Consider the following 111,840-nt stretch of genomic DNA (forward strand, 5'->3'; position numbering starts at 1 on the left):
CCGGCCGCTACCTTCTCAAGGGTGGCGAGACCGTCTGGGTCGACGGACCGCTGACGAAGGCAGTGCGCAACGGGGGCTTATGCTACCTGGACGAAATCGTCGAAGCCCGCAAGGACGTCGCCGTCGTCCTCCATCCCCTCACGGACGACCGCCGCATCCTGCCGCTCGAGCGAACTGGCGAGATACTCGAGGCTCAGCCTGCTTTCATGGTCGTCGTCTCGTACAATCCGGGCTACCAGAACCTGATGAAGGCATTGAAGCCGAGCACTCGCCAGCGGTTCGTCTCGATCGAGTTCGACTTCCTTCCCCGCGACAAGGAGATCGCCATCGTATCGATCGAGAGCGGACTTCCGGAAGGCAAGGTCGCGCCTCTGGTCGACCTTGCCAGGCGACTGCGCGTTTTGAAGGGACAGGATATCGAGGAAGGCGTGTCGACGCGACTTCTCATTTATTGCGCGACGCTTGTCGACGCCGGCATGCCCGTCTCGGAAGCCGTTTTGGCGGCCATCATCGAACCTCTCACGGACGAGCCGGACGTCAAGGCTGCGCTCCTCGAAGTCGCCAAGGCGACATGTGCTTAGGATCGACATCATGCTGGAATTTCTGGAACTTGAAGAGACTGTCGGACGAGCTTGGCATCGCATTATCGGCGAAACGAGTTCGTGGCCGCACCATCCGAACCAGGCTGTGCATCTGACGGAAGTCAAGCCGCAGCTTTCCGTCTGTTTTCGGGCCTTCGGCGGTGCGGCCACCTTTCAGATCCAGAAGTCCCGGCAGAAGACCTCCTCACATCGCCTGCGGCTGCGCCAGGTCGTCGGCCTGGGCGAAGAAAGAAGCGATCATCCGACCTGGGACGACGCGGCCATACATCTCCCAGGCACGATCGACGTCTTCAGCGATCAAGACCTCAACCGAGACCTCTACTTCTGGCTCGCAGGCTATGTCGCGGTGGCCGTCGCTAAGGATCCGCCTTCCGACGTCGCGCTCGCGGACATCGCCCGCGTCGAAGCCGGCCGGCGGAACTCGCGGCGTCTGGTCAAGACATTTCCAGGCATGGCCGACCGGTACGTGCGCCTCGCCCACGCGCTGACTTCCTGCCGAAAGCGCGGCAGGCTCCCGCTGATCGAGTCCCGCATCGAGGCGTTCGCGATGACCGCCCTGTCGTTCCCGCTCGAACACGAACTTCCGCCCGCCGCCCAACCCGCCATCGACGCCGCCCCCGCGGGGTATCTGCCAATGCTTTCCATCCCCCTCTGGCCAGATTTCCGTGGACGGACGGAGATCCAGTCATCCGATCGTGACGATCTTCCCTCTGACGCCGCGCAACGGGACGGTGAGGAAAGGCTCTCGCACGAGGCGAAGCGGCAGAAGGATGGCGACGACCGCAAGCGCGATCCTTTGATTTTGAACAGGTTCGAGAAGATCCTCGCGATGGCGGAGATGGTCAACGTCGACCGACCGACTGACGATCGCGACGACGACGAACCATCCGCCGCCGACGAGCTCGATGACATCACGCTGAGCGAGACGAAGGAACGGCCGAAGTCCAAGTTTCATTTCGATCTCGACCTCTCTCCCGAGGCGGTCGACGCGTCCCGCATCCAAGGCGAACTTGTCTATCCCGAATGGAATTTTCGCAAGAACGAATACCTGGAGGATCATTGCCGCGTCATAGTGGGTATTGCTCCCGACGCCAAGCACGCGACTTTGGCGACAGATCAGTCCATCGTCCGCAAGGTCAAGAAGCACTTCGAAAACCTGCGCCCGAAGCGCGAAGTTCGACACGCACAGTTGGATGGAAACGATATCGACATGGACGCCGTCGTCCGCTCGCGTATCGATCTTCTCGTCACCGGCGAGCCGAACGACCACATATTCGAGTGCGCCCGGCCGGCCGCGCACGAACTTGCGACCACGATACTCGTCGACGTTTCGCTGTCGACCGATTCCTGGGTCGACAATCGGAGGGTTCTCGACGTGGAAATGCAGGCCCTCGACGTGCTCTCCCGTGGTCTTGACGCCTGTGGAGACAGGTTCTCCGTCCAGACATTTACGTCCCGTCGCAGGGACTGGATTCGCGTCGACACCATCAAGCGGTTCGATGAGAGGTTCTCGCCGGCAGTCGCCTGCCGCATCGCCAGCCTCAAGCCTGGCTACTACACCCGTATGGGCGCCGCGATTCGGCACGTCTCGGACCAGCTTGACAAGCAGGGCTCTCGCAAGCGGCTGCTGATGATCCTGACCGACGGCAAGCCGAACGACATCGACCACTATGAAGGCCGGTTCGCTCTTGAAGACTGCAGGCGCGCCGTCATCGAAGCGAGAGGTCGAGGTCAGGCAGTCTTTGCCGTGACCGTCGATCGGAACGCGCAAGACTATCTTCCCGCCATATTCGGGCGTCAGGGCTACGCGCTTATCTCGAACATCGCGAGGCTGCCGAGCGCGCTCCCTGCGATCTATCGGAATCTGACCGCATGAAGGCGCTATCGCAACGCGGCAGGTGATCCGGATATTCGTCACTAACGGTTGAAACCGAAATTCCGGCTCACTGAAAAGAGTCATCGTCCGGGCGGTGCGGAGAACCGTTCCATGGTACTTCGGCGGTCGTGGGACGGATGCCGCTTCAGTCACGTAACGAAGGGGTCGGTCGCGTGTCAGGAAAATGTTACTGAAATGAAAGTCGTCAGGATCGTGAAACTCGCGTTTCAACCGTTGGTGACGAATACCCGGTGATCCAGATCAATGCGAGGAACTTTGGAGAACCCTAATGGTTCATTCGCCGACGGCTTCTTCCGTCTTTTTGAGATCGGTTCTCCAATGTCGACCACATGCTGCGGCCGCTTCTTCTTCAACATCCGATCTGAACAGGATCTGATCCGCGATTACAGCGGCTGCGTTCTCCCGGACATCGAGGCCGCTATTTCCGCCGCCCTGGTAGGCGGCTTGCAGATCCGTCCCGACGCGGGCTGCTTGCGACACCCGCAGCAATTCGAAATCACGTCCGAGGACGGGAAACTCGTCGCGATCGTGCCGATTGATTATTGAATATTCGTCGGACACTTCCCTAGTGCGTCGGATACGCTAATCACGCAGCTTTGCTATGCGTCCTGCCGAGCGCACCAAAGTAGGCGTCGAACGCGGCCGCTACTGCGCGAACCATGAAGCGCGAGTCCTTGGCCACCGTGACGCGACCATCGGCTATGGTCGCCACGCCGTCGCCGATAAGGTCCGCGAGGCGTTCGTTTCGCTCCAGGAGAAATCCCTCTTCGTACCCCGCCTCGTGGCTGAGGCGAGCGAGATCGACCTCGAAATCGCACATCAACCGTTCGATGGCCCTGGCGCGCAGCTTGTCCTCATTCGTCAGAAGGTATCCTTTCGCCGTCGGAAGGACGCCGGACGACACCATCTCGGCGTATCGACCGATCGCGACGTGATTCTGATAGTAGCCGGAGGCAAGGCGCCCGATCGACGACGCGCCAAGTCCGATCAGGGTCTCGCAGTCGTCCGTGGTGTAGCCCTGGAAGTTCCTGTGCAGCCTACCTCCCACGGACGCGATGGCCAGTTCGTCCTCCGGAAGCGCGAAATGGTCGAGACCGATGCGGACATATCCGGCTGCAACGAGTTCTTCAGCTATCGCCTCGGCCTGTTCGTTGCGCTCGGCCGCGCCTGCAAGTGCCGCCTCGTCGATGAGCCGCTGATGCTTCTTAAATGCGGGAACGTGAGCATAGCCGAAGACTGCGAACCTTTCCGGACGAAGTTCGATGGCCATCTGCACCGTCTCGACGCAGGAATCGACCGTCTGATAAGGAAGACCGTAGATAAGATCGAAGTTCGTGCTCTTGACGCCGTGGGCCCGCAATCCTGCGACCGCAGCCTTGGTCTCGTTCAACGTCTGTATCCGGTTGATGGCCTTTTGAACGACCGGGTCGAAGCTTTGCACGCCGAGACTTGCTCGATCCACGCCATTCTCGCCAAGCGCGGCGATCATTTCGCTGTCGAGGGTTCTGGGGTCGATCTCGACCGCCACGCTGGCGTCTTGTTCGAACGCGAACCAGGTCTTCAGCGTCTTCATCAACGCCGCGAATTCGTGCGGCTTCATGATCGTCGGTGTTCCGCCACCGAAGTGAAGGTTCTTGACGGGAATGCTATCATCGGCGGCTTTAGCGACGAGTTCGATCTCCCTGCTCATGACGTCGAGGTAGTCGAGGATCGGCGCGTCTTGCTTGGTGACCGTGGTGTGACAGCCGCAATACCAGCACATCGACCGGCAGAAGGGGACGTGCAGGTACAAGGACGCCGGCTCGCCCTTTCCAGCGCTCCGAAGAGCTAGCGCATAATCGTCGGGACCGACCGCGGCTGCGAATGCGGGGGCGGTCGGATAGCTCGTGTAACGTGGAAGGCGAGCTTCGCCGTATTTGGCCACAAGTGCGTTCGACATCTTTTCGTCTCTGGATTTGATCGTGCCCCCTTATGACCGTCGGCAGGGAGACTTTCCTTGTCATAAGTCAATGAACGCGATCGCAGATTGTCTGAAACCTTCCTGGTGTTTGCTCGCTGTCAATGTTCGCTGCGCATCTGTCGCGTATCTTCAGAACCGATCGGGGCGAGCCGCCGCTCCATCATAGACAGAAAGCGGCGATCGAAAGGAATTCGAATCACATGTCTGAGGCGCAAACTCAAACAAGCGAAGTCTCGCACATCGATGTGCGGACGCTGCATCCCGGCGAACGTCATCCGAAGATTTTCGGAACGCTTCACACGCTGACGCCGGGCGGCGTGCTGCACATCACGAGCGATCACGAGCCGCGCCCTCTCCAGTACCAGCTCGAAACCGCGCTGCCCGGCAAGTTCTCCTGGGAATATCTGGAGCAAGGGCCTGAAGTCTGGCGCGTGGAAATCACCAGGCTCGACTCGGGCTGCGACTGCTGCTGCGGAAGCCACTAGGAACGGAGAAGCACGATGATCCCTACGGGGACGAGCCTATCGCGCTGGACGATGTCCTATTTCGCAGCGTCGCTCTTCTTTCTGCTGTTTGCGGAGGTCCTGCTGGCGGCAGGAGGCTGGTCGCCGTCGCTGGACGTCGCCGATCCTCGTTCGCTCATCATCGTGCACTCGACCACCATCGGTTGGCTTGCCCTGCTGATGATAGGTGCACTCCTGCAGTTCGGCCCGGTTCTGACAGGTCTCGAACTTCCGAAAGGCAGCCTTGGGCTGGTCGTCCTCTGTGGAATGGTCGTGGGCCTGGTCCTGCTCCTGTCGGGCTTCGGACTGACGAGCGTCGGTTCGGCGCTGGTGGGTCCGGTCATGTGCGCCGCCGCCGCAACGCTGGCCGTCTCGTTCCTTACGATCGCGGCGGCTCTTTTCTCACTGTTCTGGCGGGGACGGCATGCGCACGAGGCGTCGCGATTCGTCCTTCTCGGCATCGCCAGCCTTGTCGCTACCGTCGCACTAGGGGCATTCTTCGCGGTCGTCGTCTCCGGCGTCGCCGACGCCTTTCCGCTCGTCTCGTATGTCGTCGCCGCCGCGCCGCTACACGCAGGACTCGGACTTGTCGGCTGGATGACTTTCGGCGCGATCGGCGTAAGCTACAAGCTGCTGCCCATGTTTCTGCTGTCAGACGACATGAAGCCGTCGGATACGCTCCGTCACAGTTGCCTCGCCGTCGCCGGCCTGCTCATGGCCGCTGCGGCATCTCTCGCCTTCGACGAGGCCGTCGCCGGCGCATCGGCACTGCTGGCGACGCTGGCGCTCCCGGTGGCCGCTGCCGCGTACCTTGCCGAACTGGCGAGGGCCTACCGGGGCCGCCGGCGCAGGAAGCTGGAACCGAACACATACTGGTCTCTCCCGGCCTTCGTCATGTTCGGCGTATCCGCAGCACTTCTTCCCGCCGCCGTCGCACTCCATGCCGGTCCGACAACGCTCACGGCGCTGGGCTATCTCTTCGTGTTCGGTTGGTTGACCGGTCTGGGCCTGGCGCAGCTTCTCAAGATAGTTCCCTTCCTGACCTGGATCGAAGCGTTCGGTCCGCTTCTCGGGCGCCGGCCCACCCCGAAGCTGGCGGATCTGGTGAACGGCGCCCGCTCGTCCGTCTGGTTCAGCGTCTTCTACTGCGCGGTGATCGTCGCGTCCGGCGCCATTTTCCTCGGACTTGACGACGTCTTCAGGATCGCCGCCTTCGCGCAGACCTTTTCGACGGCCGCGCTCGCGGCCGAGCTGGCCCTGTCGCGAGCCCTGGCCGGCGTCGACGCGGACGCCAAGAAATCTCCGTTCAAACACCCGGCTTTCTTCTTCGCCGGCAACCATAGAGGTGATGCCAATGGTTCAGCTTCGTGAACTAGACGTACGACAGATCCTGCGCGATGGCGGGATGCCCTTTCAACTGATCATGGACACCTTCGCCAGCCTTCAGCCGGGCGAAGGCGTGAGGCTTCATGCGATCTTCGAGCCAAAGCCGCTGATGCGGCAGCTCGCAGATCGCGGTTTCGAACATATCGCGCGACGTCTCGCCGACGACGACTGGGAAATCGATTTCGTTCCCGCTCCGACGCAGGAGAAGGCCGAACAGGAGGCTCTCTGGCCGGAGCCGGTCTGGAACCTCGACCTCACGGATCTCCCGCCGCCGGAGCCGATGGAGCGGATCCTTGCAAGGCTGGAGATGATGGAGAGCGGCGAGGTGATGTTCGCACTTCTGAACCGCGAACCAGTCTTCCTCTTCAACGAGCTGAAGGAACGCGGCCACGAATGGGTCGGCAACTTCGATGAAACCGGCAAGGTCTATCGTATCATGATCCGCGCGACACCATCGGATTCCGCCTGTGCCAGAACATGAACTCACGCCTGAGGACGTGCTTGCTGCCCTGCGGGACATCGAGGACCCGGAGGTTGGCACGAATATCGTGGATCTCGGACTGATCTACGAAGTTCTTGTTGCGACGGACGGCATGGTGAACGTCAAGATGACGACGACGACGCGCTTCTGTCCAGCGTCGGGGTTTCTTGCCGACGCGGTCAAGGTCCGCGTAGAGCATCTCGCCGGCGTGCGGCGGGCGCAGGTCGATCTGGTCTACGAGCCGGCATGGACGCCGGAGATGGCGCAGCGTTTTTCGCTCGATGATTAAAAAGGTTGAACGCGGCATGGACTGCGCAGAACAGATTGACATTGGGGAGCTGACGATCGACGCCGCTTTTCTGGCCCGCCGGTTCGCCATCTCGCCCGACGCCCTTCGACGTCACATGAAGCTGGGCCTCGTCCGCAGCTTGGTGGAGCGGGGCGAGGGTGAGGACGCTGGACGAACCCGGCTGACCGTCCGCATCGGAAACCGCACATGGATCGCGGTGATCGCTTCCGACGGCGCTGTGGTGAGCGAGCGCATGGCGCATGCACCCGCCCATCTTGCTGCAGGATCCAGGCGATCCTGACGGCTAGCGCCAACGCATTTACACGGTCGCTATTCAGGGAAGGATGGAGGTTCTGAGCGGATGTCGAAGTCGGACAACACGGGCGGCACAACAATCCGCGTTGCGGCGGCCAGTTCATTCCCGCGACCACCATTCCGGCGGCTCTCCGCTGGTCGAGGATGAAGCCGGCGTTCACCGGAGAGACGCGAACAGCCTCCTTGGCGTATACAATTCCATCGCCACCGCTTCGGATCTGGCACTAAGCACCGCTTAGGCTGCTGGCAGGCTCATTGCCAATCCACGACGTATAGGAGCAACCTTCGACTGCCTGATACTCCGCGGCAGCGGACCGGATGGTCCTGCCTTCTCGCCGCGGAACAGCTCGGAGACTGCTCCTGCCAGACTTCAGGGAAGAACTTGAAGACGCCGACTTCTCCACACGCTCATCGAAATCGTCCGCCAAGCCCAGGCGCGCCCAAAGGCGACCGCGGCTTTGCATCCACTTTTGGATCAGCGGCTGGGCCCCTGGGAAACGCTCTCTTGCATGTTTATGTGCTTCCCGAGCGACGCGCCGCAAACACCGTCGGTGCATGCCGCGCTGGAATTACTTCCCTCGGACGGTCAACGGCTTCCTGCCGGTGCACAGCATCGACGCATGCTCCACGATGAAGAGGGAAAAGGCCGCGATCCAGCCCGCCGCGGCCACGAGCAAGACCGGAGCGCTGTATTCCGGTAGAAGCTCGGCAGCAGGTCGCACGAGCGCAACGGCGCCAAGCACCACGTAGGAAATATTGGTGACAGGTGCGGACGTCAGCTTTCTGCCTGTGTGGCCGCGGCTCGCACGGGTCATAACAGCGAGCATCATCAGCGAGATAGAACCGATCGCGAAGACGTGCAGGACGGCGAGTTCCGGAAGCCCTATGGCCTGTAGCGCGATGGCCGCGAATCCAAGCGGAACGAAGGCGAAGGCTGCGTGGAGCACGAATACAATGGGCTCCGGCCACGTCGTCCATCCACGCCAGCGCACGAGCCTGATGAGGTTGAGCATGGTGGCAGCCAGCCCAAGCAGACCGCTCAGGAAGGATTCTGGCCCGATGGACCAGACACCCAGTGAGGCGGCTCCTATAGTGATGGTCGCCGCGTCGAAGCGGTTGTAGGGCACTGGGAAGTCAGTGCGACCGAACTGGTTGATCCAGTTTCGCGTGAAGCTTGGAAGGATACGACCGCCCACGATCGTCACGAGCAGTACGTAGGCGCCGAGACCAAGGCGGATCGGCAGCTCGGGGCTTTCCCCCTGCACGACCTGAAGCTGGAAGCAGGCATTGGCCACGGACAGGACAAGGAGCCCGGCAACGACCTTCAGATCCTTCCACTTTCTCCCGGCCACGACCTCCCGAGTGCAAATCACGAGCATGGCCGGCAGAAAGAGGCCGTCGACGAGCGCCGCGGCCATGACGCCAACCGAGCCGCTGACAAGCATGGCGATCCGGCCCGCGCACCACAGTGAAAACAAAGCTATGAGCCGACGTCCGGCGATCGGCAGTCTACCCGTCCAGTTTGGAATGGCCGTGAGAAGAAAGCCCGTCAGGATCGCCGGAGCGAATCCGAAGAGCATTTCATGTGCGTGCCAGTAAAGCGTCCCGTATTGGGTGGCGACCGGCAGGTCCATGGTCAGAAAGCTCGTCCATAGCAGCATGCTCAGGATCGCCCATAAGGCGGCAGCTAGGAAGAAGGGACGGAACCCGTAGGAAAAGAGGACGAGGCCGTCGCGCGACATGCCGCGAGGAGCCCGCGGTTCGGCGTCCATGGTCTTCTGCATGATCATTGTCTCCAGTTGTCACGCAGCAATGCCTGACATCGAAGAGCAGGTCGTTGAGATTACGCAAATAGAGTCTCGGTCACTTTGCGGTGCAGCAAACAGGAAGTTTGCTCCAAATCAAAGAGTCCCGTGCCGGTTCTACTACTCTCCTCCTCGAAACCGGGCGGTGTTCGTCCGCTCTTCGACTAATGGAGATTGGGGCATGACTAATACTCTGCAGATGACAAGACGCACGATGCTGACGGGCGCAGCCGTCGCAGGGGCGCTGACCCCCATTCTGGTTGCAAGCGTTCCCGCCCACGCCGACGAGCACGTAGCGCCCGGCGCCAAGAATAGCGGGAAGAAAGTCGACCTCTCGAAGCTTCCGCGCGAGAAGGTCGAACTTGTGAAGCCTCCGTTCGTCCACGCCCACGATCAGCAGGCGAAGGGCGGACCTAGGATCAAGGAATTCACCCTCACCATTAAGGAACAGAAGATGGTGTTGGACAAGGACGGCACCGAAGTCAACGCGATGACGTTCGACGGATCGGTTCCCGGCCCACTCCTGGTCGTTCACCAGGACGACTACGTCGAGCTGACCCTCGTCAATCCCGATACCAACACGATGCAGCACAACATCGACTTCCACGCCGCCACCGGTGCGTTAGGCGGAGGCGCGCTGACGATCGTCAATCCCGGCGAAAGCACGGTGCTGCGCTTCAAGGCCACGAAGGCCGGCGTCTTCGTCTACCACTGCGCACCTCCCGGCATGGTGCCGTGGCACGTCACTTCGGGCATGAACGGTGCGATCATGGTGCTTCCGCGCGAAGGCCTCACAGACGGCCACGGAAAGCCAGTAGTTTACGACAAGGTCTACTACGTCGGCGAGCAGGACTTCTACATTCCGAAGGACGAGAACGGCAAGTTCAAGAAATACGACAGCCCCGGCGAGGCCTATGAGGACACGATCGCCGTCATGAGGACCCTGACCCCGACGCACATCGTCTTCAACGGTGCCGTCGGTGCTCTGACGGGCGACAACGCTATGACCGCGAAAGTAGGCGAGACGGTGCTGATCGTCCACTCGCAGGCAAACCGCGACACGCGTCCGCACCTGATCGGCGGTCATGGCGAGTACGTATGGGCCACCGGCAAGTTCGCCAACGTGCCGGACGTCGACCAGGAGACCTGGTTCATACCTGGCGGAACCGCCGGCGCTGCCGTCTATACGTTCGTCCAGCCGGGCATCTACGCTTATGTGAACCATAACCTCATCGAAGCCTTCGAGCTGGGTGCGGCGGCACACTTCAAGGTCACCGGCGAATGGGACGACGATCTCATGACTTCGGTCAGAGCTCCGTCGGGCAGTTGACGGTCTGAAGCGAGGGGGCGCGGGGCTGAGAGGACCCGCGCTCCATCCGTTCACAAAGAGGCGCAACCAGCGATATAAGTTATGACCGGGAAAGACGAGGTTTCGGCGATATCCATAGCCATTCCCCTTGCCCTGCTTGCGGTCCTGTCCGGTGCGGTCGCGGTCGCGTCGGGGCTGGTCCCGTTCCACGATGTCGACCTCGCTCTCCCCGCTCTCCCGTCTCCCCAATCTGTCTTCATCGAGAGCCGAACGTTCGCCTATCGCGATTCGGCCGAGTACTTTCGCAACGGTCGGGCGGTCGACGCGCCCCGCAAGGACGTCGACGTCCGGAAACGTCTCCAGATTATGAAGTTTCAGACGACCCGTGGCGAGTACAGGCGATGCGTCGACGACGGCGTCTGCGTCCCCGCCGACGAACCGGAAGACGCCGTGGCGCCCGATATGCCGCTGACCGGCGTCAGCTACGAAGACGCCGTGCGATACGCGGCGTGGCTTTCGAAACGGACCGGGCAGGCGTGGACGCTGCCCACGGACTTCGAACTCGCCTACGCCGCCGCCGACCGTTTTCCCGACGACGCCCTTGGCGTCGATGAGGACGAGAAGAATCCGGCCGTGCGCTGGCTTGCCGACTACGAGCGGGAGGCGCGGAGAGCCGCGTCCGTGGACCCGCGCCCACAGCCAAAAGGCACCTTCGGCGTCAGCAGCACCGGGCTTGTCGATTTTGGCGGCAACATCTGGGAGTGGACGTCGACATGCAACAAGCGAGTTGATCTTGATCAAGGAATGGTGGACGAAAAACGGTCAGGTTCCGACTGCGGCATCTTCATCGCTTCCGGCAAGCACCGCGCCCCGATGAGCAGTTTCATTCGCAACCCAAAGGGCGGCGGATGTTCGGTGGGGGCGCCGCCGGACAATCTGGGATTTCGGCTCGTCCGCCACATGACGCTGATGGAAAGCGTCTCGGACTTCGCCCGAAGAACCGCGACCGACATTATCGCCCGGTCCACGAAGGCGTACACGGAGACGAGCAGCAATGAAGGTTGACCGCGCAGTTCTGAAGTCGCTGTCATTGTTTGAACGCATGACGGATCCGGACCTGGATTCAATGCTGGAACATGCGGCACCGCGCCGGGTCGCTCAGGGCGACGCTGTATTCGAGCAGGGTGGGCATGCGAAGTCTTTCTTCCTCCTTATTCATGGGAGGCTGAAGGTCACGCAGGTCACTCTTGACGGTCAGCAGATCATCGTCCGCATGGTGCACCCAGGCGACCTTTTCGGCTTCGCAATGGCCCTCCGTCGCACCGACTATCCCGGTACAGCGCGGGCTGCGGCTGAAAGCCTCATCATCGGGTGGCCGACCGAGATGTGGTCATGCTTCGTCGAGCAGAACCCCCGCTTGGCAATGACCGCGATGCAAACGATTGGACAGCGCCTCGAGGAGGCCCACACACGCATACGGGAGATGTCGACGGAGGAAGTCGAGAAGCGGGTCGCACATGCCGTACTTCGCCTCTCGAAACAGGCTGGACGGGCCGTCGAGGAGGGCATACGCATCGACTTCCCGATATCGCGTCAAGACATAGCCGAGATGACGGGCACCACGCTACATACGGTGTCCCGCATACTGAGCGCGTGGGAATCCAAGGGAATTGTCGAGGGCGGGCGTCAGAAACTGACGTTGACGGACCCACCTCGCCTACTGCGACTGGCCGATGGCGAGCGGCAATAGCCGCGCGTGCCTGCGCTGCTTGATCTCGCCGTAGACGACCTCACCAAGATAGCGACGGCGATCGGCATCGCGCGTCGTTCGCGCAAGATAGCGCTTCAAAGCATCTATACCAGCACAGGTTTCTCGCTCCGCGCGACGGAATTCGCGGGAGCGGGATACCTTCCATCGGTCGGCGGCGCATTGCTTCAGGAGGCAATCGACGTGGCCGTCATCTTCGGCGAGGGGGCGTCGGCGCCCAGCTTCTAGTGCAAGTTCGACCGTTCCAGCTTCCAAGCGGTGACGTCGGCGGCAGAGACGCTTAGTCGCGAATGAGGGGATTGTCCGTCGCTCAGGATTTTCGAAGTCGCTATTTCGCAGATCGCGCCGACGCTCTGCTGAAGTCGGGTCTCGTCGGCCCGAGGCGGGTTGGCCATCTCGCAGAGCGCGGCGCGATCGACTACGATCACACGATGGGCGCCTGCATGTTCCATCACTACGACGCCCGCCTCGCCGGATGATTTCAGAAACGCGGTAACGAACCTCGGCAGCATCGCACTCTCCATTTCGTGCAGTTGATGGAGAGCATATTAGATGTCCGCGCAAATCCGTCTTTGAGGGATGTCAAAGAAGGGAATGCTCTCCAAGTCTATAGTCATTGAAAGTCCTGGAGATGAAGATGCGTACGCTGATGATGATGATCGCCTGGGCCTCCGTCGCTGCTGCAATCGTCGGCATTTTCCTGCCTCTGCTTCCGACGACGCCATTTCTGCTGCTGTCAGCGGGTATATTCGCCCGCACTTCGCCAAGGTTCGAGTCCTGGCTTCTGGATCATCGATGGTTCGGCGCTTCGGTAACGGCATGGCGCGAGCGCGGGGCGATCAGATCAAGGGCGAAGGCTGTGGCGGCGCTGACCATCGCGACCAGCTTCCTGCTTCTCATTTGGTTTGATCCCGGCCCCTTGGCGCTAGCAGTCGTCGCTACGATCCTGAGCGCCTGTGTCGCATTCATCATCACCCGTCCGTCGGCGTGACTTTTCTGCAAGACCCTCAGCAAAGAACCATGACGATGCTACGGAAAGACCATTTGTCGTCGAGATTAAAAAGTCCCGGCGACGGCGGCCGCAGTGCGTCTCGACCCCTCCCGTCGTCGCCGCGCCAATTTGCAACCGCCCGCAAGAGCAGCTCTTGATCGTGGAATGGTCTTCTACAGGAACGAAGCCAGCCAGGCCGCGCAGAACAAGGCGGTCGCTATGACCGCCGGTACCGTAGCGAGGATGCGGCGGGCGATTCCTTTGCTATAGACGCCCCCAATCCTGAAAAACAGCGCCGACGACCATACGCCGCAAATAACGACTGCTGCTCCGCGGCTCGCATCGACTCCGGGAAGAACTACGCCATCCGAGCCTAGCTGGCTCGTGGTCAGCGCAAGGAGGCCGCAGAAAAGCGACGCGCTGGCGAGCGGAATGAAAGCCTGCGCCAGATGATGGACGATCCGACTCGGACGACGAAGGATCGCAGCGGCGGCGGCGAGAGGCAGCACGAACGCGACGGTGGCGGCGAGCGCACCCAGGCACGCGAGCACTAGAAACGAGACCGCGTCTACGAAGTTCATGACGTCGTTGACCGATGGGTAGTTGGTGAGAAACCACCAGGGAATTCGCAGAGAGAGCGGCCAGGACCAGCTCCTGTCGACGCAGAGTTCGACAAGCCATTGCCGGATAGACTGGAACACGCCGCTAGCCGTCCAATGAAGCGCCGTCGGCACCAGACCTAGAAGCACCGGAACGATGAGGATCGTGTCCCAACGGGTCGCCATTCGTCCCGAGCCGAAAACGATATCCGACGACGGCTTGCGCCACGCCAGCCGTATCGCCCCCCGGTGCCCACTGCAGCGGCCGCACATATGACAGGCCGAACTTCCCTGCATCGTCTTGATTGGAACGAGCGGTGCGCAATTCACACCTGAGCCGCCCACTGCGGCCGAACGTTTCCAAAACTCGGGGTACACTCGAAAATGCAGCGGCGCGATTTTCGAAACGACCCCGAAGACCCCGCTCACCGGGCACAGAAACCTGCACCATACGCGCTTCGCCTTGCCATACCGGGCTCCGACGACCATCGCCGCGAGCGTCGATCCTCCCAGCAGCAGTGCGGCGGGCTTGGGGTACTGGTAGACGCTCGTGAGCTGCCCATAGATCGTGGTCGTAACGAATGCCACGACAGGCCAGCCGGACCATTTCATCCAGCTCGGAATGGCTCGACCGGCACCTCGCTCGCTCGCGAACTCCGACAGCGCACCTTCGGGGCAAAGAAGCCCGCACCAAAATCTGCCGACTAGCGCCGTCCCCAGAATCACGAAGGGCCACCAGACCCCCCAGAACACGAACTGCACGAACCGCGACAGATTGTTCCAGATGTAGTCGCTGCTGCCCGGTAGCGGAAGCAGCAGCGGAATGACGAGGAACGACAGGTAAACCATGATCATGACCCATTGCGCCCGGCGGATAAGGGCCTGATGAGCGAGAAGGACGTCGCCCAAGCCACCGGCGAAACTGCGCGCAACTGTCCGGACTGCGTTCATGCGTGAGCCTTGTCCCCGACCGCCGGTGCGTAGGCCAGTGACGCTGTTATCCAGTAGAATCCCAGTGCGAGCAGCGGGAGTAGCTCGGGCCTCGAGCGATAGCCCGTCAGTGCTGATAAAAACGCCCCGGCCCCCGCCGATTCGTCCAGTATCCAGCCCGTATCCCAAAGCGACGACGTCAGCATCGGCACGATCCCAAGCGAGATCGCTCTGTCCACGGCAGTCATCATCAGTCCGCTTCCGAGGATCAGAAGCAGCACCTGGCTCGTGATTGATACCGCTCTTTTAGAGAATGCCGACGCGCCGGATCTAAAGCACAGGAAGGTCAGGCACGCCGCCGCGAGCCCGAGCGCGCCGGAACCCGCCACGAGCGTCGCGCTCCGGCCCGAGCCCGAGAGCATCCCGTAGAGGAAGACGACGGTCTCGGCGCCTTCTCTCGCCACGGCGACTGCAGAGAGCAGGCCCAATGCGGTCCAGCTCCGAGCTTTTCCAAGGCCGGCGGCTTGCGATCTCATTCCCTTGGACGAGCCGCGCACAGCTCGCTGCATCCAGAACACCATGCGAAGCATCAGGATGGAGGCTGTCGCGGCGAGTGCGAATTGAAGGATGTCTTCGCCGTCGCCATCAAGGAAACCGGCGGCACCGCTCATGAGGAATGCCAGTCCGACAGCGATCATGACTCCGGCCACCGCGCCACCAGCGATGGACCTGATTGCTCGCCGCCGGACGGCCACACCCTCGTTTATCGTCCACGCAAGAAGTATCCCGACGATCACCAGCGCCTCGAAGGATTCCCTCCACACGACGGAAGCGATCCTGAAGGATTGGAGGAGAACGTCCGCTGTCATCGCACAGTCAGTCTGGCTGGTGGCATGTCGAGGTGGAAGTCGTCGAAGAAGGCGTAGTCGCCCTCCCGCAAAGACCTGAAGACGAGAAAGCTTGAAGCTCCCGGAGCAAGCACTTTTTCCTTCCGGAGCGGGATGCTCTCGAACTCGATCGGCGTGGAACCGTCGTTATGAAGTTCCAGCTTGAATCGCTTGTTCGCAGGCACCTCGATGACCGCGGGCGAAATCACGCCGTTGCTGAAATGAACGTCGAAGACCGGGTCCTCGTCCCCAGCGGCCGCAGGAGGCAGCCCGACAAGAGCGGCCGCAAGCGCCAGAGTCAGGACGGTCGAAGGTCTCATCACCCTCATCAGTAGCCGCCCTTCTTTCCAACCCCCGCGAACACGAACTGGTAGTTGAGACTGAATGCCTCCGGCCACTCGGCGACGCCGGTTTCCTTGTCGACGTGCCGACCGAACGACATCATGCCATGCCCTCCCGGATGAATGGTCAGCTCGACCGCGTAGCGACCCGGACCCGAAAGTTTGACGTTGTCTCCGTAGTGCGGGCCGTCGCTGGCCACCATCGCCTCGAGAGCGCCGGCCGCTTCCCCACCGTTGTCGAGGTTCTTGACCTTATATTCGACGTGAAGATTGGGGACCCAATCGCCCTCCGCAAATCCATTCGCGTTGTCGCCCGTGGCGTGGATGTCGGCTTCCAGATGGACGTCGGACTCCGAGGCGGGCTGCATCATTCCGGGAGGATCCATCTCGATTGGCTGCAGGTACACCGCGGCCACTTCCATCCCACCGGCAACCTGAGGTGCGCCAATGGGAAATTCAGCGGCATTGAGGACGAGCGGCATCGCGGCGAGGACGATGGGAGCGAAGCAAAGGGAACGGATGCGGAGCACGATAGGAGCCTTTAAAGATGACAAATGCCATCATCTTTAGTCGGGCAGAAGGCTGCGCTCTTTGCGCTGGCGCAAAGACTGCGACGTCGGGCCTATCCAGCAATGCTCAGCCAGATCTGGCCTGTCTTCAATTGCCAATGCCGACGGTAAGAACTTAAAGCCCCCATCGGCATCTGGTTCGGATTTTGGCTTCGATTCCAACGGCCGGCCAAACATCAAATGCCGCCTAGTGGAACGCGGCGAGGTCGTGGTTGATCACGATCAAATTTAGCGGAAGTCGGATCTGCTATAGAAGTTCACAGGAGGCCGCCATGATTTCGTTCGTTGCTGCATTTGCAGTCTTCCTGCTTCTCCATTCCGTCCCCGCGATCCCAGCGGTGCGGGCTGGCGTCATTTCACAGGTAGGTAAACCAGTCTATCTGATCAGCTACTCGGTTGTATCGACAGCGGCGCTCATCTGGCTGTTTTCAGCCGCGTTAGCTCTCGACTACGTTCCGCTTTGGGATCTACAGCCTTGGCACGCGGCGGTAACCTTCGTCCTTGCACCGCTGGGAGGTTTCCTGGTGCTAGCGGGCGTGTTTAGTGAAAACCCGCTTTCGATCGCAATGAGGTCCTCGGAAAGACGCGGAGCCGTTGTGCAGGTGACGAGACACCCGGTACTCTGGGGCTTCGCCATCTGGGCGTCCGGACATATCGTCGCGAACGGGGACCTCCGGTCGCTCCTGCTGTTCGGAGGATTCGCGCTCTTCGCTCTCGCGGCCATTCCCATGGCTGAGAAACGGGCGCGCCGACGCCTCGGCGGTCGGTGGCAGGCGTTGTCGGAAGGCACCTCGATCGTTCCACTCGCGCGCCGTCCCTCGCGATGGCGCCTCACGTTGGACCTGCCCATGCTTCTCGCCGCCGCGCTTACGGCCGGAATTTCATGCTGGCTCCTGGGAGGCGGTCATGCGACGCTCTTCGGAGCCGACCCGATCGCCGTCTTCGGCTGATCGAAAGGGTACCTCTCCCGTCCACGGCCGCGACTGATGTGGGATATGCAGGCCCAAGAGGTCGATGGCACGGCAGGCCAAGTGGTCAACGGCCTCCTGGAGAGACTGAGGCAGGTGGTAGAAGGCAGGCACCGGCGGCATGACGATGGCCCCCATCTCGGTGACGGAGACCATATTGCGAAGATGCCCGAGGTGCAGCGGCGTTTCTCGGGTCATAAGCACCAGGCGGCGGCGCTCCTTGAGCTGGACGTCGGCGGCGCGCGTGAGGAGGTTCTCCGACAAGCCCGTCGCAATTCCCGCAAGCGTCTTCATGGAACAAGGCGCGACGATCATGCCGGAGACCGGAAAGGAACCGCTTGCGATCGCCGCACCGACGTCCTTGTGGTCGTAGTATCGGTACGCCTTGAGAAGCATCCTGCCGTGAGCCTCGGGGCCGAGCTCGTGCGCCAGCGTGCGCCGTCCGCCGGCTGTTACGACGAGATGCACTCTGACACCCAAGGTGGTCAGTCGTTCCAGAACGACGACGCCAAGCGCCGCACCCGACGCGCCGCTCACTCCTACCACCACGTCGTGACGATCAACGTGCGAGTCCACATCGGATCCTTTCCCAGATTTCGCCCGCGCGTTTTGTCATCTCATCCGGCATGCGAAGTTCCCGTCCCCATTCCCGCTCTGTCTCAACGCCGATCTTGTTGGTGGCATCCAGTCCCATCTTCGTGCCCAGTCCAGCCTTTGGAGACGCAAAGTCGAGGTAGTCGATTGGTGTGTTTTCAAGCACGACGAGATCGCGCGCCGCATCGAAACGCGTGGAAATCGCCCAGACCACGTCCTCCCAGCGACGCACCGACACATCGGCGTCGACGACGATGATGAGCTTCGTGTAGTTGAACTGGGGGAGCATCGACCACAGCCCCATCATTACGCGACGGGCCTGACCGGGGTATCGCTTGTCGATCGCGACGACTGCCGTGCGGTAAGAACAGGCTTCAGGAGGAAGCCAAAGGTCCCTGATTTCGGGAAAATGGCGTTTCGCCATCGGCACGAACAGCTCGGTCATCGCCTCTCCGAGGACCGAAGGCTCGTCCGGCGGCCGGCCGGTATAGGTCGTAAGGTAGACAGGCGATCGTCTGGTGGTGAGCGCGGACAAGTTCACCACGGGAAAAGATTCGACCGAGTTGTAATAGCCCGTATGGTCACCATAGGGTCCTTCCTGGGCAGTCTCGTCCTTCGATACGTAGCCCTCGAGGATGATCTCCGCGTTCGAGGGCACGAACAGGGGCACCGTCCGGCCTTTGGTCACCTGCGTCCGTGTTCCCCGAAGCAGACCCGCGAAGCTCAGTTCACTCATGCCTTCAGGGAGGGGCATCACGCTAGAGAGGATCGTCGCCGGGTCGGCGCCGATCACGACCGCCACCGGCATGTCCAAGCCCTTTCGCTGCCACTCTCTGAAGTGCTTCGCGCCACCACGATGGGCGAGCCAGCGGACGATCAGCGAGTTCCTGGCACGCACCTGCATTCGATAGATTCCGACGTTGACATCGTCTGGGTCGTCCGGACTGCATGTAATGACCAGCGGCCAGGTGACGAGCGGCGCCGGTTCGCCGGGCCAGCACCATTGTATCGGCAAGCGGCCGAGGTCGACGTCGTCACCCTCGAGCACGACTTCCTGCGACGGCGCCTTGCCGCAGTACCGGGGACGCATCGCCGCGGCGGCCTTCAACAGAGACACCTTGCTCCACGCGTCGGCCAGCGACTTCGGCGGCCGTGGGCGCTGCAACTCCGCAAGTTCCTCGGCAAGATGCGAAATTCCGCCTGGTCCAAGACCGAAGCCCAGTTCGATGCGCTCCCTCGTGCCGAATAGGTTCGCGATCACGTTGATCGGACAGGTCCGACCGTCCGCCCTCACGGCACGCGTGAAGCGGAGGGCGGGACCGCCCTCGTGCAGCACCTGTTGATGCAGGGCGGTTATCTCATGAACCAGTGATACCGGTTCGTCCACGGACACGAGCAGACTGCGCCTCTCGAGGTCGTCGAGAAAGCTCTGCAGGTCCGAATGTCTTTTGGTGATGCGATCTAGCATTGAATTGCAATCGACCAACAAACCTCTTCTGTCTTTGTCGAAGATCAAACAGGATCACCTCGGGAAAAACTAGGATGCCTCATTCATTCGAGAGGCTCCAATGCTCGTCCCACCCCGCCTGATGGCGACCGCACACATGGTGCCGTTGCCGATTGCCGCCCGCGTCGCCGACTTGCTTCTCCAGCAGGTTCTAAAAATCCACCCAAAGCTGTTCGACCGTCTGGGAGACCACGACCGCACTCGGTTCGCCTTCATCCCCTCCGACTTTTCATTCGCCTTTTCGATCCGCCCCGCCGAACGAACGCTGAGAACATTCCGAAATGGCAGCCCAATCGCTGCGGATGCCACGATAACGGGTCCTCTGGTTCTCATGCTTGCACTGGCCGAAGGGAGGGTCGACGGCGACGCCGTCTTCTTCGCGAGAAGGCTCCTGGTGTCCGGGGACATGGAGGCGGTGCTCGCCCTGCGAAATGCACTCGACGACAACGAAATCGATCTGGTGAAGACCGCTGCCCGGTTCGCTGGGCCGATGGCCCGATCGGTGACCCGCGCCTTCGAGATAATCAGAACCGAAGCACTCAAGCGACAGGGGCTGTCATGGAACTAATCTGCCCTGCCGGAACCCCGGCATCTTTTCGCGAGGCGGTCGACGCTGGCGCCGATGCCGTCTATTGCGGGTTTCGGGACGAGACGAACGCCCGCAATTTTCCAGGCCTGAACTTCGACCGGGTGGAGCTCCAAGAGGCCGTCGCCTATGCACACGCGCGGCACGTGAAGACGTTCGTCGCGCTTAACACCTTCATGACAGCAGGCAAAGAAGAGCTGTGGTATCGAAGAGCGAGGGACGCGACGGAGTCGGGCGCCGACGCGCTGATCGTCGCTGACTTCGGACTGATGGCCCACGTGGCCGAACAACATCCAACCCAGCGCCTGCACATATCGGTCCAGGCTTCGGCTTCCAATGCCGACGCCCTGTCCTATCTGGTCGATAATTTCGGAGCAGCACGCGTCGTGCTCCCGCGGACCCTGACTATCCAGGACATCGCACGGCTGGCCCGGCGCGTCGCCTGCGAACTGGAGGTCTTCGTGTTCGGCGGCCTTTGCGTAATGGCGGAAGGCCGGTGCTCGCTTTCTTCCTACGCGACAGGCAAGTCCCCGAACATGAACGGCGTATGCTCGCCGGCGAGCCACGTCCGATACCACCAGTCCGGAACGGACATGGTGTCCGATCTGGGCGGTTTCACGATCAATCGTTTTTCAGCAAACGAACCGGCGGGTTATCCAACGCTGTGCAAGGGACGCTTCGAAATCGGCGACAGCAAGGGCTACGCCTTCGAAGATCCGGTTTCGCTCGACGTCATGGATCAGCTCGACGAACTCCGCGCAGCGGGAGTGAAGGCTCTCAAGATAGAGGGCCGCCAGCGTGGCAAGGCTTACATTTCGGAAGTCGTCTCCACCCTTCGCAGAGCGCTCGATGCGGCGCCCCATGAGCGCGCGCCCCTGATGGCGCGCCTCAGGTCGCTGAGCGAAGGACAGCAGACCACGCATGGCGCATATGAAAAGCGGTGGAGATAGCGATGACGCCGCTGAAACTGACCTTGGGACCGCTCCTCTACCTGTGGCCGACCGAGCGCTGGCGAGACTTCTATTTCGAGATTGCGGACCAATCTCCCGTCGACGTCGTCGTTCTCGGCGAAACAGTCTGCTCCAAGCGGCTTCATTTCATGGAAGGCGAGTTTGCGGCGGTGGTCGAGCGGCTCGAAGCCGCGGGCAAGCAGGTGCGGCTTTCGACCCTGGCGCTAGTCACCATCGATCGAGAGGTAAAGTACCAGCGAGCCTTTGCGAACGCCGACACGCATCTTGTCGAAGCGAACGACCTCTCGGCTCTCCATTTGTTGAAGGGCCGGACGCATGCCGTAGGGCCCTTCGTGAACGTATACAATGGCGCGACGGCGAGGATTCTTGCGAGAAACGGCGCTACCAGCGTCTGCCTTCCGCCGGAGCTTCCGGCGGCGTCGATTGCCGAGATCGCGGGATCCTGCCCAGACGTCGCCTTCGAACTATTCGCTTTCGGCCGGGTGCCGCTCGCGATTTCGGCACGCTGCGCGCACGCTCGATCAAAGGGAAGGACTAAGGACAACTGTCAGTTCGTCTGCCAGGAGGATCCCGACGGCCTTCCCGTCAACACCCTCTCCGGGCAGTCCTTTCTCGCGCTGAACGGGGTGCAGACGGTCTCCCATTCCTGTCAGGCTCTGTTTGAAGAACCGGCCGAAACCCGATCTCTGGGCGTGGCATCGCTCCGACTCTCACCACAGGCATGCGACATGACCGCCGTGTCGCGGCTGTTCAGAGCTCTGGCGGACGGTGCAATTTCGTCCCTCGAAGCAAGGGCTCGATTGCTGCAAGCCTATCCAGGCGCAGCGCTTTCCAATGGCTTTCACCACGGATTGGCCGGCGCCGAATGGGTCGCTCGGCTCCGAAACTCACAGGGACCGGACCGATGACGAGACGAGACGAGATGCCTGGCGGCTCCGCAGATCGAAGAGCGCTCCTTGCTCTGCGGCAGATCAAGGCATTCGCAAAAAACCAGGATTTCGATTGTGGGTGCGCGGCTGTCGTCGGGGAAGTTCTGGTGCATCTCGTGCCCCGGCAGCGGGCAGCGGTCGCTCAAGAACTATTCATCGCCGCCATCCGTCAGCGGGGCAAGTTGGAGACGCTGCTCGAGCTCCTTAGGGAGCTGGATCAGTTCGGCCCGGCGACCGACATATCGGAGATCGGCGAAGCCGCAATGATCTTCGAAGACATCGGACAGCAAGCGCGTCTCGGATCGCAACTCCTTAGAGCGTTCGTGTTCAACCGCGAAGACGTCCGAGGTTCAGGTTGCGCGCCCGAGCCCTCGGAAACGGCGGGACCTCTGCCATGATCGATCGCAGCCTCCAGAGGCACGTGGACGTGTTGGAATTCCTAGGCACAATCGGCGCGGCCGGCGGAGAGGTGCAAGCCACTCTTGAAGCGTACCTGTACGACACAAGCCCTTTCCAGACATTCGCACATCGTGCCGGTTCAGTCGAAGACGGCGACATTATCAAGAGGATCGGCAACGACAATGGATGAGGCGCCGTGCGCAGCACAGGAAATCAACTTCGACGAAAAAAACATGAGAGGGTCATTTCTTCTTCGGGCGGACGACGTGCAGTGTTTGGTCACGGTCACGCGCCGGGGAATCCTCAATGCGGCCTCGCCCCCTCGCGCCTCCGCCGCCCATTTCGCCGAATGCCTCGAGACGTTCCGCGCCGTTGCGCTGGAGAAGCTCTCGGAGCGCGGACGCCGCGAGACCCTTGAACTGACGGCCGAAGACCTCAGGCGGTGGCGGAGACGTCACACGCCTTCGTTAGCTGGACGGTATTCCGCGAAGCCCCACCGTGCGGCGTCAGTCGTGTTCCTCGACGAATATCGCCAACAACATCGCGCGAGATCGATCTACCACCGCGATTCTTACTGATCGAACGGCAAGGCTGGTGACCCACGGGCAACGCGACGATCAACGCGGATGCTCACTTCTTGGTCGGCGCCGCGATCTTGTCGGCCCGACCTCGATAGTCGTTTCAATCGCACTTCGCGGTTCGGTCGCCGATCACACGCCGTACGCTCAGGGCCGTGGCACTTGTGAAACTGCGAAGCGAAGCAACGAACATCGCGAGAATTGCGGTCAAAACGCTGACCGGGAAACCGAACCTCTGCTTCATGCACGCTGGACAGATTACGGTTCGTCGAACATCAACGCAGTGGCGAGATAGCAGACGCCGATCGTGCTTGCGAACTGATAGATGAACATTCCCTGTGCCACATAGCTGTACGAGGGGGAGACTGGAGCGATGGACTTTATCCAAACTACGAAACCGGCAGTGGCGCCCAGCAAGAACCCGATCGCAAGACGAGTGACGATGAACGTGACTAGAGGAGGCATGGAAATCTCCCGACATCGGTGTACGAAAACGATCAGTGGGCCTCGCTTGTTCCATCTGGGAAGATCTCGATCAAAGTTTTCGGGCGGGTAATCGTGCAGGGTGCTGTCGCGAACTTGGATATGCGCACCATGAGCCAGATGACATTCATTGCCGGCGTTTTCACGCTACTGGTACTTCCCGGCCCTACCAACGCAGTCTAGCAATGGCGTCGGCGGCCCTAACGCCATTGCGCGCCCTTTTACTAGTATCGACGGTGATCTCATCCATACTTGCTATCGTGATACCGGTCGCCGTATTCGCGGGCCCCCGTTGCGGGCGCGGCGGTGCGGTACCGTCGCGCTTCTGACGTATTTATTGGATTGACGCTCAGTGCCATTTCGCAAAACTGGCGCTCTAGCAAGTTAATTGCCCACCCGACTCGACTGCGATGAGCTTCAACAAGCCGACACGGAAAGAAAGGTGAAATAGTCTAACTGGCGCTCTAACGAACACGCAGGCTCGCCCATCCTTCTCGAGCGCACCGACACACCGGGCGCGGGAGCTGGCTTGGCCGTGATGATCCAATGATAAGCAACAAGGTCCTGGCGGCCACTAGCACAGCGGTCGGTTCAAAAGTTCGGATGGAGCTGAGCCCATCCGCGACAGGGAACCCCCGGTCTTACCTTTCGGGGGACGTTGGCGGTGGAAGAGGTCGGCTGACCGGAAGCAAACGAGAGCCACGAATGCACTCCTTGGTACTCTTTATGACTAGACCGCCTTGGCACCCACCGCGTTTGCGAGCGTCTGACGCAGCGCACGCGCTGGTGACGCTGAGGGCGAGTGATGGCTGACCGCACCGGCGAGCGAAAGGGTAGGCCGCCCGTCAGCCTGCACCTTGAACCGTGAAATCAATTGCGAAAGAGAAACCACTTCTTCCGCCAGTCGGCTGGTGCTTGCGGTGGCTTCCTCGACCATGGCCGCATTCTGCTGCGTGACCTGATCCATCTGATTGATGGCTGTATTGACTTCTGAAAGACCGGTCGTTTGTTCCTTCGCCGCAGTGGCGATCGACTGGACGTGTTCGTTGATCCTGGTTACCTGACCCTGGATCAGGCTCAGTGCCTCGCCGGTGGCGGTCACAAGTCTCACGCCGCTCTGCACTTCGGTTCCGGAGCGCGTAATCAGATCCTTGATGTCCTTGGCGGCGCGAGCAGACCGCTGCGCAAGCTCGCGGACTTCTTGGGCGACGACTGCAAAACCTTTCCCCGCCTCTCCGGCGCGCGCTGCCTCGACGCCGGCGTTAAGCGCGAGCAGGTTCGTTTGAAACGCAATCTCGTCGATCACGTTGATGATCTGGCTGATCTCGCCGGAGGCCTTCTCGATACGTCCCATGGCCGCGACGGCATCGGCGACCACTGCGCTCGATTGATCTGTGCTTCTGCGCGCCTCGGTGACCATGTGACTGGCTTCAGCCGCGCGCTCCGTCGAACTCTTTACCGCCGATGTGATCTCCTCCAGACTTGCGGCGGTTTCCTCCAATGCAGCCGCCTGCTGCTCGGTACGCTTGGACAGATCGCCAGACGCGTGGCTAAGCTCGCCGGTGCCCGAATTGATCGTTTCTATCGCCGCGCGGACTTCTGCCATCACGGTTCTCAAACCGTCCATTGTCGCATTCACGTCGCGTTTGAGTTCTGCGAATGAGCCTTGAAATTCGCCCCGCATCTCGTTGGTGAGATCCCCATGCGCCAATGCCGCGATGACGCGTTGGGTCTCGCCGACGCCACGGTGCACAGAGGCTACAAGCTCATTGACGCTTGCCGCGAAACGATCGAGATCGGGATTCTCATAGGCTTTCTGAATTCGCTGGGTAAAGTCTCCAGCAACGGCCGCAGCGACGACCGCCGATATATTCGAGGACAAATCCGCGTTCTTTTCCTGCAGGGCACGCTCCTGGGCATTAAGTTGGCGGATCCGAATGCCGTTCTGCTTGAACACGTCCACAGCGCCAGCCATTTCGCCAATCTCGTCGGTTCGACTTGCGAACGGCACTGCGGTTTCGAGGTCGCCGTCGGCAAGCTGTTTCATGCTCGATGTCAACTGACCGATGGGGCGGGCGATCGCCTTCGAACCAAAGATTGCCGAGGCGACAAGCGTTGCAACCACGAGGAATCCCATCCCAAGGCTGATTTGCAACGCCAGGCTCGATGCGGACGACATCTGGACCCCGGCTTCCTCAGCTTTGCTTTTGGCCGCATTCACGCACTCATCGAGTAACGACCCGATCTGATCGGCAATGTTCAAAAGCTTGCCCTGTGCAGCTTTTTCCTCAGCAGACGCTTCCGAACCGTTGCTAGCGCTGCCTAATCTGGCGTCTATCGAGTTGGACAGACCTTCGTATTCGGTCATCCACTGGCTCGTCAGCTCGGCAACTTTAGCGATCCGATCTTTGTTAGCCTGGAGCGTGACGTGCGCGCTTGCGCTCGCCAGGTATTTGGTCGCCGATTCATGCCGTTTGCTAACATACTCGCGCGCTTTCGTTGCATCGATGGAAGTCTCCGCCAGACGTAATTCCAACATTCCCATCATCATGCCGCGCAGCGATGCTTTTGCGTCCACCAGATCCCGGGAAATGACCAGCTGCATCCGTCCGAAATCGGCGTTTCTACCGGTCGAGGCGTCGCCAACCCAGACCGCTGCCAGCAAGGCTAAAACCATGAAGATGCCGACCGCTGACATGGCGGTCAGTTTAGCACTGATGCGGGTGAAAAGTTTGGATGGCATAGTCTCACTCCTGTCGCACGGGGCCGCCGTGGCTCCGGGCCGATGCAATCGATCAACAAGCTGGACAGGCATGTTCCAGCGGCACATGCATGCGGAACTCAGACACGTCGTCCCACACTCTGCGGCGAGGTGGTTGATTAGAATTATTACAAAGTGCTTAAGTTTTCGTTGAGGCTATTTGTACACAGGTCAAGTGACGAGACGTACGCCTCCGCACGGGCGCTGAAAGCGCTTCCGCTTGCGAGGCCTGATATTGCGGTTTTGCGACAAGAAGCCCCACGGGAAAAATGACACTTGGAGAGCGCAGCCCTTACTGGCTATTTTCCAATCCGAAACCGGTCTGTTAAACTCTCTCCGCTTCTCCAGACCTTGCGAGGCAACCATGGCCGACGAGACAGTCAACGTGCGTTATATTGTCGAGAACGTCGAGGTCGCCGTCGAATGGTATGTCGCCCATCTCGGCTTTTCTCTGATCTCGAAGCATGCGCCGGCTTTCGCGGACATCAGGCGCGGTGCACTGCGTCTGCTTCTGAGCGGCCCGAGAAGTTCGGCGGGCCGGCCGATGCCTGACGGCGAACAGCCGATACCCGGCGGCTGGAATCGCATTCACCTAATCGTAAACGATCTGACCACCGAGGTGGCGCGTCTGCGGGCAAGCGGCGTCCGCTTCCGCAATGATGTGGTCACCGGGCCGGGAGGCTCGCAGATCCTGCTCATTGATCCCTCCGGCAACCTCATCGAATTGTTTCAGCCTGCGCGGCAGTAACATTGATGTGTGGCTTCACTCGAACACACTCGACGGCAAGCCGAAGTCATCCGTGTCGTCGCCCAGCGCAATGGAGTTTCATCAAGGAGGCCCCTCCTTGAGCAGCCGGTATCCTCGATGCGCTCCAAATCCGAGATCGCGCAAGCTCACGAGTCCGAACGGCGACAGGAAGGCTTTGGTCGTCACCAGCGTATAGAGCCCGCCCGGCTGCGGGCTGCGCGGATAGGAGGAAACCAAACCGAGAGAGCGGAGGTGCGCGATCACGTCGCGGCGGACCTCCGGCAATCCTTGAGTTTCCCCGCGCGTGATCGGCTGGTGATAGGCGACCATCACCATAATTTCAGGTCGGCCTTCGACAGCACCGGCTTCACAGGCCACGCGCGCATGGGTTTCGAAGGGTATGTCGACGTCGTGCGCAAGCTGACACGACGTTTCTCGCTCTTCTATGCACCTGTCTACGAAAACATGAAGGCTCACGGCGATGGCGCCCTGGCCTCCGCCGATGTGGTTCATCCGAACGATGCCGGACATCATGCGATCTTCGACGCTTTTACAAATGCGGATCGGTCATAGCGCTTCAGACTCAAGACCAGCGCTGTACTCGCCGGACAGTCCTGCCAAGGCGGCCGCTCGCCGTTTGGTGGGCCCCGCAATGCGGTCATTCTCCGGACGGCGCGCAATCCGCCAGATTGATCAGGCCTCTAAAATGCATTCCTGACCGGAAACACGTCTTCGCCGTAATGGTGAAGCCTCGTGTGGTGCCGTCAGCATAACCACCGTACCCTTAAAGGCTCTTCGTATTGATCATGACGGGCATCGACTGCTTCGACTCCGCAGACTTCACAGCTTTGCTTTTCCAGCTCGCCGGCTTTGACTGCTCGCTGCACGGCGAGGTGAGCATCATATTTGCCTGGATTGACACGACGCCAATTCGCTTGGCGGGTATCGGTTTTCAGCATCGCTGCATCCTGCCTCATGTCAGTTTGTGCTCTCGTCGGAGACGATGCCTGTATCACAACTTCGCGTGCCGAGCTTCCGGGGCGAACATCCCGACAACTGGTGCGAGATTGTCACCTGCTATCTCGCCGTCAATCAATGGCTCAACGCCGGCGCCGCCATTCACTCGGGCCGGTCCGAACGCCATCCGCTGTGCGATGTCGAATATCATCTGACCGAAGTGTATCCTTGGATGGATATTGGACTGAGTTGCGGAAGGCTTAGCCCACCGCATCAACGTGCGACCGTTAACCAATCGCCGATCGTCGTCCCAAAATGCTGCATCCAGGCCGTCGATATAGCTGACGAGCAATTCGGCGAGGCTCCCGGAGAGGGCGATGTTGTGGGCGATCTGCAGAAGGGGGCGCATCACGGGTCAGTTCTTAGGGCAGGAAGACGAGCACCGCGGCTGAATCGGTCATCCGCCCACGGTTGGGATAACCGAGAGACCTGAAAAATATCTCACCCGGGCCGGTCTCCGTGACATGGCGATTGGCCTCGGTCCAGGCCCGGCCCCTGCGAAGTACGCCGACGTTCCAGTGGTCGATTGGGCTCGACCGCAGCATGGCCTGATCGCGAATATAGCTGCATGCCTGCACGCGCTGCTGGACGATGAGGATATCGCCGAGATGCCAGCCGGTCTGTTCCGCGAGAAAACCGTCGTCCTCAGATTGTCCGTCCGGCAGATGAACATCGACAAGCGGCGCCATATGTGATCGCCAGGACTGGAATTGTTCTTTCGGCGGCAGGTCTCGCGTCGAAAATCGCAAGGGCACCAATGCAGGTGGAACGTCCACCTGATGTTCTTTCTGCGGGGACGGTTCGCGCGGCCAGCGCCGCTGCTCAAGGTGGGCCGGCCATTCCCGTCCAGCAGCGGGGTCATCTCCAGACACCGTAACCATCCAATTCCCCCAGCGCATAAGCCGATCCGGGCTGTTGAAACAGCAAAAAAATCGCTTTCGCGGCTGAAATGGCCGCGCAGCCCATCCGAACAAAACCGAATCGACTGAAGTCTTACGTGCATAAGCTACTTATCATATTCATTTACGAGCAGAAATGGACGGACCGATAATTTTCGGGATGCGGCGATAACGACAATCGCGTCCTGTTCCTGTATCCAAATGAGCACGGGTTAGTTCCTAAGGACGGTTCGGAAAGCCCAAATACTCACTTGCCAGTGCAATGCAGTTTCAAAGCACTCTCAACGTGAAAACGACAATAATCACAACAAAATATGCAAGCAGAGGAGGATAGGTCGTGAACTATCGGGGCAATATTCGTGCGCGCTTTGCGCGAGCGTCGGCTTACGACAGGAATTCGGCGGGTTTCCTCTGCTCACCTTCATGCGAGACGCGCCTGAGGCCGGACATCGGCAAATAAGGACGCGAAGGGGTTGCGCGCAGACTAGGGCCGTCTGTGTCGATGCGTATAAGGCCGAGGCTTACACGCAACCCCTACCATATCCACCCATTGGCGAATTTTGTGACGCTGCCCATTTCTAAGGAGGCTAAGATGACCACCGCATGTGATGAAAAACGTATCGAATTGAAGCCGATTTCGATCTGCAGACGAGAGGTTGAAGTCGCGATGGTGGAAATGCTCGTCAGTTTGCAGAAACGTGGATGGTCGGCTGCGGAATTGGCATTGGAGCTCGCCGATGCCTCCGAAGATCTCGTCATGCTGATCGCGACCAAAAGGCTTCGACCGCATTAAAAGAAGGTCGCGTGAAATTATGCTGTCTCTGACTGAATGGAATGGCAGCACTGTCGGGCGCGGCGCCGTGATTTCCCACGCAATCACCACTCATCACGTCAGTCGCCGCGCCGGAGATGGCTTGACCATATTCCGGGCGCAGCACCGATACGGTGCCAAGCCTCCCGTCGGCGGCGGTTCCTCCACATCCGAACTGTTCTGCCTCAGCTTTACGACCATCACTTGTCTTCTAATTTTCGATGCGCTAAATTACAAGAATTAGTTGCATCCGTTTGTGCCGGCTCGATAGGACGGATGGCTGCAGAAGTGATATCTTCGGATGCCAACATGATCTGGAACCATCGCATTACGCGCATCGTTGTTGGGTTGCTGCTGCTGACACTCGTGACTGTCGTCTCATTGCCGACGATCACCGGCTTTACGAGCCTTGATGGCACGGTCAATGCGCGGTTTGCTGTCGTTAACGCGCCAATCGACGGCACGATTGCGGAAGACCCCCCCAAGGTCGGCAGCCCGGTCAAAGCGGGACAATCGCTGGCTGAAATCAGAAATACACGCGTCAATCACGCAATCCTCGCGTCGCTTGAGGCGGATCGCAATACGGCGCTCGACCGCGTCGCGGCGCTGAAAAAAGAACGGGAGGAGCTCTCCACGCTACGCGAGGAATTGTCTGCCAGATTGGAAATCTATAGGCAGACCACCATTGCCAATCTCGAACGCGAAGTCGCAATCCTGCGGAAAAAAGTCGAAGTGTCGCAAGCGCAGGATCTGGTCGCGCAGGTCGACCTGAGCCGCCGGATGCAGCTCGAGTCAAAAGGCATTCTGACGCAGAAGCTGGTTGAGGCCGCGCGGGCTGCTGGCGCTGCGACCGGCGGCGAGGTCGAAATCAGCAACCTGACTGTCGATCAATTGCAACAAAGGCTCAATGCGGTCCGCCAGGGTATCTTTGTCTTCGGCGACGGACAGAATGACGTGCCTTATTCGCGACAGCGTGAAGACGAGGTGGTCGTTCGCATCAATGACTTGAACTCGCGCATAGCGGAAAACGAGACACGAGCGACCGAAGTTCAAAAGCAGCTGGTCAAAGAGGCAGGCCGCGTCAGCAGCCTTGAATCCGCAACTGCAACAGCGCCTTTCGACGGCGTTGTTTGGACCAGGAGTATCGTCAACGGTTCCAACGTCATGCTGAACGACGAGCTGATGCGCCTTCTCGACTGCCGAGAGTTGTTTGTGGATATTCTTGTCCCTGAGGTCAACTATGACGAGATCTATCCAGAACTCGTCGCTCAGGTGCGCCTGTTTGGCCGCAGCGATGTTTTCAATGGGACGGTCGTGTCCGTCAGAGGCAGTTCGGCTTCGGTCGAGGCCGATTCCTTTGCCGCCAGTTTGCCGCCGTCGACACAACGCAACGCCCGCATTCGGGTTCGCCTCGATCCATCCTTCATGAACGATGACTTTGCCAACTCCTGCCAGGTAGGGCGCACAGTGCAGGTGCGGTTTTCCAAACACGGCATCAACGTATCCAACTGGGTCAAAAGCCTGTGGTTCAGTATCTTGTAGCGCTGGTTCCGACCTTTGTCGTTTTGGCCTTCTTCTTCGTGGGGCCGTTCAATTGGTCGCGCCATCACACCTGGACACGGGCGGTGACCTGCGCGGTTGTCGCAGCAGTCGCATTGCGATACATGTTCTGGCGTTTGACGGAGACAGTGCTTCCCTATCCCGACGGCGGTGCGAGTTTCTACTGGGTCTGGATCCTCTTCATCGTCGAGATTTTGGCGTGCGTCGAAGTCATTCTCTTTCTGGTATTGATGAGCCGCTACGTCGACCGCAGCGCAGAAGCGGACAGGCTGGCCCGCGTTTTCTTTGCGCGAGAGCAGCGCGAGCTGCCGACTGTCGATGTTTTCATTCCCACCTATAATGAGCCCCTCGACGTGCTCGAGAGAACCATCATCGGCGCCCGCTCGCTGGATTATCCTGCCGACAAATTGAATGTCTATGTGCTTGACGATCAACGCCGAGATTGGCTGAAGGCCTATTGCGAGGAAAAAAACGTCATCCACGTCACGCGCGGCGACAACAGCCATGCCAAAGCAGGCAACATGAACAACGGGCTGAAGGTCAGCTCGGGCGAGTTTATTGCGATCTTCGACGCCGATTTTGTGCCCTATCGGCATTTCCTTCGCCGGACGCTGCCCTTCTTTTTAGATGACAGCATCGGCATCGTCCAGACACCGCAACATTTCTTCAATGTCGATCCGGTGCAATCAAACCTTGGCCTGGAGAATATCTGGCCGGACGAGCAGCGCTTGTTCTTCGACGAGATCGCGCCCAGCCGAGATGCCTGGGACGTCAGTTTCTGCTGCGGGTCATGCTCGATTGCCCGCCGCGAGGCCGTTGACGCGATAGGCGGGTTTCCAACGGAGTCGATCACGGAAGACCTGCTGACAACTCTTTCGATGCTCAACAAAGGCTACAAGACGCGCTATCTGAACGAGCGGCTATCGATGGGACTGGCCGCCGAAAACCTGACCGGGTATTTTGTGCAGCGTGAACGATGGTGTCAGGGGGGTATTCAAACCCTTTACCTCTATAACGGCCCGCTGCGCGGCCCGGGATTGACGCTCTTTCAACGGATCATGTTCCTGCCGGCATCATGGCTGGTACAGTATCTGGTCCGCTTCACGATATTGCTCGTCCCCATCGTCTATCTTTGGTTCGGCCTGCTCCCGCTCTATTTCACTGACATAGCCGATTATGTCTCTCATCAGGTGCCGTTGCTGGCGGCGTATTTTCTGCTGATGCTGTGGATCACGCCGACCCGGTACTTGCCTGTGATTTCCAGCGCCGTCGGGACCTTTTCAACATTCCGCATGTTGCCGACCGTGGTCTCCAGCCTGGTGAGGCCATTTGGTAAGCCGTTCAGGGTAACGCCAAAGGGCAGCGGCAATGAGTCGAACCAGTTCGACCGCTACAGCTTCGCCTGGATCGCAATCATGATCACGGTCACTGTCCTTGGACTTCTGGTCAACGTCGTACCGGAAACGTCGCATGTACAAGGCCAGTTTTCACCGGTCGCGGCGTGGTGGTCAGGCATCAATGTCGTCGTACTGCTCATCGCGTCGCTGATCTGCTTTGAGAAACCCCGGCGTCTGTTTCATGCGTTCAAGCTCGATGAACCCGCTGTCGTCGACGACGTCCCCGGCCAAATCGTCAGTCTGGCACTGGACAAGGCGGTCGTTGCAGTCCCCAGCATGGCCCGATTTCAATCCAAATCGGTCATGCTGAAACTCCCCGGCTTCGCCCCGTTCAAAGCGGAGCTCGGACAGGTCACTCAACGACGAAGCAGCGTAAGTCGCAGCGGCGACAAGCAAGTCTATTACCTGCATCTGTATTTCGAAGTCAGCGGCGCTGCTCGCGACAGCATGATTGTCAAACTCTACACCGGTCAATATTCGCGGGATATTCGCGACATCGACAAGGTTGCTGTTTCTCTTAACCTGTTGTTGCGGTCATTCGGGCGAACGCGCACGTTGTAGCCCAATTCAGGCGAGAGTTCGTCGCCTTGAACAGGTTCGAACTAGTGGCCCAGTGGTGGACAATAGAAGCTGTTGAAAAGCCAAGTCCGTCGGGAGCAGCACAGCCCTTTGGAAAACCTTTTAGAAACAAACTCAGTTCATTCGATTGCCGACATAAATGCGGGGATCTGTTGCTCGAAGAACTTCGAGAACGAGGCGATACGGGGCGGTAGCGCCTGATACGGGGGGTAGTACAGGGTCAACCACAAATTCGGCGGCGACCAGTCCCGCAGGACGTGGACGAGCCGTCCGGTCCGCAGATGCTCGGCCATATGGAACTTGGGCAGCATGGCGACCCCGACGCCGTCCGCCGCCATGCTCGCCAGCACTTCCCCGCTGTTGGCGCTGAATGCGCGGCCGGCAGAAATCGTGGCGCTGCCGCTGCCGTCCGACAGCGTCCAGGTCTCCCGCTTGCTGTCACCGCTATAGGCCAGGCAATCGTCGGGAACGAGTTCGTTCGGATGCTTCATGTCGGAAAACCGGCTGCCCGGCGCTGCGACGAGGATACGGCGCACGACGCTGATCTTGCGCCAGATCGTAAACTTGTCCGAGGGTGCCGCGGAAATGCGGATCGCCAGATCGTAATCGTCGTCGATGATATTCACGAGCCCATCGGCAAGCGAGATCTCGAAGCTGATCTTCGGGTAGCGTTCCCTGAATGCGGAGAGGATAGGCGGCAGGACCTGTTGGCCGAACCAGGTCGGTGCGCTTATCCGCAGGCGGCCATGATCCGCCTTATGGGTATTCATCACATCCTTGCGCGCGTTGTCGAGCGCCTGCACGGCCGGCTGGATCTGTGCGGCGAAGATTGCACCGTCGGTTGTCAGCGACACCTGGCGCGTGGTCCGCACGAAGAGTTGCACCCCGAGGTCTTCTTCCAGAGCCGCGATCGCCCGCGTGACGGCTGCCGGGGTCATATCGAGTTCGCGCGCGACCTGCGCGAAGTTCCGCTTCTCGGCGGCCAGCAGAAAGGTTCGAAGCAGCTTGTAGTCGTTCATTGATTATTTCACCTGAGGCAATTCACTGACAATTATTATTGCAATTCCGACCGATGATCAACGGGCGTAGGTTTTCAATCACACCAGACAAACCAACGCAGCCGCGGAAAGGCGAGCATTATGATCAAGGATATCAAGGGACTGCATCACATCACGTCGATGGCATCGGATGCCCGCCAGAACAACACGTTCTTCACAGACACGCTCGGCCTGCGCCGCGTCAAGAAGACGGTGAATTTCGACGACCCCAACGTCTACCACCTCTACTACGGTGATGAGGCCGGCACCCCGGGCTCCGTCATGACCTACTTCCCGTTTCCCGACGTAATGCGCGGCCGCCCAGGCGTCGGCGAAGTCAGCGAAACGCAGTTCGCGGTGCCGAAGGGCTCGCTCTCCTTCTGGCAGGATCGCCTGTCTGCAAAGGGAGCCGGCAACCTGCATACCGACACCGCCTTCGGCGCTGCCCGCCTCCTGTTCAAAGGGCCGGATGGCGAAGCGTTTGCCCTTGTCGAAACGGAAAACGACGGCCGCAAGGCCTGGAATGGCGCCGGCATCGACGAAGGCGTCGGCATCCGCGGCTTCACAGGTGCCAAGTTCCGCCTGCATGACGCTGCTGCCACGTCCGAACTGCTCGGTTTCATGGGCTACCAGCGTACTGAGACGGATGGTGACGTCACCCGCTTCATCATCCCCGGCGGCAATGGCGCGGACACGATCGACCTCGAGGTTCTTCCGAAAACGCCTTTCGCAAGGCAGGGCGCAGGTTCGGTGCATCACATCGCTTTCGCCGTCGAGAACCGCGCAAAGCAGCTCGAAGTCCGCAAGGCGCTGATGGACACAGGCTACCACGTAACACCTGTCATCGACCGTGATTACTTCTGGGCCATCTACTTCCGCACCCCCGGGGGCGTCCTGTTCGAAATCGCCACGAACGAGCCCGGTTTCGACCGCGACGAAGATACGGCACATCTCGGCGAGGTTTTGAAGCTGCCGGCTCGCTACGAGCCTTATCGTGACCAGATCGAGGCCGGGCTCACACCGCTCGCCGCCTGACGTCGCTTTCCAACAATAAGGCGGCATAACTTTCAAGACGTGCCGCTTTCCCTGCCCCATTACCTACCTTCAACCTAGTCAAAGGAAGACACGAGATGTCCAGCAAGCTTCAGGTCCTCACCCCGCAGAACAGTCAGATCATCTTCATCGACCAGCAGCCGCAGATGGCCTTCGGCGTTCAGTCGATCGACCGCCAGGTCTTGAAGAACAACGTCGTCGGTCTTGCCAAGGCGGCGAGGATCTTCAATATCCCGACCACCATCACCACCGTCGAGACCGACAGCTTCTCGGGCAACACTTTCCCGGAACTGCTCGCTGTCGTCCCGGACAATGATATCCTTGAGCGCACATCGATGAATTCCTGGGACGACCAGAACGTCCGCGACGCGCTTGCCAAGCATGCTGCCGATGGCCGCAAGAAGATTGTCGTCGCCGGCCTCTGGACGGAGGTTTGCAACACAACCTTCGCGCTCTCCTGCATCAACGATACCGACTACGAAATCTACATGGTTGCAGATGCTTCCGGCGGCACGTCCGTCGATGCGCACAAATATGCGATGGACCGCATGGTGCAGGCCGGCGTCGTTCCGGTCACCTGGCAGCAGGTCCTGCTCGAATGGCAGCGCGACTGGGCCCGCAAGGAAACCTACGAGGCGGTCACGTCGCTCGTGAAGGAGCATTCCGGCGCTTACGGCATGGGCATCGATTATGCTGTTACGCATGTCCACGGCGGTGCCGAACGCGTCAAGCACGGCAAGCGGATCGGCCCGAACCCTGCCAAGTAAACCGTAATCACTCCGGCCGGCTGTGTCCTGCCGGAGTGATTTTCTTTCACCACGCGAGGTTCCCCCATGAAACTCTATCTTCTGTCACTCGGTGCCGGCCTGCTGGTGGGCGTGATCTACAGCCTGCTCAATGTCCGCTCGCCTGCCCCGCCTGTCGTCGCGCTCATCGGGCTGCTCGGCATCCTTGTCGGCGAGCAGCTCGTGCCGCTGGCAAAGAGCATTTGGGCTCGCGAGCCTGCCGCCGTCTCCTGGCTTCATCAGGTCAAGCCGCACATGTTCGGTCACCTCCCGAAGGGCGGGAAAACCGTGGTGGCGGTGAACCCACCCCATGACGATTCAACATCGGGGAAAAGCTGATGACGACGCGCCGCACATTCCTGGGCGCAGCATCGAGCCTCGCCTTTTCAAACTTGTTTTCACCGGCCAATGCCGCCGATCCCCACAAGACCGGAGCCGCTTCCATGTACGCAGACATCGTTCTTCACAATGGATTGATCACGACGCTTGATCGCGCAAATCCGAACGCCACCGCGATCGCCGTCAAGGACGGCCTATTCATGGACGTGGGTACCGACCGCGACGTCATGGCGCTCGCCGGGTCCGATACGAAGATCGTCGATCTCAAGGGCAAGCGTGTACTGCCTGGTCTGATCGACAACCACACCCACGTCGTGCGGGGCGGTCTCAACTTCAACATGGAGCTCCGCTGGGACGGCGTGCGGTCGCTCGCCGATGCGATGGACATGCTGAAACGACAGGTGGCGATCACGCCCGCTCCGCAATGGGTGCGTGTCGTCGGCGGCTTCACCGAACACCAGTTCGCCGAGAAGCGTCTGCCGACGATCGACGAGATCAATGCGGTTGCACCCGATACGCCAGTCTTTCTGCTGCATCTCTACGATCGCGCACTTCTCAACGGTGCTGCCCTTCGCGCCGTCGGCTATACCAAGGACACGCCGAACCCTCCAGGCGGCGAGATCACCCGCGACGCCAACGGCAATCCGACGGGCCTTTTGCTCGCCAAGCCGAATGCCGGTATTCTCTATTCGACTTTGTCGAAAGGCCCCAAGCTTCCGTTCGAATATCAAGTCAATTCCACCCGCCACTTCATGAGGGAACTGAACCGGTTGGGAATCACCGGCGTCATCGATGCCGGCGGCGGATTTCAGAATTACCCGGACGACTATGCGGTGATCCAGAAGCTCTCGGACGACGACCAGCTTACGGTACGTCTGGCCTACAATCTCTTCACGCAGAAGCCAAAGGAAGAGAAGCAGGACTTCCTCAACTGGACGCAGTCGGTCAAATACAAGCAGGGAAACGATTACTTCCGACACAACGGCGCTGGCGAAATGCTCGTATTCTCGGCCGCTGACTTTGAGGATTTTCGTCAACCACGCCCGGACATGGCGCCGGAGATGGAAGGCGAGCTCGAGGACGTCGTTCGCGTCCTCGCTGAAAACCGCTGGCCCTGGCGGCTTCACGCCACCTATGACGAGACCATCTCGCGTTCCCTTGATGTCTTCGAGAAGGTCAACAAGGATATCCCGCTCGAAGGCCTGAACTGGTTCTTCGACCATGCCGAGACGATTTCCGATCGCTCTATCGACCGCATCGCAGCGCTCGGTGGCGGCATCGCCACGCAGCACCGCATGGCCTATCAGGGCGAATATTTTGTCGAGCGATACGGCCACGGCGTTGCAGAAGCGACACCGCCGATCAGGCGCATGCTCGATAAGGGCATCAACGTCTCTGCTGGCACGGATGCGACCCGCGTCGCCTCCTACAATCCATGGGTCTCGCTCTCCTGGATGGTCACGGGCAAGACCGTCGGCGGCATGCAGCTCTATCCACGTGCCAACTGCCTCGACCGCGAGACGGCACTGCGCATGTGGACTGAGAAGGTCACCTGGTTCTCTAACGAGGAAGGCAAGAAGGGCCGGATCGAGAAGGGCCAGTTCGCCGATCTCGTCGTGCCGGACAGGGACTTCTTCACCTGCGCAGAGGACGAGATCTCGTTTCTGTCCTCGCAGTTGACCATGGTCGGCGGCAAGATCGTCTTCGGTGCGGGCGACTTCAAGTCACTCGACGAGAGCGACGTGCCTCCCGCCATGCCGGACTGGTCTCCCGTGCGCACGTTCGGCGGCTATGCGGCATGGGGCGAACCGCAGGGTGCCGGCATGAACTCCTTGCGTCGCACCGCGATCTCGACCTGCGGCTGCGCCAGTTCCTGCAACGTCCATGGTCACGACCACGCCGGCGCCTGGACATCAAAGCTGCCGATTGCCGATCTCAAGGGCTTCTTCGGCGCGCTTGGTTGTGCCTGCTGGGCCGTGTGACCCCACGCGGTATCGCGCCCGCATTGAGTGGGCAGCGCTCTTCGCTGCCCACTTCGATCCATCAAATCATTTATTGCGATAATCGCAATTAAATCGAAATAATTGATGCAATTGTTGGCGGTAATCTTTCTGGCCAATATCGCTCCCATCCACGGCAAACAAAGCCGCTTGTTTCGATCGACGACACGACAGGAGCAGACATGATTGACCAATTTTCGTCCACCCACCGCAGGGGCTCGCTTCTTGCGCGGATCATCGCTGCACCGGCAACGTCGCTCATTGCCCTTCTGGCTCTCTGCGCGGCCTATATCCAGGGGCCAATTACCAAGATCTTTGATTTCAACAGCGCAGTCGCTGAAATGAACCATTTCGGCCTGCATCCGGCGGCATTCTTCGCAGTCGCCGTCATCGCCTTCGAATTGGCGGCCTCGGCCATGGTGGTGTCGGGGGTCCTTCGCTGGGCAGGTGCGCTGGCGCTCGCCGCGTTCACGCTCCTTGCCACCCTTATCGCCCTTCGTTTCTGGGAGTTGCCCGCAGGCATGGACCGCATGATGGCAACCAACGCCTTCTTCGAACATCTCGGGCTTGCTGGCGCTTTCATCATTGTCGCGGCAATTGATTTGACCAAGGGAGCAGGCAAATGAGCACTACCAAATCCTCCGGGGGCAGCTTTGCTCCCCTTGCCCAGCCAGTCTTCGCAGTTCTTTGGGCTGCAACCGTCCTCGGCAATACCGGCAGCTTTATGCGCGATGTCGCCAGTTCCTGGCTCATGACTGATCTATCGGCCTCGCCGGCCGCCGTCGCTCTGGTGCAGGCGGCCGGAACCTTGCCGATCTTCCTCCTGGCGATACCTGCAGGCGTACTCACCGACATTCTCGATCGTCGCAAGTTCCTGATCGCCGTGCAGATCTTGCTCGCGTCAGTCAGCGTAAGCCTCATGATCCTGGCAAATACCGGCATGCTTTCGGTCAGTGCACTGATCGGCCTGACCTTCCTTGGCGGCGTCGGCGCCGCGTTGATGGGGCCGACCTGGCAGGCGATCGTGCCGGAACTGGTGAAGAGAGAAGACGTCAAGAGTGCCGTCGCGCTCAACTCGCTCGGCATCAATATCGCCCGGTCGATCGGGCCGGCCGCCGGGGGGCTGCTCCTTGCTGCCTTCGGCGCGGGCGTCACCTATGGCGCGGATGTTGCGAGCTATCTCGTCGTCATCGCGGCGCTCGTCTGGTGGCCGCGGCCAAAGAACGCAAATGATGCGCTGGCTGAAGGCTTCTTCGGCGCGTTCCGTGCAGGCCTGCGTTACACCCGGGCCAGCAAGCCCTTGCATGTCGTGCTTTTGCGCGCGGCGATCTTCTTTGCCTTCGCCAGTGCCATCTGGGCACTCCTGCCGCTCGTCGCTCGAGAATTGCTCGGCGGTGACGCAGGATTCTACGGTATCCTGCTTGGCGCCGTTGGCGCCGGCGCGATCGGCGGCGCATTGCTCATGCCTAAACTGCGCGAACGCTTGAATGCCGATGGCCTGCTTCTAGGGGCCGCTGTTATCACAGCACTCGTCATGGGCGCTTTGTCGCTCGCGCCGCCAAAATGGGTTGCCATTATCGTCCTGCTCTTTCTCGGAGGCGCTTGGATCACCGCCCTGACCACGCTGAATGGCGCAGCGCAGGCCGTGCTTCCGAACTGGGTCCGCGGTCGCGGCCTGGCGGTCTATCTCACCGTCTTCAATGGTGCGATGACGGCAGGTAGCCTTGGCTGGGGTGCCGTTGGTGAAGCTGCCGGGGTGCCGGGAGCGCTGATGATCGGCGCGGTTGGACTGCTCATTGCGGGCTTCATCATGCATCGCTTAAAGCTGCCGGCCGGCGACGCGGATATGGTGCCGTCCAATCACTGGCCAGAACCATTGGTCGCCGAGCCTATCGCCCACGACCGCGGACCTGTTCTGATCCTCATCGAATACCATGTCGAAAAACATCATCGCACAGCCTTCCTGCATGCGCTGGATGAGATGTCCCACGAGCGGCGCCGGGACGGCGCCTACGGATGGGGGGTGACGGAAGACTCCGCTGATCCGCAAAAGATCGTCGAATGGTTCATGGTCGAATCCTGGGCCGAGCATCTTCGCCAGCACAAGCGAGTTTCAAATGCCGATGCTGACCTACAGGCCCAGGTCCTCGCCTATCACGCAGGAACGGTTAAGCCGGTCGTCCGGCATTTCCTCACAATCAACCGGCCGGGGGCCGCCTAGAACTTCCCCTCCATCACCCGCCGCAGCGCATTGCTTTGCGGAGCTGCCACCGCAGCCGCCATGGCACTCCCCACATCTTTCGGATTTGCTGCCAACATTTCTTCCACCCCACCTCAATCAAAGGAGACAATAGAATGGGCTACATCACCACCAAGGACGGCGTCGAAATCTTCTACAAGGATTGGGGTCCGAAGGATGCCCAGCCGATCGTCTTCCACCATGGCTGGCCGCTCTCGTCGGACGATTGGGATGCGCAGATGCTGTTCTTCCTGGCAAAAGGCTTCCGCGTCGTCGCCCATGACCGCCGTGGTCACGGCCGCTCTGCTCAAGTTTCTGACGGTCACGACATGGACCACTATGCCGCCGATGCCTTCGCCGTGGTCGAAGCGCTCGATCTGAAGAACGCCGTTCATATCGGCCATTCAACCGGCGGGGGCGAAGTTGCTCGCTACGTGGCAAAGTACGGTCAGCCTTCCGGGCGCGTCGCCAAGGCCGTTCTGGTTTCCGCCGTTCCGCCGCTGATGCTCAAGACCGAGACAAATCCGGGCGGCTTGCCGATCGAAGTCTTCGATGGCATCCGCAAGGGGGTAGCCGAGAACCGCGCGCAGCTTTTCGTCGATTTCCCCACCGGTCCATTCTACGGCTTCAACCGTCCCGACGCCAAGGTCTATCCGGGCGTTATTCAGAATTGGTGGCGGCAGGGCATGATGGGTAGCGCCAAGGCCCATTACGATGGGATCAAGGCCTTCTCCGAGACCGATCAGACGCAAGACCTGAAGGCAATCACTGTTCCGACACTCGTTATGCACGGCGACGACGATCAGGTCGTGCCGATCGACAACGCTGGCAAGCTTTCCGTCAAGCTGGTGCAGAATGGCACCCTGAAGGTCTATCGGGGTTATCCGCACGGCATGCTGACAACGCATGCTGAGGTCCTGAACGCCGACCTCTTGGTGTTCATCCAAGCTTAATTGGACCGTCCGGGTGTGGCTGTCTTCACTGCACCCGGATCCGGCCGAACAAATCCGACCAAGCTGGCTGTCAACAGGACAGTCCTGAGCGAAGTTGAGCTCAAGGGCCAGCAGTGCTGATCGATGGTTTTCTGTTAGTGTCGGTTGCTCGAGCGCCAAGCCGCAGGATGCACCCCCACGACCCTCGTGAATGTTGCAACGAGTTCATTTTCGTCCGGAAACCCGCACTCTTCAGCGATCCGGGCAATGGTTTCACCGGTTCTGCTCAGTTGCGACTGGGCTCTGCTTATTCGATATGACGAAATCCATTCCGAAACAGACTGCCCGGTCGTGTTCAAGAATCCGGAACAGAGCTCATCGACTGAAAATCCGCAGGCTTCGGCAATCTTATCGACCGGTGTGCCGCCCGATAAGTTCGCAGCTATATACGCCTTGATGCGCTTTTCCTGCAGCGGAGACAGCCGACCGGTGCCCGACAGGTGCTGGATGGGGGACCGCCCGTAACGATGCGCAAGATGGGCGCTTAGCGCTAATCCGATATGAGGAAGCAGTGTGTCCCTGACCTCGTCCGGCATGTCGAACATCGGTATCAGTGCAGCGCCGATATTGTGGACCACCTGATCGTCAATCCCCCGGCAGGTTGTGAGGTCATCAATACGCGGCTCGCCCGCTTCCTCCGCGAGCTCGACAAAAAGCGCGCTTGGGATATGAAACGCCAGTGCTTCGAAGCGGCCACGAACAGAAATTGCGGCCCCATTCCTCAGACTGATGAGACACATAGAACCTCTGGAATAGGTCTTCCGAGGTGTCCGTGCTCCGTCCGGCAGGACGTCGCAATGATCAACATCGACGAGATAGAGCATGACCAGAAAGGCGTCATCAGCCGGCAGGACGATTGTGTGTTCGCTATTGTCATAGGAATGCTCGAGATGGACGACAGCGAGCTTTGCCTCGTAAAGAGGCCTGATCGCCAGCGCCCTTACGGCATTAATCCCAAAACATGCCGCAATTCTCTCACTGACCGTCAACGCTTCACTCATATGTGTCTCGATCATCCTGGCTGGGGACTGTATAGCCGTACCGACGAGATGCCGCGCTTCAAAGTTTCCTACACAGATTTCAAACGGCAATCTTGAACAAAAGGATCCTCGCGGGGCCGATTTAATAAACTGTCGTGAGGCAAGCGTAGCATGGGAAAGCGACCAATGCCGGCAGGTCCCGTGTTCGAGTGTCTAGAAATGAAAGAACTGCGTCGTGGTCCAAGTTTTCCCCCTCCGCCAGCAATCTTCCACTGGAAACTCGACCGACGGGTTCGGGTGCTCGTTGAAGCAGTTGTCGATCAACCAAAGCCTATTTGGTTCAGACATCGATATCTTTCGGAAGGCGACAGTCAACACTGAACTCGATCAGGTCATGACACCGGCAAGCGATCGAGGGTTCGTCGTGGGGGTTTCCTCGCTCGGTGGCCACACGCGCCGCATCTTCCACGAACATCGTGCGACAACCCACGACTTTACCGAGAACTCGATCTATATTCGCGATCTCTCGGACGCCTACAAGGCGGATCTCCGCGGTCCTTTCGATTTCGTGTTGTTTGAAATTTCGCCAGCGTCCCTCCGCAAAATTGCCGATGATGCTGAAATGCCTGGCATAACGTCGCTGTCGGTTGAAACAGCATCAAAAGATATCGTGCTTGCCAATCTCGCTCGGGCGCTGATCCCGGCGCTCGAAAAGCCAGACGAAGCCAACGCGCTTTTCGTCGAACAAATGACGACGGCCATCGGCACCTACCTGGTCCAGCGCTACGGCGGCCGGCCAATGGTAGGGTCCGATAGGTCGGGTAGCCTTTCGCGGGCGCATGAGGATCTGGCGAAAAGTCTGCTTCTCGAAAACCTTGATGGCAATGTGTCGATTTCCGAGGTCGCCCAGGTCTGCAACCTGTCACGTGGCTATTTCATTCGCGCTTTTCGTCAGACGACCGGTATGACGCCCTACCAATGGGTCCTTCGTGAGCGAATAGACCGTGCCCGCGACCTCTTGCGGACCTCAAATTCTCCGCTCGCCGAAGTGGCTATCGCCTGCGGTTTCGCGGACCAAAGCCATTTCACGCGCGTCTTTGCAGGTATCGTCGGCACCACGCCTGGCAATTGGAGACGTAACGCCTGATTCAGACGAGCCCTCTTGATAAGATTCGCCGAACCGAAGGTCTTGAGCCGATTCCTGAGACACACCAAATCCCCCAGCTCCATCCGAGGCGCGCTAAATTGAATCAGTTGCCCAATCTTCATGGGCGTGGCGAATTCGTATTACGAAAATTGTCTCATCATCTTCGATCCGATAAACGACTAGATGCGCTTTGAAGGGATGAATTCTAACAGGCGGATCAATCTCATCCCGTTCGCGCGCGATGCGTGGATTGACAGCTATCAGATCAAATAACGCGAAAAGTTCATCGTGGTATCGCTTTGCCGTGCCTGCCCCGAACATACGGACACCTTGCTCGGCGATCGCAATAATGTCCTCTGCCGCTTCGGCAGAAAGCTTAAAACTCATGACTTGCTGGCACGAGCTATCGCTTCAGCAAAGAGTTCATCCTTTGATTGGATGCCTAAACCACTTTGGAGCCCGGCCTCGACGAAGCTTTGCATGGCGGCGATCTTGTCGTTTCGCGTCTGGTCGCGTCGGATCAGGTCACGCACGTAGTCGCTAGCATTGGAATATCGCCCGGTCCTGGCCTGGGCCTCCACCCAATCCTTCATCGGGCGTGGAAGAGATACGTTCATCGTGGCCATTAATAACCTCATTGGAAGGCAACATAACCGATTTTGGCAAAGTTTGTCAAAGGCTCAAACGCCTTTATCCCGCTACGAGCGTCGAACTATCCACTTCACAGGGTTCATCCATCTCGCTGCAATCATGATCTGGATACCATGAATGTCGATCGGTCCTAGCGGAGCGCCGCTCGCAGCGAGCGGAACCCGGGACCGACTGCCCCCGGCAAGCCGTTCCGCTTGAGGCGCACCCATGGGCTCCCTCGCCTCACCTGCCCGGCCGTGCCAGCGACCTGGCGATATCGACGATGTCGTCGCGCGAGGCGGTCGGATCCTCTTTATTCCAAGCGACACCGAGCCCGATCCTAAAGTCGATGCCCCTCACCGCCTTCAACTCGAAGGCCCGGTTCGGCAGACCCTCGGTCCATTCCGGCGCAAAGCCGATGCCAAGGCCTGCCGAGACCAGCGACACCAGCGAATAGGTGTCGTCGCAGCTATAGGCGATGTTGCCGGTCAGATCGTATTCCTCGAACTTCTCGTTGAAGTACCGCTCGGTGTAGGAGAGGTTCTGCCGATTGAAGGCGATGATCTTCTCCGAGCGCAGATCGTCGATGGAAATCTCCGCCTGCTCCGCCAGTGGGTTGCTCCTGGCGACCGCCAGGAGATATCGCTCATGGGCGATCGAGGAGAAGCGCAACGAGCCGATGTTTTCCACCGGTCTGATGAAGCCGAGATTGATCTGGCCGTTTTCCAGGCCCCGGATGATGTCGCCGGTATTGCCGCTTGATATATGGATGCGGATATCCGGATACTTGCGGGCGATCTTTGCCAGAAACGCCGGCAGCACGCCGGTGGTGGCCGGATAGACGGTGCCGATCCTGATCTGCCGGATCGTCTTGCCGGCCACCGCCCTGGTGATCTCGGCGGAAAGATCGACCTCGCTCAGGATCCCGACGCAGCGCTCGTGGAAGATCTCCCCTGCCCTGGTCAGTTCCACCCGTCTGGTCGAGCGGATGAACAGCGTACAGCCGAGTTCACGCTCCAGTGCCTGCACATGATTGGAGAGCGCCGGCTGGGCGATGCGCACCTTGGCGGCGGCCCGGCCGAAATGCAGTTCCTCGGCCACCGCGACGAAGTAGGAGAGCTGGCGTAATTCCATGGGAGCCATCCGATGTCAGGGCGCAATTGCGAATGTCGCCGCACAATTCCGACGCAGATTCGTTTCATAGTTCTATAATACGTGGTTTCATAACCTGTCAAATGTTGTGTTTCCGCGATGGACGCACGGCAGCGAGTAGCTCTGAATTTGAGACGCTTGCGGGTTTCGAAAGGAATCTCGCAGGACGATCTCGCGCTCGCGGCAAACATAGAACGCTCTTACGCCGGCCACCTTGAGCGCGGCGGAAAAAATCCGACCGTCACAACTCTCGAGAAACTCGCAACGGCATTAGCCTGCGATGTTTCAGAGCTTTTGGCGCCGCTGCCCGATGGCATTTCAATTAAGCCACTCAAGAGCGGGCGGCGTTCCTCGGCCTGAGCTTATGGTGCTCTTGAATAGATTCGAACTAAAGTCCACCGCCTCCGATACACTAAGCTGCTGTAACTTTTATGCTCAGCGTGGAAAGGTTCGTTCGCGACACATAGGTTCCATCATCGCTTTACGGCAACACATTTCACCTCAGCGAGGAGTCCCTGGTGCGCGAGCTCAGAGACACCTATCCGGGTCCACGCATAGGTTCCCTTCGGAAACACCTCGTTTTTGACTGTCCGGAACACGTCCATGTGCTTGGACATTTCGACGTGATAGCTTGTCATTTCCACGATGTCATCGAACGTGCAATGAGCGGCTTCGAGGACAATCCGTAAATTGTCCCACATGGCTCTGAATTGCTCTAAAGGATCGTGAATAATCTTGAGATCCTTGGTCCGCCCAACTTGGCCGACAACGTAAATTGTGTCTCCGACTTTAACCGCGGGAGCATAGCCGGCTCGACTGACGATCTCCTGCATCTCGTCGGGTATAATGATCTCTCGATCCATAGTGGTCCTCGCAATCGTTGGTGGTTGCTAGCGGCACTGATACATGCGTCGCGAATTTTCAAGCGCTGCTGGATGAAAAGTACAAACGACCAGCGACGTCGGACAGTCCTTCACTTCGCCCGCCGGAGTGACATCTGTACATGGCGTCAGGCCAACTCAGCCGATGACGCTCTTCATCGTTGAGCCAGGGACGGCTGCGTTTTGCACGGCTCGCTCCCAGGCGCAGGTACGTGTCTCAAAACAGCTGCGCCACGTCCCCAGACGGGACGCAGCTAGCAAGTTCATCGAGACAAGCGGCTTTTGCAGAATGCATGCCGCTACTTGGCAGCTTTGGCTGCTTCCTCGATAACCTTTGCGACTGCAGCCGCCTGAGAGATGTAGATAGCGTGGCTGCCCTCTACCTCTGTCACCGTTGAACCGGCACGCTTGTACATCCAGCGCTCCAAGTCGGGGTTTATCGTCATATCGTCCTTCGCTACAATTGCGTAGCTGGGCTTCTCGTGCCAAGCTGCGGCCGAAACCGGTGTATCGGTGGCGACGACGGCGACAGGCATTTGCGACCGGGCTATGAACTCGGCTTGATCCTTGGGGAGATCTGCCCCGAAATCAGCCGCGAACTTTGCCGGGTCGATAAGCAGAAAGCCATCCTTTGTCGGCTTGATATCGTTGGTGGGTGACGGCATCGATTGGAGCAGTTGCGCGGTGCTTTCGCCCTTTTCTGGCTGCAGTGCCGCAACATAAACAAGTGCCTTGACCTTGGGATCATCACCTGCTGCCGTGATGATCGTGCCTCCGTAGCTGTGACCGACGAGAACGACATCTCCGTCCTGCTGATCGACTACGCGCATCGTGGTTGCAATGTCCTGGTCGAGGCTTGTCAGTGGCTGCTGGACAATGCTGACATTGTAGCCGTCGCGGGTCAGGATGTCATAAACGCCGCGCCAGCCCGAACCATCCACGAGCGCGCCATGGACAAGGACGATGTTGCGCGCGTCCGCTAAGGCTGGGGCTGTTACGGCAACAGAAGACAAAAGCGCGGCAACGAGGCAAACGGCCACTTTACTGAAGTTCGACATGGTCGGTAGTTCCTTGAGTTTTGTGCGTGGATTAACTGAGGCTTTGAAATCGCCTGAAGGACATGTCTCTCCTCTATCCAACGAGAGACGGTCGTGATCGCTTGCGCTTACTGCTTGACGACAATTGGCGCCTTGATCGGCACCCGTTCATAGAGGTCGATAATGTCCTGGTTGAGCAGGCGCACACAGCCGGACGAAACGGCCTTGCCGATCGAGCGCCATTGCGGATTGCCGTGCAGACGATAGAGTGTGTCCCGGCCGCCGCAGAAGATGTAGAGCGCTCGCGCACCGAGCGGATTTTTCAGGCCCTGCTCCATGCCGCCGTTCTCGATCGAGTATTTGGCGAGCTCCGGCTGACGCGCGACCATTTCGTTCGGCGGTTTCCAACGCGGCCATTTCTGACGCCACTGAAAGACGCCGTTGCCCTGCCAGGCAAAGCCGTCGCGCCCAATGCCGACCCCATAGCGCATCGCGGTCCCGCCCGGCTGGACGAGAGAGAGGAAGCGGGAGGGGGTGTCGACGACGATCGTGCCGGGCGCCTCGCGGGTCGAGGACCTGCTGGCGATAGTAGCGCGGATCGATCTGCTTGTAGGGAACCGCCGGGATCAGAAAGCCGCCATCCTCGGTAGGACCGTACATGACAGCCAGTTCGGCATCTGTCGGCGCAGGAGCGATGTGGACAGGGCCGATCGGATCCTGGAGAGGCGTCGACTGTCGCCCCACCATCCGGCTCTTGCCGGCGGTGGAGACGCACCCTGCCAGGGCCGAGACCGCAGCCATCGCCGAAAGCGACAGGAGGCTGCGGCGGGATAACGAGGTATCAAAGCTCACGCTCATTCCTCGTCCTGCCATCTGCGCAGATCCGTCTGGTCATGATAGGCCATGCGATCAGGCGTGGTGATAAACTCAATCATCGTGCCCCACGGCGCTCGGCAATAGCAGACCTTGTTTCCAGGACCTTTTTCGGTTGCGTAGGGAATAGCTCGTGGTGCCGTAAGGGCTGTTCCGCCAGCCTTCTCAAAGCGCTCTACCGATGCGTCGATGTCGTCGGTATAGACCCCAAAATGCGTGATGCCGAAGTCGCTCGGTGTAACCGGTTGCGCTTGTTTGAGGCCGTGCATTTCAAAGAGCTCGATGTCAGGCCCGGTTCCGATCTTGACCATCGCCTGCGCACGCACAACCGTTCCCGGGTAAGCACCAGTGGCCCGCTCGAACTCGGGTCCCTGCCTGGCCGGATCCTGCGGCCCGAACGATTGGTAGATCACCTGGCCGCCAAAGGCTTCCACCAGGAACGATTTTGCCGCTTCGATGTCAGGCACCGTGATGCCGATGTGATTGACGCCGCGAATTTGAGGTGCAGTCATTATAGTTTTCCTTTCTTGTTGAATCGATGAACGCGATCGGGCTCAATTTGCCCGGACCGCAGAGCTCACTTGGCCTTGAGGAAATCGATGAGAGCAGCGGCCACTTCATCCGGGCGCTCGTCCGCCACATAGTGACTGCAGCGGGCAATCGAGCCGCCCGTAACATCTGTGGCGAACTCCTTGAGCATCGGGACCATATGAGCACCAAAACGCTGCTCCCCGCCGAGACCTAAAACCGGAATCCGGAGCGGTTGCTTTTTGTATTCGAGCGCGGCCGCATGGTCGGCGGTCAGTGTGCGGTACCATTCCATACCACCGCGCGTGCGGCCAGGGAGAGCCATTGCTTTCGCATAGATGTTGATGTCTTCAGGGTTGAAGGTACTGTGATCGTAAAATCGCTCCGCCATGAAGGCCGAGACATAGTCATATTCGCGGCCGTAAATTAGGCGCTCCGGCAGATCCCGATTAGCATGGAACGCGAAATGCCAAATCTTTGCCGTTGTCGCCTCCCACTGGCTCCAACCAGGAAGCGGAACATCGAGGACAGCCAGATGAGTAACCGCATCTCGATAGATGGCGGCCTGCGGCAATGCCACCATTCCGCCAATGTCATGGCCACACACGGCATAGCGATTATGCCCAAGGGCGAGCATTACTTCGTGCGCGTCGCGCGCCATCGTCGCCTTGTCATAGCCGTCAAGCGGGCAGTCGGAATAACCCGCACCACGCAGATCAATCGCCACGACGCTAAAATGTACGGCCAGCAGCGGCATGACGTGGTGCCATTCCCACCAGGTTTCCGGCCAACCGTGAAGCAGAAGGATCGGGGGACCAGAGCCACCCGTGACAGCATTGATCTTGATGCCATTCACCGGCACCAGTTGCTGGGTAAAACCTTCCAGTGTTGGGATCATAACTCTTTCCCGTCGATGTTGATGTTAAACAGAGCTAACTATCAGCTCAGGGCTGATCGAAATCGGTCGCGATCGAGATGTCGCGCCAGGTGTCGATATCACGGCGAAACGAAGCCAACTTCCGCTCAGCGATCGAATGCGCGGCCGGACCGAGCGGCAGATGAAGCGGAGCGTCATCCGCATCGACTGCCTGCAGGATCACCGCGATCGCCTTATCGGGATCGCCCGCCTGATTGCCGTCGTTGGTTTCGCGATAGTGCCTGCGTGAACTCGCGACGTATTCCGGCATCTCCTTGGCCACCATCGTGATAGAACGTCCAAGGAAGTCGGTCCGAAATGGCCCAGGCTCAACGATCAGCACTCGGATGCCGAACGGCTTCAGCTCGCCGGAGAGTGCTTCGGAAACCCCTTCAACCGCAAACTTGGCTGCATTGTAATATGCTGCGCCGCCACTGCCCGCGATCCCTGCGCCAGAAGACATGTTGACGATCACTCCGCCCGAACGTCGCAGTGCAGGCAAGGCTGCCCTGGTGGTTTCGATAAGACCGAAAACGTTCACCTCGAACATCGGTCGATATTCTTCGGGCGTGCCCTCCTCGAGCGCCCCAAACAGTCCGTAGCCGGCATTGTTCACCAGCACGTCAATACCCCCAAATGTCACGACGGCCTTTGCGACCGCGGTATTGGCCGCCGCCGCATCTGTCACGTCGAGCGGCAAGGTGATCATACGGCCGTCGAATGGCCGAGCCATTTCTTCGATCGAGTTGACGTTTCGGGCAGTAGCGACAACCTGATCGCCCCGCTGTGCTGCAGCGATCGCGAGCCGTTGTCCAAAGCCGCTCGAGCAGCCTGTGATGAACCAAGTTCTCATGATGTTTCTCCGCCTGTTTTCGAAATATGGCTTGAATCTAGATGTTTAGATTTGTACTGGAAGTGACATTTTTGTATTTTCAATGTTCATTTTTGTAAGGGCTTGGCCGTGGAATGGAGTGACGTAAAAATCTTCCTTGCGATTACGCGATCCGGAACGCTCGGCGGCGCTGCACGTGCTCTTCATACAAGCCATCCCACCGTCGGCAGACGACTGCGTGCCCTTGAGGAGGCGATCGGTCACATGCTCTTCCAGCGGACCGCGGACGGTCTCGTGCTGACCGAGGAGGGCCATGGGATCATCGCCCTGGCCGAGCAGATGGAAGAAGGCGCGCTTGCCATGGAGCGCCGGCTCGCCGGGCAGGAGCAAAACCTCAAAGGCAATCTGCGCATCTCATCAGCAGACTGGTTCGGGGCTTATGTCTTGCCTCCCATTATGGCAGATTTCTCGAAGGCCTACCCCAATGTAGACGTCGAAATCCTAACCGGCACTCGCCTGTTCAACCTCGCCCACAGGGAGGCCGACGTCGCCTTTCGCATCGTTCCGTTCGACACTGCAGATGTCATTCAACGGCGGCTCTTCAGGCTCGAATACGACGTCTACATCGCCGAGGAGTCGCCTGACCCTAAATATGGCGACGGGACAGGTTTCCGGCTGATCACCCACGATACTTCGACAGGACAATTCCCCGACATAGCCTGGCTCGCCGAGAGTTTCCCGAACGCGAGACCCGTGCTGCGATCAAACAACCGAAACGTCCAGGCACGAATGTGCAAGCAGGGCGTTGGGATCGCCGTCCTGCCCCGCGTCGTGGGCAATCAGATCCCGGGTATCCGCAGACTGGAACTCCCTAAGCCCCCGCCGGCGCGAGACATCTGGATGGGATATCACCGGGACCTGCGACGTCTTCAGCGTCTTCGGGCGTTTATCTCGACCGTCTCGGACCACCTCACAAATGCCCATGCATGGTGAGCCACTCGAAGAAGATCTGGTTCTCCCTACCAACCGACGATGTTTAAATCGCTGCGATGGGAAACAGACGAGACGGACACCTCATTTGCTGGCCGCAATCTCCCTATGCCGCTCCACCACAGCACCCACAATCATTGTCATCAATCCTTCGACAAAGCGCCGACTGAGGCCAACATCATTGCCGATGCTTATCAGTCGATCCAATTGACGTCGCTCTCGCTCACTATCGATCGCCGGCAACGCCTGCTTGGCTTTCAAGTGGCCGACTTGCTCGGTACAGCGAAAGCGCTCGGCCAGGATATAGAGGAGAGCTGAATCCAGGTTGTCGATGGTCCTCCGATAGCAAGCAAGTTGCTCTGCCGCATCATCTGTCATCATTTGAATATCTTCCAAGCAGTTTCATTGGCGCGAGGTAGCGCTTACGAGATGGGATGCACACTGCGACGCGATAGGGCGATCGTCAGCCAAATTGCCGAAACCAGGAAGTAGAATGCCCCGACGCCAGCGTAACCCGCAACGGTTGCGATAGAAGGCTCCTGCGGCATTTGCGCCTGAAAGATGAAGAATGCGCCGGCCACAGCGGATTGGCCACCGCTCGAAATCATCGCCCACTGGCCTCCACTCGTTTTCCAACGCCGCACGGCGGTCCCAAGCTGCAGCAGGCCGGAAAAGATCGCCCATAGACCGAAAGCGCCGAGAACCCAGTTCATGTTCATTGTCAGCGCCAGGATCACGGCTATCGTCATAACCGAGCTCGCTGCGACGTTGATCGCTTGGCTCCGGTTGGCGGCAAGACCCCCGCTCCTCGCGGCATCGATAACGTTCGCGATTGCATCCCAAGCGGGATAGATGATCAGCAGTGCAGCAGCCACCGCAAAGGAATGCCGTCCAGCAGTCAACGCAGCCGCGACCCACAGCACTGAGAAGGCCGCTCTGGTAAAGTAATACTGCTTGAGCCATTGGTCGTTCCCACGCGGGGCAAAGGAGGTCTGCTTGTTCGACATTGTTTTCTTCCATTTTTTGAACTGGTTGATTGATGGTTCGCGCTAGCGTCGTCAGACGAAGACGACATGCTTGCCGAAGAGGGTGTTCTCGTCCCGTTCATTACGGCCGATCCGAACGCTTTTCCCGGCTGACATTTCGGAACTATCGAGGTCCTTCGGGCCGTCGTGAGAGGAAACCTTCGCCCCGCCGCCGTGGGCACCCTTGATGCGCATGCTTTTCCTCGACGCATCACTTATCGCCACCTGCCGCCGCGCCGCCCATCGGCCATCGGGATCCGGGAGGATCGAACGGGTTTGGCTGATTTCGACCTGTCGTGAGGGCGCAATTGCCGAAATCGGAATCACTTTCTGGACTTTGCGTCGGCTCATGGATTGTTTTCCTGTGGTTCACCATTTGATGGCCTTAGATGCCGGCGTACCATTCGTACCCGCGATCTTCCCAATAGCCGCCGTTCCCGCCCCACAGGCCGGCGAAGCTGTCGACCAGTTCGATGCGCATGATGTACTTGGCCTGTTTGTACCCCAGCTGCCGCTCGACCCGGAGACGCAAAGGCGCCCCGTGGCCGACGCTGAGGTCCTGGCCGCTCATCTCGTAGGCGAGGATGGTTTGCGGATGAACCGCGTCGATGAGATCGATGCTCTCGTAGTACCGGCCGCTGCCATCGAGTGTCTTTTCGAGCTCGTCGGCACAATGCAGGACGACATATCGCGCCGTCGGCTTGACGCCGGTAACGCGCAACAGATGGGCGAGCGGAACGCCTCTCCATTTGGCGATGGCGCTCCAGCCTTCGACGCAGTCATGGCGGGTGATCTGGGTGCGGGAAGGAAGCGCCTTCAGATCTCTGAGCGAAATCTCTCGAGGCCGATCAACAAGACCGTCGATCTTCAGTCGCCAGTTTGCGAAGTGACCTTCCAACAGTTCCGCATATTCATCGCTATCGGGAGCACTCGTTCCATTGACACGGAAGGAGGGGGAAATGTCCTTTTCGTCAAACTCGCGCGCCAGTGCATCGCGCGCCTGAAGCAGTCTCTGGGCTTTCATGGTCAGATGCTCAGCTGAGCGAAGGACATTTGCGACGTCTGCGTTCTGGTCCAAGAGGTCGCAACCCGAGAGAGTAAGGGCGCTGGCCCCGAGCGTGCCGCCGATGAGAAAGCGGCGTCGGGTGAAAAGCTTGCTCATGATTTCGGGCCTTTCTCCTGGATCGCATAGCGTCCGGTGATCATCGAGCGGATGTTGTTCCAGGTCCCGGACAGGACCACCATTGCCACATGCACGATGACGAACAGCACCAAAGCCGATGCGGTGACGAAATGAATGGTACGCGCAGATTGACATCCGCCAAAAATCTCGATCAAGGCGGGCAGAGCGGCATCGACGCCCGGTGACATGGTCAGGCCTGTCAAAACCATCAGAGGCAGGAGGACGACAATAACGGCGAGATAGGTGAGCTTTTGAAGCGCATTGTAGTGTTTGGCCTCCTCCCCTTCCGAAAAGCGGAGCCGAGCGTGGTCGAGGATTTCGCGGCCGAGGTGGCGCGGCGAGATCTCATGGGGCTTTGGCGCGAGGTCTTTGCGGAAATGTCCGCTGAGCACGCTGAAGCCGAGATAGACAATGCCGTTGATCACAAACAGCCAGGCGAAGAAGAAATGCCAGCGACGTCCGGCGGCAAGATCCTGGAATGAAGGGATGGTTGCCCAGGAGGGAAAAGCGCGTGAGACCTGTTCGCCATCAGCCTGAGAAACGCCAAGCACGCCCGTCGTGGGGATCTTCAACCCGGCAATACGTACGAAACCGCGCGGCTGACGGCCGCCGTCATCGGAGCCTATTGTCAGAACGGCGGGATCGCCGTTCGCGCCATAATGACCCCAATAAAGCTCTGGGTGGGCATTGAAGATCTGCAGCCCGCTCAAAAGAAGGAAACTCAGGCAAAGCACGTTCAGCCAGTGCGTGACACGGGTCACAACGGAGTGCCGGCGGATAAAGATCGTCCGTGGATATTCAACATTGTCGTTGGAAGCGTTTGCGCTCATCTCAGCGTCTTTCATCGTTGACATTTTACGGCTGCAGATCAGGCGTCGCCGGTTTCTAGTCACTGGCCGAAGCAGTAAGGCGGCTGCTCCGGCCAGTGACGGCGTGGTCTTCACATGGGGGGAACCACGCCATTCCTGCCGACGACCACCTGGTGGGCGATCGGGCCTGTTGCAGCTTTTTCAGCTGTGATGAAGACCACGGCGCCGGGAACGAGATCATCCTTGGTGGCCGCAGCAATCGTCACGACGGGTGTCCCATCCGGAATGGCAATCTTCTTTTCCTTTCCATGATAGGTCACTGTGACAGTCCGGCCGTCGACGCCTTTAACGGCATCCGCGACCGTCGCATTGGTCATGCTGCTGTCGGGCCTCAGATCCCAACCGTAGCTCCCCTCGCCTGTGCCTTTCATTGCCGGCGGGAAAATCAGGACCTCAAGTGCGCCATCGCCACCATCGGCCTTTGGTAGGGATGCAATGCCGACAAAATCGCCCGGCTTGATGTCGGTGACCTTGGCATTCGCGACGCCTGCCAGCTTCCAGTCGTCGGCAAGCGCGACGTCCATTGTCTCCCCTTCGCGGGTCTTCACTTTGAGCGTTGACCCCTGGTAGTCGACGATGCTGCCGCGGACATGGATCGGCGCGGCTTTCTTATCCTCGGCAGATGCGGGTGCCGAAAGGACAGTTACAGAAAGGATGCTTGTCAGCCCGAGGGCCAAGGCTGGGAAAGTATTTCTCATTTTTATCTTCCTACTAGTTGGTAGTTTCGATGGACGCGATTGACCCGAGTAGCCTTGCCACGCGGGATTAGTGAGAAACCGTCGGCGTGAGACGATTGAGGGCAGGTTCGAGTATCATTGAGAACACTTCCGGCTTCCCATAGGCTCTCGCCGAAAGCATTGCCCCGTATACTGTTGCTAGAAATGTTTCGGCTTCAACATGCGGTGCACTGGTTAGACTCACTTCGCCCTGCTTGGAACCGCGCTCCATGACCGAAGCCAGCCACGAGGAGATGAAGCGGAAAAAGTTCGTCACCTCGCTTGCGACTTCCGTTGGGAGGGAAGGCAGTTCACTGGCAAGCATAGCACAGACACAGTACGGTCTGCTGGAATCTTCAATGCATGCAGCCCAGTGGTTTGCATAAGCCTTGAGGATGTCCAGAGCATTCGGAACCTTCTGCTCAAGAACCGCCACGCTTGCCTGGCCATCCTCCCGATAACGCTTGACCAGCTCACGCACCAGATCGACCTTGCTGGGAAAATGATGATGAATGCTTGCTTTGCGGATACCGACAATCTCCGAGATATCGGCGTAGCTAAAGCCATTGTAGCCGCCGCTTATCAGAAGGTGTCGGGTGGACGCCAGAATGGCATCCGAGGTGGTCGAAAGATTGCTCATACAGCTTGTCTACCTTCTAGTAGGCAGATCGTCAACAGCAAATTTTGAGTTTGCGTTATCCGTCCGTGGAGACAGTCACGGCTTTCCAAGCTTCGATTTCCTGGGTCAGGCGTTCGATCCGCGCTGTTACATGTTTAAGCGCATCGCTGCCGAGGAGAAGTTGTGGCGGGGGATCGTCAGATTCGATGAGGGTCAACCGCGTCGGCGAGCTTTTGCGGATTTCCGAGCTGCTTGCCGCTCACTGCCTGACGCGCCTCGCGGATCGGATCAAACAGGGTATCATAGTCAGCAATGGAACGCTCTGTGCGGACCATGGAACGGTCTGCCCAGTCCGTCCGAAACGAGCCGGGGCAAAGGGTTGTCACACGAACACCGAACGGCGCCATTTCCGAACGCATGACCTCTGAAATACCCTGCAACGCGAACTTGCTGCCGCAGTAATAGGCGATGCCGGGCATGGTGATCATACCACCCATCGACGTGACGTTGACGATAAAGGGGTCAGAACAAGATTAGTGCGAAATCGTACGCTAGCCGAATTTGTGTATAATTTCCGTAGTTTGCGCCTTGTGCTGAATATAAAACTCTAGGGGGAAATGCTATTTGGGGCCCAGTTTTGGGAACGAGTATCGATCTCGATCATCACTTTCTCGGCTAAACGTACGATTTCGCACTAATCTTGTTCTGACCCCGGATAGGCTAGCCTCTGTTGATCCAAATGTTCGAGTTGTGCTTGTTTCGCTGGTGAACGAGACCGGCGCCGAACTTGAAAATATCGTCAATGAAGTGCGCGAGATTAACGAGCACGTCACGGCAATCGTTGCAGCGGCGCGGGAGCAGTCGACGGGCCTGCAAGAGATCAATGCAGCCGTCAATGTGATGGATCGCGCAACCCAGGACAATGCAGCCATGGTTCTGCAGACGACTGCGGCATGCCGAAGTCTGGCTGAGCGTGCCGAAGATCTGAACACGCTTTTCGCGCAATTTTCCCTTGATCACGTTGGTAGACCTCAGCAGCTGACGAACCAGCATCTGGCCGCGTAGCGGGCGTCTACCAACGTAGGAAACGTTTACCCGCGAAATAGCCGACAGTCACCACGGTGAGCGTTGCCAGAGGATACCAGGTCGCCACGAACAGTGGACTGTCGTCGAAGCAGTTGGTTGCATAGAGCGTCGCAGCGATCCCGACTGACACGAGACCCGCGAGCGCGCCGGCAAGACCTGGGTTTTCCGGTGCGCCCTGCCGCATGGCGAGGAAGAGAAATGTGCCTGGGACCGCCGATAGCGCCGGTATGATCGTCAGGCAATGCAATGCGTTATGGCCGATCAGTTTATCCAGCCAGACATCGGACGGCGTGACGAATAATTCCAGGGTGGTTGCTGCAAGTAGAAGAACTGGCGGGATCAGCAGCAGCCATCTTCGCCGCCCGATGTCGCTGCCCGGTCGAATGACGGGTCCCGTCAGGGATAACGCGGCGGCAAAGAGGGAGAGAGTGACAACGAACTTAAAGCCGAACCGCACGGTTTCGATCGCCTGGCCGATGTCGTGTCGAAATCCCAGCGTTAAAAAGAAAGCAAGGCCGGAAACCAACGCACCGGCGACTACGGCACCCGATACCACGGAGGTAAGATTGACGGGTTGGCGCGTGTCCTGCGCGATCAAGGTTATGAGGTCTTCTGTTTTCACGCTGCCAATCCTACTCAACAATCAAGCAGACCCGTCACTCATCGAAGCCTGCAATCGCTCATATGATGTTCTCCCGTCGAAGCATCAAGCGTTTCGTCGCTCATCCGGCTTTCGTCACGTAATCGACTGGAGCACAGGCCTCAGCGTGGTTACGATCTTATCGATTGGGCTGCCACCAATAATCGTTTGTCGTTTCGCCGGATCCCAGATTTGGCGGGCTCATCCGACCCGTCATAGCCGTTCTGGGAGCTTTTGACCCTTGGCTTCGATGTTCCAGAGTCTACCATCGCAACAGCTTTTGGCCAGCCAAAGCGCCAACTCCTGTGACGGCGGAAATGGCGATCGGGTACCAGAGAAGGACGAAGAGCGGGCTGTCGTCGTCGCAATTGGCGGCATAGAACGTGGCGGCGATCCCGGCTGCCGCCAGACCCGCAACGGCCCCGGCAAGTGCAGGACGTGTCGGTACTCCATGTCGTAGCGCCAGAAGAAAACAGGCAAGGGGACCGATCGACAACGTCGGAATGATCGTCAGACAGAGCCGCGAATTGTGCCCAATCATCCGTGTCACCCAGGTCTCAGGCGGCATGACCGAAAGCTCGAACACTGCCGCACCGACAGCCAATGCCAACGGCACCAGCAAAGCCGAGCCCCACCAGCGCACGGGCATCCCGGGCTTTCCTATACGATACATGACGAGGCTGCCGGTGATCGCGAGAGCGACAGTGATCACGAATTTGAACAGAAAACGACCGGTTTCCAAAGCAGTACCGATATCATGCCGAAAACCGATTGCTGAGAAAAAGGCAATTGCCACGATCAGAACGGCCGCGATGCTTGCCTGTTGCAGCATGTGAGAGAGGCTTGACCTCACCGGCGCGTCTTGTGCGAGCAATTCTATGAGATTCTCTGTCTTCATTTCAGCGGCTCCGAATAGAGAGCCGACAACGCCTTGAGCGCCCGGTGGAGCGCCACACGTACAGCCACTTCGGTCATCTTCAGACGCTCCGCCGTCTCGCGGACGCTCGAACCTTCGATCGAAATTGATTGGACGATCGTCCGCTGAGGATCTTTCAGGCGGCTCAGTATCTGTTCGATGTCCATCCGCTCCGCCACCCCCACACCGTCGTCGCTTTCCAGGGTCGCAATCACGTCCTCCAGCGGAACGGCGGCCTGCCTGCCTCTGCGTCGCAGGCTGTCGATCAACTTGTTCCGCACCAGGGCAGCCATCCACGGGCCAAGGGGCCGGGACGGGTCCCAGGTGCCCCGCTTGAGATGAATAGCCAGCAACACTTCCTGAACCACGTCCTCAGCCTCACTTGCCGGCGCACCGAATTGTTCGCAGCGCTTGCGAGCAATCACGCGCAGATGAGGCGTGACGGCTGTCAGCAATCTGTGGTAGGCGCGTCCGTCGCCTGCGATTGCTGATCGCATCCAGGAGGCCCACTCTTCTTCGCGCGCCGAATTCTTCATCCGACATATCCCAGTTCGGAGAAAACGCTCGGGTCGTTACATGAGCGGACGGAAATTTCCTGCCAAGCCGACGAGATAGCTTGCATGCTGCGCCCTTCGTTCATGCTCATGCAGGTTCCAGTTGCTTGGCGCCATCGGGCTCAAGGAGTGCGAACACAGGCTTTATCAAGCCTTCGAGCAACTCTTTTTCCGGGCGTGCGCGTGCCAGGACACGGATGCCAAGCAGGGTACCAAGCAGCGTTCCGGCCAGATCGGCGGCGCGTTGGCTCCGGCCGATCGAGCCGTCTTCCTGGCCTCTTTCCACGCAGCGTAGAAAGAAGGCCTCGACTTGCACAAGCACACTGGCGACGACACGCTGGAACTCTTCGTCATGCGGCGCTACTTCAAGAGCCGAATTGACGAGCATGCAGCCTTTCCTTTTTGTGTCGGCCAGGGATCGCTCGATGATTTCGCTAAAGAAGGCATTGATCGCCTGCCGTGGTGGTTTCGATTCAAAACGCCCTACCCGATCCCCAAAACTTCGCTCGACGTAGAAATCCAGCGCCCTGCGATAAACCGCCCGCTTGTCGCCGAAGGCGTTGTAGATGCTGGCGGTCGTCAGCCCCATAGCCTGGGCAAGATCCCGGATCGAGGTTGTTTCATATCCTCGTTCCCAAAACTGCTCCACGGCGAGCTCCAGCACTTTTTCTTCGTCGAATTCCCTGGGCCGGGCCATCTGTTTGTCTCTCGATAACGTGATTACGGCTCCGCGACAGCCGGGAACTTTCTACAATACATTTTATAACGAGTGATTTAAAACGCAATCACATGTCGGCCCACACACGCTTTTTTGCATGGTTGGGCCGGGCTCAACATACAGGGAGACAAACGAAATGGGTCTTGAGCAGGAGCTTGCTGAATTTAACGCGAGGTTCGAGGCAAGCGCGCCTCCTGGTGCAGCAGCGTTTTTGAACGCGAAGATCGAGGAGCTCACCTCTGGCTTTCCGTTCGATCGCGTTCCCAAACCTGGTGATCTCGCTCCCGAATTCTCCTTGCCTGGTGTGACGGGGGAAACGATCTCGTTGCTGGAGACGCTGGCCAATGGTCCGGTTGTCCTCACCTTCTATCGTGGCGCCTGGTGCCCGTACTGCAACATTCAGCTTGCCGCCTACGAGCATGCCTTACCCGCGATTGCGGGGGCCGGCGGCTCTCTTATCGCCATTTCGCCGCAAAAGCCGGATGGCTCACTTTCTATGGCCGAGAAGAACAATCTGACTTTCGACGTCCTCAGCGATACCGGCAACGGTGTCGCGCGGAAATACGGCCTCGTCTACACACTGCCTGACGATCTCAAGGCGGCTTACTCCTCGTTCGGCGTCGACCTCGAAACGATCAACGGAGATGACAGCTGGGAGCTGCCGATACCTGCGACCTTCGTGATCGGCCGCAATGGCCGAGTGCAGCTTGCACACGCCGAAGCAGATTACCGCAAGCGTCTCGCACCTGAAACAACAGTAGCGGCCCTAGAGGCAGCTCAAACTGCGTAAGCAGAATGCCCTAAAGAAGAAGCGAGGTAGAACCATGAATCTCGAAGGTAAGCGCGTTCTCATCACCGGAGGCTCCAGTGGCATCGGCTTCGCCATTGCACGTGCCATGCTGGCGAAAGGAGCTCGGGTCGTCGTTACCGGGCGAAACTCTGAGCGGCTGGCTCAGGCTGTCAGGGATCTCCAGGAAAAGGGGTTGCCGGTTATCGGCATTCAGGCGGATGTCGCCACCCCGGAAGGTCGGGTTCTATCCCTCGACAAGGCCATCGAGGCACTTGGCGGGCTCGATGTTCTCGTCAATAACGCGGGCGGAGTTCGCGCCGGTCGCCTTGAGAAGACGACGGAGGCAGAAATAAGGACGATGGTCGAGGTCGACCTTGTTGCTCCTATTCTCTTGACGCAGGCAGCTCTCTCCTACCTGCGCGCGTCCGGCGACGGGCTTGTCGTCAACGTCACCTCCGGCATCGCGTTGATCGGTGCTCCATTCTACGCGACCTACGCCGCAGTTAAGGCGGGGCTCTCACGGTTCAGCGAGGCACTGCGCCGGGAACTGAAGGGCGAAGGTGTCCGCGTCTTGACGCTCTATCCGGGCGCGACGGATACCCCGATGATGCAGTCCTCGAAGGCCGGCCCCGAACTTGGATTCACGCGCGAGCCGCCCGAAGCGGTTGCCGATGCGCTGATCGAAGGGATTGAAACCAATTCCCTTGAGGTGATCCGCGGCGGCGAGGCTCGCGCCAAGATGATCGCAGCCAACAGGGATGATCCGGCCGCGATCGATGAACGTTTTCTGACAATGAAAGCTGCGCTCGAAGAAGCGGTCAGCGGCCATTCGGCGCTCTAAAGGAGGAAGTGTCATGACCAAGGTAGCGTTGTTCGTACAATTGAAGGCGAAGCACGGAAAGGAAGAGGAAGTCGCAGATTTCCTCAAAAGCGCGCAAGCCCTGCTCGCCCAGGAACCGCTTACCGTCGCATGGTTTGCGGTTCGCTTCGACAAGTCCACGTTCGGCATCTTCGATGCTTTCGATGGGGAAGAAGGTCGCCAGGCCCACCTTCAGGGGCAGATCGCTGCCGCCCTGATGGCGAAATATGACGAACTCTTTGAGGGACCGCTCGACATTAAGCAGCCGGAAGTCCTCGCCGACCGCCTTCCCGGCTGACAAAAATTAATCCGGAGCCGGATGAGGTCCGGCTCCGGATACGTCAGTACCGTCCTTTGACCACCATTCCCGACGGAGCCCTCATGATCCGCTTTTATTTTCATCCGACACCCAATCCAGCAAAAGTTGCCCTCTTCCTGGAAGAGACAGGGCTGCCTTATGAGACGGTTCCGGTCGACACCAGCAAGGGCGAGCAGCATATGCCGGCGTTCCGCGCCATCAATCCGAATGGCAAGGTACCGGCGATTGTCGACACGGACGGCCCTGGCGGAAAAGAGACACGCGTCTTCGATTCCACGGCCATCCTGATCTATCTCGCGGAAAAAGCCGGCAAGTTTCTTGGCTCGCCCGAAGATCGCCCTGAGCTTCTCTCATGGCTGCTGTTTCTCGCGTCCGGCCTGGGGCCATTCTCAGGCCAGGCAGTCCATTTTCAGCACGCGGCGCCGGAAGGCCTGGACTATGCCGTCAACCGCTATCGCCGCGAGGCCGAGCGTCATTATCAGGTCCTCAACAGTCATCTTGAAGGCCGAAACTTCATCGTCGGAGATGCTTACACGATTGCCGACATGTCCGCGTGGGGATGGTTGGATCGGGCCTCGCGCGTGCTCAAGGGGCTTGAGGATCCGCTCGCCGGATATCCGAACCTGAAGCGGCTCTTTGAAACCGTCAATGTGCGTCCCGCCGTTTCTCGCGCCAGGCAGGTCGGCAAGGATCATTCCTTCAAGCGCGTCAACGACGAAGAGACCAAGCGGGCGCTTTTCCCGTCGAACTATCCGCCCGCGGCATAAGCAGGAGCGGTCGATAATGGAGAACGAGATGTCAGAGGCAGCGGAATATAATCCTCCAAAGATCTGGACCTGGAACAAGCCGAGCGGCGGCGCTTTCGCAAGCATCAACCGGCCAATCGCAGGTGCGACGCATGAAAAGGAGTTGCCGGTCGGCCGCCACCCCTTCCAGCTCTATTCGCTCGGAACCCCGAACGGTGTGAAGGTCACCACCATGCTGGAAGAGCTGCTGGCACTCGGCCACAGCGGTGCCGAATATGACGCCTGGCTGATCAAGATCGGCGATGGCGATCAATTCGCCAGCGGTTTCGTTGACATCAATCCCAATTCGAAGATCCCGGCTCTGCTCGACCGCGGTGGCGAAAAGCCGGTCCGTGTTTTCGAATCGGCCTCGATTTTGATGTATCTCGCCGAGAAATTCGGAACCTTCCTGCCGACCGAGCAGCCGGCTCGAGCCCAATGCATCTCCTGGCTGTTCTGGCAGATGGGCAGCGCGCCCTATCTCGGCGGCGGCTTTGGGCATTTCTACGCCTATGCGCCGACCAAGATCGAATATGCGATCGATCGATTTGCCATGGAGGTGAAGCGCCAGCTCGACGTTCTCGATCGTCGTTTGGCCGAAAGCGAATATATTGCCGGCAGCGATTACACGATCGCCGATATTGCCATCTGGCCATGGTATGGTGGCCTCGCCAAGGGATGGCAATACGGTGCGGCCGAATTCCTGCAGGTGCAAGATTACAAGAACGTTCAGCGCTGGGCCGAGCAAATCTACGCGCGTCCTGCCGTCAAGCGTGGCCGCATGGTCAATCGCATGACGGGCCATCCGTCCGAACAACTGCGCGAACGCCACGATGCCAGCGATTTCGAGATGAGGACGCAAGACAAACTGACTGCCGCCCAAGTTCAGAACTAGCGGCAGCTTCAGTCTCGGCTTGCTCCAACGGCTTCGTGTGTGGCTCCGACCTGACGTGTTCAGGCCGGTTTTGGCTGATTGCGAAGTAACGGCTTTTCGATCAGTCGGTGATGGCGGAGAGGATCGCCCCGCCATTTGCTCGCTGTATCAGTACCGCTGTCTTCAAGTCCTTATCGGCCTGGGGCACGGAAAACGAGGTTTTACTCCCATCCCAGGTGCCAAGCCGGGCCAGACGCCGGACGACATGTGTGTGCTGCAATGTCGCGCCGCTGTTTTCCCCTCGCGCAACCGGCACGTCTTCGATCCGCGGATCGTAGCGCACCAGCCAGACATCAGCGTTCCCGGTGGTAGAGCTGGCGCCGACTTCGATATGGTCATTGCTAAAGGCCAGCGCTGGCCCCCTGAGCGAAGGCGTTTGCGCCAGCAGGGATTCGACTTCGGGAAGGCTGTTCCCGACGGCGGTTGCCGTGCCGTTGAAGACCATCTGGGGGGTATAGGGACCGGGCTGTCTCAAGGCCGGTTCATAGGCAACCTGACGCTCGGTGAATTCCGGCTTCCCGTACGTGTCTTTCCAGCCCAGGTAATCCCAATAGGTCACGGAGAAACTCAGCGCGAGAACGTTCTTCCGGTTGCTGATCTTGATGAGATTGGCGTTTGCCGGCGGACATGACGAGCAGCCTTGGCTGGTGAACAGTTCCACGACCGTGAGCTGCCGGTCCGCCGCCGCCGCCACCGGCATGGCCGCAACTGCTGCCAATGACGAAAAAAGCATAAAGCGGCCAATCCTGCCTGGGTATTTCATGATGCGACTCCCGATCGAGGCCGCGCCGGAAAATCCGGGCGGTCAGCGGAAATTCGCCCGCGCGATGATTATCGTTACAGCCTCACGACCATGTGATCGCCAGAGCGGTGGGACGCTGGCTTCCGATTTAGGACCGCACCGATGTAACAGCGGACCATTCTCTTGCGTATTGGGAAGGCCACAACGAACGGTAATGGGAGAAATCATGATTCCGCTTCGATCCATGTTCCTTGCCGCCCCTATAGCGCTCGGCCCGGCCTTGGCTATTCCGGCACTTGCGGAACCGGTCTCCTTCGACGCGAAGGATGGCGTGAAGATTTATGGAGACTTTCGCCGGTCCGAAGGACAGCCGCGCGCTACCATTCTGCTGTTTCACATGGCAGGTTCCAACAAGAGTGAGTATGCGCCCCTTGCGCCTATCCTCAACAAAGCCGGATTTAATACGTTGGCCATCGATCAACGGTCGGGCGGCGAACTCTGGGGCGACGTCAACGAGACGGCTGCGAACGCAAGAGGTAGTGCGGATTTCGCCGACGCGCTTCCTGATCTTGACGCTGCGATCGCCTATAGCAGCATGCAGAGGTCCGGGCCGATCGCAGTTTGGGGGTCGAGCTATTCTTCAGCGCTCGTGTTCATTGCCGCTGCTCGCCATCCCGAGGTAAAGGCGCTCCTCGCCTTCTCCCCTGCCGAATACATCCAAGGTTATTCGATCGAGAAGCAGGCGGTAAAGCTCACCATTCCCGTTTTCATCACATCGGCGCCCGACGGCGGTGAGATATCGAGCGGTGAGGCGCTGGCAAAAGCCGTGCCCGGCCACAGAGCAGTTCAATATATCCCGCAGCACGGCGTGCATGGCTCGGCGACGTTGCGCACCGATGAGAACCCGAAAGGGGCCGCCGAAAACTGGAAGCATGTCATGGCTTTTCTCAACAGCGCCTTTCCACGCGGTTGAGGCGCAAGATATGGCCTTGCCGGCCCCGATTGCGATCACGCTCCGTCCGCGCCAACTATGTCTGGTCTGTCGGCTCGCCAGCTTAAAAGGGTTTGACGATTGCAAGCCATGCAATGATTGCGAATGTCGCAAGGATGGCAGACGGAGCGACTTTGAACAGCCGGTGGACAGGCTTTCCTTCTCGAAGCAACCTTTTCAGCGCCAAGCCTTCGAGACTGTGCAGGCCGCTGAGAAGGACTGCAGGGACCATCTTCAGAAGCAGCCAGGGTGAACCGCCCCAACCCGCACCGAAGGCCATCGTAAAGCCGGCCACCCACACGGTCGCAAGCGCAGGTGTCGTGACCAGGCCATCCCAACGCAGGACGGATTGGCCGATACGACGGACGTCCATTCTGTCCGGTGCAGCTATCGCGATCCGCAAAGACAATGCCATTACCAGCATGCCTGCGATCAGGGTGACGACAGCAAAGACGTGAAGCGCCTTGACGTAGAGATACATCAGCGTTCGCGTTCCTGATCGCTAAAGAGGTCGGGGATCTCCGACAGCGAACGAACGGTAAAATCTGCTGGATAATCTAACCCTTCGGCATTGCCGCGCATAAGGCCGTAAAGAACGCGCTCGTCCATTCCTGAGCGGGCCACTTGCTCCGTGATGTTCTCGACATCGAAGCGCGCCACCCGAACGACGGTGAAGCCGAAGCTCTTCGCGCCGCAGATATCAAATCCATTGGAGGACACGAAGACGACCTCATCGCGCAACATGCTCAACTCCTCCTCCACCAGCCTGTAGGCATTTGGAGCGGGCTTGTAGACCCGCGCCGAATCGACACTTAAAATATTGTCGAGAAGCTGATGCAGGCCTGAGTTTGCAGTCAGACTGGACAGCATCGATTGGCTCCCATTCGAAAGAATCGCCCGTCGACGGGGCTGAAGCCGCTCAAGGCAAGATGGGGCGTCGTCGTAAGGCTTGAGATCGAGATAGGCAGCAGAAAGATCCTGAACCAATCGGCTATGAGCGCTTAAACCAAGCGAACGAAGCGTATAGTCGAGAGACCGCAACGTCAGCGACCAGAAGTCCTCATATCGCTCCATCAGCGTCACCAGCCACGAATATTCGAGCTGCTTCATTCGCCAGACGCTGGTGATTAGGCTTCCTTTGCCTGGAAACGTCGCCTCCACCGTCGCTTCGACAGATCGGACGTCATAAAGCGTGCCGTAGGCGTCGAAGACGAAGGCCTTGAAGTTCTGGTTCACCTCTGTCTCCTTTTCGAAGTTCGAAGATCTCTGCCCGCCGCTCAACTCGCAAGAGGCGCGGCCATCAAGATAAGACTGCTGCGGTCGTGGCCGGCGACGATCCTTAACAGCGACCCTGCCTTGACCGCGACAGGCTTGGCAAATGGGTGCAGGACCTGCAGCCACCCACCGTCAGAATAATCGTCTGGATGATTTTCGAACTCGATGCCATCAGCAAGATCGATCTTCATCCACTGCACGATACCCGCTGCGATGCCATCGGAGATTACAGGAATTTCGATGACGCGAATCTCCTCTCTGTGCTTCGCGCGCGTAAGGTCGATCGTCTGCAATTCGATGTCCGGTGACAATCGCTTCCAATCAGTCATTGTGCCGTGTATGGGCAATCGATTGGCGGCAAGCGGCGCGAATTCCGAGACGTCGAACCCCGACACGTCATCCACAAATGCGTATTTACTCAAGACCTCACTCTCGACAACACAACCAACCGCCGTTGCCGACCGCGGAATGACCGTCGCTCCCTCGTTCAACAAGCGCGCATGGGCATCCTCGAAGGTATTGAGAACGTCCTCTGCAAGAAGGTCGCTTGAGAGGATCTCCGACACCAGGATATCGGCCCGTGTTTCCAGATCCAGGCCGACGGCAAGCTCGGTCGACATTTTGTTGACAACGGTGACGCTATTGCCAAATCCATTCCGCGTGACAATCCGACCGGCAGTTTCGGCGATGAGAGGAACCGCTTCGCAGGTGACGATGTTTGTCGCGCCCGCCCTCGCTGCCATCATCGAGAGCAACCCGCTGCCTGCTCCGATATCGAGAACGGGCGCAGCCGTACCACGCTCTCGAACGACCTTGGCGATTGCTGCCTCAAAGGCATCGTTGCGTCGGACGTCATTCAACATCGGTATGTGCCAGAAGGGAACGATCCTCGTCGTCAGGCGACGAATCTGATGTTGCGCCAGCACATTTTCGGGCTGAATGCTCGCCAATGTGCGAAAGGCCTCCAGCGCTTCGTTCTGTCGGTTTGCCTGAACGAGAGCGACCGCCAGATTGTTAAGCGCCACTGGATTTTGCGGCGAGGCATGGAGCGCCTTTTCGAAGCATTCGACTGCTCCTTTGGCATCGCCAATCTTCAGCAGGATTCCACCCTTCTCCAAAAGACCGACAACATGGTTCGGTTTCATGGCCAGAAGGTCGTTCCAGTAGATAAGTGCTGCTTCGAGGCGCCCTCTGAGAGCTGCCACCCCCGCAAGGAGCGGTAGAACGTCTGACACCCGATAATGGTAATCGAGCACCCGGCGGTAATGCTCTTCGGCATCTTCGAGCTTGCCTTGCGAATGAAACTTCATGGCCTCGCTCAAAGACTTCCGAGCCTCAGCCAAGGCGAGTTCCGAGGTTTCTATCGTCATGAAAAAGCGTTCCCGCAAAGAATCTGGTTGTCCCTGCCGATACGCACGCGCGACCCGGCTTGTTACATCGACCGGGAAAAAATTGCTCTCAAGGAAAAGCGAGCCTCAAAAAGGCTGAGGACGACAGACTAAGAGACGCTTCAAGCCATCCTCCTAAATAAGCGAAATCATACGTCACACTGACGACCCGATAGGCCAGCTCCGCATACGCACATACGCCCGCTGGAAGCTGCCGGTCGGCCATACGGCAGCGATGATGACCATGGGCATAAAGCTGTCGAGGAAAGAAGACGCGCTGAAAGAAGTCAGGGCAACCGTCCACGGTGCAGGATCCTTGATCTCAGCAGCGGTTCGCTCTGGAAGAAGGGGACGTGAAGGCTATCCGCCATCGTCGAGAAGGTTGGCGATAAGCCCGGTCCACCCTGTCTGATGTGACGCCCCGAGACCTTCGCCTGTGTCACCGTGGAAATACTCGTGGAACAGCACATGGTCGTCGACGCTGCTCACAGATTTTACCGAGGGACGTCGCCCGTTTTCGTCCTTGAGGAAGAGGCTCTGCAGTCGTCTGCTCAGTTCGTGCGCGACCTCTTCAAGATTGAACATAACACCGGAACCTACCGGGCACTCGACGCGGTAGTCGTCACCAAAATAAGCGTGAAACTTTCGCAGGGAATCAATCAGAAGGAAATTGACGGGCATCCAGATCGGGCCGCGCCAGTTCGAGTTGCCACCAAAGAGGCCAGTCTGCGCTTCTCCGGGGGTGTACCCGGCGTCTACTTGCATGCCAGCAAAGTTCAGGCTGCATGGCTCTTCGAGATGAACTTTCGACATCGACCGAACACCGAATTCGGATAGGAACTCCTGCTCGTCGAGCATCCGTCGTAGAAGCTTTTTGAGCCGATCGCCGTGAAGCAGCGAAAGCAGTGATCGTTCGCCTGCTCCAGGTTCGGTCCAGCGCGGAACAAGATTGGCCAGTTGCGGGCGATGTTTTAAGAACCAGTGGAGCCGCTTGGAGAATTCCGGCAACTTGTCGAACACAGCCTGATCGAGCACTTCCACTGCAAAAATCGGAATGAGCCCGATCATTGATCTGGCGGGTATCGGCTCAATCCGACCATCGCCATTGTGCAAGACGTCATAAAAGAAGTCATCGGCTTCATTCCAGAGACCCTGCCCACTGCCCGCAACGTCTGCCATCGCACCGGCGATCGACAGAAAATGCTCGAAAAATTTCGTCGCCATATCTTCGTAGACCGGATCGGTCATCGCAAGTTCAAGCGCAATGCGCATTAGGTTCAACGCATACATGGCCATCCAGGCTGTACCGTCGGCCTGATCGATGGAGGCGCCTTCAGGCAAAACTTCCGACCGGTTGAACGGGCTGATATTGTCCAGGCCGAGGAAGCCACCCTGAAAGATGTTGCGTCCGTCGTTGTCCTTGCGGTTGACCCACCACGTGAAATTCAGCATCAGCTTGTGGAAAATCCGCTTCAGGAAATCCGTGTCGGCCACACCTATGCGCTCACGGTCCATCTGATAGACCTTCAGAGCCGCCCACGCATGAACCGGCGGATTGACGTCGCCGAACTCCCACTCATAGGCCGGCAACTGTCCATTGGGATGCATGAACCACTCACGTGTGAACAGGATGAGTTGGTTCTTGGCAAAGGCGGAATCGACAAGCGCCAGCGACACGCAATGAAAAGCGAGGTCCCAGGCCGCATACCACGGATACTCCCAGGTGTCCGGCATTGAGATGACGTCTGCGTTGTTGAGATGGTGCCAGTCGGCGTTCCGACCGCTACGCCGCTCCGTCGGCGGCTTGGGTTGGGCCGGGTCGCCATTCAGCCAAGTGGGCACATCAAAATAATAGACTTGCTTCGACCACAACATGCCGGCGATTGCCTGCCGCTGGACCCTTCGTGCATCCTGGTTCTTGATTCCGCCTTGAAGGACGCCGTAAAACTCATCCGCTTCTTCGATCCGCTGCCGGAAAATTGCGTTGAAATCGGCGAAAGGTTGCATCGCGACGCCGTCCGGTCGCCACCGCAGCCGGGTTTCAAGGCTTGCGGCTGCAGGAACCTCAAGACGAATGTGAGCTGCGGCTTTGCTGCCACGGCCACGAGCACTCACGGCGTCCGTCTTGCCATCGACCACATAGTCATTGACGCCGTCCTTGAACGGTCCCAGTCCAGCTGATCCGAAGAGCAGCGGTGCATTGGTTTCATTCTCGCAAAACAGTCGCTCGCCTTCCCGGTCGACGCTCCACCGCCAGGTCTTCTTTCCTGTCCGCAGCGCCAGTACATCTCCGTCGGCTGTGCGTTCGAGAACGGGCCGCTCGCTTCCGTCTTTCCAGGACCAGGTGTTCCTGGCCCAGACTTGCGGCAGCAGATGAATGGAGGCCGCCGCGGCGCCGGCATTCTTTACGGTGACCCGCATGAGAATATCGTCGGGCGCCGCTTTCGCATATTCGATGGTCACATCGAAAAACCGATCATCTGCAAACACCCCTGTATCGCCGATTTCGTATTCCCGCTCGAACCGCGAACGTTCGCCGTTGACGCGCACCAACTCGTCGTAAGGAAACGCATCCTGCGGATAGCGGTAGACCATCTTCTGATAGGAGTGCGTCGGCGTCGCATCCACATAGTGATAGACCTCCTTGACATCCTCTCCGTGGTTGCCCTGCTCATTGTTGAGGCCGAAGAGCCGCTCCTTCAGAATTTCATCCCTGCCATTCCAAAGGGCCAGCGACAGACACCAGCGCATGCCCTCGTCGCAGAACCCACCAATCCCGTCCTCGCCCCAGCGATAGGCACGGCTCCGCGCATGTTCAAAGAAAAAGGCATTCCAGGCGTCACCGTCCGCGCTGTAGTCTTCGCGCACCGTTCCCCATTGACGTTCGGCAAGAAACGGTCCCCACCGCCGCCATGCACCGCCTGTTTCGAGGAGGCGCTGTCCCTCTACCGTATCCAGAAGCGATCGTGGTTTTGCGTGCATGACCCATTACCGAAAAAGATGAGAAAATCAGGGCTCCATCCAGCCCTGAAATCTAACTCTATCATTTTGTTTTGCGGATAGGCTTTGCTGCAGGCGCGGACATATCGCGATCTGCCTCCGTAACCGCACGCGCCTGATGCCAGTGCTCTTCGGCTTTGCCGTCCGGCTGACCGTCCTCCAGCCAAAGCATATAGGCGCGATGGCGGATATGGTCTTCGTCCAATTCTTTCGTCGGTTGGATTGCGTCTTCCATGAGTCGTTCCTGTGTTTTTCGTCAGCCGCGCCACGTAGACTGCGGCGAGGATGGCTGTTTTGCGATCCTCACATCAATTTCGTGCAAATCGGCGATATTGTTACATCAGGGGGCACAAATGCCGGCGACCAATCCCAGCATCACGCGGGCATTGCCATGGCCTGCCGGGGACCTGTCACTGGGATCGGCTGCTCAATGCGCGAGTCGGGAGAAGATGCTTTGCAGGCCGGAAAGCAGCCCGACAACAACGACCGCGAAGATCACATACCGCAATTCTTCGAACGGTGTGCCGTTAAGATAATCCAGACCATAGCTCCATAACAACACGATCAGACCAACCGAAAGGACTGTGGCGGCAAGTCCGATGAAATGGTGCTTTGGGTCTGTATTGCCTTCATTGCTCACGCGCCCGCTCCATCGGCAAATCCATCCACTTTGAAGATCAGCAAATCGTCGCGTCTCTCGATCGTACCCTCCAGGACAATGGGCGCGCCCGTCTTGTCGAGAAGGCGAGCCGGCATAGGCCCGCCGTTCGCAGAGGAGAGCAAAAAGAAAATGTGGCCCTCGACCGGCGCGGTCGAAACGAAGACGGGTGGGACACCGCCATTAATGCAGAGATTGGCGCAGGCCTTATGAGCAAGGCCGGTGCCGGGCTTCATCGCCCCGCCGCCGCACTTCCCATCGCAAATCTCGCCTGTTAGCCGCCACCTGCCAAGGCTTTCCGACGGGGATGGATTCGGCAAGGCGACCGCCTGCGGTTCGGCAGCCTTTAGATCGTCCCCTCCCCCGATCAGCAGCATTTCCAGGTCTCCGCGCTTGACGAAGACACCACCCACTTGCGCGGCTTTCCCCGCCAGAGGCAACGCCCTGTCGTCGACGCCGAACTTGCCGGATCCTGCCAGCATGATGGCGCGTGCAGGTCTCGACCCCGTCGCCGGCACACGAAGGACTGGATAAGGGCTGGTTTCCATCGTTCCGATCAGATGTTCACCGTGAAGTTCGTCAGCATAACTTCCCGCTCCGGGACTGTCGGTATTGAGAGACAGAAGCACCGAGGCCGAGGCCATACCAGCGACGAAAAACACGATGAAGCCAATCATCAGCGCCCTGACATCGGTCGGCACCTTTTTGAAATATCCAACGAAGAAGCCACGTTCAGCGGGTTTCAACATCAGGCTGTCCCCTCTTTCTTGGGGGTGGGGGGAAGAAGTTCGGCTGGGATTGCAACAGGATCGAGCTTTGTCCCCAACGGCAGAGGTTGAGGATCGACAACGACTGTCGAGCCCTGCAACCGGACCCGATACTTGCGAATGCGTTCCCGGAACGGCGGCGGCGAGCAGCCATCTTCGGGTCGATATTGATAGCCGTGCCACGGACAGGTGATGAAGCCCAGAACCACCTTGCCCTCCCCGATAGGGCCGTTCTGGTGCGAGCAGACGTTCGAGACGGCCGACAAGCCGCCCTTCGATCTGAAGACGGCAATGCGCTCACCGCCCGGAGACGCCCCGATGATCGCCCTGCCCTCGGCAATCTCGGAGAGATCGCCGACAACGATCCAGGGTTCCTCAGGCGCCTTGGCAGAAGCGGCATGGTCTGATGCGGTTTCTCGCCGCCCAGCCATAAGATGCAGCACGCATAGCAACGTCAGCCCCCCGAGAGAGAGGAACCCGAGCGCAAGGTCACGGCGATCCAGCAGGGCGCCCAGCGCCACATGCAGGATGATTGACGCATAAGCGAGATAGACGCTCATGTGGATCGCCTTCCACAAGGGCGGCGTCAGGAAAGAAAGCCAGAAATCGTGACTGGTAACCGCAAGAACGGCCAGAATGATGAGCGCAAAAACCCCGAAAAGCTCGAAGGGAAAGCCGGCGACGCTTGTGAAGCTGGTATTGCTGGTAAATAGGGCGGTCAACTGCGGCGTCGGGCTATAGGAAAAATACCAGCCAAGCACATAATAGGCATGCGTCGCGGCAACGATGGCAGTCATCACACCGAAATGGCGCCTGTTGTAAAGCAGCGGAATGAAGCGCGTATCAATGCGCGCGAGCGGTCCGATCGCCAGCACGATCGTGAGCATCAACAGCGCCAGCGAACCGAAGGCGCGCATCCGTTGCGTCGGAAGATCGACATCGCGCAACGCCGGCGAAAGCACCGGGCCGACCTTCAGAAAGATAAGGATATAGATCGCGATGCCGGCAAGCAGGACGCCATCGTAGATCATTTTGCTCCGGTTCCAGATGACCGGCTTGTAGGATACGCTCACGGTTGCCCTCCCCCAGCTGCCTTTCCGTCGAGGCGGATTGCCGGCGCGTCCGCCGGCAGTTTCGGAGCGCTTGCAAAGATGATGGCAAGCAGCAGCGGTAGCGCGACTGCAAGTCCAGTCCAGATCGCGGTATGGGCGCGACGATGGCGGCGCTGCATGCTATTTCCCTTCCTTTGCAAGACTTACCCAGCGCCAGATGACGATCGGCCAGAGGAGGACGAGGCCAGGAATAAGGAGAGGCCGTACCGCATAGGCGTCATGCGCGCCCGGATCGACCCTGTCGAAGCCGGAGAGCAGGAAGGCAATGGCGACGGCCAGGCCTATGCCGGCCCATAGCATCAGCCCTGCAGCGACGGGATCGGACGGATCAAACATGAGTACCTCACACAGGGCCTGTCGCCGGAATCGCCGCGCCGGTGACGATGCCGCCAGCAGGCGAGATAAGAAAGCCGATAAGCTTGGCGATATCGGCTGGCTGAACCCAGCTGCCTGTCTTTGCGTTCGGCATTGCCGCTCGATTTTGTGGCGTATCGATCGTGCCGGGCAGGATGCAGTTGGCGGTGATGCGCTTGTCGCGGTTCTCGGCGGCGATCGCTTCGGTCAGGCGAATGACAGCCCCTTTCGACGCGGCGTAGGCTGCCTGGTTGGCGCCAGCCTTCAATCCGGGTGCCGCTGCAATGTGGACAATACGGCCATAAGTCACTTCCTGCATCGGCTTCAAGACAGCGGCGCTGATCGCATAGGCCGTGCGCGCATTCATCTGAAACATCTGGTCCCACTGGTCAAAACCTGATTCCTGCACTGGGCCTGTTCGGAAGCCGCCGACCGTGTTGACGAGCGCATCGATCCGCCCGAATGCGTCCAGCGTCCGGCGAACCGCATCCTGACAGGCCGTAAGATCGGCCAAGTCGATACCTCCGATTTCCAGAAGCTCTCCGTCTGAGCATCCTGCCGGCGCGATGTCAGCGCCGAGATTGCGCTCGACGGATACGACCCGTGCGCCGTTGCTCGCGAGTTCTTTGACGACCGCGGCGCCGAGATTGCCGGCCGCGCCCGTCACCATCACGACCATCTCATTTCTCGATACTGCATGCATGGCAACATTCCTTCCAATCGGCTGATCAACATTGTGTCCGCCGCGCCATACGGATCGCATCAGCATTTTGTTACAGATGTTTTAAAACTTTTCTAGTCTCATCGTGCAACGTGCGAAATTTGCCGCGTCAGCGAAAAAATCTATTCGGCCCGCTGTAACGAACCCGGCCGCGCAACCGTACAGGCCTTTGTCACACCCGAATTTCAGATCGGAGCCATCGACATGAAGGTCTCTCGCCAAGGAGCAAAGTAGATGAAACGCGATGCATATGGTCTTGTGACGAGCACGGACAGCAACGACGCGCAACGAGCATTCGAGGGCGCAGTCTTGGGTGTGGCGACCCATCGCCCGAACACAGGTCCAGCGCTGCAGATGACGATTGCGGCCGATCCGCATCACGTTGCCGGTCACGCATTGAAGGGCTTTGCGAACCTGATCCTGGCGCGCTCGGAAACGGTGACGCCTGCCGCTGACGCGTTGAAAGATGCGCGCGTGGCATTGGCCGCGAGAAGCGGCGGAACGGGTGATGAGCGCCTTCTCGTCAAGGCGCTTGAGGCCGCTGTCGACGGCTCCTTCTCCCGGGCTGCGGACCTCCTCGACTACGGTTTCGAAGATCGCCCAACTGTTTTCCTGCCGTTCAAGATCTCGCAAGCCCTGCGCTTCATGCTGGGCGATGCTGGCGGCATGTTAAGCGCGAGCACGAGAGCAGTCGGGAGCCTCGACCTCAAAAGCAGTGGCGCCGGCTTTATTCTCGGCTGCCATGCCTTCTCACTGGAAGAACATGGCCGTTATCAGGAGGCGCTCGACGTCGGGCAACGCGCCGTGGCGCTGCAGCCGGACGATTCCTGGGGGCTTCATGCGGTCTCCCATGTCTTCGAGATGCGTGGCGACACGAAAGAGGGCATCGATTGGCTCGAAGGAAGCCGGAAGGCCTGGTCGCGCTGCAACAACTTCTCGTTCCACATGGCCTGGCATCTGGCTCTCCTGCATCTGGAGCGCGGTGATCATGATCGTGTCCTGCAAATCTATGATGACGAGGTACGGCCTCAGCAGACCGACGATTTCCGCGACATGGCCAACGCCGTTTCGCTTCTCTGGCGCATGCAGCAATCCGGGATCCATGTTGGTGGCCGCTGGATGGATGCCGCTGAAATCGCCAATCGGCGCAAAGCGGATACAACGCTGATCTTCGCGGCTCTGCACAACCTTGCGGCCATGGTTGCGATTGATGATCGCAACGGCGTCGCAGAACTCGTCGCTCAGATCGATGCCAAAGCACTTGACATCGATGATCAGGCGCGCGTGGCAGCCGAAATCGGCGTACCGATGGCGCGCGTATTGGCCGGGCTCGATGCGCCCGCCGACCAGCGAATGATCGACCGCATGGTCGCAAACCTGCCGAAGATCGGCGGCAGCAACGCCCAGCGTGACTTTTTCGTGCTCGCCCTGGCCAAGGCCGTCGGACGCAGCGGCGACAATGCTGCGGTGTCGCGCATCGGCCAGATCCGCCAACGCCTAAAGGCAGACGATCGCCTCTTTCAGTCCATCGAGCAGTCCGTCGGCGTCAGCCTTTCGGCCTGAAAACTTCCCGCAAAAAGGAGAAATGTCATGACTATGATGGAAATGCAAAAGCCAGCAATTTTCCCGGAGATCCAGCCGAGCCTGGCGCGCACGATCGTGCTGGCGGGCCTCGCAGCGGACATCACCTGGGAGATCTGGGCGCGTGTCATCACTCCGCTTTTTGCCGGGGGACCGCTGGAGCCTGCAGCTCTCGTACAATCAGTCTTCGGCTTTAACAACCTACTCGCCGCCGAAGCAATTCACGCCATCGTCGGCATTATCTTCTATCCGATCGGCTATCTGTTCGTCGCCCGGCCGTTGCAGCGACTGATCTTTCCGAACCTGCCGCTGGTCCTCACTGGTATCGGGTTTGGAACAGGCCTGTGGGTCTTCGCTCTTTACGTGATGGCCCATCTTTTCGCCGGGTTGCCGCCATTTCTCGGCTTCATCACCCTGACCTGGGCCTCGCTCATCGGTCATATTCTGTTCGGCACCGTCGTCGCATTCGTCGTCCGGTTGGCGGAACGCTGAAGGTGTCGTGGAGGAGACCTGCCCGGTCATACCATCCGCCGGGCAGGTTTCTCGTTTTTGAATAACCTCTACAAGGTGGCTCGTTTGTAATGCCTCAATCCAGAAGCCCGGATCGCGTTGCCGATATCGTTGCCAAAACCCTTCGGATACACAAAGTGCGTCATGCCTTTGGTGTGCCTGGTGGTGAGGTTGTCACACTGATCGATGCTTTGCAGGCCGCGGGAATAACCTTCAACCTCACGCGCCACGAGACGTCTGCTGCCATCATGGCAGCCGGCGCCAGCACCATTAGTGGCAACCCCGAACTTCTGGTGACAACGGTCGGCCCGGGACTTGCCAATGCAGTCAACGGAATTGCTGACTCCGTTCAGGAGCGTGTTCCCCTGATCGTTGTCTCTGGCATCGTCGATCGTGCCACCCGGGCTCGCTATACGCATCAGGTGATCGACCACGCCCAACTCCTGCGCCCACTCGTCAAGGCTTCTTTTGAAGTGGAGCCGGAAAGTGCGGCCTCCACTGTGGCGCGCGCCCTGGCAATCGCAACGTCGGAGCCCATGGGACCGGTGCATCTGGATCTTTCGCCCGCCGTTGCCGCAAGCTTGAGCCCAAGCGCATTCATTCCCAAAGCGCCAAAGCGGTTTATCACCCCTGCCTCCGTCACGGATCCCGGCGTTCGCCTCCTTGCTGAGCGAATTCGCGCAGCTGAGCGGCCTTTACTCCTTGTCGGTCTTGAAACTGCACGCAATCAGGCCGGCCCTGCCCTGCGACATTTGGCCGAGACCATCGGAGCGCCTGTTATCACAACTTATAAGGCGAAGGGCATCATTCCCGAGGACCACCCCCTGTCTCTTGGCGCCGCCGGCCTATCGCCGCTTGCGGACAAAATCCTTCTTCCTCTGATCGAGAACGCGGATCTTGTGCTTGCCTTCGGCTACGACCCGATCGAAATGCGGCTCGGCTGGCTGGATTTCGTGACCGACCAGACGAAGCTCGTCGACATTTCCGGGGCTCTTGTCGATCATGCCATGCATCACGCCGGCACATGGATCTCGGCAGACACCAAAAGTATATTACAAGCGCTCAACGGCTCACTCGTCGAGCGCAAGAGCTGGGCAACGGGTGAGCCGGCTGCCGCGAAAGCCGAACTCGATCGCGTCTTTTCGACCAGGGACGCATGGGGGCCGCACGCCATTGTGGATGACCTGAATGAAGCAGCCGGGACCGACGGTCTGGTCACGGTCGACAGCGGCGCCCACCGCATTCTTCTCTCGCAGAAATGGCGCGCACTAAAGCCCCTGTCGCTCCTGCAGTCGGCCGGCTTCTGCACGATGAATGCAGCATTGCCGCTGGCTATCGGTGCCAAGGTGGCAGATCCCGCACGACGGGTTTTCGCCGTAATGGGTGATGGTGGCCTGGAGATGGGCATCGGCGAGCTTGCAACCCTTCGCGATCTAGGCCTGCCGCTAACCATCGTCCTGTTTCAGGACCGCAGCCTCGCGCTGATCGCGATGAAACAGGCATCCGCCGGCCTCGCTCCAGCGGGCGTCGCTCTGGGTGAAACAGATTTTGCTGCCGTCGCCAAAGGGTTTGGTGGCTATGGTGTGAATGTGGAGACAATCGATGACTTCCGTACCGAGCTTGAGGGTGCCGCCCGTCGGCCAGGCTTCAGCCTCATTGCCTGCAGGTTCGATGCCAGCGCCTACGACGGCGCCTTCTGATCCCGATCAGGCGACAGCTCCGGCTGGCGCGAAGGTCAAGCGTGCTCGTGATCCGCGACTCGACTTTTTTCGTGGCGTCGGCATGCTGATCATCTTGCTTGCCCATATACCGGACGACGGCTGGGCGCTCTGGATTCCGGCCCGCTTCGGGTTTTCCGACGCCACGGAGATGTTCGTGTTTCAGTCGGGCATGGCCTCGGCTATTGCATTCGGATCGACCTATGACCGCAGCGGTGCCATTGCGTTGATTGCCCGCGTGGCGCAGCGCATCTGGCAGATCTTCTGGGCGCATATTGCGGTCTTTATCGTTGTTTCAGCGATTATGGTGGTCGCCGGAACGCGCTATGATGGTGTCACCTATGTCGACAGCCTGAACCTCGTACCGTTCATGAAGGATCCCGGCCACCTGCTGGGAGGATTGCTGACGTTGACCTATGTGCCGAATTATTTCGACATCCTGCCGATGTACGTCGTCATCCTGGCGCTGATGCCGGTGATGATCTTGGCGTCGAAACTGCACCACGCCCTGCCGATATTCCTGATGACCGTCCTGTGGCTTGCTACGCAGTTTGACCTGACGCATCTGCCAGCCGAGCCATGGTCGGACCGCCCCTGGTTCTTCGACCCATTTGGCTGGCAGTTTCTGTTCTTTACCGGCTTTTTCCTGATGCGCGGTCACCTGTCGGCGCCCGGCTATGACCGCCGCCTTATGGCGTTGGCGATTCTTGTGGTCATCGTGACGGTGCCCTTTGCATGGGTTCGTTTCCAGGAGATTCACCCCTTCTTCGAGATGGCCGCCGCGCGGATCGCTCCGCTGACCGACAAAAGCGATTTCGGCATCTTGCGCTTCGTTCATTTCATGGCGCTCTGCTACATCGCCGTCCATCTCGTCGGCGAAAATGGCTCACGGCTACGCGGCCCGCTCGTCCGGATCCTGACGGTCGTGGGCCAGCAATCGCTCGCGGTCTTCATCACCGGCATGGTCATCGCCCAGCCGATCGGCATCGCGCTCGATCATGCCGGCCGCACGACAGGCGCGGAGGTGATCGGCAACCTCTTCGGGTTCGCGACCTTAATTGGTACCGCCTATCTCGTTCGCTGGTTCAAAACGTCACCTTGGAAATCGTGAGGCATCGATGTCCACTCATCAGAAAGCCGCCAGCCTTGAGGGTCTGCGCGTTCTCGATCTTTCACGTATCCTTGCCGGGCCGACGGCAACGCAGCTTCTTGCTGATCTCGGTGCTGACGTCATCAAGGCCGAACGGCCGGGCGCCGGCGACGATACCCGCAGCTGGGGCCCACCCTTCGTCCCGAGCGCCGACGGGAGCGACAGCGATCTCAGCGCCTATTTCCTTTCGGCCAACCGCAACAAGCGATCGATCGCTATCGATCTTGCGAGCGACGAGGGGGCGACCCTTGTCAAACGCCTGGCAGCAATTTCCGATGTCGTCGTCGAAAACTACAAGCCGGGCGATCTCGCCCGCCGCGGCCTCAGCTACGACGATATTAAGAAGGTCAAGCCGGATATCGTCTGGTGCGCGATCTCCGGCTTCGGCCAGACGGGGCCTTATGCCGACCGCACCGGCTATGATTTCCTGATCCAGGCAATGGGCGGGATCATGAGCATTACCGGTGATAGCGACGCGAACGGCGGTCGCCCCGTGAAGGTCGGTCTCGGGATCGCCGATGTCATGTGCGGCATGTATGCGACCGTCGGCATCTTAGCTGCGCTGCGGCACCGTGACCGGACCGGCGAGGGCCAGTACATTGATCTCGCGCTCTACGACGCGCAGGTTGCGTGGTTAATCAATGCGGCGACGAACCATCTGGTCTCCGGCAAGGTACCCGGGCGGATCGGCAACCGGCATCCCAACATTGCGCCCTATCAGACCTTCAAAACGGCCGACGGAGATATCGCGATTGCGGTCGGGAACGATCAGCAATTCGCCCGTTTCTGCCAGGCCATCGGCACATCCGAACTTATCAACGACGGGCGCTTCGCGCGCAACCGCGACAGGGTCGTCAACATTGACGCGCTGGACCAGCTTGTGAGCGATGCCCTGCGGGCCGACACGGCGGAGAACTGGGAGCAGCGGCTCATCGCAGCCGAAATACCCGCAGGTCGGGTAGCGACGATCGACCAGGTGCTCTCAGATCCGCATACGGTGGCGCGCGAGATGGTCGTAGAAATGGAAACGAACGACGCGCAGCCGCTAAGGCTTCTGGGCAACCCTCTCAATATGTCGGTGACACCGGTACGCTTGGATCGCGCTCCGCCACATGTCGACCAAGATCGTGAAGACGTCCTCGCGCTTTTAGAGGATCTTGAAAAGGAGCGGCCGCCTGAAGGGGTGCACAACAGGTTTGAGGTGGATGGGCGTTGAGCGTAGATGTCGAACGCGCCCGCTGTCCGACGACGGCACACCAGGTGGCACAAACAGTTCGCATCCCAATGGATCTTATGGTCGCTTGCCGCCCCAGCATCAGGCTGCTTGAGGGGCCGAAACCGAGGTTGCGAATTCATCAGGGACTGATGCCTTACCGACGCCCCGTTTACCGCGCCCAACAGCTCTATAAGATGCCACGGAACCAGACTCGGCACGTCTGGCCACACTGTAACAATTGCATTCAGATCGACGCAGTGCCGATGGAGCGAGTTCGGTGACTAGATCGCGCTGATTGAACATGAAATCTAGAATGAGAATGTCTACAGTCTTCGCTTCGGCTAGAAGCGAAATGCGTAGAGTTGCGGGACGATTGCTGGACTTGGCGCAGTGTAGGGATGCGGTTCCTCAAGGAGACAAGCGCCTCTTAAGAGGAAGCGCGTCTTAACAGCCGGCCGCCTCGCGTAAATCGCTCGAACACCCGCTGCCTACGGCTTTTGGAATTCCGGCCCAGAGCAACAAGCCGCGGACGGGATCCGCCTTCCACCTGTGGAATGAAAATGCCCGTCAGTCGGGCGTACCTTGGCAATGCGACAAAAAATATTTTTGAATGTAACAAGGCGGCAAACTTACACGTACTCCCGGAAGAAAATCTGTCAGGGGCAGCTGATAGTGAATGTGGGTCTACGTTTGCTCGGTTGCCACACTGGATGACCGATACCACTGCTGGCGCGGAATCCGCCATCGTCACTACAACACCAAGGGAAGAGAATGGATAAACGAGAAGCATCTGCAACCTCCGCTGAGGAAATCGCTGCCACAAATGCCGCGAAGCCTCTTCATCTGTTCTACGGGTGTGGTCTGCACCACATCAATGTACGGGTCCGCGATATGGACAAATCGATCTTGTTTTACGAACAAGCTTTCGACTTTCGGCTCGTGTTTCGTTGGGACGGCGTCGAGGCAGTCCAGGACGGCAACATATACTTCCATAACCCGTTGCAGGGAGCACATCTTGCAATGGCTGATGGACAAGTCCTCGAACTGATCCCGGCACCAGAGCAGGCAATCCCCCCAGACCCACGGTCATCGAGCTTCCACCATCTCGGCCTGCGTGTATCCGATCTCGAAGAAACCTACGCGCGGGCATTGGCAGTCGGCGCAACACCGTTACCGATAAAGGACGGCGCAGGCGGGGTGTGGAATGGCGTCACGGAAATCAAACTAAAAGCCCGCCATCCATTCGAGCGTTCATTCGTTGTTCGCGCCGCGCATGTGCAGGGCCCTGATCACGAAATCATCGAATTGTTCGAAGCATGACGGGTTACCAGGGTCGTAACCTTCGGGAACTTTTCGAAGAGCACTTCACGGTCGCATGGATGGCCAAAGCGACAAGCTTGAACGGTGAGAATTTAAAATGAACAGAGCTGACTTCAGTGATATTCAAATCTTGCTCGTTGAGATGCAGCCGCCGATAGTTGCTTCTTCCGCCACACAGTCTGCCGCGGCGATAGGGGATGCAGCATCGGCTCTTATGCGGATCGCAGATGCTTTAGCGATCCCCGTCACAGCCTCTGTCGTGCCTTTGGGCGAAGAAGCGCCGACCCTGATCGAAGAACTCGGCTCAATCAGCTTCCTCGTCCGACGGACGATAAGCGTCTTGAAGGATCAAGCATGCTGCAATTGCCTGGCGAACAAGCGGCGCAGCGTGATAGCTTTGGCGGGTGTGTCAAGCGAAATTGCGATCCTACACACGGCGCTGGATGCGAGACGTGCCGGCTACGAGGTATCAGTCCTGGTTGATTGCTGCGGCGGCCTGAGTAGCCGTACCGAGACAACCGCACTTGAGCAGATGCGCGCAGCGGGCGTCGTAGTGACCAATCTATCCAGTTTCTTCACAGGTGTCGTGGGCGACATGGGCTCCCGCGAAGGTGGTCTCGTGATGGGTGCGCTTGCAGAGCTATGGTCCTGGAACGTGGCACGCGGTGACGAGGTTGCAGGGCCGTCACGGAGAGCCAAGCAGCCTGCAACGTCTTACGAATAGAGCGATGAACCGGTGGTCTTCCCGATGTGCACCCGCGGACGAACCGTGTCATGCTCCTCGTGCAACACCCTGCTGCGATTTGGACATTGAATGCATGCCAAAGGCATGCGCGGTTGGTAACCGCGCATGTTAGGCGGAGCTAAGCTCCGACGCCGTCATCTAATCCGTTGTCGGACTCCCCATGGGCCTTCTCCAAAGCTTGCCGAGCAACCGAGGAAAGTCGTGAGACTAAGACTTTCTGCCTTGCTGCGGCCATCCCATCCAGAAAGCCTATCTAACGCTCCAAAACATTCCAGTCCGTCCGCTGAGAAGGCGCTGTTCCACTTCGACAGGGAAGAACGACGCCACCGCGTGATGTTGATCGACCTGTGGACCGTGCCCATCACGCCAGACAGAGCCGGGGCGTGACGGATGTCAGCAATTTAATCTCGCCCGCTCTGGCGCCTCCTCAAGATGACAAGCTCAAGAACACTGAAAAGTTCGATGGGAAAGCCGACGACGCTTGTGAAGCTTATTGCGCGCGGCGGATCAGGCGGCTCGCGCCTGCTTGATCAAGTCGCGTATGCCGTCCTTGCTCAGCATGCCGGAAGAGGTAGCTCTTCCGATGACGAAAGACGGTGTTCCAGCAAAATTAAAGGCCGTTGCCTGATTGTAGTTTCTGGTGAGCAGATTGGAAATCTTCTTTTCGTTCCGACGGACTGCTTCGGCGACCTTCGAGAGATCGAGCCCGGCCGATGTCAGAAGCCTTTTGACATCGTCTTGGCTGAGCGAGGCAGGCGTTGCCATCAATGCTTCCATCGCCTGTCTGTAGGCGCCAAGTTCGTTTGCGCCGAGCACCGCTTGCGACGCGAACACTGAAACGTCGCCGAACACAGGCCAGTCCTTCATGATCAGCCGGACATTGCCATCCTCAGTAACGACCGATTCCACGTCCGGGTGGCTTTTCTTGCAATAGGGGCACTGATAGTCGAAAAACTCGACGATGGTCACGTCACCCTTGGGGTTGCCGAGAACGGGAGCATCCGGGTCGCGGAAGACTTCGTCCTCCGTCAACTGCTGGGCAAAACCAAGCCGGGGAGCCAATACGGCAGCAACGACGCCGCCGGCGGCGATCGAAAGGAATTGTCTGCGAATAAACATCTCGGTATCCCATTACTGAATATTCTCGGCAGGGGCTTACGCACCGTTTCTCGTGGCTGCAGCCGCTTCCAGGACGTCATCGGTGCCGAACTCTCCGACCAGCCGTTTCCCGGTCTGCCGGCGATCGGACGGCAAGAAAATCATAGTCGGCGGTCCCACCACATTGAGCTCGCGCATGAGCTCACGTTGTTCAGGGCTGATATGGGTGAGATCGACCTTGAACGTCTTCAGAGGCGCTAGCGCATTGGCGACATCGGGGCTGGAGAAGACGTTTCGATCGATCGAGCGGCAACTCACGCACCAATCGGCGGTGAAATAGACAAGGCTCGCCCTACCAGTCGAACGCGCCGCATCGAGCTGAGCAGTCAGTTGGGGCATTGAGGAGAGCACGGCCATCTGGTCCTCTGGATTGACCCGGGCGGCTGTTCGCACGCTGGCAAACCCATTAAGCGGACGCACGGAATCGATGGAACCGCTGGCAAGGCCGACAACGAGTATCACTGAATAGACGGCCGCGAGAAGCCCAAGCGACTGTAGACCCATGCGCACGGGCGTTGTGCGGCCGTTCGTGACGTTGAAAGCATCCAAGAAGACGGCGATCGCCATTGCCCAGACAGCCCACAGGCCAAGTGGCAGCCATTGTGGGATCACCGGCTCCGCCATCCAGATCGCGAAGGCGAAGAACACGAAGCCGAATACATGTTTGACCGAGGTCATCCACGCGCCGGCGCGCGGTAAGGCCTGAGAGCCGACCGTCCCGAAAATCACCAGCGGAACGCCCTTGCCGAGGCCGAGCGTAAACAGCAAAGCTGCCCCAAGAGCGATATCTCCGGTGCGAGCGACATAAAGCAGCGCGCCCGCAAGTGGGGCCGTTACGCAGGGGCCGATGATGAAGGCCGAGGAAAATCCAAGTACAGCAGCCGATCCAACCGACCCGCCCCGCCGCCTATCCGGTCGGCTGAGACGCGCCACCCACGCCGAAGGTAGCTGCAGCTCGAACAGACCGAACATCGACAACGCAAGGAGGGCAAATATGAGTGCAACTGCAGCGACCGTGATCGGCGATTGCAGGGCGATCTGCAAATTCTCACCTGTCCAGGCAGCGGCCGCCCCAAAGATCGCAAAGGCTGAAGCGAGCCCTATCGCATAACTCCCCGACAGGATGAATCCGCGCCGCGCATTGAGCTTCTCCCCTTCGCGCGCAAGCGTGGCTGCCAGGATCGGGTACAGCGGAAAAACGCACGGGGTGAAGGCTAAGAGAATGCCAAAGCCAACGAAGGCGCTAAGAAGGAGCGGAACGCCGCCACGCGACAGAAAGCCGCCAACGATATCTTCCTCATTTGCCGAAGCCACGATCGATGTAAGCTGTGTGGATCCTTGCGTTCCCGTCGCACTGCCGGTCGTTGCCGTATCGGACCATGCCGATTGTCCGCCCGCTGGAGGTGAAAACACCGGCTGTTCGGACACTGCAAGCGTTGTCGGATCGATGATCCGCCTGGCTGGCGGATAGCAGAGACCATGGTCCTGACACCCCTGGTATGTGATGGTCACCGAAGAACCGACGGGACCAAGCTCGGCTTCCGCGCGATCAAAATAGACCTCAGATTTTCCGAAATTCGGATCGATCTTGTCCGTCCCGGGAAATGTAATTAGCGGGACTGAAGAGCCGTCTACGGTCTTGGCCGAAAGATATTGGCGGTAGAGATAATATCCTGGCGGCATCTGCCAGCGCAGGTGGATAGATCCCGATGGCGTGCGATCCACGGAAAACTTGAAAGCGTCATTCATCGCCAGCGGTGTCTCAGTTGCGAGCGCCGGGCTGACGCCAAAAATACATAGGAAGATAATGACCAGGAGACGCATTTTTATTAACCCGCCAAGCCTCTAGGCGACATGCCGCGCCGGCTGGCTTACGTAGTCGGCCATCGCGCGAAGCAAGCCATCTGCGTCTTCAGGTTCGGCGTCCAGAAGATCGGCGAGAGCCGCAATCACCTCCCTCCTGTTCCAGCCCATCGCTGCCGCTCGATCAATCAGGCTGTTGAGATCGGTGACAATCGCTCTTTGACAATCGCGAAGTCGGTTGGGGTGGCTGTGGGAGATACGAGGTGCAGAAATCATGGCTTGGGACCTTAAGAGGGGCGTCGAGGTTTCGCCCGCCCACAACTGCGGACGGGCGGGCTTGATGAGGATGCCAATCATGGAGCAGGCTGTCCCCTCACTGCGTCCCAATTGGCGTTTGCTTTTCTGATGTAGCCGCCAATATCTGAGCGCCAGGTCTTCGCGACGTCGTCGTTGTAGTTGAGATAGAGCTTGTCATGGACGACGGTGAAGGCCTGGGGCTGGGTGGGCGCCTTGTGCCCCTCGGCGGTTCCGAAGGCGCAGTACCCGCCATATTGCGGGGCGTAGTGTCCCGGGTCCTTCGCGAAGGTATCGCGGTGCGCTGCGGACGCGAAGTAGAAGGTGGCACCCTTGTAGGAAGTCGAAAATTCCCGGGTTCCCTTTACCGGCTTATGGTCGGTGAAATAGGCAACAGCATCGTAGCCGTTGATGGCAACACCGTTCGTTGCGTAGATCTCATCGGCGAACGCGATCGAGGCCGAAGAAAACGCAAGAAGGGCTGCGGCCGCGAGCGGCACGATACGCGGGATGAACAGGGTCATGATCTTTCCTTTGCAGTTGAGACGAACGCACCCTGTTCGAAGGCAAAAGGCGAAATGTTACAGCTTGCAGCGTTCACGAAGTCGTGCTTGCCGCTGACAGCCTATTGCGAGCACATCGCAAGAGCGACCTGAGCCCGAAGCTGCTGGATCTCCCGGTCCTTTTCGGCCGATTCACGCAGCAACTGATCGAAACGTGCATCGTTTGCCCGAGAGATTTCCCAGAATGTTACCTTGAAGATCATCGGGGTAGTGGAAGCCGGGTTGTGGATGCTGGCAGGCTCCTGCGGCGACCGGTTCTCCGCCGTTGCCCTCCCCCAAACCTTGAGCGTGCAGTCGCCGCCGACATCGATACGAACGACAGCTTCGACTGTCGCGTCCGCACGGCCTGCGGCATGGCGATATGCAGTCGTTCCGACATGAACCCGCAGCGTCGAAGCATCGATGACGTGCGGCAGCAACGCGCCAGCCGTTTCAACTTCGAAGACAATGCCTGGACGAACCTGGGAGAAATCGATCCGAAGCTCCCGTTCGGACTGTAACAGGTGCGCGATGCTCGGTGTGATCACCTGCCCCCAAACGGCCGCGCCTTCGCCAAAGTGGTGGATGATGGCGTGGCCCATGCTGGGACATACGACGGAATGCAGCATGATAAGTTCCTTTATAACCCGGGACCGAACGTTCGGCCAATCTCGCCAAGGCTGAACACCTCGCTGTTGACTAGTTCGCAGGATGCCTGTCGGTTGTTACAAGAAGCTTCAGCTAATTTTCGGGACAAGGATCATCTTGGAAAGCCGACTGCCGTCAGGCCGGCGTCGAGCATATCTGCACGGGCCTCGTGGCCGCCGTTGTGGATGCACATGATGCTGTCGCCCCGGATACAGCCGGGAACATCGTTGCATTTGATGTCATCAAGCGTAATTGTCTTCGCATGCTCTATATCGCATCTGGCGCGCGAACGCAGGATCGCCACGCTGTCAAAGGCGTTGCCCTGATGAAAACGGCCCCTAAGAGAGCGTCCCTCCAAAGGAAATGTCTGGTCGGCGGTTCCATGGAAATGGATCATCGGCGGAAGGTCTGCAACACAGTCCTGGGCCTCTGGAAGTGGATCCCAGAAGACACCGGAAAAGGTGAGCATGGCTGCCGCCTTTTCGCCTTGCTGACAAGCCGTGTACCATGCCATCGAGGCGCCGATGGAAAATCCTCCGATAATAGTTTTTTCGGCCGTGAAGCCGTAGCGTTTCCGCAGGTCCTCAAGAACATCGGCAATGAATGCCTTTTCGTCTCGTCCAGGACGGACGCTGTTTGGGAATGACCAACTCCCATCGGTACCGTCAACCGCCACAAAGGCGAGATGATGAGATATGGTCGTATCGACGAGGGGGCGTTGTTGCATTTGCAGCTCGGCGGAACTTTTGTAGCCGTGAAAAAAGACGTAGGCGCCCCGAACATCGCCGCCTTTTGGCAACTCGATCCTATAATCGCCGCCCTTCACGGGACAGGCAATGGAGCCGCCGCAAGGAACCCCAGCGAACGAGGGGCCCGACATCGCCGCCAGTACAGAATACGAAAATAGAAAGGCTCTAATCACGAGGGACCTCATCAACACTGGACTGATTAAAGGCGTCGAGCCTCGGGCCAAGGCAGGTAATTTCCTCTGGCATCAAATTTCCGAGAGGATGCGGTACCAAGAATTTGAACGACTACCATCCTGAATTCACTTTGGGCCTTTGGTTCCGATGCGGCTTCCGACTTGGGTGTGTAAAATGCCGCCACTATGCCCGATAAAGTCTGTTAGTACACGGTCAACGTGTCAGTGGAGATCGCTCTTCCGCCTAGCGTGGCAAAGGTCGTGGCCTTCCTATGGTGGTCTAAGAAGATCGTGCCTCTCCCGAGATCCATTAGTTTTCGCGCCCTTCGGCTTCTTTTGTAGGAGGAAGGGCGCGGAGATATTCCGTCTTGGAGCGGCGGTCGGCTTCTTTGTGACGGATCGTGCGCACCGCGCTGTCGTTGAGGCGGTTGGTGTCAGCCTTCACGTATGAACCCGCTGTCACCAACCTTATCTGGCATCAAGCACCTCCGACATCCTGCCCGAGCTGATCGCGTAAAACTGCGTGAGGAACGTGAAACAGATCGACGCTCGATTCCGACGTATCTATTGGTGGAGCATCATGTTCAACCCTTTCCATCCAGGCGATGGCAAGGCCTCTACGTTTCCCTGCACGGCATTGCGGCGGAATAGAAGCCCCGGCTTGCCGGAGAGATCAATTGCTTTGACGATCTGGCCGTCAGGAAGGCTGACCGGCATACCGGCGGTTACGTAGCAACCGGCTTCGACAACGCAATCGTCGCCCAGCGCGATACCAACCCCGGCATTTGCTCCGACCAGGCAGTTTCTGCCGATCGTCACCACTTGCTTGCCGCCGCCGGATGTCGTCCCCATAAGGGAGGCGCCACCGCCGATGTGCGTTCCTTCGCCAACGCTGACACCGAGGCTAAGCCGTCCCTCGATCGCTGTCGCCCCACGAGTCGAGGAACCCGTGTTGCAGAAACCAGCGCCGAGCACAGTCGTTCCTGGCGCGAGATAAGCGCCCAAGCGTACATTCTCAGTGTTCATAACCTTGACGCCCGTTGGCACAACGTAATCCGTCATACGCGGGAAAGGCCAGACACTCCCGACTGTCACTTCCTGCCCGCTAATTCGTGCCGTGTGCTGCACCTCCTCGACGCGTTCTGGTAGACAGGGGCCCACCGAAGTCCAGGCAACGTTGACAAAAAAGTCCAGAGCGCCCGCGAGACTGACCTGATCAGGTGTCGCCAGGCGGGCGCTTAGGAGGTAAAGGCGCAAGTAAACATCACAGAGATCTACCGCCTTCTCGTGAAGATCGCGGATTTTGGTTCGAATCGGGACGATGTAAACGTCCCGAACGGCGTCGTGTCGGGCGACGCCGGAGAAAGATCGTCCGAGGCGTCGCGAGAGGTCGGCTTCGTCGATGCGAACCGTACCTGTATGATCATCGTCATCACCACGCCATGTCCTGAGGTAACGAGCCTCAATGAACCGTCCACTGCTATCGACTGACGACAGACCTAGCGCTGTTACACCTTTACCGAATTTTTTTTCGTTATCTTTGAGCATTAAAGTGCCTCAAACTATGGATTGCGAGTTGCGAGATAAAGGAGCGTCTTAGCCAAGATGCGTTTACCGTCTTGAGGATTTGCCAGCGGATACAAAGGATCCCCAAGCAAACGAAATCGCTGAAGCTCGCAGTGGGGAATTCTCTACTGATAACATCATGGCCATAGCCATTCCTTCCTGTTTGAACCAATTCCTCTTTTCGTTCCAGCGAGCGCGGACGTTACAGAAAGTGTCATCACGAAGTGGTGTAATGGATGCTGCCGGATGAATACCGTTGACAGAGAATCTGGGCAAACCGCGTCGTATATTCGACGAGCACCAACTCGAGTTCGGATTGCCCCGCTCGACAAGCGCCTGCGTAAAAGCGCCCGTTCCACCTGCGCTTATCTCGGACGTTATCAATTGGCCCAATGCCTTCCCGAGGGAACGACAGAGGCAATGCGGAGCGGATGTGCCGCCCAGGTGCGGAAGAATGGCAAAACATCGGACATATAGGCTCTCTCCAGAGTGGGGAATACGTTCAAGGCAGCTGGCCGATTTCAGGGCCACACCGGCGCGGAAAAATGATCTAGAAAGGCCATCAATCAGCAGTCACGGTCCCCTTCCCACTCAACCATAGCCGAGCAGCTATCCGGTCCATCGATGCTCGCCGCGGCGGCGCGCAGCACCGGATAGCGAAATATTCGACATTGCATAAGGCACACGTTTTGCCGTGCGCGGCACCCTACGCACGCTCGGGGCAGATCACACGATCAACTACAAAGCCACGCCCGAATGGAGCAGTGAGGTCTTGCGGCTGACGGGCGGAGAAGGCGCGAGCCATGTCGTCGAAATCAGCGGCCCAGGCACCTTGCCACAGTCGATCAGGGCCACACGGGTTGGCGGGCATATCGCGCTGATCGGCGTGCTCACCGGGCTCGAGGGTCAGGTGCCGACGGTGGAGCTCATGCGCAAGCAAATTCACCTGCAGGGATTGATCGTCGGCAGTCGGCGCGATCAGCAGAATTATATCGCAGCGCTTGAAGCGACCGGCGTCCGTCCCGTCATCGACCGCACCTTTGCCTTCGGGGAGTTGCCTGAGGCGTTCGCATATCGGCTGAGCGGCGAACATTTCGGCAAGATCTGCGTCCAATGGTGAAGGGAAGCTTCTTTTCGCGCAGAGGCCAGCATGACGGGACGGTCTTGGAAAGGAGGCGACCGTCCTGTGTTGCATAACTCCCAACTACGCGACAACGTCAGCCCTCCTTTGTTTTTCAGGCATTTCATATGTCGGTCAAGTCTGTCGCAGGTGGTATAAAATCTGCGACGTGATTTGCGACAAGTGCAGCTGCAATCCACCTTGGCTGCTGGAGAGAGGGGACAAGCGCTAGAACGGAGGGGGATCACCCAGCCAAGGGGCGGACGAATGACGTTTGGCCGTGCTGCAGGCCGTGATCGCCGAGTTCATCGCGAAGCCGCGCCAGCCGTGCCGACAACGTGGGTTGGCTCAGGTTCAAGAGCCGGGCGGCACGCGCAACGTTTCCTTCCACCAGAAGGGCTTCGAGCGTGACGAGCAGGCCGAGATCGAGGTTTTTGGTATCCATTCGTTAGATAACAACATGCAGAAAGTTCGATTTCCGCCTCGGCGACGTACCGAGTAGTATGTGGAGCGGCCTTAGGCTCTCAATCATTCACCGATAATACGGATAGCCGATTGGTGGACGCCCTCTCCATCGAACCGCATCCCAGCTTGAGCGGAAAACATCATGATTTCACCCTACACGATCAACATCCCTGACGAACGGCTCGCCACGATCAGAGCCAAGGTCGAGGCTTTTGACTGGAGCCCGCTGCCGGATGCGGGAGGCTGGTCAGCGGGGGTCGGGGTTGAAGACCTCAGGCGGCTCGTCGCGTATTGGCGGGACAGCTACGACTGGCGTGCGGTCGAACGACGCCTCAACGCACTCCCCAACTTCACGGCCGACGTGGAAGGCGAGCACATCCACTTCGTTCATGTGAAGGGCGACGGCTCCAAGCCGCCCGTCCTGCTTCTCCACGGCTGGCCGGGCTCGTATCTCGAATTCGAGCGGCTCTTGGAGCCGCTCGCAGCGGACGGGCACGATGTTGTCGTCCCCTCGCTTCCTGGCTTCGCGTTCTCCAACCCGATCACGGGCCCGATCGGCCCGCGGCGGGCTGCTGCGCTCGTGCATGGGCTGATGATCCAACTGTTCGGCGACGCGCCGTATTTCATTCAAGGGGGCGATTGGGGTCACGCCCTCGCGGTCTGGGCAGCGCATGATCGACCGGACGTTCTGCTCGGCATCCATATCAACATGATGACCGTGCGTGCGGAGGATGCCGCTCCCACGACCGACGAGGAGAAGTCCTTCGCCGCCAAGCGGGCGGCGATTGCCGATCAGGAGAGCGCCTACTTTCACGAGCAGGCAACCCGCCCGCAAACGCTCGGCGTCGCGATGGCCGATAGCCCGGTCGGAGCGGCGGGCTGGATACTCGAAAAGTTCGGCAAGTGGGCCGATCTTCCGACAACCGCCGATGGCGACCCGGACATCTGGAGCAAGTTTTCCGAGGAGGAACTCCTCACCAACATCATGCTCTACATCGCGCCTGCATCGTTCGTGACTGCAACCTGGATCTACTACGGCAGCCGGCTTGAGGAGTCGCGGATGCTTCCGGCCAGCACCCGCATCCAGGTGCCGACCGGTTTTGCGGCTTTCCCTGATCCGGTGTTCTTGCCGCCGCCGCGCTCGTTCGCGGAGAAGACCTTTAACATCGTGCATTGGACCGACATGCCGCGGGGCGGGCATTTCGCCGCGCTGGAAGAGCCGGAACTGATGCTGGCCGACCTGCGCGCCTTTATCGCGACGGTGTCAGCAGCGCGCTCCTGAACGTGGAGATCTCCGTTTCCCGAAGCGCGGCGCGTGGCGCTTTGCGCCCAGTCCGTGCAGCAGCGCTTGGAAAGTCCAGAGACTGGTCTGATCGTAGTAGGTGAAGAACAGTCCTACGTTGCCTTGATCGATCAACCTGATCCTGCCGGCAAGAGCAAATCACAAATCAAGCGTTCGTCCTCCAGCGGCGCGACCTTTGGCGCGGTCGGTACGGGGGAGATCATTTCGAGGGGGCGCGCCGAATTTACGCGAATACTCCCGGCTGAACTGACTGGCGCTTTCGTAGCCGACCTCTAACGCGACGGACGTGACAGTGCGACCACCGAGCGACAACAAACGCTTGGCCTCGATCATGCGAAAGTCCTTTTGATATTGAAGCGGACTTGTCCCAGCGATCGATCTGAAGTGATGGTGAAACGACGACAGACCCATTCCCACTGCGCTGGCCAGCGAGGTCAACGACAGTCTCTCGCGAGCGCCATCCTGGATCAGCGCGATAGCTTTGGCGATCTTGCTGGCATGGCTGCCCGGCAACAAAAGGTTGCGCAGCATCCCGCCATGCCTGCCGACCAAAACACGAAAATGAACTTCTCGGCGGATCAAGGGGATTATGACGTTCGCCTCGACCGAATTTTCCGGGAGCGACAGATATCGATCAACGGCTTCAATCAAAACCGGTTCGGCCGATCCCGCCTCCAGCGTTTGAGCGTGTTTGTTCTCCGCCCAGTCCTCGCTGATCTGCTCAGCAAGGCTCCTTATGATTGTCAAATCGACAGAAATTAAAACCGCAAGATAAGGAGCAAAGGGAGCGGCATGTTTGACGCGTGTGGCGACCGGCAAGTCATGGCTGACGACCAATAGGTCGCCCGACGCAATTGACAGGGATTGCATGCCGGCAGAAATCTCCGTCGATCCCTGCAGAACTAACCCAAAGACGGGGCCGCAGATCGGCGCCTCAACTTGACCAGGGTGCGTCCTACACATTACCACCAACCCCGGCAGGTGGCTCCGTTTCTTCTCCTCCATGAGGGTGGCGCAACCCGAGGGTTCGTCCGCAAGCCGGGCAAGATGTTGCGCCTTGGAAACAAGTTGTTCAATCCGCATCTAGTGCTCCGCCGCCTGATCGGGGTAGGCGCTCGCACTTTTCGTCTGAGGAGAAGGTGGCTGCTACATGCGCACCCATCGCTTTGGCGAGTTGAAGTGCGGCAAGTGACACCCCGCCGCTGCCCAGGGTCAGCACGGTTTGACCCGCCTGCAGCGCGCCGTCGATCACGAGCGCGCGCCAAGCGGTAAGCCCGGAGGTGGTAATAGTCGCGGCTTCGGGATGGCTCCAGCCCTTGGGCGCTCGGGTGAAAGCTGAAACAGGGCGCACGACATGCGTCGCCGCCATGCCGTCGATCCCGCCGCCCGGCGTCCCCGCGAAGTTGCCGACTGCGGTAAAGGGCCTGCCGGCGGTCCAATGCGGAAAGAAAGTCGAAACGACATGATCGCCCTCGCCCGGATCATCCCGCTCGACGATTTCAAGACGATCTAAACCGCCGGGGGGGCGCACGACATAGGTCTCCATAAGACAGTCCTTTCGCTAAGTGTTGATCAGGCTGCAGGATTAGATCTTTCGCCGGAAATCGGCATGCGCCCCGGCTGGTGTGAGCGGACAAACAAACTGGCGACAAGCGCAGCGCAGCCAGCAGCTGCGCCCCCCAGGGCGTCGTCATAATACCGGGGCCGGCCACGAGCAGACCGCCGATCGCGGAGAATGTTGCGATGCCGAAGTTGAACGCGGCGATGTTGAAGCCCGAAGCCGTCGCGACCGCGCCGGGCGCGACCTCTTCCGCCGCCGCGACCACGCCCGATTGAACGATGGGGCCAAGACAGAAGCAGCAGGCAGACCAGAGGAGCAGGTTGGCGAACATTGTCAGGACGTGCGGGGCTGAAAAGGGCAGCGTCGCAAGCGCCAGGACGAGGCCGACCAGCGCTGCGATGAGGCCGCGCCGCGTGCCGAGCGCATCGCTAAGCCGGCCTCCGCCAAAATTCCCGACCACCGCAGCTGCGCCGAATGCCATGAGCGCCAAACTGACTGCGGCCGGTGACACGTGGGTTACCTCCCTCAGCAGCGGTGCGAGAAAGGTGAAAACCACGAATGATCCACCAAACCCGGTCATAGCGATGAAATAGAGCGCCAGGAGGCGGGGCTTCATCAGTACGGCGAACTGCGACTGCAATCCGGCGGGCCGAACGTGGGGGATTTCCCGCGGCAACAAAAGTCGCAATAGCGCTGTCGCGAGGCATCCGAGCACAGCCACCGCTAGCAGCGGTGCTCGCCACCCAAGGCTCTGCCCGACGATTGTGCCGAATGGGACACCGATGACCATTGCAAAGGTAAGCCCTGCGAACATCGTCGCCACCGCCCGCGCGCCACGCTCACGATCCGCCAGGCCCATCGCAATCGGTGCGCCGACTGCGAAGAACACTCCGTGCGCCACTCCGGTCACGATCCGCCCGGCCAGCAGCACTTCATAAGTCGGCGCAGCGCCGCCGAGCAGATTTCCGAGCGTGAACAGGCCCATCAGCCCAGCCACAAGCCCGCGGCGGGGAAGCCTTCCAGTAAGGGCCGTGACCGTCGGCGCCCCAACGGTCACGGCCAGGGCATAGCCAGTCACAAGCAGACCGGCTTGGGGTATCGTTACCGTAAGATCGAGCGCGACATCCGGGACAAGCCCGATCATGACGAACTCTGTCGTGCCGATGGCGAAGGCCGCCACGGCAAGCGCGAACAATGCAGGCGACATCGGTGTTGCTCCTTATGCGTCGACCAGATCGGCAATGCGCGCGGCGAGGCCGGTTTGGCCCGGCGCAACATGGTCGCCGAGCTTAAACTCCGTGACTTCCGCACCAGCCGCCTCCACCACCCCGGCGCCATCGGCCATGGGGATACGGCCATCGACGGCCGGCTGCCGCCCTGTCACCCGCGCCCTGGGGCGTGGAAGTTCAGGGATGACAGCGTGCCCTCAACGGGGTTTGCGGAAGCGGTAAATGATGCGGTCAGTCTTTCCGCGGATCGCGGGATCGAGCGACAGCTTTGAATGATCGTCGTCGGGGTTGCGCAGCAGATCGGACTCGGCTTCGAGCTTAAACCCCGCGCGCTCGAAATCCGCTCGGAGCACCGCCGGGTCGATGCGGTGGAGCTTTCTGACGACCGCGCGTGCGTCGCCGCCGGGCGCGGCGACGTGATCGACGACGCCGACAATCCCGCCTGGCTTGGTCGCCGCGAAGATTTTGGCGAGGAACGCGTGCGGGTCCATCCGAGGAAACTGGAACTCTTCGTTCTCCCAATAGGTGTCGTGATAGACGAGGTGCATTAGCACAAAGTCGAAGCTCGCAGGGTCGAGCGTCAGATCGGCGGCGGTGCTCGAGATCAGGTGGACGTTGGGAACGCGCGCGATCAGGCCGGCAAAGTTCTTCTTGCCTGCATCGTCGAGCAGATTGGCAGGCTCCCACGCGACCACCGCACCCTTGGGACCGACCGCGCGGCCGATGATCTCGGCATAATAGCCGACGCGCGTAAACGGGGCCGCGGTCCCGGTGAACAGGTCGAGCGCGCGGTCGCCCTGTTCAAGCCCGAGAAACTTCAGCACCTCGACGGGCTTGCGGCTTTCGTCGAGCGCGACCGCCTCGCCCGGCCTCCTGGGAGCGGCGACGGCCGCCGGCACATCGGCGGGAGCGGCTTGGACTGTCGCCATCGGCAATGGCGCGGCGAGTATAAGCGGGAGCAGGAGCGGTTTCAGAATGCGCATTTGGTTTTCTCCGATGGTGGCGTTCACAGGAAGACGACAGCGCCCTCCGTCTCAGTCCGGAATCAGGTGAGGTTTGTCGACGTCTAATCTGTCTGGCCAACCGCAGACCAATCGCGCTCCCCACCGCCAGCGGCGATAATCGCGTCCATGCGTCTGGCGATCAGCTCCGTCAGCGGCAGTTCGGCATCGCCTGCCGCCGCGAGCGCCAAGCCCACATCCTTGCGGCCCAATCGCATAGGGAGTCCCGCCGGCTCGAACCGCTTTTCCGCGATGATCGGTCCGTAACTACCAATCAGGCGATTGCCGTAGTTCACTTCGAGCAGCAGCGCCGCCATCCGATCCGCGGCGATACCGTGGGCGGCAACGATGCGGAACTGCTCCGTCAGCATCTGCATGATGGCTGGGATGCCGGCGTTGAAGGCGAGCTTCGCCGCCGCGGCCATCACCGGGCGGCCGCCGACCCGATGTGTCGCCGCCCCGATCGCGTTGAACAAGGGCTGTGCTACGTCCAGATCGTCCGCCGCGCCTGCCGCGATGACCGACAGCTTGCCGGCGGCCGCGACGTCTGGGCGGCCCAAGACCTGCGCCGACACGAACCGCTGTCCTGCCGCGACATGCGCCTCCGCCAGCGAAGTGGTGAGGTCCACGCTGACCGTGCTGCACGAGATATGGAGCAGGCCGGGACCTGCAGCGAGCAGCCCGCCGTCGCCGAACGAGACCGCCTCCACAGCGGCGTCATTGGCAAGCATCGTCACGACGGTGCCAGCCCGAGCGGCCGCGGCAAGATCAGCGGCGACCGTCGCGCCCCGCTCAGCGAACGGCTCAGCCTTGGTCCGGTCCCGGTTCCAGACGGTAACCTGGTGGCCGGCCGCCACGAGGTTGTCGGCCATACCCGAGCCCATTTGCCCAAGTCCGATGAATGCTACATCCATTTTAATCTCCTTATGCGTCGACCAGATCGGCAACGTGCGCGACGAGGCCGGTTTGGCCCGGCGCAACATCGTCGGACATGGTGTGGCGATCGGGGAAGTCGCCGCCGTTTTGCGACCGGAAGGGGATCGGCGTGTCGGTGAATAGCCCGGCGAGGCGCACACGCCATGCCGCTTTGATCGCCTCGACTTCCTCCGCCGTGGAAACGTGACCCGCGCCATAGACCGCGTGCGTCGGGAGCACGTCCATGCCGGGGTAGAACAGCGCGCCATGGGTCAGCGGGAACAACAGCTGCTCGATCGGACCGTTGATACCCCGCGGGCCATAGTCGGCCGCTGGGCCGCCTGCCTGCACGTTGACCAGCGCTCGCTTGCCCTTGAGGATGCCGTCGCCAAAGCGGAACTCGTTGGAGCCATTCTGATAGCCGTAGGCAAAACCGAAGGCATAGACCCGCTCTATCCAGCCCTTCAGGATCGCGGGCACGCCGTACCACCACAACGGGAATTGCAGGACCACAGCATCCGCCGTGAGCAGCTTCTGCTGCTCGGCGATCACGTCGGGCGTCTGATGCCCGCTTGCGTAAGCATTGCCTGACTCCATGATGAACGACAGCCGTTCAGGGTTGCTGCGCATCGGAAAGTCATCGGCGTCGTACACCGCCTTCCACTTCATGCCGTAGAGGTCCGAATGAACCACGGTGTGCCCAGCTGCCGACAGCGTCTCAGCGGTCACGTCGACCAGTTGCCGTGTCAGCGAAGTGGGCTCAGGGTGCGCGTAAACAATAAGAACTTTCATGATGATTCCTTCTTGATAGTTGGGGGGTGCCGGATTCGACGACGATCTTGCCGGAGTGGCTGCCAGGTTCCTGGAGCCGGAAGGCGTCCGCGATTTCGGCCAGCGCGAGCGCGAAACCTGCCACCTGGTGGATCTGCCGTTGCGATCAACTCGCCGCTGGCACGGCACCGATCTGCTGCATCAGCCCGAGGAGATCGGGCTGACCGCGCTCGCCGACGATCTTCCCGTTGACCACGAGATAAAAGTTCATGGCTTGGACGGCGATCCGCCTTCCGGTCGCCTGTACTCCGAAGAACGTGCCTTCGTGTGTGCCACGCATCGTGTTCCTCGCGGCGATCTTCTCACCCTCGACGATTAACTCCTCGAGCGTCCACTGGATGTCCGGAAAGCCGCCGCGCATCACCCGATGGCTTCGAGATAGCCCGGCGGCCCTATGAGCGGTTCGCTTTGATAAGGAACGTAAAACTCCGCATTCGGCGCGATGAGTTCCTCGCCAAGCTTTTCGTCGGCAGTGTTGATGAACTGCACGAAGCGACGCATGAAAGTGTTGCCTAGGTCAGACATTATGTTCTCCTGAATGGTGTGGGTGATGCCTATCGAGCGCGGTCAACCGTGGGCTGCCGAGCCTGGACTAGGGATTTCGAATAGGTTGACGGCGTTCGTCCGGATAGTCGCATCGATCCCTTCCGCTTAAGGGCTCTATGCCCCTGCAACTTATTTACGATCTTCATATAAAGCCGCATGGTGCGGTGTTGAAATCGAACCTTCTGTCTGTTGTTATCCAGCAAATGGATACCAAGAACCTTGATCTCGGCCTACTCGTCACGCTCGAAGCTCTGCTGGCGGAAGGGAACGTCACACGTGCCGCCCGGCGCTTGAACCTGAGCCAGCCCGCCTTGTCGGCCCGGCTGGCGCGGCTTCGAGATGAACTCGGCGATCCCCTCCTCATTCCGGCTCAGCGTGGGATGGTGCTGACCCAGCGCGCCGTCGAGCTTCGGCAACCGTTGCATGACGCGCTAGAGGGTGTCCGTAGGGTTGTGGCAGAGGGAATGTCGTCCGACCCGGCGACCATGGAGGCCACCCTCGTCATCGCCGCGAGTGACTATGTGCAGTTTGCTCTGCTTAGCCGCTTCTCGGTCGCGCTCAAAACCGAGGCACCCAAGGTCCGCATCGCCTGGCGTGCCCTCGACTTGCTGGCGCTCGCCACGCAGTTGGAGCGGGGCGAAGTCGACTTGGCCTTGGCATCTCCAGACCATGCACCGGCGGCCATGCGCCAGCGCCAGCTCTTTCAAGAGAGTTACGCGGTGATCGCCCGGAAGGGACACCCGGCCGTGCAGGGCCGTCTCAGCCTGGACGTATTCTGCGCTCTGGAGCACGTCGTCGTGTCACCCCAGGGCGGCGGGTTCTCGGGACCTACCGATGCAGCACTGGAGGCCGTCGGCCGCCGCCGCACCGTAGCCCTGTCCACGTCGGGCTTTCTGATCGTGCCAGAGGTCGTGTCGCGGTCCGACATGATCGCTTTGATCCCACGGCGGATTGCCGATGGCTGGTCGGATCGGGTGCAGGTGTTGGAACCGCCACTCACCATCCCCGGCTTCACCATCGTGAGTGTCTGGCACGACCGGACCACCAACCATCCGGCACAACGCTGGCTGCGTGACAGGCTTGCTGCGTTGGCATGACGTTCCGCCCAACTTATAAAAGACTAGGACCAATCGACATTCAGGATTGAACGAAGCCGCTTGCGCGGCATGTGGAGTGCGGGATTTGCATGATGCGCTTCTGATTTGAAGGATTGGGCTGTTTTAGCCCAACCTTTGAACAGGAGATGACGATGACAGAGATAAGCCCGCTACGCCGGCGCATGATCGATGACATGACGATCCGCAATCTTTCGCCAGCGACGCAACGATCGTATTTGCATGCGGTGACGAAGTTCTCGCGCTATTTCGGCCGATCGCCAGACCGTCTTGGACTGGCAGACGTGCGCGCGTTTCAGGTGCATCTGGTCTCCTCGGGCCTATCGTGGCCGGCCTTGAACCAGACAGTTTGTGCCCTGCGGTTCTTCTTTGGCGTCACGCTCGGTCATGCCGAGATACCGGAACGCATTGCCTATGCCCGGACACCCGCCAAGCTGCCGACGATCCTAAACGGCGACGAGATCGTGCGGTTTCTGGAAGCGGTTCCGAGCCTGAGGACCCGCACCGCACTGACGACAGCTTATGCAGCGGGGCTGCGCGCCTCGGAAGCTGTCCATCTCAAGGTCCGCGACGTTGATGGCGAACGCGGCATCATCCGCGTCGAGCACGGCAAGGGCGGAAAGGATCGCAACGTCATGCTGTCAGCGCAGTTGCTCGCGATCCTGCGGGTCTATTGGCGGCTGGCGAGACCCGAGGTCTGGCTGTTCCCGGGCCGGGACGAGACCAAGCCCATCGACGTCCAGGTTCTGTATTCTGCCTGCCGTTCGGCGTGCACTGCTGCCGGCATCGACAAAAGGGTGACGGTCCATACGCTGCGTCACAGCTTTGCCACCCATCTTCTGGAAAGCGGAACCGACATCCGCATCATCCAGGTTTTGCTCGGCCACAACAATCTGTCCACCACGGCACGCTACACGAAGGTTTCCAATACCCTGATCCGCAGCACGACCAGCCCGCTCGACCGGTTGACGTTAGAGGTGGTGCCGCCAGGCTGAGCATAGCTTCGCCATGGCGGCGGGACTGGAGGTGGCGGACATTTTTCGCCGCCACGGGGAAAGATATCGTCAAACACACGACGCTCATCTCGGGCGTGTCGAACGCCGGGTCATGAGTGCGGTCGAGATGTGCCGGACCGCTCGCCTGGGCGGGCATGTCCAGCAATGTCAGGACTGCGCGGCGTTCCGCATCGCCTATAATTCCTGCCGCAACCGGCATTGCCCAAAGTGCCAGGGACAAGCGAGCCGTGACTGGCTTGCTGCACGGAAGGCCGACCTTCTGCCTGTCGGCTATTTCCACGTGGTCTTCACCCTACCGCAGCAGATCGCTGCAATCGCCTTCCAGAACAAGAATACCGTTTACACGATCCTGTTTCGCGCCATCGCCGAGACGCTGCGCAAGCTTGCTGCGGATCCCAGACATCTGGGTGCGGAGATCGGCTTCATCGCGGTGCTGCACTCCTGGGGACAGAACCTCCATTATCACCCGCATATCCATTGCATCGTGCCGGGCGGTGGGTTGTCATTCGACCAGTCCCGTTGGGTTGCCTGCCGGCAAAGCTTCTTTCTGCCCGTACGGGTCCTGTCGCGTCTGTTCCGGCGGCTGTTTCTCAACGAGCTGAAGCAGGCCTACGATCTGGGCCAACTTCAATTCTTCGGCGATATCGCCGGTCTGGCCGATCCGCTCGCCTTCAATCGAACCATCAAAGCAGCGCGTCGCATCGACTGGGTGGTCTATGCCAAGCCGCCATTTGCCGGACCCGAACAGGTGCTGGCCTATCTCGGCCGCTATACCCATCGCATTGCCATCTCCAATTCCCGCCTGGTCAGCATCGATGGCGATCGAGTCACATTCCGATGGAAGGACTATCGAACGGGCGGCAGGCAAAAGGTGATGACGCTCGATGCCCACGAGTTCATCCGCCGTTTCCTGCTTCACACGGTTCCGGACAGCTTTCACCGCATTCGTCATTACGGCCTGCTTGCCAATGGCCATCGGCAACTGAAGCTGGACCTGTGCCGAAGCCTGCTCGACATCCCGCCGCCGGAGCAGACGGCCGAAGAACCGGACGCAAAGCCACCACCTTTGGCGCAGCGCTGCTCCTGTTGCGGCGGAACCATGACGATCATCGGCGCGTGGACCCCGCTCCAGCCCGTACGTCGGCCAGCATGGAACGACAGTTCATGATCATATCATGCGCGGCATCATTGCAACGATCAGCGTCGGCATGCCGAGGGGCCGCGGGGCGAGTGCTTTGGCCAATCGTGCCTGAGCGACGTAAAGCGCAACACCACCAAGGGTTCGGTCGATGCAAACCAGCCGACAGGGGCGTCAAAGACACCGCAAATACCGGCAAGACTCTCCTTCCAAACCTGTCCACGTGCTCCAGCAAGGCTCGACCTTGCCAAACACCATCCACCGCTTCGGCTAAATCCCCATAGCGCCAAACAAACCGCGCCTTCGCTCAATCCGGCTTCAATGAGGTCCGATCAGTGAATGCCGCACGCACAGCGCACGGACCTCACAGAACCCTCCAGATTCCCAAATCAGTTGATCGCTGATTCATAGGACACCGTGTTTTGCACGGAGGCCCTGATGGCTGTGAAGCGGTACGAGTTGAACGAGGCGCAATGGTCGAGAATTGCGCCCTTGTTGCCCGGTAAGTCGGGCGATCCAGGCCGGACGGGAACCGACAATCGATTGTTCGTGAACGGTTGTTTGTGGATCCTCCGCTCGGGTGCGCATTGGCGGGACCTGCCGGAACGCTACGGAAAATGGAAAACGGTCCATCGCCGGTTCAGTCGCTGGTGCCATGCCGGGGTGTGGGAGCGGGTTTTCGACGCCCTGACGGCCGACAGGGACAATCAGTATTTGATGATCGACAGCACCATCGTTCGGGCCCATCAACAGGCAGCGAGCGGAAAAGGGGGGCCAAGGATCAGGCGCTGGCGAACGTTTCTCAAAGAGGAGGCCTCCCCTCTAACACTACTGTAAGCGGCGTTTTCGTAGCACGTTGACCACGTACGATCGGCAAAGCCAAATATAATCCTATATCAACAGCAGGTATCAGACCAATTTCTAACTAGACCTCCGTTGTCATCCGAAATTGAAATTATTTTTTCAGCCAGATTTATTTGCGACAGCAGCAATGGTGCGCTGCCGCGCCAGCCAAGCCTAGAAAAACAATCAATGTTATATGCAGATTGCGTCCGGCGAGCAAAGGCCAGTAGCGGCATCCCGATAAAGTTGAAGACGCCGAGCCCCAACAGGGTCGGCGCCAATCCGTTTGTCCCAGTGGAGGTACTTTGCCAGGGTCGACACTATTTCGTGGTCCCTTGACCAGTTCGTACCGATCTTCGTCGGGTTAATTCCTGGCGGTTCACTCAGTCAACGCGATTATCGCCGAGATCTCCACCTTAGCGCCTTTCGGCAGCGCTTTGACCTCATAACAAGCGCGTGCTGGAAAGGGAGCGCCGGGAACCAGCGCGACCTCTGGTGGACGAAGCGGAGCGTTAATGCGCGGGTGAATGTTGCCCTCGATGCCGGGCGACTCGTGGCGAATATGCGGCACCAAGAGAAGGGCGCCGCAAGCTGCTGCGAGATCGTTTGACAATCAGTCCCCCGCTAAAGCGTGTCGACCCATTCTGCAATCGCGACGTTGACGTCCTCCGGTCGGTCCTGCATGATCCAGTGTCCCGCATTCTTCCAGACATCAACTCTTGACTTTCGGCTCGTGAACCAGGTGCTCATGCGATCGGCTTGCGATTGGTCTCTGCACAGGTGGTAGAAGGGGACCCCCAGGGTCCGGCAGAATTCTTCGCTTGCACTTCCGACCCCGATTTGCCCCTCTCCGAAGAACAGCGGCCCGAACGATTCCCGCACCACATGCTGGGGTGTTCCCTGTAGCCGTCTTGTATGCCATCGCTTGATTGCTGGCGATGTTGCGGCATCATAGGCCGTTTTGAAGAGCTCCGGCCCAACAATGCCGGGATCACCAGTTTTCAAGCCATCCGCGGTCTTCATGAAGAAGGCCCCCACCTCATCGGAAAAACCAAGTGCACCGTCCATGGACACCACCGCGGTGACCAGATCTGGCCGCTTTGAAGCAAGTCGAGCAGCGATCTGGCCTCCCATTGAGTGGCCCATCACGACAAATTTCTGGCTCGCGAAGTTTGCCGTGATCAGCGCTTCGATATCGGCGACGTAGTCATCGGGAGTATAGGTGCCAGACGGCATGACCTCCGATCTACCATGACCTCGCAGATCGAGGGCGACAACACGATATTTGCTCTCCAACATCGGCAACTGCCAACTCCAATCGTGAGAGTCGCATGCCCAGCCGTGAAGAAGCATCACGTTGGTACCAGTTCCGACATCCGTGTAAAAAAGTCTTGCCGAACCCTTCGTAGCAGCAAGCGAATTGCTATGGGTTGCGGTTAGCGCCAAGGCTGTTCCACTTAGTTTGAGAAGCCCACGTCTCGAGAGATCGAAATTATCAGAAGCCATTGTTCCATCTTCACTGAAAAATGTGTTGGTTGCCGCCCTTAGATGAAGTCTCGCGGTCTGTCGTTTGGCGGGACATGCGGTCAGCGATCCTGTCGGGCGACTTTTAGATAGCTGTATATTTCGGTGTGGTCGGCAGCTTTCCCCACTCGTTCCAAACTCTCCTTCCACAATGCGGCCGCATGCTCCAGCCCCGGTTCCGGTTTCCCTAACTGTAGGGCAAGCGATGCTGCTGTTTCTATATCTTTCGCCATCAACGCCATGGCAAAGCCAGACGTGAAGTTTTCCGGGATGATGAACGGCTTGAGCTTTACCTCGGTAGAGTTGTTCTTTCCTGTCGACAGATTGAGGACATCGGTTAGCACATTTGGATCGATGCCAAACTCACGACCGATCAGGATCGCCTCGCACGCCGCCTGTAATCCCGCCGCAGAAACATAGTTGTTCAGGGCCTTCGCTGCGTGGCCGGATCCGATCGCGCCTGTCGCGGTAACGGTACTGCCCATCGCTTTTAGCAGCGGTCTGGCTTTCTCGATCATGGCAGGCGCGCCTCCGACCATAATAGCCAAACTGCCATCCTCCGCACGACGGGCGCCACCTGAGACAGTAGCTCACCTTCCGCGTTTCGATTCCGACAAACAGAGCGTCATGCTGGCCGCGTTCTGGTCGGAACCCATAGCTGAACCGGAGGAAGTCTTCCTCGTAGATTTGGTTCAGCACCGTCGCCGTCGCCCTCTGGACAATCTTGTCTTCAAGGGCGGCAATTGCGATCGGTCGCTGCCGTCCGTCTGTCTTCGGTAGATACGCCCGCCGGGACGGAAGGGCACGATACACTCCCCGTTGAACCCGACTATGCAGGTCCACGATCCTTTGATCGAGGTCTGCTTCGTAGGCTCCCCACGTTTGTCCGCCCACGCCGGGGGCTGCGTTACGCTTGAGTGCGTAGAACGCCGTCGTCAGCATCTCTGGATTGATGTGATGGAGGAGAGCGGTGAACTTCTCCTTCTTCCTTTGCCTTGCAGCATTCCGTATGCGGTCCAGCGCATGGGACACACTTTCCCGGTCCTGTGCCCGTCGCGTGCTTTGCTGGTCCGCATTCCCCTTGGTTCCTGCCCTTGGCTCCCCTTGCTCCGCCACCGATACTCCGGCGTTGTTCGCAAGGTTCGTTGCTACTATGGCAGGATCTGACTCCTCGAGATCGTTCTTCACCGGATTCGGCTCCTCGCCTTCCCGATGCGGACCAGCAGTGGCATCCCACTCTGGCCAATCCCGAGGTCTCCCGGTTCCCGCGCAAGGAGCGTCCATGCATGTCACGGTCTCAGACCACGCCGGGTTGAATCGACACTCGCGCTGTCGCACCGATTCATATTGCCTTCCGCACACAAGACGAACGTCGGCACCCGAGAAGCGTCAATTTCGCGGTTCAATGGCTGGCCTACATGCTCCCCTGTCAACGCTTCACGCACAGCCTCACGGCTGCCCGCGCATGACTCAGGGTCAATTTGGATCGCTACTCCTTCATTGCAATGGACTTTCACCATCTACTCCTTGCCGGTTTCTACCGGCGCACCTTGTTCCGACCCCTAATTCGAGGTTATTGTCCTCGCAGAAGATCGTTAGTGCCCGTTTGGCTTCACGGAACCGCCAAAGTCCAAACGACATTTTCATTGCTCCAAGCTGTTTCCACCGACGCGATATTGCCAGTGCGATGTCGCTTGGTGTGCCGGAGATGTAACAAGTAGTACCGGCGGGAATTATACATCCGCAGGTAAAACCTATTGCGCACTCTTCAGATTCAGAGACCGCGTTGCTGTCGCTCTTTAGCCTGGTTGGGTGAGGTCCAGAGCCAAAACGGAGCTGGGGACCGGTGGACGCCAGATTAGTTCCACCGGCTATACCATCACGGCCAAAACTTGATCTTAAGCCGAATGTCGAGAGAAAAGCTGAAGCGACGAATTCGAGCGCAGGCCTATCCGTTCGTAAACCGGCTTCCCGTCTGCTGTTGCTTGAAGGCAGACGCGTTTGATGCCGGTTGACTGGCTTGCCTCGTATAAGGCCTTGCGCGTGACAGCTTCTCCAAAGCCGAGCCGGCGGCGCTTTGCTTCTGTGGCAACCAAGACCAGAAATAATCGCCCGTCCACCACACAGGCGCCTGCGCAAGCAACAGGATTTGAGCCCTCGTAAGCAACGAAAGCGAATATCTCTTCGCGCCAGAGGCGCGACCCGCGAAACGTTGACATCGCATCCTCTTCGGATAAGCCGTATGCCCTGGCATTCAGGCTGGCATATGCGTCAAGATGCTGCGCGCTGGTTACCCGCTCAAACCGCAACAAAGGGTGGCTGGGTTCATCTTGGGTTATCAGATCGCCTGCCATTCCCCAACACGTGAACGAACTGATCAATCCGCTCTCACGCGCCAACGAGCCGATCTCAGCTCTGAGGTTCGGCGAAACCAAGTCATCAAAAAGCCAAACGCAACCTGGTTGCGCACGGCCATCCATGAACTCTGACGACCGCAAAAGAAGCCGTCTCAATTGCTCCTCGGTCTCCACTGGAGCAGTCACAACAAGCGCATTGTAGAAGGCAAACTTCGCATCGGCCCATCGCACCGCAAGCCCTTCATCGTCGGTCACAGCACCGTTTACGTCCGCGACGAGTTTGCCCCACATTTCAGAGAGCTGGTTGACCGATTCAATTGCTTCAGCGTTGATATGAAACATCTAAAATCTCCTTATGTTTCTAAGAGTTCAAAGTGTCTTGCCGTAATAAATAACGGGCAGAATGTTATTCCAGTACGGATTGATCCTCTGGAAGCCCAGTGCCTCATAGGCCGCGATCGCGGAGGTCATAGCGGGCATGGTATCGAGGACCAGACGTCTGCACCTCATTCTTCTCGCCGTATCAAGCGTAGCTTTGATCAGTGAGTTTCCGATCCCGATCGCGGCCGCAGCTGAACACGAAGAACCTCGCGGAGGTAATCTGCGACCATCGGGAAAGAGGCTGCGGCGACGGTCACATGGCAGTAGGTTGGCTAACCCCGTTGAAGTCATCATCCGTCAAGGCTCATTCGTCCCGAGGGTCCCGCCAATGCCACCACCTCTCCGGCCGTTCACGAAAATTCCGGGACGAGCGAGGCAGCCGCTTCCTGTATTGCCCGCCAGACCATTTCTATATCGCTCGCTGCCGTCGCTATTGTACCGATCGAGACGCGGACCATCCAATGCCCTGCCGCCGTTGCCGGCGTGATATAGGCCTGGCCTGACGTATTGACCGCATGCGCCCAGGCGCGAGTGAAATCATCGAGACGGTCGGGCGGAACAGCCTTCGGCCGATAAACAATACAGACGGTCTGCAGAACGACGGGGGCGATGACCTCCCAATCAGGGGCGGCTTCCACTTTCGACCGAAGATCCTGAGCCAGGCCAATGTCTCGCCGCAACCTGGCTTGCAACCCGGACACGCCCTGTTCGCGTATGGCGAACCAGAGTTTCAAAGCCCTGAACCTTCGTCCCAGAGGAATGCCGGCGTTGCGTAGGTTACGCACTTTTTCGTCGGCACTCGATTGAAGGAAGCTCGGATCGGCAGACATCACCCGAAGCAGATGAGGCTCGTCTCGAACGAAATAGAGCGAGCAATCAAATGGGACGCCCAGCCATTTGTGCGCGTTTATTACCACGCTGTCTGCGTCCTCGATACCGTCCCACATCCAACGCAACTCCGGCAGGATCATCGCGTTACCGGCCATGGCGGCATCGACGTGCAGCCACAAGCCGTGTCTGAGCGCGATGTCAGCGATGTTGGACAGTGGATCGATCGACACGGTAGCGGTCCCACCGACGGCGGCTACGATCGCACAGGGAGTGGAACCGGAGTGGATGTCCGCGACGATGGCATGCTCGAGTGCCTCAGGACGCATCGCGAAATTGCGGTCGGTATCCACCATGCGGACATTCTCACGACCGAATCCCGCCAGCAGTGCCGCTTTTTCCACCGATGAATGGGCGCTCGCCGACGTGTAGATTGTGAGTGGCCGGTGTTCAGCCTGCAGGCCGCGCCCGGCAAGAGAAAATCTCGTCGTTTTCTCCCGCGCGCACAGCAAAGCAACCAATGTGCTCGTCGACGCAGTGTCGTTGATAACTCCGAACCACGCCGATGACAGGCCTACCATTTGCCTGAACCAGTCGACCGCGACTTCCTCAATTTCAGTCACGGCGGGAGATGACTGCCAGGACAGGCCGAGCACGCCAAGTCCGCTACTTACGAGGTCACCCAAGATACCAGAGCCAAGGGAGTTAGAGGGGAAGTAGCCAAAGAACCTTGGGTGTTGCCAATGCGAAATATTCGGGAGAACGACCTTGTCGAGATCAGCGATGATCTGGTCAAAACCCTCAGCTTCTACCGGCGGTACGGCAGGAAGCATCGCTTTGACATCACCCGGCTGTGTCGCAGGTTGGACCGGATAGTCAGATATCTTCGCATGATAGTCCGCGAGCCAGTCAATGATTTCATGACCTCTCTGTCGGAATTCTTCGGGCGTCATGTAGATCTCCTGCTTGTGCTTAAAAATTCGTCGTATAATTGCGAGCTTTCGAAAATGTATCTCACGCGACTCCGTGTGTTCATTGCCTTGGAAGTTCCAGTATCAGTCGTGCTCAGGTGCCTGATCCTGCACAAAACCTGCCTGTTCCTGCTGTAGCGGGGTCTAGGTCGGCCGGGTGTCCTGCTACTTACTCCCACGCCCATAGCAGTCCGTAGGTCTTCTTGTAGCTTAAGGGTCCAACAAAACGCATAGGAGATTCCGTAGGGACACAGCTAGTCGCGAAACTGAAGCACCAATTCAAAGATCTACCACCGCAATAGTTTATGGCCGGCCAGAGCGCCAATTCCTGTAACAACGGATATGGCGATCGGATACCAGAGGAGGACGAAGAGCGGGCTGTCGTCATTGCAATTTGCGGCATAGAATGTGGCGGCGATTCCGGCTGACGCTAGGCCCGCCGCGGCTCCCGCAATTCCCGGCTGAGCCGGCGCTCCGTGCCTAAGCGCCACAAGAAAACATGCAAGAGGCCCGGCCGACAAGGAAGGAATGATTGTCAGACAGAGCCGCGAATTATGTCCGATCATGAGCGACATCCAGATTTCAGGGGGCATGACCGAAAGCTCGAATACTGCCGCGCCAACGGACAATGCCAACGGCACCAGCAAAGCCCAGGCCCACCACAGCAACGGGACGCCCGGCCTACCAACACGGTACATGACAAGGCCACCGGTGACTGCGAGCGCGATCGTGATAACGAATTTGAACAGGAAGCGACCGGTGTCCATTGCGGTGTCGATGTCCGGTCGGAAACCGATCGCCGAAAAAAAGGCGATCGCAACGATCAGAACGGCCGCGATGCTCGCCTGCTGGAGCATATGACTGAGATTAGACCTTACAGGCGCGTCCTGCGCAAGCAGCTCTATGAGATGATCTGTCTTCACTTCAGCGGCTCCGAATAAAGGGCCGACAACGCCTTGAGCGCCCGGTGGAGCGACACACGCACCGCCACCTCTGTCATCTTCAGACGCTCTGCCGTCTCGCGGACGCTCGACCCCTCTATCGAAATGGATTGAACGATTGTTCGCTGAGGATCCTTCAGCCGGCCCAATATCTGTTCGATGTCCATCCTGTCAGCGGCCCCTGCTCCGTCATCGCTTTCGAGGATCGCAATCACGTCTTCGAGGGGAACGGCGGCCTGCTTGCCTCTCCGCCTCAGGCTATCGATCAATTTGTTGCGCACGAGAGCGGCCATCCACGGACCCAGGGGCCGGGATGGATCCCATGTGCCGCGTTTGAGATGGATAGCCAGCAATACTTCCTGAACCACGTCCTCGGCCTCACTTGCCGGCGCACCGAACTGTTCGCAGCGCCTACGAGCGATCACACGCAGATGGGGTGTGATCGCTGTCAGCAGTCTGTGGTAGGCGCGTCCGTCGCCCGCGATTGCGGATCGCATCCAGGCCGCCCATTCTTCTTCGCGCGCCGAATTCTTCATCCGACATGTTCCAGTTCGAAGAAAAGGCTCCAGTCGTTACATGAGAGGATGGAAATTTCCTGCCAAGCTGCCGTATCAGCCTGCATGCTGCGCCAATCGTTCATATTCAAGCGGTTTCCAGTTGCTTCGTGCCGTCGGTTTCAAGGAGCGCGAAAACGGGCTTGATCAATCCTTCGAGCAGCTCCTTTTCCGGACGCGTGCGTGCCGACCGAGGTCTACTAGCTGAGACCGAAAGCCCTTTTTTCGCCGTCCCAATCGGTCTTGATCAGGAACTGCTCCCAGGTGAGACTGGAGGGATTGATCCGCCTGCTCCACGAGAGATCCCGGTCTTTCCGGAAATAACCATATTCGACCGCGTATTCCGCCATGCCGATGTTCTCTCGAACGAGCTCGGGATTTTCCCCGAACTCCGGAAAATGACGAACCAGCTCATCAGGGGTGTAGGCGGATGCATACACAGCCTTCCGGCCCGTGACACGCTTGAAGGTCTCGATCATCTCGGCCGGTGATAGAACGTCCCCGATGATCGGTAGCGTTTGCCCGGCATAGATGTCGGGATGGTCGAAGATTTCCAGAACGGCTGGCCCTGTCGCCGTCAGCGGATCGACGAAGGGTGCTCGGAAATGCTCCGGCAGATAAATGGGAAAGACGAGCGTGTCGCCCTCCTTGCGCGGCGTATAATATTCGAGAAGGTTGGTGTAGAAGAACGCGAGCTCGACGAATGAGCTGCGAACATGAAGACCCTGGATATAAGCCTTGACGCGCGCCTTGTCCGTGAAATGCGGCGCGAACTTCGACCCTCCGGTGATCTCATCGACGTTTTCCAGCGTGCTGAAGACGATGTGCTCGACACCCGCCTCGACGGCGGCGTCCGCGAGATCCCTACCGATATCGAACTCGTAGGTTGCCGGCGGGGCGACGACTGGGGTCATCAGGAAGGCGCCCTGCGCTCCCCGAAACGCTTTCACAAAATCGCTCCTGTGGTTGATCGCAAGCGGCACGGCGATGAGCTCAGCGCCCTGCTGGGCCAGCTTGAGGGCCGCAGGCGAGTCTGTACGACTTGTCAGCGCACGAACGTGATACCGTCCACTCCCCAACAACGACTCCGTCACGCTCCGGCCCTGCTTGCTCAGGCTGCCTGCGACGACAATGGTAGGCTTTTGATCAATCGACATATTGGATCTCCATTACTAGC

The 111,840-nt window shown here is 59.2% G+C and carries 117 protein-coding genes and 11 pseudogenes (1 of these 128 only partly in view); 54 read left to right on the forward strand and 74 right to left on the reverse strand.

All coding sequences use genetic code 11. The features are described from left to right. From N1937_RS28715 to N1937_RS28725, 3 genes are all read left to right on the forward strand, one after another. Positions 1–581, forward strand: the 3' portion of a protein-coding gene (locus tag N1937_RS28715) for a CbbQ/NirQ/NorQ/GpvN family protein (RefSeq protein ID WP_260059834.1). It extends 232 nt beyond the left edge of the window; 581 of the gene's 813 nt are visible here — the last part of the coding sequence; its start codon lies off the left edge, out of view; it ends in the stop codon at positions 579–581. A 10-nt stretch (positions 582–591) separates the two neighbouring features. Next, positions 592–2,478, forward strand: coding sequence for a nitric oxide reductase activation protein NorD (locus N1937_RS28720; protein WP_260059836.1), 1,887 nt, complete (start codon positions 592–594; stop codon positions 2,476–2,478). 264 nt (positions 2,479–2,742) lie between these two features. Next, positions 2,743–3,045, forward strand: a complete 303-nt coding sequence (locus tag N1937_RS28725) for a DUF6894 family protein (RefSeq protein WP_260059837.1) — start codon at positions 2,743–2,745, stop codon at positions 3,043–3,045. A gap of 40 nt (positions 3,046–3,085) precedes the next feature. On the opposite strand, the gene hemN is transcribed toward N1937_RS28725, so the two are convergent. Beyond that, entirely contained in the window at positions 3,086–4,438 is a 1,353-nt protein-coding gene (gene hemN / locus N1937_RS28730) for an oxygen-independent coproporphyrinogen III oxidase (protein WP_260059839.1), read from the reverse strand. A 221-nt stretch (positions 4,439–4,659) separates the two neighbouring features. Between hemN and N1937_RS28735 the strand changes: the two genes are divergently transcribed. Genes N1937_RS28735 through N1937_RS28755 form a run of 5 tightly spaced genes read left to right on the forward strand, consistent with a single transcriptional unit; the run spans position 4,660 to position 7,419 of the window. Beyond that, on the forward strand, positions 4,660–4,944 hold the full coding sequence (locus N1937_RS28735; protein ID WP_260059840.1) for a DUF2249 domain-containing protein: 285 nt from the start codon (positions 4,660–4,662) through the stop codon (positions 4,942–4,944). A gap of 15 nt (positions 4,945–4,959) precedes the next feature. Then, a complete protein-coding gene (locus tag N1937_RS28740; protein ID WP_260059842.1) occupies positions 4,960–6,333 on the forward strand; it encodes a hypothetical protein in 1,374 nt (457 codons plus the stop codon). Next, the gene (locus N1937_RS28745) at positions 6,317–6,829 is read left to right on the forward strand and encodes a DUF2249 domain-containing protein (protein ID WP_260059843.1); all 513 of its coding nucleotides are present in this window, start codon (positions 6,317–6,319) and stop codon (positions 6,827–6,829) included. The genes N1937_RS28740 and N1937_RS28745 overlap by 17 nt, the downstream gene beginning before the upstream one ends. Further along, positions 6,816–7,118, forward strand: coding sequence for a metal-sulfur cluster assembly factor (locus N1937_RS28750; protein WP_260059844.1), 303 nt, complete (start codon positions 6,816–6,818; stop codon positions 7,116–7,118). Before N1937_RS28745 ends, N1937_RS28750 begins: the two co-directional genes overlap by 14 nt. A 16-nt stretch (positions 7,119–7,134) precedes the next feature. Next, positions 7,135–7,419, forward strand: a complete 285-nt coding sequence (locus tag N1937_RS28755) for a DUF6522 family protein (RefSeq protein WP_064682779.1) — start codon at positions 7,135–7,137, stop codon at positions 7,417–7,419. A gap of 583 nt (positions 7,420–8,002) precedes the next feature. On the opposite strand, the gene N1937_RS28760 is transcribed toward N1937_RS28755, so the two are convergent. Next, complete coding sequence (locus N1937_RS28760; RefSeq protein ID WP_260059845.1) at positions 8,003–9,217, reverse strand: NnrS family protein; 1,215 nt, start codon at positions 9,215–9,217, stop codon at positions 8,003–8,005. Positions 9,218–9,419: 202 nt separating this feature from the next. Between N1937_RS28760 and nirK the strand changes: the two genes are divergently transcribed. From nirK to N1937_RS28790, 6 genes and pseudogenes are all read left to right on the forward strand, one after another. Further along, positions 9,420–10,568 (forward strand): copper-containing nitrite reductase, encoded by a 1,149-nt coding sequence (gene nirK / locus N1937_RS28765; RefSeq protein WP_260059846.1) that lies wholly within the window; start codon positions 9,420–9,422, stop codon positions 10,566–10,568. A gap of 81 nt (positions 10,569–10,649) precedes the next feature. Then, on the forward strand, positions 10,650–11,612 hold the full coding sequence (locus N1937_RS28770) for a formylglycine-generating enzyme family protein (RefSeq protein ID WP_260059847.1): 963 nt from the start codon (positions 10,650–10,652) through the stop codon (positions 11,610–11,612). Then, on the forward strand, positions 11,602–12,297 hold the full coding sequence (locus N1937_RS28775) for a Crp/Fnr family transcriptional regulator (protein ID WP_260059849.1): 696 nt from the start codon (positions 11,602–11,604) through the stop codon (positions 12,295–12,297). Before N1937_RS28770 ends, N1937_RS28775 begins: the two co-directional genes overlap by 11 nt. A gap of 24 nt (positions 12,298–12,321) precedes the next feature. Continuing rightward, a pseudogene (locus N1937_RS28780) lies at positions 12,322–12,543 on the forward strand (heavy metal translocating P-type ATPase); the annotation flags it as partial. A gap of 71 nt (positions 12,544–12,614) precedes the next feature. After that, positions 12,615–12,794, forward strand: a complete 180-nt coding sequence (locus N1937_RS28785; RefSeq protein WP_260059850.1) for a hypothetical protein — start codon at positions 12,615–12,617, stop codon at positions 12,792–12,794. Positions 12,795–12,952: 158 nt separating this feature from the next. Then, complete coding sequence (locus N1937_RS28790; RefSeq protein ID WP_260059851.1) at positions 12,953–13,306, forward strand: YbaN family protein; 354 nt, start codon at positions 12,953–12,955, stop codon at positions 13,304–13,306. A gap of 173 nt (positions 13,307–13,479) precedes the next feature. On the opposite strand, the gene N1937_RS28795 is transcribed toward N1937_RS28790, so the two are convergent. Genes N1937_RS28795 through N1937_RS28810 form a run of 4 tightly spaced genes read right to left on the reverse strand, consistent with a single transcriptional unit; the run spans position 13,480 to position 16,545 of the window. Further along, entirely contained in the window at positions 13,480–14,856 is a 1,377-nt protein-coding gene (locus N1937_RS28795; protein WP_260059853.1) for a 4Fe-4S binding protein, read from the reverse strand. After that, a complete protein-coding gene (locus N1937_RS28800; protein WP_260059854.1) occupies positions 14,853–15,704 on the reverse strand; it encodes an FTR1 family iron permease in 852 nt (283 codons plus the stop codon). Before N1937_RS28800 ends, N1937_RS28795 begins: the two co-directional genes overlap by 4 nt. After that, positions 15,701–16,042, reverse strand: coding sequence for a cupredoxin domain-containing protein (locus tag N1937_RS28805; RefSeq protein WP_260060243.1), 342 nt, complete (start codon positions 16,040–16,042; stop codon positions 15,701–15,703). The genes N1937_RS28800 and N1937_RS28805 overlap by 4 nt, the downstream gene beginning before the upstream one ends. A gap of 8 nt (positions 16,043–16,050) precedes the next feature. After that, complete coding sequence (locus N1937_RS28810; RefSeq protein ID WP_260060244.1) at positions 16,051–16,545, reverse strand: iron transporter; 495 nt, start codon at positions 16,543–16,545, stop codon at positions 16,051–16,053. Between the two features lie 359 nt (positions 16,546–16,904). Between N1937_RS28810 and N1937_RS28815 the strand changes: the two genes are divergently transcribed. Next, positions 16,905–17,582 (forward strand): NnrU family protein, encoded by a 678-nt coding sequence (locus tag N1937_RS28815; protein WP_260059856.1) that lies wholly within the window; start codon positions 16,905–16,907, stop codon positions 17,580–17,582. Here the strand turns inward: N1937_RS28815 and N1937_RS28820 are convergent. Together N1937_RS28820 and N1937_RS28825 are read right to left on the reverse strand one after the other, a co-directional pair. Further along, the gene (locus N1937_RS28820) at positions 17,514–18,176 is read right to left on the reverse strand and encodes a UbiX family flavin prenyltransferase (protein WP_260059857.1); all 663 of its coding nucleotides are present in this window, start codon (positions 18,174–18,176) and stop codon (positions 17,514–17,516) included. The two genes, N1937_RS28815 and N1937_RS28820, sit on opposite strands and share 69 nt — an antisense overlap. Then, entirely contained in the window at positions 18,160–19,662 is a 1,503-nt protein-coding gene (locus N1937_RS28825; protein WP_260060245.1) for a UbiD family decarboxylase, read from the reverse strand. Before N1937_RS28825 ends, N1937_RS28820 begins: the two co-directional genes overlap by 17 nt. 136 nt (positions 19,663–19,798) lie before the next feature. Here N1937_RS28825 and ubiT point away from each other — a divergent pair, with 136 nt between their 5' ends. From ubiT to N1937_RS28850, 5 genes are all read left to right on the forward strand, one after another. Then, the gene (gene ubiT / locus N1937_RS28830) at positions 19,799–20,269 is read left to right on the forward strand and encodes a ubiquinone anaerobic biosynthesis accessory factor UbiT (protein ID WP_260059859.1); all 471 of its coding nucleotides are present in this window, start codon (positions 19,799–19,801) and stop codon (positions 20,267–20,269) included. Then, entirely contained in the window at positions 20,260–21,237 is a 978-nt protein-coding gene (gene ubiU, locus N1937_RS28835; RefSeq protein WP_113546129.1) for a ubiquinone anaerobic biosynthesis protein UbiU, read from the forward strand. Before ubiT ends, ubiU begins: the two co-directional genes overlap by 10 nt. Positions 21,238–21,239: 2 nt before the next feature. After that, positions 21,240–22,166, forward strand: a complete 927-nt coding sequence (gene ubiV, locus N1937_RS28840) for a ubiquinone anaerobic biosynthesis protein UbiV (RefSeq protein ID WP_260059861.1) — start codon at positions 21,240–21,242, stop codon at positions 22,164–22,166. Positions 22,167–22,180: 14 nt separating this feature from the next. Then, the gene (locus tag N1937_RS28845; protein WP_260059862.1) at positions 22,181–22,585 is read left to right on the forward strand and encodes a hypothetical protein; all 405 of its coding nucleotides are present in this window, start codon (positions 22,181–22,183) and stop codon (positions 22,583–22,585) included. 183 nt (positions 22,586–22,768) lie between these two features. After that, a complete protein-coding gene (locus N1937_RS28850; RefSeq protein WP_260059864.1) occupies positions 22,769–23,164 on the forward strand; it encodes a hypothetical protein in 396 nt (131 codons plus the stop codon). A gap of 258 nt (positions 23,165–23,422) precedes the next feature. On the opposite strand, the gene N1937_RS28855 is transcribed toward N1937_RS28850, so the two are convergent. Together N1937_RS28855 and N1937_RS28860 are read right to left on the reverse strand one after the other, a co-directional pair. Further along, the gene (locus N1937_RS28855; RefSeq protein ID WP_260059866.1) at positions 23,423–23,629 is read right to left on the reverse strand and encodes a hypothetical protein; all 207 of its coding nucleotides are present in this window, start codon (positions 23,627–23,629) and stop codon (positions 23,423–23,425) included. Positions 23,630–24,377: 748 nt separating this feature from the next. Beyond that, a complete protein-coding gene (locus N1937_RS28860) occupies positions 24,378–26,390 on the reverse strand; it encodes a methyl-accepting chemotaxis protein (protein ID WP_260059867.1) in 2,013 nt (670 codons plus the stop codon). A gap of 382 nt (positions 26,391–26,772) precedes the next feature. Here N1937_RS28860 and N1937_RS28865 point away from each other — a divergent pair, with 382 nt between their 5' ends. After that, the gene (locus N1937_RS28865; RefSeq protein WP_260059869.1) at positions 26,773–27,156 is read left to right on the forward strand and encodes a VOC family protein; all 384 of its coding nucleotides are present in this window, start codon (positions 26,773–26,775) and stop codon (positions 27,154–27,156) included. Positions 27,157–27,237: 81 nt separating this feature from the next. On the opposite strand, the gene N1937_RS28870 is transcribed toward N1937_RS28865, so the two are convergent. From N1937_RS28870 to N1937_RS28880, 3 genes and pseudogenes are all read right to left on the reverse strand, one after another. Further along, complete coding sequence (locus N1937_RS28870; RefSeq protein ID WP_260059870.1) at positions 27,238–27,690, reverse strand: SMC-Scp complex subunit ScpB; 453 nt, start codon at positions 27,688–27,690, stop codon at positions 27,238–27,240. Between the two features lie 233 nt (positions 27,691–27,923). Further along, positions 27,924–28,115: pseudogene (locus N1937_RS28875) on the reverse strand (hypothetical protein); the annotation flags it as partial. Between the two features lie 320 nt (positions 28,116–28,435). Next, positions 28,436–29,054: pseudogene (locus N1937_RS28880) on the reverse strand (AraC family transcriptional regulator); the annotation flags it as partial. A 610-nt stretch (positions 29,055–29,664) separates the two neighbouring features. Here N1937_RS28880 and N1937_RS28885 point away from each other — a divergent pair. From N1937_RS28885 to N1937_RS28895, 3 genes are all read left to right on the forward strand, one after another. Continuing rightward, complete coding sequence (locus N1937_RS28885; RefSeq protein ID WP_170282511.1) at positions 29,665–29,865, forward strand: hypothetical protein; 201 nt, start codon at positions 29,665–29,667, stop codon at positions 29,863–29,865. A gap of 327 nt (positions 29,866–30,192) precedes the next feature. After that, positions 30,193–31,425 (forward strand): HlyD family secretion protein, encoded by a 1,233-nt coding sequence (locus tag N1937_RS28890; protein WP_260059873.1) that lies wholly within the window; start codon positions 30,193–30,195, stop codon positions 31,423–31,425. Next, positions 31,407–33,401 carry a glycosyltransferase gene (locus tag N1937_RS28895; protein WP_260059875.1) on the forward strand — a complete coding sequence of 665 codons (1,995 nt, stop codon included), beginning with the start codon at positions 31,407–31,409 and terminating at the stop codon, positions 33,399–33,401. Before N1937_RS28890 ends, N1937_RS28895 begins: the two co-directional genes overlap by 19 nt. A 137-nt stretch (positions 33,402–33,538) precedes the next feature. Here the strand turns inward: N1937_RS28895 and N1937_RS28900 are convergent, their stop codons facing one another. Then, positions 33,539–34,438, reverse strand: a complete 900-nt coding sequence (locus N1937_RS28900; protein WP_260059877.1) for a LysR family transcriptional regulator — start codon at positions 34,436–34,438, stop codon at positions 33,539–33,541. Between the two features lie 120 nt (positions 34,439–34,558). Here N1937_RS28900 and N1937_RS28905 point away from each other — a divergent pair, with 120 nt between their 5' ends. From N1937_RS28905 to N1937_RS28935, 7 genes are all read left to right on the forward strand, one after another. After that, the gene (locus N1937_RS28905) at positions 34,559–35,491 is read left to right on the forward strand and encodes a VOC family protein (RefSeq protein ID WP_260059878.1); all 933 of its coding nucleotides are present in this window, start codon (positions 34,559–34,561) and stop codon (positions 35,489–35,491) included. A gap of 95 nt (positions 35,492–35,586) precedes the next feature. Beyond that, positions 35,587–36,276: a hydrolase gene (locus N1937_RS28910; protein WP_260059880.1), complete on the forward strand. Its 690-nt coding sequence runs from the start codon at positions 35,587–35,589 to the stop codon at positions 36,274–36,276. A gap of 66 nt (positions 36,277–36,342) precedes the next feature. Then, a complete protein-coding gene (locus tag N1937_RS28915; RefSeq protein ID WP_231284138.1) occupies positions 36,343–36,633 on the forward strand; it encodes a XapX domain-containing protein in 291 nt (96 codons plus the stop codon). Then, positions 36,633–38,615, forward strand: coding sequence for an amidohydrolase (locus N1937_RS28920; protein WP_260059884.1), 1,983 nt, complete (start codon positions 36,633–36,635; stop codon positions 38,613–38,615). The genes N1937_RS28915 and N1937_RS28920 overlap by 1 nt, the downstream gene beginning before the upstream one ends. Positions 38,616–38,815: 200 nt before the next feature. Next, the gene (locus N1937_RS28925) at positions 38,816–39,259 is read left to right on the forward strand and encodes a DoxX family membrane protein (protein ID WP_260059886.1); all 444 of its coding nucleotides are present in this window, start codon (positions 38,816–38,818) and stop codon (positions 39,257–39,259) included. Next, entirely contained in the window at positions 39,256–40,854 is a 1,599-nt protein-coding gene (locus N1937_RS28930; RefSeq protein ID WP_260059887.1) for an MFS transporter, read from the forward strand. The genes N1937_RS28925 and N1937_RS28930 overlap by 4 nt, the downstream gene beginning before the upstream one ends. Before the next feature lie 134 nt (positions 40,855–40,988). After that, a complete protein-coding gene (locus N1937_RS28935) occupies positions 40,989–41,825 on the forward strand; it encodes an alpha/beta fold hydrolase (protein ID WP_260059888.1) in 837 nt (278 codons plus the stop codon). Between the two features lie 134 nt (positions 41,826–41,959). Here the strand turns inward: N1937_RS28935 and N1937_RS28940 are convergent, their stop codons facing one another. Then, complete coding sequence (locus N1937_RS28940) at positions 41,960–42,853, reverse strand: helix-turn-helix transcriptional regulator (protein ID WP_311202859.1); 894 nt, start codon at positions 42,851–42,853, stop codon at positions 41,960–41,962. Positions 42,854–43,157: 304 nt separating this feature from the next. Here N1937_RS28940 and N1937_RS28945 point away from each other — a divergent pair, with 304 nt between their 5' ends. Further along, the gene (locus tag N1937_RS28945) at positions 43,158–43,991 is read left to right on the forward strand and encodes an AraC family transcriptional regulator (RefSeq protein WP_260060246.1); all 834 of its coding nucleotides are present in this window, start codon (positions 43,158–43,160) and stop codon (positions 43,989–43,991) included. A gap of 93 nt (positions 43,992–44,084) precedes the next feature. On the opposite strand, the gene N1937_RS28950 is transcribed toward N1937_RS28945, so the two are convergent. From N1937_RS28950 to N1937_RS28960, 3 genes are all read right to left on the reverse strand, one after another. Then, on the reverse strand, positions 44,085–44,378 hold the full coding sequence (locus N1937_RS28950; protein ID WP_260059890.1) for a type II toxin-antitoxin system RelE/ParE family toxin: 294 nt from the start codon (positions 44,376–44,378) through the stop codon (positions 44,085–44,087). Continuing rightward, the gene (locus tag N1937_RS28955; protein ID WP_260059891.1) at positions 44,375–44,617 is read right to left on the reverse strand and encodes a type II toxin-antitoxin system ParD family antitoxin; all 243 of its coding nucleotides are present in this window, start codon (positions 44,615–44,617) and stop codon (positions 44,375–44,377) included. Before N1937_RS28955 ends, N1937_RS28950 begins: the two co-directional genes overlap by 4 nt. Positions 44,618–44,864: 247 nt before the next feature. Next, on the reverse strand, positions 44,865–45,755 hold the full coding sequence (locus tag N1937_RS28960; RefSeq protein WP_260059892.1) for a LysR family transcriptional regulator: 891 nt from the start codon (positions 45,753–45,755) through the stop codon (positions 44,865–44,867). A gap of 117 nt (positions 45,756–45,872) precedes the next feature. Between N1937_RS28960 and N1937_RS28965 the strand changes: the two genes are divergently transcribed. Continuing rightward, positions 45,873–46,133, forward strand: a complete 261-nt coding sequence (locus N1937_RS28965) for a helix-turn-helix domain-containing protein (protein WP_260059894.1) — start codon at positions 45,873–45,875, stop codon at positions 46,131–46,133. Positions 46,134–46,246: 113 nt separating this feature from the next. Here the strand turns inward: N1937_RS28965 and N1937_RS28970 are convergent, their stop codons facing one another. The 6 genes and pseudogenes from N1937_RS28970 to N1937_RS28995 all read right to left on the reverse strand — a co-directional run bounded on the left by N1937_RS28970 (position 46,247) and on the right by N1937_RS28995 (position 50,861). Continuing rightward, positions 46,247–46,636, reverse strand: coding sequence for a RidA family protein (locus N1937_RS28970; RefSeq protein ID WP_260059896.1), 390 nt, complete (start codon positions 46,634–46,636; stop codon positions 46,247–46,249). Between the two features lie 317 nt (positions 46,637–46,953). Then, positions 46,954–47,712: an alpha/beta fold hydrolase gene (locus tag N1937_RS28975; protein WP_260059897.1), complete on the reverse strand. Its 759-nt coding sequence runs from the start codon at positions 47,710–47,712 to the stop codon at positions 46,954–46,956. A gap of 107 nt (positions 47,713–47,819) precedes the next feature. Next, positions 47,820–48,549: pseudogene (locus N1937_RS28980) on the reverse strand (L,D-transpeptidase). Continuing rightward, positions 48,546–49,076: a VOC family protein gene (locus tag N1937_RS28985; protein ID WP_260059899.1), complete on the reverse strand. Its 531-nt coding sequence runs from the start codon at positions 49,074–49,076 to the stop codon at positions 48,546–48,548. The pseudogene N1937_RS28980 and the gene N1937_RS28985 overlap by 4 nt, the downstream one beginning before the upstream one ends. Positions 49,077–49,141: 65 nt before the next feature. After that, the gene (locus N1937_RS28990) at positions 49,142–49,990 is read right to left on the reverse strand and encodes an alpha/beta fold hydrolase (RefSeq protein ID WP_260059900.1); all 849 of its coding nucleotides are present in this window, start codon (positions 49,988–49,990) and stop codon (positions 49,142–49,144) included. A 46-nt stretch (positions 49,991–50,036) separates the two neighbouring features. Next, positions 50,037–50,861: an oxidoreductase gene (locus N1937_RS28995; protein ID WP_260059902.1), complete on the reverse strand. Its 825-nt coding sequence runs from the start codon at positions 50,859–50,861 to the stop codon at positions 50,037–50,039. 108 nt (positions 50,862–50,969) lie between these two features. Between N1937_RS28995 and N1937_RS29000 the strand changes: the two genes are divergently transcribed. Then, positions 50,970–51,833 carry a LysR family transcriptional regulator gene (locus tag N1937_RS29000; RefSeq protein WP_260059903.1) on the forward strand — a complete coding sequence of 288 codons (864 nt, stop codon included), beginning with the start codon at positions 50,970–50,972 and terminating at the stop codon, positions 51,831–51,833. Between the two features lie 81 nt (positions 51,834–51,914). Here N1937_RS29000 and N1937_RS29005 read toward each other — a convergent pair whose 3' ends face one another. From N1937_RS29005 to N1937_RS29040, 8 genes and pseudogenes are all read right to left on the reverse strand, one after another. After that, complete coding sequence (locus N1937_RS29005) at positions 51,915–52,211, reverse strand: chorismate mutase (protein WP_260059905.1); 297 nt, start codon at positions 52,209–52,211, stop codon at positions 51,915–51,917. A gap of 41 nt (positions 52,212–52,252) precedes the next feature. Next, entirely contained in the window at positions 52,253–52,837 is a 585-nt protein-coding gene (locus tag N1937_RS29010) for a DUF308 domain-containing protein (protein ID WP_260059906.1), read from the reverse strand. 51 nt (positions 52,838–52,888) lie between these two features. Continuing rightward, positions 52,889–53,206, reverse strand: coding sequence for a hypothetical protein (locus N1937_RS29015; RefSeq protein ID WP_260059907.1), 318 nt, complete (start codon positions 53,204–53,206; stop codon positions 52,889–52,891). A gap of 34 nt (positions 53,207–53,240) precedes the next feature. Continuing rightward, positions 53,241–54,017 (reverse strand): molybdopterin-binding protein, encoded by a 777-nt coding sequence (locus tag N1937_RS29020; RefSeq protein WP_260059908.1) that lies wholly within the window; start codon positions 54,015–54,017, stop codon positions 53,241–53,243. Next, entirely contained in the window at positions 54,014–54,868 is an 855-nt protein-coding gene (locus tag N1937_RS29025) for a cytochrome b/b6 domain-containing protein (RefSeq protein ID WP_260060247.1), read from the reverse strand. Before N1937_RS29025 ends, N1937_RS29020 begins: the two co-directional genes overlap by 4 nt. 110 nt (positions 54,869–54,978) lie before the next feature. Continuing rightward, positions 54,979–55,605, reverse strand: a complete 627-nt coding sequence (locus N1937_RS29030; RefSeq protein WP_260059909.1) for a hypothetical protein — start codon at positions 55,603–55,605, stop codon at positions 54,979–54,981. Between the two features lie 67 nt (positions 55,606–55,672). Then, positions 55,673–56,263 carry a TetR/AcrR family transcriptional regulator gene (locus tag N1937_RS29035; RefSeq protein WP_260059910.1) on the reverse strand — a complete coding sequence of 197 codons (591 nt, stop codon included), beginning with the start codon at positions 56,261–56,263 and terminating at the stop codon, positions 55,673–55,675. 55 nt (positions 56,264–56,318) lie between these two features. Continuing rightward, positions 56,319–56,760 (reverse strand): annotated as a pseudogene (locus tag N1937_RS29040) (SDR family NAD(P)-dependent oxidoreductase); the annotation flags it as partial. A gap of 247 nt (positions 56,761–57,007) precedes the next feature. On the opposite strand from N1937_RS29040, the gene N1937_RS29045 reads away from it, so the two are divergent. Continuing rightward, positions 57,008–57,307, forward strand: coding sequence for a hypothetical protein (locus N1937_RS29045; RefSeq protein ID WP_441005674.1), 300 nt, complete (start codon positions 57,008–57,010; stop codon positions 57,305–57,307). A 7-nt stretch (positions 57,308–57,314) separates the two neighbouring features. Here N1937_RS29045 and N1937_RS29050 read toward each other — a convergent pair whose 3' ends face one another. From N1937_RS29050 to N1937_RS29065, 4 genes are all read right to left on the reverse strand, one after another. Then, the gene (locus N1937_RS29050; protein WP_260059911.1) at positions 57,315–57,950 is read right to left on the reverse strand and encodes a DUF1109 domain-containing protein; all 636 of its coding nucleotides are present in this window, start codon (positions 57,948–57,950) and stop codon (positions 57,315–57,317) included. Between the two features lie 280 nt (positions 57,951–58,230). Next, positions 58,231–58,866 (reverse strand): NrsF family protein, encoded by a 636-nt coding sequence (locus tag N1937_RS29055; protein WP_260059912.1) that lies wholly within the window; start codon positions 58,864–58,866, stop codon positions 58,231–58,233. Beyond that, positions 58,863–59,420 carry a sigma-70 family RNA polymerase sigma factor gene (locus N1937_RS29060; protein WP_260059914.1) on the reverse strand — a complete coding sequence of 186 codons (558 nt, stop codon included), beginning with the start codon at positions 59,418–59,420 and terminating at the stop codon, positions 58,863–58,865. Before N1937_RS29060 ends, N1937_RS29055 begins: the two co-directional genes overlap by 4 nt. A 106-nt stretch (positions 59,421–59,526) precedes the next feature. Next, complete coding sequence (locus N1937_RS29065) at positions 59,527–60,135, reverse strand: TetR/AcrR family transcriptional regulator (protein ID WP_260059915.1); 609 nt, start codon at positions 60,133–60,135, stop codon at positions 59,527–59,529. A 157-nt stretch (positions 60,136–60,292) separates the two neighbouring features. On the opposite strand from N1937_RS29065, the gene N1937_RS29070 reads away from it, so the two are divergent. The 5 genes from N1937_RS29070 to yghU all read left to right on the forward strand — a co-directional run bounded on the left by N1937_RS29070 (position 60,293) and on the right by yghU (position 63,804). Beyond that, positions 60,293–60,946, forward strand: a complete 654-nt coding sequence (locus N1937_RS29070) for a peroxiredoxin-like family protein (RefSeq protein ID WP_260059916.1) — start codon at positions 60,293–60,295, stop codon at positions 60,944–60,946. A gap of 34 nt (positions 60,947–60,980) precedes the next feature. Continuing rightward, positions 60,981–61,787: an SDR family NAD(P)-dependent oxidoreductase gene (locus tag N1937_RS29075; protein ID WP_260059917.1), complete on the forward strand. Its 807-nt coding sequence runs from the start codon at positions 60,981–60,983 to the stop codon at positions 61,785–61,787. 13 nt (positions 61,788–61,800) lie between these two features. Beyond that, positions 61,801–62,103: a putative quinol monooxygenase gene (locus N1937_RS29080; RefSeq protein WP_112705500.1), complete on the forward strand. Its 303-nt coding sequence runs from the start codon at positions 61,801–61,803 to the stop codon at positions 62,101–62,103. An 83-nt stretch (positions 62,104–62,186) separates the two neighbouring features. Further along, on the forward strand, positions 62,187–62,891 hold the full coding sequence (locus tag N1937_RS29085) for a glutathione S-transferase family protein (RefSeq protein WP_260059919.1): 705 nt from the start codon (positions 62,187–62,189) through the stop codon (positions 62,889–62,891). 28 nt (positions 62,892–62,919) lie between these two features. Beyond that, the gene (gene yghU / locus N1937_RS29090; RefSeq protein ID WP_260059920.1) at positions 62,920–63,804 is read left to right on the forward strand and encodes a glutathione-dependent disulfide-bond oxidoreductase; all 885 of its coding nucleotides are present in this window, start codon (positions 62,920–62,922) and stop codon (positions 63,802–63,804) included. A gap of 100 nt (positions 63,805–63,904) precedes the next feature. Here yghU and N1937_RS29095 read toward each other — a convergent pair whose 3' ends face one another. After that, positions 63,905–64,606, reverse strand: a complete 702-nt coding sequence (locus N1937_RS29095) for a DUF1223 domain-containing protein (RefSeq protein WP_260059921.1) — start codon at positions 64,604–64,606, stop codon at positions 63,905–63,907. Here N1937_RS29095 and N1937_RS29100 point away from each other — a divergent pair. Then, positions 64,605–65,558, forward strand: coding sequence for an alpha/beta hydrolase (locus tag N1937_RS29100; protein WP_260059923.1), 954 nt, complete (start codon positions 64,605–64,607; stop codon positions 65,556–65,558). The genes N1937_RS29095 and N1937_RS29100 overlap by 2 nt on opposite strands. A gap of 82 nt (positions 65,559–65,640) precedes the next feature. Here N1937_RS29100 and N1937_RS29105 read toward each other — a convergent pair whose 3' ends face one another. The 11 genes from N1937_RS29105 to N1937_RS29155 all read right to left on the reverse strand — a co-directional run bounded on the left by N1937_RS29105 (position 65,641) and on the right by N1937_RS29155 (position 74,833). Further along, entirely contained in the window at positions 65,641–66,057 is a 417-nt protein-coding gene (locus N1937_RS29105; RefSeq protein WP_260059925.1) for a CopD family protein, read from the reverse strand. Next, positions 66,057–66,812, reverse strand: a complete 756-nt coding sequence (locus N1937_RS29110; protein WP_260059926.1) for a haloacid dehalogenase type II — start codon at positions 66,810–66,812, stop codon at positions 66,057–66,059. The genes N1937_RS29105 and N1937_RS29110 overlap by 1 nt, the downstream gene beginning before the upstream one ends. Positions 66,813–66,853: 41 nt before the next feature. Beyond that, complete coding sequence (locus tag N1937_RS29115) at positions 66,854–68,221, reverse strand: tetratricopeptide repeat protein (RefSeq protein WP_260059928.1); 1,368 nt, start codon at positions 68,219–68,221, stop codon at positions 66,854–66,856. Positions 68,222–68,599: 378 nt separating this feature from the next. Beyond that, the gene (locus N1937_RS29120; protein WP_260059930.1) at positions 68,600–71,221 is read right to left on the reverse strand and encodes an MGH1-like glycoside hydrolase domain-containing protein; all 2,622 of its coding nucleotides are present in this window, start codon (positions 71,219–71,221) and stop codon (positions 68,600–68,602) included. 61 nt (positions 71,222–71,282) lie between these two features. Next, complete coding sequence (locus N1937_RS29125) at positions 71,283–71,474, reverse strand: DUF2934 domain-containing protein (RefSeq protein ID WP_260059932.1); 192 nt, start codon at positions 71,472–71,474, stop codon at positions 71,283–71,285. A gap of 192 nt (positions 71,475–71,666) precedes the next feature. Next, entirely contained in the window at positions 71,667–71,879 is a 213-nt protein-coding gene (locus N1937_RS29130; RefSeq protein WP_260059933.1) for a hypothetical protein, read from the reverse strand. Next, complete coding sequence (locus N1937_RS29135; RefSeq protein WP_260059934.1) at positions 71,876–72,646, reverse strand: hypothetical protein; 771 nt, start codon at positions 72,644–72,646, stop codon at positions 71,876–71,878. Before N1937_RS29135 ends, N1937_RS29130 begins: the two co-directional genes overlap by 4 nt. Continuing rightward, positions 72,646–73,737, reverse strand: a complete 1,092-nt coding sequence (locus N1937_RS29140; RefSeq protein WP_260059935.1) for a Rieske 2Fe-2S domain-containing protein — start codon at positions 73,735–73,737, stop codon at positions 72,646–72,648. Before N1937_RS29140 ends, N1937_RS29135 begins: the two co-directional genes overlap by 1 nt. Then, positions 73,734–73,895, reverse strand: a complete 162-nt coding sequence (locus tag N1937_RS29145) for a hypothetical protein (RefSeq protein WP_260059936.1) — start codon at positions 73,893–73,895, stop codon at positions 73,734–73,736. Before N1937_RS29145 ends, N1937_RS29140 begins: the two co-directional genes overlap by 4 nt. A 1-nt stretch (position 73,896) precedes the next feature. Then, positions 73,897–74,112: a hypothetical protein gene (locus N1937_RS29150; protein ID WP_260059937.1), complete on the reverse strand. Its 216-nt coding sequence runs from the start codon at positions 74,110–74,112 to the stop codon at positions 73,897–73,899. A 7-nt stretch (positions 74,113–74,119) separates the two neighbouring features. Beyond that, positions 74,120–74,833, reverse strand: coding sequence for an SDR family NAD(P)-dependent oxidoreductase (locus N1937_RS29155; protein WP_260059939.1), 714 nt, complete (start codon positions 74,831–74,833; stop codon positions 74,120–74,122). 252 nt (positions 74,834–75,085) lie between these two features. On the opposite strand from N1937_RS29155, the gene N1937_RS29160 reads away from it, so the two are divergent. From N1937_RS29160 to N1937_RS29190, 7 genes are all read left to right on the forward strand, one after another. Next, positions 75,086–76,414: a tetratricopeptide repeat protein gene (locus N1937_RS29160; protein WP_260059940.1), complete on the forward strand. Its 1,329-nt coding sequence runs from the start codon at positions 75,086–75,088 to the stop codon at positions 76,412–76,414. Between the two features lie 27 nt (positions 76,415–76,441). After that, the gene (locus tag N1937_RS29165; protein ID WP_260059941.1) at positions 76,442–76,924 is read left to right on the forward strand and encodes a hypothetical protein; all 483 of its coding nucleotides are present in this window, start codon (positions 76,442–76,444) and stop codon (positions 76,922–76,924) included. 89 nt (positions 76,925–77,013) lie between these two features. Then, the gene (locus N1937_RS29170; RefSeq protein ID WP_260059942.1) at positions 77,014–78,642 is read left to right on the forward strand and encodes a thiamine pyrophosphate-binding protein; all 1,629 of its coding nucleotides are present in this window, start codon (positions 77,014–77,016) and stop codon (positions 78,640–78,642) included. Next, entirely contained in the window at positions 78,614–79,771 is a 1,158-nt protein-coding gene (locus tag N1937_RS29175; protein ID WP_260059943.1) for an OpgC family protein, read from the forward strand. The genes N1937_RS29170 and N1937_RS29175 overlap by 29 nt, the downstream gene beginning before the upstream one ends. A 7-nt stretch (positions 79,772–79,778) precedes the next feature. Continuing rightward, a complete protein-coding gene (locus tag N1937_RS29180; RefSeq protein WP_260059944.1) occupies positions 79,779–81,026 on the forward strand; it encodes a CaiB/BaiF CoA transferase family protein in 1,248 nt (415 codons plus the stop codon). A 771-nt stretch (positions 81,027–81,797) separates the two neighbouring features. Further along, positions 81,798–82,346: a VOC family protein gene (locus N1937_RS29185; protein ID WP_260059945.1), complete on the forward strand. Its 549-nt coding sequence runs from the start codon at positions 81,798–81,800 to the stop codon at positions 82,344–82,346. Between the two features lie 97 nt (positions 82,347–82,443). Continuing rightward, entirely contained in the window at positions 82,444–83,070 is a 627-nt protein-coding gene (locus N1937_RS29190; RefSeq protein WP_260059946.1) for an isochorismatase family protein, read from the forward strand. Between the two features lie 528 nt (positions 83,071–83,598). Here the strand turns inward: N1937_RS29190 and N1937_RS29195 are convergent. The 8 genes from N1937_RS29195 to N1937_RS29230 form a co-directional block, all read right to left on the reverse strand. Then, on the reverse strand, positions 83,599–84,210 hold the full coding sequence (locus N1937_RS29195; RefSeq protein ID WP_260059947.1) for a DsbA family protein: 612 nt from the start codon (positions 84,208–84,210) through the stop codon (positions 83,599–83,601). 36 nt (positions 84,211–84,246) lie between these two features. Continuing rightward, entirely contained in the window at positions 84,247–86,073 is a 1,827-nt protein-coding gene (gene dsbD, locus N1937_RS29200; RefSeq protein WP_260059948.1) for a protein-disulfide reductase DsbD, read from the reverse strand. Positions 86,074–86,094: 21 nt separating this feature from the next. Further along, entirely contained in the window at positions 86,095–86,409 is a 315-nt protein-coding gene (locus N1937_RS29205) for a hypothetical protein (protein ID WP_260059949.1), read from the reverse strand. Continuing rightward, positions 86,406–86,870: a YHS domain-containing (seleno)protein gene (locus N1937_RS29210; protein WP_260059951.1), complete on the reverse strand. Its 465-nt coding sequence runs from the start codon at positions 86,868–86,870 to the stop codon at positions 86,406–86,408. Before N1937_RS29210 ends, N1937_RS29205 begins: the two co-directional genes overlap by 4 nt. Positions 86,871–86,971: 101 nt before the next feature. Next, on the reverse strand, positions 86,972–87,517 hold the full coding sequence (locus N1937_RS29215) for a hypothetical protein (RefSeq protein WP_260059952.1): 546 nt from the start codon (positions 87,515–87,517) through the stop codon (positions 86,972–86,974). Positions 87,518–87,648: 131 nt separating this feature from the next. Continuing rightward, the gene (locus N1937_RS29220) at positions 87,649–88,458 is read right to left on the reverse strand and encodes an alpha/beta hydrolase family esterase (RefSeq protein WP_260059954.1); all 810 of its coding nucleotides are present in this window, start codon (positions 88,456–88,458) and stop codon (positions 87,649–87,651) included. A 310-nt stretch (positions 88,459–88,768) separates the two neighbouring features. Next, positions 88,769–88,903: a hypothetical protein gene (locus N1937_RS29225; protein ID WP_260059955.1), complete on the reverse strand. Its 135-nt coding sequence runs from the start codon at positions 88,901–88,903 to the stop codon at positions 88,769–88,771. Positions 88,904–89,022: 119 nt separating this feature from the next. Next, positions 89,023–90,006, reverse strand: a complete 984-nt coding sequence (locus N1937_RS29230; protein WP_260059956.1) for a DapH/DapD/GlmU-related protein — start codon at positions 90,004–90,006, stop codon at positions 89,023–89,025. Between the two features lie 724 nt (positions 90,007–90,730). On the opposite strand from N1937_RS29230, the pseudogene N1937_RS29235 reads away from it, so the two are divergent. Continuing rightward, a pseudogene (locus N1937_RS29235) lies at positions 90,731–91,144 on the forward strand (zinc-binding dehydrogenase); the annotation flags it as partial. 244 nt (positions 91,145–91,388) lie between these two features. On the opposite strand, the gene N1937_RS29240 reads toward N1937_RS29235, so the two are convergent. After that, the gene (locus tag N1937_RS29240) at positions 91,389–91,589 is read right to left on the reverse strand and encodes a helix-turn-helix domain-containing protein (protein WP_441005675.1); all 201 of its coding nucleotides are present in this window, start codon (positions 91,587–91,589) and stop codon (positions 91,389–91,391) included. A gap of 162 nt (positions 91,590–91,751) precedes the next feature. On the opposite strand from N1937_RS29240, the gene N1937_RS29245 reads away from it, so the two are divergent. Further along, positions 91,752–92,891 carry an epoxide hydrolase family protein gene (locus N1937_RS29245; RefSeq protein WP_260059957.1) on the forward strand — a complete coding sequence of 380 codons (1,140 nt, stop codon included), beginning with the start codon at positions 91,752–91,754 and terminating at the stop codon, positions 92,889–92,891. 159 nt (positions 92,892–93,050) lie between these two features. Here N1937_RS29245 and N1937_RS29250 read toward each other — a convergent pair whose 3' ends face one another. The 8 genes and pseudogenes from N1937_RS29250 to N1937_RS29285 form a co-directional block, all read right to left on the reverse strand. After that, the gene (locus tag N1937_RS29250; protein ID WP_260059958.1) at positions 93,051–93,995 is read right to left on the reverse strand and encodes an AraC family transcriptional regulator; all 945 of its coding nucleotides are present in this window, start codon (positions 93,993–93,995) and stop codon (positions 93,051–93,053) included. Between the two features lie 13 nt (positions 93,996–94,008). Then, a pseudogene (locus N1937_RS29255) lies at positions 94,009–94,458 on the reverse strand (hypothetical protein); the annotation flags it as partial. Further along, positions 94,412–95,680 (reverse strand): MFS transporter, encoded by a 1,269-nt coding sequence (locus tag N1937_RS29260; RefSeq protein ID WP_260059959.1) that lies wholly within the window; start codon positions 95,678–95,680, stop codon positions 94,412–94,414. The gene N1937_RS29260 and the pseudogene N1937_RS29255, both read right to left, overlap by 47 nt. A 66-nt stretch (positions 95,681–95,746) precedes the next feature. Beyond that, a pseudogene (locus tag N1937_RS29265) lies at positions 95,747–95,889 on the reverse strand (NAD(P)-dependent alcohol dehydrogenase); the annotation flags it as partial. Between the two features lie 10 nt (positions 95,890–95,899). After that, complete coding sequence (locus N1937_RS29270) at positions 95,900–96,685, reverse strand: class I SAM-dependent methyltransferase (RefSeq protein WP_260059960.1); 786 nt, start codon at positions 96,683–96,685, stop codon at positions 95,900–95,902. A gap of 83 nt (positions 96,686–96,768) precedes the next feature. Then, on the reverse strand, positions 96,769–97,617 hold the full coding sequence (locus N1937_RS29275; RefSeq protein WP_260059961.1) for an NAD(P)-dependent oxidoreductase: 849 nt from the start codon (positions 97,615–97,617) through the stop codon (positions 96,769–96,771). Positions 97,618–97,627: 10 nt separating this feature from the next. Continuing rightward, positions 97,628–98,410 (reverse strand): NAD(P)H-dependent oxidoreductase, encoded by a 783-nt coding sequence (locus N1937_RS29280; protein WP_168263728.1) that lies wholly within the window; start codon positions 98,408–98,410, stop codon positions 97,628–97,630. Between the two features lie 145 nt (positions 98,411–98,555). Further along, positions 98,556–98,974 (reverse strand): annotated as a pseudogene (locus N1937_RS29285) (ester cyclase). A gap of 137 nt (positions 98,975–99,111) precedes the next feature. Between N1937_RS29285 and N1937_RS29290 the strand changes: the two are divergent. The 4 genes and pseudogenes from N1937_RS29290 to N1937_RS29305 form a co-directional block, all read left to right on the forward strand. Beyond that, positions 99,112–100,092: a LysR family transcriptional regulator gene (locus N1937_RS29290; RefSeq protein WP_245310536.1), complete on the forward strand. Its 981-nt coding sequence runs from the start codon at positions 99,112–99,114 to the stop codon at positions 100,090–100,092. A 152-nt stretch (positions 100,093–100,244) separates the two neighbouring features. Beyond that, positions 100,245–101,105: a tyrosine-type recombinase/integrase gene (locus tag N1937_RS29295; protein WP_130765551.1), complete on the forward strand. Its 861-nt coding sequence runs from the start codon at positions 100,245–100,247 to the stop codon at positions 101,103–101,105. Between the two features lie 13 nt (positions 101,106–101,118). Beyond that, positions 101,119–102,294, forward strand: a complete 1,176-nt coding sequence (locus tag N1937_RS29300; RefSeq protein WP_260059963.1) for an IS91 family transposase — start codon at positions 101,119–101,121, stop codon at positions 102,292–102,294. A 414-nt stretch (positions 102,295–102,708) separates the two neighbouring features. Continuing rightward, positions 102,709–103,044 (forward strand): annotated as a pseudogene (locus tag N1937_RS29305) (IS5 family transposase); the annotation flags it as partial. Positions 103,045–103,486: 442 nt separating this feature from the next. On the opposite strand, the pseudogene N1937_RS29310 reads toward N1937_RS29305, so the two are convergent. The 9 genes and pseudogenes from N1937_RS29310 to N1937_RS29350 form a co-directional block, all read right to left on the reverse strand. Beyond that, positions 103,487–103,576 (reverse strand): annotated as a pseudogene (locus tag N1937_RS29310) (RidA family protein); the annotation flags it as partial. 155 nt (positions 103,577–103,731) lie between these two features. Beyond that, positions 103,732–104,613 carry an alpha/beta fold hydrolase gene (locus N1937_RS29315; RefSeq protein ID WP_260059964.1) on the reverse strand — a complete coding sequence of 294 codons (882 nt, stop codon included), beginning with the start codon at positions 104,611–104,613 and terminating at the stop codon, positions 103,732–103,734. Between the two features lie 80 nt (positions 104,614–104,693). Beyond that, positions 104,694–105,149, reverse strand: a complete 456-nt coding sequence (locus tag N1937_RS29320) for an NAD-binding protein (protein ID WP_260060248.1) — start codon at positions 105,147–105,149, stop codon at positions 104,694–104,696. Between the two features lie 1,380 nt (positions 105,150–106,529). Continuing rightward, the gene (locus tag N1937_RS29330) at positions 106,530–107,330 is read right to left on the reverse strand and encodes a GNAT family N-acetyltransferase (RefSeq protein WP_018069680.1); all 801 of its coding nucleotides are present in this window, start codon (positions 107,328–107,330) and stop codon (positions 106,530–106,532) included. A 27-nt stretch (positions 107,331–107,357) separates the two neighbouring features. Beyond that, the gene (locus N1937_RS31625; protein ID WP_441005676.1) at positions 107,358–107,663 is read right to left on the reverse strand and encodes a GNAT family N-acetyltransferase; all 306 of its coding nucleotides are present in this window, start codon (positions 107,661–107,663) and stop codon (positions 107,358–107,360) included. A gap of 56 nt (positions 107,664–107,719) precedes the next feature. Further along, complete coding sequence (locus tag N1937_RS29335; RefSeq protein ID WP_260059965.1) at positions 107,720–109,150, reverse strand: pyridoxal phosphate-dependent decarboxylase family protein; 1,431 nt, start codon at positions 109,148–109,150, stop codon at positions 107,720–107,722. Positions 109,151–109,455: 305 nt separating this feature from the next. Beyond that, positions 109,456–110,091, reverse strand: coding sequence for an NrsF family protein (locus tag N1937_RS29340; RefSeq protein ID WP_260059966.1), 636 nt, complete (start codon positions 110,089–110,091; stop codon positions 109,456–109,458). Continuing rightward, the gene (locus N1937_RS29345; protein ID WP_260059967.1) at positions 110,088–110,645 is read right to left on the reverse strand and encodes a sigma-70 family RNA polymerase sigma factor; all 558 of its coding nucleotides are present in this window, start codon (positions 110,643–110,645) and stop codon (positions 110,088–110,090) included. Before N1937_RS29345 ends, N1937_RS29340 begins: the two co-directional genes overlap by 4 nt. A 218-nt stretch (positions 110,646–110,863) precedes the next feature. After that, positions 110,864–111,820, reverse strand: a complete 957-nt coding sequence (locus tag N1937_RS29350; protein WP_260059968.1) for an NmrA/HSCARG family protein — start codon at positions 111,818–111,820, stop codon at positions 110,864–110,866. Between the last annotated feature and the right edge of the window lie 20 nt (positions 111,821–111,840).

Source organism: Rhizobium sp. WSM4643 (genome assembly GCF_025152745.1).
In the GTDB taxonomy this organism is placed as follows: domain Bacteria; phylum Pseudomonadota; class Alphaproteobacteria; order Rhizobiales; family Rhizobiaceae; genus Rhizobium; species Rhizobium leguminosarum_I.

Coding starts and splice junctions, on each gene's coding strand:
- N1937_RS29270 (WP_260059960.1), bottom strand. CDS start 96,685: ATGCGCATTCTGAAACCGCTCCTGCTCCCGCTTATACTCGCCGCGCCA.
- N1937_RS29135 (WP_260059934.1), bottom strand. CDS start 72,646: ATGTTGAAACCCGCTGAACGTGGCTTCTTCGTTGGATATTTCAAAAAG.
- N1937_RS29345 (WP_260059967.1), bottom strand. CDS start 110,645: ATGAAGAATTCGGCGCGCGAAGAAGAATGGGCGGCCTGGATGCGATCC.
- N1937_RS28745 (WP_260059843.1), top strand. CDS start 6,317: ATGGTTCAGCTTCGTGAACTAGACGTACGACAGATCCTGCGCGATGGC.
- N1937_RS29120 (WP_260059930.1), bottom strand. CDS start 71,221: ATGCACGCAAAACCACGATCGCTTCTGGATACGGTAGAGGGACAGCGC.
- N1937_RS28735 (WP_260059840.1), top strand. CDS start 4,660: ATGTCTGAGGCGCAAACTCAAACAAGCGAAGTCTCGCACATCGATGTG.
- N1937_RS29210 (WP_260059951.1), bottom strand. CDS start 86,870: ATGACCCTGTTCATCCCGCGTATCGTGCCGCTCGCGGCCGCAGCCCTT.
- N1937_RS28930 (WP_260059887.1), top strand. CDS start 39,256: ATGAGCACTACCAAATCCTCCGGGGGCAGCTTTGCTCCCCTTGCCCAG.
- N1937_RS28755 (WP_064682779.1), top strand. CDS start 7,135: ATGGACTGCGCAGAACAGATTGACATTGGGGAGCTGACGATCGACGCC.
- N1937_RS29335 (WP_260059965.1), bottom strand. CDS start 109,150: ATGACGCCCGAAGAATTCCGACAGAGAGGTCATGAAATCATTGACTGG.
- N1937_RS29100 (WP_260059923.1), top strand. CDS start 64,605: ATGATGCGACTCCCGATCGAGGCCGCGCCGGAAAATCCGGGCGGTCAG.
- N1937_RS29020 (WP_260059908.1), bottom strand. CDS start 54,017: ATGAGCAAGCTTTTCACCCGACGCCGCTTTCTCATCGGCGGCACGCTC.
- N1937_RS28795 (WP_260059853.1), bottom strand. CDS start 14,856: ATGAACGCAGTCCGGACAGTTGCGCGCAGTTTCGCCGGTGGCTTGGGC.
- N1937_RS29010 (WP_260059906.1), bottom strand. CDS start 52,837: ATGTCGAACAAGCAGACCTCCTTTGCCCCGCGTGGGAACGACCAATGG.
- N1937_RS29170 (WP_260059942.1), top strand. CDS start 77,014: ATGCCTCAATCCAGAAGCCCGGATCGCGTTGCCGATATCGTTGCCAAA.
- N1937_RS29150 (WP_260059937.1), bottom strand. CDS start 74,112: ATGTTTGATCCGTCCGATCCCGTCGCTGCAGGGCTGATGCTATGGGCC.
- N1937_RS29250 (WP_260059958.1), bottom strand. CDS start 93,995: ATGCGGATTGAACAACTTGTTTCCAAGGCGCAACATCTTGCCCGGCTT.
- N1937_RS29300 (WP_260059963.1), top strand. CDS start 101,119: ATGGCGGCGGGACTGGAGGTGGCGGACATTTTTCGCCGCCACGGGGAA.
- N1937_RS29230 (WP_260059956.1), bottom strand. CDS start 90,006: ATGCTCAAAGATAACGAAAAAAAATTCGGTAAAGGTGTAACAGCGCTA.
- N1937_RS29330 (WP_018069680.1), bottom strand. CDS start 107,330: ATGTTTCATATCAACGCTGAAGCAATTGAATCGGTCAACCAGCTCTCT.
- N1937_RS29060 (WP_260059914.1), bottom strand. CDS start 59,420: ATGAAGAATTCGGCGCGCGAAGAAGAGTGGGCCTCCTGGATGCGATCA.
- N1937_RS28915 (WP_231284138.1), top strand. CDS start 36,343: ATGAAACTCTATCTTCTGTCACTCGGTGCCGGCCTGCTGGTGGGCGTG.
- N1937_RS29015 (WP_260059907.1), bottom strand. CDS start 53,206: ATGAGCCGACGCAAAGTCCAGAAAGTGATTCCGATTTCGGCAATTGCG.
- N1937_RS28925 (WP_260059886.1), top strand. CDS start 38,816: ATGATTGACCAATTTTCGTCCACCCACCGCAGGGGCTCGCTTCTTGCG.
- N1937_RS28805 (WP_260060243.1), bottom strand. CDS start 16,042: ATGAGACCTTCGACCGTCCTGACTCTGGCGCTTGCGGCCGCTCTTGTC.
- N1937_RS29075 (WP_260059917.1), top strand. CDS start 60,981: ATGAATCTCGAAGGTAAGCGCGTTCTCATCACCGGAGGCTCCAGTGGC.
- N1937_RS28720 (WP_260059836.1), top strand. CDS start 592: ATGCTGGAATTTCTGGAACTTGAAGAGACTGTCGGACGAGCTTGGCAT.
- N1937_RS28965 (WP_260059894.1), top strand. CDS start 45,873: ATGGACGCACGGCAGCGAGTAGCTCTGAATTTGAGACGCTTGCGGGTT.
- yghU (WP_260059920.1), top strand. CDS start 62,920: ATGTCAGAGGCAGCGGAATATAATCCTCCAAAGATCTGGACCTGGAAC.
- N1937_RS29190 (WP_260059946.1), top strand. CDS start 82,444: ATGAACAGAGCTGACTTCAGTGATATTCAAATCTTGCTCGTTGAGATG.
- N1937_RS29290 (WP_245310536.1), top strand. CDS start 99,112: ATGCCCCTGCAACTTATTTACGATCTTCATATAAAGCCGCATGGTGCG.
- N1937_RS28970 (WP_260059896.1), bottom strand. CDS start 46,636: ATGGATCGAGAGATCATTATACCCGACGAGATGCAGGAGATCGTCAGT.
- ubiU (WP_113546129.1), top strand. CDS start 20,260: ATGGAACTAATCTGCCCTGCCGGAACCCCGGCATCTTTTCGCGAGGCG.
- N1937_RS29025 (WP_260060247.1), bottom strand. CDS start 54,868: ATGAGCGCAAACGCTTCCAACGACAATGTTGAATATCCACGGACGATC.
- N1937_RS28920 (WP_260059884.1), top strand. CDS start 36,633: ATGACGACGCGCCGCACATTCCTGGGCGCAGCATCGAGCCTCGCCTTT.
- N1937_RS29155 (WP_260059939.1), bottom strand. CDS start 74,833: ATGCATGCAGTATCGAGAAATGAGATGGTCGTGATGGTGACGGGCGCG.
- N1937_RS29055 (WP_260059912.1), bottom strand. CDS start 58,866: ATGAAGACAGAGAATCTCATAGAATTGCTCGCACAAGACGCGCCGGTG.
- N1937_RS28850 (WP_260059864.1), top strand. CDS start 22,769: ATGGATGAGGCGCCGTGCGCAGCACAGGAAATCAACTTCGACGAAAAA.
- N1937_RS29005 (WP_260059905.1), bottom strand. CDS start 52,211: ATGATGACAGATGATGCGGCAGAGCAACTTGCTTGCTATCGGAGGACC.
- N1937_RS29030 (WP_260059909.1), bottom strand. CDS start 55,605: ATGAGAAATACTTTCCCAGCCTTGGCCCTCGGGCTGACAAGCATCCTT.
- N1937_RS28855 (WP_260059866.1), bottom strand. CDS start 23,629: ATGCCTCCTCTAGTCACGTTCATCGTCACTCGTCTTGCGATCGGGTTC.
- N1937_RS29165 (WP_260059941.1), top strand. CDS start 76,442: ATGACTATGATGGAAATGCAAAAGCCAGCAATTTTCCCGGAGATCCAG.
- N1937_RS29085 (WP_260059919.1), top strand. CDS start 62,187: ATGATCCGCTTTTATTTTCATCCGACACCCAATCCAGCAAAAGTTGCC.
- ubiV (WP_260059861.1), top strand. CDS start 21,240: ATGACGCCGCTGAAACTGACCTTGGGACCGCTCCTCTACCTGTGGCCG.
- N1937_RS28905 (WP_260059878.1), top strand. CDS start 34,559: ATGATCAAGGATATCAAGGGACTGCATCACATCACGTCGATGGCATCG.
- N1937_RS29035 (WP_260059910.1), bottom strand. CDS start 56,263: ATGAGCAATCTTTCGACCACCTCGGATGCCATTCTGGCGTCCACCCGA.
- N1937_RS28860 (WP_260059867.1), bottom strand. CDS start 26,390: ATGCCATCCAAACTTTTCACCCGCATCAGTGCTAAACTGACCGCCATG.
- N1937_RS28790 (WP_260059851.1), top strand. CDS start 12,953: ATGCGTACGCTGATGATGATGATCGCCTGGGCCTCCGTCGCTGCTGCA.
- N1937_RS29065 (WP_260059915.1), bottom strand. CDS start 60,135: ATGGCCCGGCCCAGGGAATTCGACGAAGAAAAAGTGCTGGAGCTCGCC.
- N1937_RS29080 (WP_112705500.1), top strand. CDS start 61,801: ATGACCAAGGTAGCGTTGTTCGTACAATTGAAGGCGAAGCACGGAAAG.
- N1937_RS29195 (WP_260059947.1), bottom strand. CDS start 84,210: ATGTTTATTCGCAGACAATTCCTTTCGATCGCCGCCGGCGGCGTCGTT.
- N1937_RS29260 (WP_260059959.1), bottom strand. CDS start 95,680: ATGTCGCCTGCATTGTTCGCGCTTGCCGTGGCGGCCTTCGCCATCGGC.
- N1937_RS29295 (WP_130765551.1), top strand. CDS start 100,245: ATGACAGAGATAAGCCCGCTACGCCGGCGCATGATCGATGACATGACG.
- N1937_RS29105 (WP_260059925.1), bottom strand. CDS start 66,057: ATGTATCTCTACGTCAAGGCGCTTCACGTCTTTGCTGTCGTCACCCTG.
- N1937_RS29245 (WP_260059957.1), top strand. CDS start 91,752: ATGATTTCACCCTACACGATCAACATCCCTGACGAACGGCTCGCCACG.
- N1937_RS28900 (WP_260059877.1), bottom strand. CDS start 34,438: ATGAACGACTACAAGCTGCTTCGAACCTTTCTGCTGGCCGCCGAGAAG.
- N1937_RS28725 (WP_260059837.1), top strand. CDS start 2,743: ATGCGAGGAACTTTGGAGAACCCTAATGGTTCATTCGCCGACGGCTTC.
- N1937_RS28985 (WP_260059899.1), bottom strand. CDS start 49,076: ATGACTGCACCTCAAATTCGCGGCGTCAATCACATCGGCATCACGGTG.
- hemN (WP_260059839.1), bottom strand. CDS start 4,438: ATGTCGAACGCACTTGTGGCCAAATACGGCGAAGCTCGCCTTCCACGT.
- N1937_RS28810 (WP_260060244.1), bottom strand. CDS start 16,545: ATGCCGCTCGTCCTCAATGCCGCTGAATTTCCCATTGGCGCACCTCAG.
- N1937_RS28995 (WP_260059902.1), bottom strand. CDS start 50,861: ATGAGAACTTGGTTCATCACAGGCTGCTCGAGCGGCTTTGGACAACGG.
- N1937_RS29320 (WP_260060248.1), bottom strand. CDS start 105,149: ATGATCGAGAAAGCCAGACCGCTGCTAAAAGCGATGGGCAGTACCGTT.
- ubiT (WP_260059859.1), top strand. CDS start 19,799: ATGGTGCCGTTGCCGATTGCCGCCCGCGTCGCCGACTTGCTTCTCCAG.
- N1937_RS29160 (WP_260059940.1), top strand. CDS start 75,086: ATGAAACGCGATGCATATGGTCTTGTGACGAGCACGGACAGCAACGAC.
- N1937_RS29175 (WP_260059943.1), top strand. CDS start 78,614: ATGCCAGCGCCTACGACGGCGCCTTCTGATCCCGATCAGGCGACAGCT.
- N1937_RS29185 (WP_260059945.1), top strand. CDS start 81,798: ATGGATAAACGAGAAGCATCTGCAACCTCCGCTGAGGAAATCGCTGCC.
- N1937_RS28760 (WP_260059845.1), bottom strand. CDS start 9,217: ATGCAGAAGACCATGGACGCCGAACCGCGGGCTCCTCGCGGCATGTCG.
- N1937_RS29240 (WP_441005675.1), bottom strand. CDS start 91,589: ATGGATACCAAAAACCTCGATCTCGGCCTGCTCGTCACGCTCGAAGCC.
- N1937_RS28890 (WP_260059873.1), top strand. CDS start 30,193: ATGATCTGGAACCATCGCATTACGCGCATCGTTGTTGGGTTGCTGCTG.
- N1937_RS28815 (WP_260059856.1), top strand. CDS start 16,905: ATGATTTCGTTCGTTGCTGCATTTGCAGTCTTCCTGCTTCTCCATTCC.
- N1937_RS29205 (WP_260059949.1), bottom strand. CDS start 86,409: ATGATTGGCATCCTCATCAAGCCCGCCCGTCCGCAGTTGTGGGCGGGC.
- N1937_RS28975 (WP_260059897.1), bottom strand. CDS start 47,712: ATGTCGAACTTCAGTAAAGTGGCCGTTTGCCTCGTTGCCGCGCTTTTG.
- N1937_RS31625 (WP_441005676.1), bottom strand. CDS start 107,663: ATGATGACTTCAACGGGGTTAGCCAACCTACTGCCATGTGACCGTCGC.
- N1937_RS28955 (WP_260059891.1), bottom strand. CDS start 44,617: ATGGCCACGATGAACGTATCTCTTCCACGCCCGATGAAGGATTGGGTG.
- N1937_RS28770 (WP_260059847.1), top strand. CDS start 10,650: ATGACCGGGAAAGACGAGGTTTCGGCGATATCCATAGCCATTCCCCTT.
- N1937_RS28775 (WP_260059849.1), top strand. CDS start 11,602: ATGAAGGTTGACCGCGCAGTTCTGAAGTCGCTGTCATTGTTTGAACGC.
- N1937_RS28825 (WP_260060245.1), bottom strand. CDS start 19,662: ATGCTAGATCGCATCACCAAAAGACATTCGGACCTGCAGAGCTTTCTC.
- nirK (WP_260059846.1), top strand. CDS start 9,420: ATGACTAATACTCTGCAGATGACAAGACGCACGATGCTGACGGGCGCA.
- dsbD (WP_260059948.1), bottom strand. CDS start 86,073: ATGCGTCTCCTGGTCATTATCTTCCTATGTATTTTTGGCGTCAGCCCG.
- N1937_RS28960 (WP_260059892.1), bottom strand. CDS start 45,755: ATGGAATTACGCCAGCTCTCCTACTTCGTCGCGGTGGCCGAGGAACTG.
- N1937_RS28885 (WP_170282511.1), top strand. CDS start 29,665: ATGACCACCGCATGTGATGAAAAACGTATCGAATTGAAGCCGATTTCG.
- N1937_RS28990 (WP_260059900.1), bottom strand. CDS start 49,990: ATGATCCCAACACTGGAAGGTTTTACCCAGCAACTGGTGCCGGTGAAT.
- N1937_RS28935 (WP_260059888.1), top strand. CDS start 40,989: ATGGGCTACATCACCACCAAGGACGGCGTCGAAATCTTCTACAAGGAT.
- N1937_RS29125 (WP_260059932.1), bottom strand. CDS start 71,474: ATGGAAGACGCAATCCAACCGACGAAAGAATTGGACGAAGACCATATC.
- N1937_RS28740 (WP_260059842.1), top strand. CDS start 4,960: ATGATCCCTACGGGGACGAGCCTATCGCGCTGGACGATGTCCTATTTC.
- N1937_RS29180 (WP_260059944.1), top strand. CDS start 79,779: ATGTCCACTCATCAGAAAGCCGCCAGCCTTGAGGGTCTGCGCGTTCTC.
- N1937_RS28845 (WP_260059862.1), top strand. CDS start 22,181: ATGCCTGGCGGCTCCGCAGATCGAAGAGCGCTCCTTGCTCTGCGGCAG.
- N1937_RS28800 (WP_260059854.1), bottom strand. CDS start 15,704: ATGACAGCGGACGTTCTCCTCCAATCCTTCAGGATCGCTTCCGTCGTG.
- N1937_RS29095 (WP_260059921.1), bottom strand. CDS start 64,606: ATGAAATACCCAGGCAGGATTGGCCGCTTTATGCTTTTTTCGTCATTG.
- N1937_RS28910 (WP_260059880.1), top strand. CDS start 35,587: ATGTCCAGCAAGCTTCAGGTCCTCACCCCGCAGAACAGTCAGATCATC.
- N1937_RS29350 (WP_260059968.1), bottom strand. CDS start 111,820: ATGTCGATTGATCAAAAGCCTACCATTGTCGTCGCAGGCAGCCTGAGC.
- N1937_RS29280 (WP_168263728.1), bottom strand. CDS start 98,410: ATGAAAGTTCTTATTGTTTACGCGCACCCTGAGCCCACTTCGCTGACA.
- N1937_RS28865 (WP_260059869.1), top strand. CDS start 26,773: ATGGCCGACGAGACAGTCAACGTGCGTTATATTGTCGAGAACGTCGAG.
- N1937_RS28870 (WP_260059870.1), bottom strand. CDS start 27,690: ATGATGTCCGGCATCGTTCGGATGAACCACATCGGCGGAGGCCAGGGC.
- N1937_RS29315 (WP_260059964.1), bottom strand. CDS start 104,613: ATGGCTTCTGATAATTTCGATCTCTCGAGACGTGGGCTTCTCAAACTA.
- N1937_RS29115 (WP_260059928.1), bottom strand. CDS start 68,221: ATGACGATAGAAACCTCGGAACTCGCCTTGGCTGAGGCTCGGAAGTCT.
- N1937_RS29145 (WP_260059936.1), bottom strand. CDS start 73,895: ATGCAGCGCCGCCATCGTCGCGCCCATACCGCGATCTGGACTGGACTT.
- N1937_RS29070 (WP_260059916.1), top strand. CDS start 60,293: ATGGGTCTTGAGCAGGAGCTTGCTGAATTTAACGCGAGGTTCGAGGCA.
- N1937_RS28950 (WP_260059890.1), bottom strand. CDS start 44,378: ATGAGTTTTAAGCTTTCTGCCGAAGCGGCAGAGGACATTATTGCGATC.
- N1937_RS29215 (WP_260059952.1), bottom strand. CDS start 87,517: ATGCTGCATTCCGTCGTATGTCCCAGCATGGGCCACGCCATCATCCAC.
- N1937_RS29275 (WP_260059961.1), bottom strand. CDS start 97,617: ATGGATGTAGCATTCATCGGACTTGGGCAAATGGGCTCGGGTATGGCC.